The sequence below is a fragment of the Clostridioides sp. ES-S-0108-01 genome (assembly GCF_020662285.1).
Taxonomy (GTDB): Bacteria; Bacillota; Clostridia; order Peptostreptococcales; family Peptostreptococcaceae; genus Clostridioides.
Genome location: NZ_JADGMN010000013.1, coordinates 1 through 110,647, shown reverse-complemented (window position 1 = coordinate 110,647; position 110,647 = coordinate 1). Strand labels below are relative to the sequence as shown.

At 28.3% G+C, this 110,647-nt stretch carries 93 protein-coding genes, 2 pseudogenes and 1 riboswitch; of the genes and pseudogenes, 77 read left to right on the top strand and 18 right to left on the bottom strand.

Going from position 1 to position 110,647, the window contains the following annotated elements; translation table 11 throughout:
* Window positions 1-483: 483 nt before the first annotated feature.
* Both IR152_RS13125 and IR152_RS13120 read left to right on the top strand, forming a co-directional pair.
* A complete protein-coding gene (locus IR152_RS13125) occupies window positions 484-1,188 on the top strand; it encodes a Fic family protein (RefSeq protein WP_227452396.1) in 705 nt (234 codons plus the stop codon).
* The gene (locus tag IR152_RS13120; RefSeq protein ID WP_227452395.1) at window positions 1,185-1,619 is read left to right on the top strand and encodes a hypothetical protein; all 435 of its coding nucleotides are present in this window, start codon (window positions 1,185-1,187) and stop codon (window positions 1,617-1,619) included. Before IR152_RS13125 ends, IR152_RS13120 begins: the two co-directional genes overlap by 4 nt.
* A gap of 240 nt (window positions 1,620-1,859) precedes the next feature.
* On the opposite strand, the gene IR152_RS13115 is transcribed toward IR152_RS13120, so the two are convergent.
* The 3 genes from IR152_RS13115 to IR152_RS13105 form a co-directional block, all read right to left on the bottom strand.
* A complete protein-coding gene (locus IR152_RS13115) occupies window positions 1,860-3,011 on the bottom strand; it encodes an IS256 family transposase (protein WP_227452403.1) in 1,152 nt (383 codons plus the stop codon).
* Window positions 3,012-3,193: 182 nt separating this feature from the next.
* Window positions 3,194-3,307, bottom strand: coding sequence for a DUF4367 domain-containing protein (locus IR152_RS20065; RefSeq protein WP_227452402.1), 114 nt, complete (start codon window positions 3,305-3,307; stop codon window positions 3,194-3,196).
* Between the two features lie 108 nt (window positions 3,308-3,415).
* On the bottom strand, window positions 3,416-4,246 hold the full coding sequence (locus IR152_RS13105) for an MBL fold metallo-hydrolase (RefSeq protein ID WP_413927501.1): 831 nt from the start codon (window positions 4,244-4,246) through the stop codon (window positions 3,416-3,418).
* 266 nt (window positions 4,247-4,512) lie between these two features.
* Here IR152_RS13105 and IR152_RS13100 point away from each other — a divergent pair, with 266 nt between their 5' ends.
* The 14 genes and pseudogenes from IR152_RS13100 to IR152_RS13035 all read left to right on the top strand — a co-directional run bounded on the left by IR152_RS13100 (window position 4,513) and on the right by IR152_RS13035 (window position 21,364).
* Window positions 4,513-5,886 carry a sigma-54 interaction domain-containing protein gene (locus IR152_RS13100; protein ID WP_227452394.1) on the top strand — a complete coding sequence of 458 codons (1,374 nt, stop codon included), beginning with the start codon at window positions 4,513-4,515 and terminating at the stop codon, window positions 5,884-5,886.
* Between the two features lie 266 nt (window positions 5,887-6,152).
* Complete coding sequence (ord, locus tag IR152_RS13095; RefSeq protein WP_227452393.1) at window positions 6,153-7,220, top strand: 2,4-diaminopentanoate dehydrogenase; 1,068 nt, start codon at window positions 6,153-6,155, stop codon at window positions 7,218-7,220.
* A gap of 99 nt (window positions 7,221-7,319) precedes the next feature.
* A complete protein-coding gene (gene ortA, locus IR152_RS13090; RefSeq protein WP_054272397.1) occupies window positions 7,320-7,628 on the top strand; it encodes a 2-amino-4-oxopentanoate thiolase subunit OrtA in 309 nt (102 codons plus the stop codon).
* A complete protein-coding gene (gene ortB / locus IR152_RS13085) occupies window positions 7,621-9,051 on the top strand; it encodes a 2-amino-4-oxopentanoate thiolase subunit OrtB (protein ID WP_227452392.1) in 1,431 nt (476 codons plus the stop codon). The genes ortA and ortB overlap by 8 nt, the downstream gene beginning before the upstream one ends.
* 77 nt (window positions 9,052-9,128) lie before the next feature.
* A complete protein-coding gene (locus tag IR152_RS13080) occupies window positions 9,129-9,503 on the top strand; it encodes an ornithine aminomutase subunit alpha (protein ID WP_227452391.1) in 375 nt (124 codons plus the stop codon).
* Window positions 9,497-11,701: a D-ornithine 4,5-aminomutase subunit OraE gene (oraE, locus tag IR152_RS13075; protein ID WP_227452390.1), complete on the top strand. Its 2,205-nt coding sequence runs from the start codon at window positions 9,497-9,499 to the stop codon at window positions 11,699-11,701. Before IR152_RS13080 ends, oraE begins: the two co-directional genes overlap by 7 nt.
* Window positions 11,701-13,110: a GlmL-related ornithine degradation protein gene (locus IR152_RS13070; protein WP_227452389.1), complete on the top strand. Its 1,410-nt coding sequence runs from the start codon at window positions 11,701-11,703 to the stop codon at window positions 13,108-13,110. Before oraE ends, IR152_RS13070 begins: the two co-directional genes overlap by 1 nt.
* On the top strand, window positions 13,095-14,159 hold the full coding sequence (orr, locus tag IR152_RS13065; RefSeq protein WP_227452388.1) for an ornithine racemase Orr: 1,065 nt from the start codon (window positions 13,095-13,097) through the stop codon (window positions 14,157-14,159). Before IR152_RS13070 ends, orr begins: the two co-directional genes overlap by 16 nt.
* A 29-nt stretch (window positions 14,160-14,188) precedes the next feature.
* Window positions 14,189-15,610, top strand: coding sequence for a Na+/H+ antiporter NhaC (gene nhaC, locus IR152_RS13060; protein WP_227452387.1), 1,422 nt, complete (start codon window positions 14,189-14,191; stop codon window positions 15,608-15,610).
* Between the two features lie 785 nt (window positions 15,611-16,395).
* On the top strand, window positions 16,396-16,758 hold the full coding sequence (locus IR152_RS13055) for a VOC family protein (protein WP_227452386.1): 363 nt from the start codon (window positions 16,396-16,398) through the stop codon (window positions 16,756-16,758).
* A 489-nt stretch (window positions 16,759-17,247) separates the two neighbouring features.
* Window positions 17,248-17,592, top strand: a pseudogene (locus IR152_RS13050) (ABC transporter ATP-binding protein); the annotation flags it as partial.
* A gap of 49 nt (window positions 17,593-17,641) precedes the next feature.
* Window positions 17,642-17,923: an MBL fold metallo-hydrolase gene (locus tag IR152_RS13045; protein ID WP_255624784.1), complete on the top strand. Its 282-nt coding sequence runs from the start codon at window positions 17,642-17,644 to the stop codon at window positions 17,921-17,923.
* A 76-nt stretch (window positions 17,924-17,999) separates the two neighbouring features.
* Complete coding sequence (locus tag IR152_RS13040) at window positions 18,000-18,239, top strand: MBL fold metallo-hydrolase (protein ID WP_227452385.1); 240 nt, start codon at window positions 18,000-18,002, stop codon at window positions 18,237-18,239.
* 692 nt (window positions 18,240-18,931) lie between these two features.
* On the top strand, window positions 18,932-21,364 hold the full coding sequence (locus tag IR152_RS13035) for a GGDEF domain-containing protein (protein ID WP_227452384.1): 2,433 nt from the start codon (window positions 18,932-18,934) through the stop codon (window positions 21,362-21,364).
* A 546-nt stretch (window positions 21,365-21,910) separates the two neighbouring features.
* On the opposite strand, the gene IR152_RS13030 is transcribed toward IR152_RS13035, so the two are convergent.
* The 3 genes from IR152_RS13030 to IR152_RS13020 all read right to left on the bottom strand — a co-directional run bounded on the left by IR152_RS13030 (window position 21,911) and on the right by IR152_RS13020 (window position 23,244).
* Entirely contained in the window at window positions 21,911-22,210 is a 300-nt protein-coding gene (locus tag IR152_RS13030; protein WP_255624783.1) for a BlaI/MecI/CopY family transcriptional regulator, read from the bottom strand.
* On the bottom strand, window positions 22,207-22,866 hold the full coding sequence (locus IR152_RS13025; RefSeq protein ID WP_227452383.1) for a uracil-DNA glycosylase family protein: 660 nt from the start codon (window positions 22,864-22,866) through the stop codon (window positions 22,207-22,209). Before IR152_RS13025 ends, IR152_RS13030 begins: the two co-directional genes overlap by 4 nt.
* 120 nt (window positions 22,867-22,986) lie before the next feature.
* Window positions 22,987-23,244, bottom strand: coding sequence for a hypothetical protein (locus IR152_RS13020; RefSeq protein ID WP_227452382.1), 258 nt, complete (start codon window positions 23,242-23,244; stop codon window positions 22,987-22,989).
* A gap of 495 nt (window positions 23,245-23,739) precedes the next feature.
* Here IR152_RS13020 and IR152_RS13015 point away from each other — a divergent pair, with 495 nt between their 5' ends.
* From IR152_RS13015 to IR152_RS12990, 6 genes are all read left to right on the top strand, one after another.
* Entirely contained in the window at window positions 23,740-23,913 is a 174-nt protein-coding gene (locus IR152_RS13015) for a hypothetical protein (protein ID WP_227452381.1), read from the top strand.
* Window positions 23,914-24,192: 279 nt separating this feature from the next.
* Window positions 24,193-24,897: a lantibiotic protection ABC transporter ATP-binding protein gene (locus tag IR152_RS13010; protein ID WP_227452380.1), complete on the top strand. Its 705-nt coding sequence runs from the start codon at window positions 24,193-24,195 to the stop codon at window positions 24,895-24,897.
* Window positions 24,894-25,664, top strand: coding sequence for a lantibiotic immunity ABC transporter MutE/EpiE family permease subunit (locus IR152_RS13005; RefSeq protein WP_227452379.1), 771 nt, complete (start codon window positions 24,894-24,896; stop codon window positions 25,662-25,664). Before IR152_RS13010 ends, IR152_RS13005 begins: the two co-directional genes overlap by 4 nt.
* Window positions 25,661-26,431, top strand: coding sequence for a lantibiotic immunity ABC transporter MutG family permease subunit (locus IR152_RS13000; RefSeq protein WP_227452378.1), 771 nt, complete (start codon window positions 25,661-25,663; stop codon window positions 26,429-26,431). Before IR152_RS13005 ends, IR152_RS13000 begins: the two co-directional genes overlap by 4 nt.
* A 51-nt stretch (window positions 26,432-26,482) precedes the next feature.
* Window positions 26,483-27,175, top strand: a complete 693-nt coding sequence (locus IR152_RS12995; protein WP_227452377.1) for a response regulator transcription factor — start codon at window positions 26,483-26,485, stop codon at window positions 27,173-27,175.
* Between the two features lie 17 nt (window positions 27,176-27,192).
* Window positions 27,193-28,617, top strand: coding sequence for a sensor histidine kinase (locus IR152_RS12990; RefSeq protein WP_227452376.1), 1,425 nt, complete (start codon window positions 27,193-27,195; stop codon window positions 28,615-28,617).
* 204 nt (window positions 28,618-28,821) lie between these two features.
* Here IR152_RS12990 and IR152_RS12985 read toward each other — a convergent pair whose 3' ends face one another.
* A complete protein-coding gene (locus tag IR152_RS12985) occupies window positions 28,822-28,959 on the bottom strand; it encodes a hypothetical protein (RefSeq protein ID WP_413927500.1) in 138 nt (45 codons plus the stop codon).
* Between the two features lie 109 nt (window positions 28,960-29,068).
* Entirely contained in the window at window positions 29,069-29,896 is an 828-nt protein-coding gene (locus IR152_RS12980; protein ID WP_227452375.1) for a carbon-nitrogen hydrolase family protein, read from the bottom strand.
* A gap of 204 nt (window positions 29,897-30,100) precedes the next feature.
* Window positions 30,101-30,207: riboswitch (guanidine-I (ykkC/yxkD leader) on the top strand.
* Window positions 30,208-30,275: 68 nt separating this feature from the next.
* On the opposite strand from IR152_RS12980, the gene sugE reads away from it, so the two are divergent.
* Window positions 30,276-30,596, top strand: coding sequence for a quaternary ammonium compound efflux SMR transporter SugE (sugE, locus tag IR152_RS12975; protein ID WP_227452374.1), 321 nt, complete (start codon window positions 30,276-30,278; stop codon window positions 30,594-30,596).
* A 131-nt stretch (window positions 30,597-30,727) separates the two neighbouring features.
* On the opposite strand, the gene IR152_RS12970 is transcribed toward sugE, so the two are convergent.
* Window positions 30,728-31,408 (bottom strand): phosphoribosylaminoimidazolesuccinocarboxamide synthase, encoded by a 681-nt coding sequence (locus IR152_RS12970; protein WP_227452373.1) that lies wholly within the window; start codon window positions 31,406-31,408, stop codon window positions 30,728-30,730.
* A 376-nt stretch (window positions 31,409-31,784) separates the two neighbouring features.
* On the opposite strand from IR152_RS12970, the gene IR152_RS12965 reads away from it, so the two are divergent.
* The 12 genes and pseudogenes from IR152_RS12965 (at window position 31,785) to IR152_RS12910 (ending at window position 47,935) form a co-directional block, all read left to right on the top strand.
* Window positions 31,785-32,837, top strand: a complete 1,053-nt coding sequence (locus IR152_RS12965) for a galactitol-1-phosphate 5-dehydrogenase (protein WP_227452372.1) — start codon at window positions 31,785-31,787, stop codon at window positions 32,835-32,837.
* A 51-nt stretch (window positions 32,838-32,888) separates the two neighbouring features.
* Window positions 32,889-33,305 carry a PTS sugar transporter subunit IIA gene (locus tag IR152_RS12960; RefSeq protein ID WP_311315442.1) on the top strand — a complete coding sequence of 139 codons (417 nt, stop codon included), beginning with the start codon at window positions 32,889-32,891 and terminating at the stop codon, window positions 33,303-33,305.
* A 28-nt stretch (window positions 33,306-33,333) separates the two neighbouring features.
* Window positions 33,334-33,807, top strand: a complete 474-nt coding sequence (locus IR152_RS12955) for a PTS system mannose/fructose/N-acetylgalactosamine-transporter subunit IIB (RefSeq protein ID WP_227452370.1) — start codon at window positions 33,334-33,336, stop codon at window positions 33,805-33,807.
* A gap of 43 nt (window positions 33,808-33,850) precedes the next feature.
* Window positions 33,851-34,609, top strand: coding sequence for a PTS mannose/fructose/sorbose/N-acetylgalactosamine transporter subunit IIC (locus IR152_RS12950; RefSeq protein WP_227452369.1), 759 nt, complete (start codon window positions 33,851-33,853; stop codon window positions 34,607-34,609).
* Window positions 34,610-34,632: 23 nt separating this feature from the next.
* A complete protein-coding gene (locus IR152_RS12945; RefSeq protein WP_227452368.1) occupies window positions 34,633-35,472 on the top strand; it encodes a PTS system mannose/fructose/sorbose family transporter subunit IID in 840 nt (279 codons plus the stop codon).
* A 439-nt stretch (window positions 35,473-35,911) separates the two neighbouring features.
* Complete coding sequence (locus IR152_RS12940) at window positions 35,912-36,559, top strand: response regulator transcription factor (protein WP_077699688.1); 648 nt, start codon at window positions 35,912-35,914, stop codon at window positions 36,557-36,559.
* Window positions 36,552-37,946, top strand: a complete 1,395-nt coding sequence (locus IR152_RS12935) for a sensor histidine kinase (protein WP_227452367.1) — start codon at window positions 36,552-36,554, stop codon at window positions 37,944-37,946. The genes IR152_RS12940 and IR152_RS12935 overlap by 8 nt, the downstream gene beginning before the upstream one ends.
* A 421-nt stretch (window positions 37,947-38,367) precedes the next feature.
* Window positions 38,368-39,937, top strand: a pseudogene (locus IR152_RS20480) (cell wall-binding protein CwpV); the annotation flags it as partial.
* Window positions 39,938-41,971: 2,034 nt separating this feature from the next.
* Window positions 41,972-42,682, top strand: a complete 711-nt coding sequence (locus IR152_RS12925; RefSeq protein WP_227452366.1) for a LytR/AlgR family response regulator transcription factor — start codon at window positions 41,972-41,974, stop codon at window positions 42,680-42,682.
* Complete coding sequence (locus IR152_RS12920; protein ID WP_227452365.1) at window positions 42,676-43,995, top strand: ATP-binding protein; 1,320 nt, start codon at window positions 42,676-42,678, stop codon at window positions 43,993-43,995. The genes IR152_RS12925 and IR152_RS12920 overlap by 7 nt, the downstream gene beginning before the upstream one ends.
* Before the next feature lie 502 nt (window positions 43,996-44,497).
* Entirely contained in the window at window positions 44,498-47,047 is a 2,550-nt protein-coding gene (locus IR152_RS12915) for an ABC transporter permease (RefSeq protein ID WP_227452364.1), read from the top strand.
* 213 nt (window positions 47,048-47,260) lie between these two features.
* Window positions 47,261-47,935 carry an ABC transporter ATP-binding protein gene (locus IR152_RS12910; protein ID WP_227452363.1) on the top strand — a complete coding sequence of 225 codons (675 nt, stop codon included), beginning with the start codon at window positions 47,261-47,263 and terminating at the stop codon, window positions 47,933-47,935.
* A gap of 325 nt (window positions 47,936-48,260) precedes the next feature.
* Here IR152_RS12910 and IR152_RS12905 read toward each other — a convergent pair whose 3' ends face one another.
* Together IR152_RS12905 and IR152_RS12900 are read right to left on the bottom strand one after the other, a co-directional pair.
* A complete protein-coding gene (locus tag IR152_RS12905) occupies window positions 48,261-49,505 on the bottom strand; it encodes a D-alanyl-D-alanine carboxypeptidase family protein (protein WP_227452362.1) in 1,245 nt (414 codons plus the stop codon).
* A 42-nt stretch (window positions 49,506-49,547) separates the two neighbouring features.
* Entirely contained in the window at window positions 49,548-52,382 is a 2,835-nt protein-coding gene (locus tag IR152_RS12900) for a sigma 54-interacting transcriptional regulator (RefSeq protein ID WP_227452361.1), read from the bottom strand.
* A 756-nt stretch (window positions 52,383-53,138) separates the two neighbouring features.
* On the opposite strand from IR152_RS12900, the gene IR152_RS12895 reads away from it, so the two are divergent.
* The 7 genes from IR152_RS12895 to IR152_RS12865 all read left to right on the top strand — a co-directional run bounded on the left by IR152_RS12895 (window position 53,139) and on the right by IR152_RS12865 (window position 63,702).
* Window positions 53,139-53,900 carry a threonine/serine exporter family protein gene (locus tag IR152_RS12895; protein ID WP_227452360.1) on the top strand — a complete coding sequence of 254 codons (762 nt, stop codon included), beginning with the start codon at window positions 53,139-53,141 and terminating at the stop codon, window positions 53,898-53,900.
* Window positions 53,901-54,395 (top strand): threonine/serine exporter family protein, encoded by a 495-nt coding sequence (locus IR152_RS12890; RefSeq protein WP_227452359.1) that lies wholly within the window; start codon window positions 53,901-53,903, stop codon window positions 54,393-54,395. It begins immediately after the preceding gene.
* 219 nt (window positions 54,396-54,614) lie between these two features.
* Window positions 54,615-55,793: a hypothetical protein gene (locus IR152_RS12885; protein WP_227452358.1), complete on the top strand. Its 1,179-nt coding sequence runs from the start codon at window positions 54,615-54,617 to the stop codon at window positions 55,791-55,793.
* A gap of 249 nt (window positions 55,794-56,042) precedes the next feature.
* Complete coding sequence (locus tag IR152_RS12880) at window positions 56,043-57,650, top strand: DUF4118 domain-containing protein (protein ID WP_227452357.1); 1,608 nt, start codon at window positions 56,043-56,045, stop codon at window positions 57,648-57,650.
* On the top strand, window positions 57,641-58,345 hold the full coding sequence (locus tag IR152_RS12875; protein WP_227452356.1) for a response regulator: 705 nt from the start codon (window positions 57,641-57,643) through the stop codon (window positions 58,343-58,345). Before IR152_RS12880 ends, IR152_RS12875 begins: the two co-directional genes overlap by 10 nt.
* An 890-nt stretch (window positions 58,346-59,235) precedes the next feature.
* Complete coding sequence (locus IR152_RS12870) at window positions 59,236-62,346, top strand: bifunctional diguanylate cyclase/phosphodiesterase (protein WP_227452355.1); 3,111 nt, start codon at window positions 59,236-59,238, stop codon at window positions 62,344-62,346.
* A 69-nt stretch (window positions 62,347-62,415) separates the two neighbouring features.
* Window positions 62,416-63,702 (top strand): transcriptional regulator, encoded by a 1,287-nt coding sequence (locus IR152_RS12865; protein ID WP_227452354.1) that lies wholly within the window; start codon window positions 62,416-62,418, stop codon window positions 63,700-63,702.
* Window positions 63,703-64,195: 493 nt separating this feature from the next.
* On the opposite strand, the gene IR152_RS12860 is transcribed toward IR152_RS12865, so the two are convergent.
* From IR152_RS12860 to IR152_RS12840, 5 genes are all read right to left on the bottom strand, one after another.
* A complete protein-coding gene (locus IR152_RS12860; RefSeq protein WP_227452353.1) occupies window positions 64,196-65,302 on the bottom strand; it encodes a M20/M25/M40 family metallo-hydrolase in 1,107 nt (368 codons plus the stop codon).
* A gap of 34 nt (window positions 65,303-65,336) precedes the next feature.
* The gene (locus tag IR152_RS12855) at window positions 65,337-66,878 is read right to left on the bottom strand and encodes an AbgT family transporter (protein ID WP_227452352.1); all 1,542 of its coding nucleotides are present in this window, start codon (window positions 66,876-66,878) and stop codon (window positions 65,337-65,339) included.
* A gap of 455 nt (window positions 66,879-67,333) precedes the next feature.
* Window positions 67,334-68,644: a M20 family metallopeptidase gene (locus IR152_RS12850; RefSeq protein WP_227452351.1), complete on the bottom strand. Its 1,311-nt coding sequence runs from the start codon at window positions 68,642-68,644 to the stop codon at window positions 67,334-67,336.
* Window positions 68,645-68,656: 12 nt separating this feature from the next.
* Window positions 68,657-69,127, bottom strand: coding sequence for a hypothetical protein (locus IR152_RS12845; RefSeq protein WP_003417884.1), 471 nt, complete (start codon window positions 69,125-69,127; stop codon window positions 68,657-68,659).
* 3 nt (window positions 69,128-69,130) lie between these two features.
* Window positions 69,131-69,982, bottom strand: a complete 852-nt coding sequence (locus tag IR152_RS12840) for a DUF3100 domain-containing protein (RefSeq protein ID WP_227452350.1) — start codon at window positions 69,980-69,982, stop codon at window positions 69,131-69,133.
* 729 nt (window positions 69,983-70,711) lie between these two features.
* Here IR152_RS12840 and IR152_RS12835 point away from each other — a divergent pair.
* From IR152_RS12835 to IR152_RS12740, 20 genes are all read left to right on the top strand, one after another.
* Window positions 70,712-71,626, top strand: coding sequence for a helix-turn-helix transcriptional regulator (locus IR152_RS12835; RefSeq protein WP_227452349.1), 915 nt, complete (start codon window positions 70,712-70,714; stop codon window positions 71,624-71,626).
* A 163-nt stretch (window positions 71,627-71,789) separates the two neighbouring features.
* Complete coding sequence (locus IR152_RS12830) at window positions 71,790-72,287, top strand: GyrI-like domain-containing protein (protein WP_227452348.1); 498 nt, start codon at window positions 71,790-71,792, stop codon at window positions 72,285-72,287.
* A gap of 889 nt (window positions 72,288-73,176) precedes the next feature.
* Window positions 73,177-73,539 (top strand): response regulator, encoded by a 363-nt coding sequence (locus tag IR152_RS12825; RefSeq protein WP_227452347.1) that lies wholly within the window; start codon window positions 73,177-73,179, stop codon window positions 73,537-73,539.
* 26 nt (window positions 73,540-73,565) lie between these two features.
* Window positions 73,566-74,213 carry a chemotaxis protein CheC gene (locus IR152_RS20295; RefSeq protein WP_311315444.1) on the top strand — a complete coding sequence of 216 codons (648 nt, stop codon included), beginning with the start codon at window positions 73,566-73,568 and terminating at the stop codon, window positions 74,211-74,213.
* Complete coding sequence (locus IR152_RS12815; protein WP_227452346.1) at window positions 74,210-74,695, top strand: chemotaxis protein CheD; 486 nt, start codon at window positions 74,210-74,212, stop codon at window positions 74,693-74,695. The genes IR152_RS20295 and IR152_RS12815 overlap by 4 nt, the downstream gene beginning before the upstream one ends.
* A 42-nt stretch (window positions 74,696-74,737) precedes the next feature.
* Window positions 74,738-75,256 carry a chemotaxis protein CheW gene (locus tag IR152_RS12810; protein WP_227452345.1) on the top strand — a complete coding sequence of 173 codons (519 nt, stop codon included), beginning with the start codon at window positions 74,738-74,740 and terminating at the stop codon, window positions 75,254-75,256.
* A gap of 135 nt (window positions 75,257-75,391) precedes the next feature.
* Window positions 75,392-76,351, top strand: coding sequence for a diguanylate cyclase (locus tag IR152_RS12805; RefSeq protein ID WP_227452344.1), 960 nt, complete (start codon window positions 75,392-75,394; stop codon window positions 76,349-76,351).
* A gap of 25 nt (window positions 76,352-76,376) precedes the next feature.
* The gene (locus IR152_RS12800) at window positions 76,377-78,080 is read left to right on the top strand and encodes a methyl-accepting chemotaxis protein (RefSeq protein WP_227452343.1); all 1,704 of its coding nucleotides are present in this window, start codon (window positions 76,377-76,379) and stop codon (window positions 78,078-78,080) included.
* A gap of 178 nt (window positions 78,081-78,258) precedes the next feature.
* Window positions 78,259-80,361 carry a chemotaxis protein CheA gene (locus IR152_RS12795; RefSeq protein ID WP_311315443.1) on the top strand — a complete coding sequence of 701 codons (2,103 nt, stop codon included), beginning with the start codon at window positions 78,259-78,261 and terminating at the stop codon, window positions 80,359-80,361.
* Between the two features lie 12 nt (window positions 80,362-80,373).
* Complete coding sequence (locus IR152_RS12790) at window positions 80,374-80,814, top strand: chemotaxis protein CheW (RefSeq protein WP_227452341.1); 441 nt, start codon at window positions 80,374-80,376, stop codon at window positions 80,812-80,814.
* A 35-nt stretch (window positions 80,815-80,849) separates the two neighbouring features.
* Window positions 80,850-81,653: a CheR family methyltransferase gene (locus tag IR152_RS12785; RefSeq protein WP_227452340.1), complete on the top strand. Its 804-nt coding sequence runs from the start codon at window positions 80,850-80,852 to the stop codon at window positions 81,651-81,653.
* 39 nt (window positions 81,654-81,692) lie between these two features.
* Complete coding sequence (locus tag IR152_RS12780; protein ID WP_227452339.1) at window positions 81,693-82,274, top strand: CheB methylesterase domain-containing protein; 582 nt, start codon at window positions 81,693-81,695, stop codon at window positions 82,272-82,274.
* 120 nt (window positions 82,275-82,394) lie between these two features.
* Window positions 82,395-83,258: a DUF3298 and DUF4163 domain-containing protein gene (locus IR152_RS12775; RefSeq protein WP_227452338.1), complete on the top strand. Its 864-nt coding sequence runs from the start codon at window positions 82,395-82,397 to the stop codon at window positions 83,256-83,258.
* Between the two features lie 66 nt (window positions 83,259-83,324).
* Complete coding sequence (locus IR152_RS12770) at window positions 83,325-84,314, top strand: ornithine cyclodeaminase family protein (protein ID WP_227452337.1); 990 nt, start codon at window positions 83,325-83,327, stop codon at window positions 84,312-84,314.
* A gap of 91 nt (window positions 84,315-84,405) precedes the next feature.
* Window positions 84,406-85,017 carry a hypothetical protein gene (locus tag IR152_RS12765; RefSeq protein WP_227452336.1) on the top strand — a complete coding sequence of 204 codons (612 nt, stop codon included), beginning with the start codon at window positions 84,406-84,408 and terminating at the stop codon, window positions 85,015-85,017.
* Window positions 85,018-85,675: 658 nt separating this feature from the next.
* Window positions 85,676-86,281 carry a hypothetical protein gene (locus IR152_RS12760; protein ID WP_227452397.1) on the top strand — a complete coding sequence of 202 codons (606 nt, stop codon included), beginning with the start codon at window positions 85,676-85,678 and terminating at the stop codon, window positions 86,279-86,281.
* A 314-nt stretch (window positions 86,282-86,595) separates the two neighbouring features.
* Window positions 86,596-87,375: a DUF975 family protein gene (locus IR152_RS12755; protein WP_227452335.1), complete on the top strand. Its 780-nt coding sequence runs from the start codon at window positions 86,596-86,598 to the stop codon at window positions 87,373-87,375.
* A gap of 213 nt (window positions 87,376-87,588) precedes the next feature.
* A complete protein-coding gene (locus IR152_RS12750) occupies window positions 87,589-87,948 on the top strand; it encodes a BlaI/MecI/CopY family transcriptional regulator (protein ID WP_227452334.1) in 360 nt (119 codons plus the stop codon).
* Window positions 87,949-87,958: 10 nt separating this feature from the next.
* Window positions 87,959-89,161 (top strand): M56 family metallopeptidase, encoded by a 1,203-nt coding sequence (locus IR152_RS12745; RefSeq protein ID WP_227452333.1) that lies wholly within the window; start codon window positions 87,959-87,961, stop codon window positions 89,159-89,161.
* A 209-nt stretch (window positions 89,162-89,370) separates the two neighbouring features.
* Window positions 89,371-89,781 (top strand): hypothetical protein, encoded by a 411-nt coding sequence (locus tag IR152_RS12740; RefSeq protein ID WP_227452332.1) that lies wholly within the window; start codon window positions 89,371-89,373, stop codon window positions 89,779-89,781.
* Between the two features lie 763 nt (window positions 89,782-90,544).
* Here the strand turns inward: IR152_RS12740 and sleC are convergent.
* A complete protein-coding gene (sleC, locus tag IR152_RS12735; protein ID WP_227452331.1) occupies window positions 90,545-91,816 on the bottom strand; it encodes a spore cortex-lytic germination protein SleC in 1,272 nt (423 codons plus the stop codon).
* Between the two features lie 231 nt (window positions 91,817-92,047).
* On the opposite strand from sleC, the gene IR152_RS12730 reads away from it, so the two are divergent.
* The 10 genes from IR152_RS12730 (at window position 92,048) to IR152_RS12685 (ending at window position 102,785) form a co-directional block, all read left to right on the top strand.
* On the top strand, window positions 92,048-92,764 hold the full coding sequence (locus IR152_RS12730) for a PrsW family intramembrane metalloprotease (protein ID WP_227452330.1): 717 nt from the start codon (window positions 92,048-92,050) through the stop codon (window positions 92,762-92,764).
* Window positions 92,765-92,843: 79 nt separating this feature from the next.
* Window positions 92,844-94,154 (top strand): RsmF rRNA methyltransferase first C-terminal domain-containing protein, encoded by a 1,311-nt coding sequence (locus tag IR152_RS12725; protein ID WP_227452329.1) that lies wholly within the window; start codon window positions 92,844-92,846, stop codon window positions 94,152-94,154.
* A gap of 99 nt (window positions 94,155-94,253) precedes the next feature.
* Window positions 94,254-94,790 (top strand): signal peptidase I, encoded by a 537-nt coding sequence (lepB, locus tag IR152_RS12720; RefSeq protein ID WP_227452328.1) that lies wholly within the window; start codon window positions 94,254-94,256, stop codon window positions 94,788-94,790.
* Window positions 94,791-94,955: 165 nt separating this feature from the next.
* A complete protein-coding gene (gene lepB, locus IR152_RS12715; RefSeq protein WP_003425129.1) occupies window positions 94,956-95,492 on the top strand; it encodes a signal peptidase I in 537 nt (178 codons plus the stop codon).
* 9 nt (window positions 95,493-95,501) lie between these two features.
* Window positions 95,502-96,257, top strand: a complete 756-nt coding sequence (locus tag IR152_RS12710) for a sugar phosphate isomerase/epimerase family protein (protein WP_227452327.1) — start codon at window positions 95,502-95,504, stop codon at window positions 96,255-96,257.
* A 73-nt stretch (window positions 96,258-96,330) separates the two neighbouring features.
* A complete protein-coding gene (locus IR152_RS12705) occupies window positions 96,331-97,998 on the top strand; it encodes a nucleoside kinase (protein ID WP_227452326.1) in 1,668 nt (555 codons plus the stop codon).
* A gap of 579 nt (window positions 97,999-98,577) precedes the next feature.
* The gene (gene glsA / locus IR152_RS12700) at window positions 98,578-99,507 is read left to right on the top strand and encodes a glutaminase A (RefSeq protein WP_227452325.1); all 930 of its coding nucleotides are present in this window, start codon (window positions 98,578-98,580) and stop codon (window positions 99,505-99,507) included.
* Between the two features lie 97 nt (window positions 99,508-99,604).
* A complete protein-coding gene (locus IR152_RS12695) occupies window positions 99,605-100,168 on the top strand; it encodes an ArsR/SmtB family transcription factor (protein WP_227452324.1) in 564 nt (187 codons plus the stop codon).
* A 500-nt stretch (window positions 100,169-100,668) separates the two neighbouring features.
* A complete protein-coding gene (locus IR152_RS12690; RefSeq protein WP_227452323.1) occupies window positions 100,669-101,505 on the top strand; it encodes a deoxyribonuclease IV in 837 nt (278 codons plus the stop codon).
* 284 nt (window positions 101,506-101,789) lie between these two features.
* The gene (locus IR152_RS12685; protein ID WP_227452322.1) at window positions 101,790-102,785 is read left to right on the top strand and encodes an aldo/keto reductase; all 996 of its coding nucleotides are present in this window, start codon (window positions 101,790-101,792) and stop codon (window positions 102,783-102,785) included.
* A 238-nt stretch (window positions 102,786-103,023) separates the two neighbouring features.
* Here IR152_RS12685 and IR152_RS12680 read toward each other — a convergent pair whose 3' ends face one another.
* Window positions 103,024-103,428 carry a RusA family crossover junction endodeoxyribonuclease gene (locus IR152_RS12680; RefSeq protein ID WP_227452321.1) on the bottom strand — a complete coding sequence of 135 codons (405 nt, stop codon included), beginning with the start codon at window positions 103,426-103,428 and terminating at the stop codon, window positions 103,024-103,026.
* A gap of 755 nt (window positions 103,429-104,183) precedes the next feature.
* Between IR152_RS12680 and queG the strand changes: the two genes are divergently transcribed.
* The 5 genes from queG (at window position 104,184) to IR152_RS12655 (ending at window position 110,279) form a co-directional block, all read left to right on the top strand.
* The gene (gene queG, locus IR152_RS12675; protein WP_227452320.1) at window positions 104,184-105,098 is read left to right on the top strand and encodes a tRNA epoxyqueuosine(34) reductase QueG; all 915 of its coding nucleotides are present in this window, start codon (window positions 104,184-104,186) and stop codon (window positions 105,096-105,098) included.
* Between the two features lie 105 nt (window positions 105,099-105,203).
* Window positions 105,204-107,441 carry an ATP-binding protein gene (locus IR152_RS12670; protein ID WP_227452319.1) on the top strand — a complete coding sequence of 746 codons (2,238 nt, stop codon included), beginning with the start codon at window positions 105,204-105,206 and terminating at the stop codon, window positions 107,439-107,441.
* 215 nt (window positions 107,442-107,656) lie between these two features.
* Complete coding sequence (gene nth, locus IR152_RS12665; RefSeq protein ID WP_227452318.1) at window positions 107,657-108,736, top strand: endonuclease III; 1,080 nt, start codon at window positions 107,657-107,659, stop codon at window positions 108,734-108,736.
* Window positions 108,737-108,925: 189 nt separating this feature from the next.
* Entirely contained in the window at window positions 108,926-109,396 is a 471-nt protein-coding gene (gene trmL, locus IR152_RS12660; RefSeq protein WP_003429657.1) for a tRNA (uridine(34)/cytosine(34)/5-carboxymethylaminomethyluridine(34)-2'-O)-methyltransferase TrmL, read from the top strand.
* A 34-nt stretch (window positions 109,397-109,430) separates the two neighbouring features.
* Window positions 109,431-110,279 (top strand): DegV family protein, encoded by an 849-nt coding sequence (locus IR152_RS12655; RefSeq protein ID WP_227452317.1) that lies wholly within the window; start codon window positions 109,431-109,433, stop codon window positions 110,277-110,279.
* Window positions 110,280-110,647 lie beyond the last annotated feature (368 nt).

Below are 110,647 nucleotides of genomic sequence, written 5' to 3'. Positions count from 1 at the left end.
ATAAGTTTTTTTAATATTTCGTTTTTGTTAAACATAAAAAGTGTGCACCTTCCTTTTATATAGTGATATTTAATATTTTAATTATCACCATTTTTTAGAAGAATACACACTTTATTTTAAAGACCCTCTTTATGGCAATGATTTAAATATAATCAAATGTTGTAAAGAAGATTTTTTATGAATACTTTAAGAAAACAATTAGTCAAAGACAAAATTTAAAACAAGTTTATCACCGTTTTTTTCTAAAAGAGTGTTTACTAAATAGCATTATATAATCCCCCCTTTTTAGTATTATTTATATAACGAATAAAGAATCGTTTTTTAGACACTTATATATAAATTTTTTTATTAAATTTTAAGAATGTATTTTCAATAAGATTTAATTATCAGAAGTAGAATCATAATATATAAAATAAACAATCAAAAATGGTGTAAAAACTAATACTTTTTGTTAATATTAATAGATAAAGATAAACTAAGGTGGTGATTAAACTGACAATAGAAGAATATAAAAATAAATACTCTATTGGAGATAAGATTATACTTTCCTTAAAGAGCTTTGATGATAAAGAACTATACTATCATGAAACTGATAACATATTAAATTCAATAGATGAAATAGAGAGATTAACATCAATCAAGATATTTAAAATAATAGAAGATAAAAATGATTTAGCCTTAGAGTCTTATTATTCTAGTATGATTGAAGGTGCTTTTTCAACTAGAAAGATTGCAAAATCTATAATTAGAGGAAAGATGAAACCAAGTAATAAAAGTGAATATATGATTTACAATAATCATAGAGCTTTAGAATATGGATTAGATAATTTAGATAAATTATATAGCCACAAATTTATATATAATTTACATCATATATTGGGTGAAAACTGCTTAGATTCAGAAGAATATGAGTACAGAACTGAAAAAGTATATGTATGTGATTCAAAAGGTGAGATTATACATACAGGACTTGATCCTTTGAAAATATATGACTTTATGGGTGAATTAATAACTTTTATGGAAGATAGTAAGGTAAATGATTTAGTAAAGAGTGCAATAATTCATTTCTACTTTGTATATGTTCATCCTTTTAGTGATGGTAATGGAAGAACATCAAGAGCATTATCTTATTTATATTTAATTGATAAAGGATATGATACTTTCAAGAAGTCTCAATATCATATATGATATCTAAAAACAGAACTAAGTATTATAAGGCTATACTTGATGTAGAGGATAAGGGATATAATTTAACTGTATTTATAGAGTTCATGTTAAAGTCTATAATACAATCTATCAATGAAATGAGAGACATGCATGATAGAAAGTCTTTAGAGAGTATACTAAAAGAGGAATTATTTGAAAATGACATAACTCTATCAGCAACAGAAGAACATATATTAAAATATATTTGTAATAAAGATAATTATTCTATGACATTAGAAAACTATATTAAAAAGAATAAAAGTAGATACTTAAAGGCTGGAATAAGGGAAATCGAATTAGTTGACCAGTTGATGGAAGTGTTTAATAATCTTGAAGATATAGAGATTTTATCTAGAGAAAAGGATGTATATAGAATTAATGAGAAGTACTTGAAGATGCTTGAAATAAGTTAAATTAAAGGATATAAAAATAAAAAGTGTATACAGATATATAATAATAAGGAGACTGTAAATTAATTTGTGCTTTTAAAGATAATTTCTACTTTATAGCAACAATTATTTATTTACTATTAATATTTCCTAATATATGAATTTTATTCTAATAAATTGTAAAAAATATATACTGGGATATTTCTAAATATTTTTGGAAATCATATATATTATGGCAAATTTTTAGAATATGATTTTTAAAAATTATATTCTATTATCAAAGAATATAGATAACTGATTATATATACTATCCCAGTTTCTATATCTCATAGTCCATTTTTTCATCACATTTTCACTTGCTAAGAACAATATTTTTAATAGTGAGTCGTCTGATGGAAAGGTGGACTTTGTTTTTGTGACCTTTCTAAACTGTCTATTAAGTCCTTCAATTATATTTGTAGTGTACATTATAGTCCTTATTTCTTCAGGAAAACTAAAGAATGGTGCTATAACATCCCAGTTATTTCTCCAAATTTTAATTGCCGAAGGATACTGTTTACCCCATTTTTCATCTATTTTATCTAAAGCCGATGAGGCTTCTTGTTCATTAACTGCTTTATATACAGATTTAAAATCACTTATTAATGCTTTTGAATCTTTGTATGAAACATATTTAAAAGTATTTCTTATTTGATGGATTATACATTTTTGTATTATAGAATTAGGATAACTTGCGGCTATCGCCTCTTTGAAGCCATTTAATCCATCAACACTAAAAATTAGTACATCTTTAACACCTCTATTTTTTAAATCGGTTAAAACACTATACCAAAACTTTGAAGTTTCGTTTTCACCTATCCATATTCCTAAAATCTCTTTGAAACCATCCTTATTTACTCCTAAAACTACATATGCAGCTTTATTTTTTATTTTTCCATCATCTCTTACTTTATAATGAATTGCATCCATAAATACAAAAGGATAAACTTGTTCAAGAGGTCTGTTTTGCCACTCTTTAGCTCTTTGAATTACAACATTTGTTATATTGCTTACTTGATCAGCTGAAATTTCTATACCGTATAAATCTAATATTTGGTCATGTATATCTCTTGTTGACATACCTCTTGCATAAAGTGATATTATTTTTTCTTCAATTCCTGAGATATCTCTAATATTTTTAGGAACGACTACTGGGTTAAAGTCATTATATCTATCTCTTGGAACATCAAGTTCTACATCACCAAATTTTGACTTTACAGTTTTTTTGCTATATCCATTTCTTCTGTTACTTGTATTCTTATTAAGGCTGTCGCCCTTTTCATAACCTAACTCTACTGCCATTTCTTGTTCTAACATCTCTTGCAATATATCTTTGAACATATCTCTTAGATAGCTACTTATATCTCCAGATTTTATAAATTATCCATCTGATATAATTTCTTTGACTAATTGTTTTCTTAAAGTATTCATAAAAAATCTCCTTTACGACATTTGATTATATTTAAATCATTGCCATAAAGAAGATTTTTATTAACCTTGAAGCACAAATTATTTTACATTACCGAGTTTTCTTAAAGGGTTTTGTTTTTTTATTCTTTTTAAATGCATTTCTTATCATTCCAAAATAATTGAATAGAAGTTTCTTTTTCTACATATTTAGCTTTATTACCATTTATTGATATATTTTCGACCTTAGCATTTTCTGTATCAATAATATAATATCTAAGGTAAAATTAAATATTTTAGATATACTATTATTTTTTGACTAAAATACTAAAGTGAAATTTATCAACTTTGCATTATGTTTATTATCTGATACTTTAAACTATAATTTCCATACCATCATAGGCAAAATAAATATTATCAAGTTTCTTTTCTAATTCACTGTAATAACCATATGATTTTCCCCACATTTCATCAATATGTGTAACTATAACCTTTTTAATTCTGTAATAATTTTTAATTTCTATAACTTCATCTAAAGTAAATATTTCATCTTTGAATGGTGCGTCTTTAAGCTCCGTTCCATCGTTTAATATGCCATCATCAGAAACTAAACTGATTATTAAAACATCTGCATCAAAGTACATATCATTATGAGTAAATGGTTTTGGATTGCAACAAGCGTATATAACCTTTTTATCATTCTCTCTGATAACATAGAAGGTTATATTCCTATCTCGGTTGTTGTTAAACAAATCAATATCAAAATTATCTATCTTTATATGAGAAGTTTCATTAACAGAAATGCAGTGTAGAACATCCCCATAATATTTAAGACAATCAAGGTTCATTCGATTTATATCTTCAATCACTTCAGGCAACGCATAAAATTCAATAGGAGTATTTTTATCTGTAATAAAGTCATAGCCAATTTTTTCGACAATTCTAATGCCTTTAACATGGTCTGGGTCATGGTGAGAAATCGAAAGGTGTTTTACTTGTGATATTTTTTGCCTGTTGCAAGCCACTGCAATATCTTCAGGTGTGTCTATCAACATTTTTATATCATCAATATATAGGCTTGGACCTAATCTTTCATATCTTCCACCTTTTTGCCTGGCTTCCTCACATATTTTGCATTTACAAAATGAACTTGGAATAATTGACATACCACCACTACCAATAATTTTTAATTTCAAAGCTATCATACCTCCTTATTAAAATGTTAGATTATATGAATAATCTACAATTAAAACTTCCTAACAAAATTTTGATTTAGTAGATTATATCACGTATAAACGTGAAAGAACAGAAATATATATAATCTTAAAAATATATTAATATAATGTACATAAAAAATATCATAAATATATGATAAGATAAATACAATGGCAACATTTTATTAATTTTTTGGGTTTTTATATATTTAGGTACTGGGGTGATATAGTTGAACCAAGAGATATTTTTTAAAATAATGAATGAAATATTGGAAAATATTGATGAAGGGGTACATTTTGTTAATAAAGAAGGGAAAACTATAATCTACAATGATTCTGTACAAAAAATGGAAAAAATGAACAGGCATGATATTTTAACTAATTCATTTTTTGATATAGTAAAGAAAATGAAAATAAATAGAAGTACACTAGTAGAAGTTTTGGAAAAAAGGGAAATTATCAAAGACAACATTCAAAAATATCTAGATAAAAATGGAAAAGAGATAACAGCAATTAATACTACAATACCAATTGATGTTAAAGGAGAATTTGTAGGAGCACTTGAAATATCAAAGAATATGACAACCATAGAAAATTTACTAAATAGAAATTATAAAAAAAATTTAATCAATAAAGTTAATAGCAGACAAAAGAAGGGCTATGAATTTGATGATATTTTAGGAGAAAGTAACCTTATTAAAGAGGCAATAGCAAAATCTAAGAAAGCTTGTAAGTCTGATGCTTCAGTATTTATATATGGAGAAACTGGAACGGGTAAAGAATTATTTAGCCAGTCAATCCACTACGGAAGTAATAGAAAAAATTATCCGTTTATAGCACAAAATTGTGCAGCTTTACCAGAATCATTATTCGAAGGCATACTATTTGGAACTAGCAAGGGAGGATTTACAGGGGCAATAGATAGGCCAGGCTTATTTGAACAAGCTAACAAAGGGACTTTATTACTGGATGAAATAAATTCCATGCCTATTATGTTACAGGCTAAAGTACTAAGGGTTTTACAAGAAGGTTATGTAAGAAGGGTTGGAGGAACTAAGGATATACCTATAGATGTAAGAATTATTGCAACAACAAATGAAAGTCCAAAGGTCATTTTAAATGAGCATAAAATAAGAAAAGATTTGTATTATAGGCTTAACATAATTCATATAAAAATTCCTCCTCTTAGAGATAGAAAAGAGGATATATCTCTATTGTGCAAAAAATTTATTTCAAAGTATAATAAAAAGTTAAATAAAAAGGTGATAGGTATTTCAGATGAAGCTATCAGAATTTTAGAAAATTATGACTGGCAAGGTAACGTAAGAGAGCTGGAAAACATAATTTATTGTACTATGAGTATGATGGAAGACGAGATACAAATAGAAACAAGTATGATTAATCTAAATGACTATTACAATATTAAAGAGAATAAAGAGAGTAACAATTATTCTTTAAATGATTTAGGGAAGAAGACACTTAATAATATTCTTAGTGAGATAGAAGAAAATTATATATATGAATCATTAGAAAAAACATCGTACAATATAACTAAAGCTGCATCAATTTTAGGTATGAATAGGCAAAATTTACAGTATAAAATAAAAAAATATAATATTAAAATATTATAAATAAACAAAACAAAAAAGTAAAATAGAAGTAAAATAGAAGTAAAATAAAAAAGCAAAATAAAGGAGCAAAATTATTATAAAAGAGCAAAATATTTTGCTCTTTTTTTTATTTGTTAGAAGAAATATTATTTTTTATTTATGAAAATACATAACAAAATAATTATAGTTTCAACGTTCCAATAAATATTTATTTTAATTTTAAAGTTGGCATGATTTATGCTTTAAATAATTGTTAAGAATATATAAATTTTTAGGAGGGTGTATATATGAGAAAAGTAAGAGTTGGAATATGGGGATTTGGAGCTATGGGAATAGGTATGGCTAATATGATTCTAAAAAAAGAAGGTATAGAAATAGTATCTGTTTGTAGTAGAAGTACTTCAGGTAAAAGTATGTATGACGTTTTAGGTATTGAAAGAGGAGAAAGACCAGAGGTTATTATCAATGGAAATTATGAAGAAGTTTTTAGAGAAAAAAGCGTGGATGTTGTTTTGTTAGCAACGGATTCATTTACTAAAAAGGCTTTTGATAAAATAATGTTCTTATTAAATAGAAAAATAAATGTTATATCAACAGCAGAACAAATGGCATATCCACAAGCTGATGATGCAGATTTAGCTAAACAAATGGATGAAGTTGCAAAGGAGAATGGAGTAAGCATACTTGGAACAGGAATAAATCCAGGTTTTGTATTAGATTTATTAGTATTAGCACTTTCAGGGACTTGTGAAGAAGTTACTAGTATAAAAGCTAAGAGAGTAAATGATTTATCACCATTTGGAAAATCTGTTATGGTAGAACAAGGCGTTGGAGTAACAAAAGAGGCGTTTATAAAAGGTGTAGAAAATAATACTATAGCAGGTCATGTAGGGTTTGTGGAATCAATAAATATGATAGCTGATGGATTAGGATGGAAACTAGACAAGATAGAACAAACAAAAGAGCCAATAATGACTACAGTAGATAGAAAATCTAAGTACGGAGAGGCATTGGCTGGAAATGTTGCTGGTTGTAGACAATGTGGATATGGATATGTAAACGGAGAAGTTTTAATTGAAATGGAGCATCCACAACAGATAATACCAGAAGCAGAAGGCATTAAAACAGGAGACTATGTATCAATAAAAGGTATACCAAACATTGATTTACAAATAAATCCTGAAATACCTGGAGGAGTAGGTACTTATGCAATGATAGTAAACTCTATTCCATTAATAATAAATGCTAGACCAGGTCTTAAAACTATGTTGGATATACCAGTACCTAGAGCAATAATGGGAGATGTAAGAAATCAGATAGAAGTTGAATTAGAGGAAGAATCAAATGCTAATTAGTAAAATAACAGTTAGCTAATTAGTAAAATAATAGTTAATTAACAAAATAACAGTAAACTGATTAGTAAAATAATAGTTAATTAATAAGGGGATGAAAAAATGGATGCTAAAATTAATGATTGGGTTATTATACACAATATAGTATTGACTCCAGAAGAAAGAGCTCCACAAGTTCCAGAGGATACTAAAAAAGTATCCTTAGAAATGTGGGTTAAAGGATTTATACAAAATGATGCCTCTATAGGTGATTTAGTAGAAGTTAAAACAATTACAGGCAGACTTGTAAAAGGCAATTTACTTAAAGTAAATCCATATTATACTCATGATTATGGTAAATGTATACCAGAGTTACTTCAAATAGGAATACAAGCTAAAGAAATATTATTTGGAGGTGTATATAATGAATAATACAGCATCAATGAGAGATATGAGTTATCAAGCTGTTATGGGAAGAAATAATGAAATAATGAAAAATGCAATTGGGCTTGATTACTCTTCCTTTGAACAAGAAGGAATAGGATTTGATTATGAAAAAATGATGAGTGAAACAGGATATACATTACAAGATATTGAAGTAATTCAATCCCAGTATGCTGTTGGAAATACACCTATAATAGAACTTAAAAATTTGACTAAGTTAGCTAGAAAATGTGCTCCAGATGGTAAGGGTGCTAGAATATTTGTAAAAGATGAAGCAATGAATGCATCTGGTAGTTTTAAAGCAAGAAGGGCAGCCACTGCAGTATACCATGCCAAAAAAATGGGATATAAAGGTGTGATAGCAGCTACTAGTGGAAATTATGGTGCAGCTGTAGCATCTCAAGCGGCAATGCAAGGTTTAAAATGCATAATAGTGCAGGAATGTTATGATTCTAATGGTGTAGGTCAACCTGAAATTATAGAAAAAGCAAGAAAATGTGAGGCATATGGAGCAGAGGTTGTTCAATTAACTGTTGGACCAGAATTATTTTATACATTCTTAGTCTTATTAGAAGAAACAGGATATTTTAATGCGTCATTATATTCACCATTTGGGATTGCAGGTGTAGAAACTTTAGGGTATGAGTTAGCTATTCAATTTAGAGAAAAATATAAAAAAGACCCTGATGTAGTTGTTTGCACAAATGCAGGTGGAGGTAATCTCACTGGAACTGCAAGGGGATTGATAAAAGCTGGTTCTCTTAACACTAAAGTAGTAGGAGCAAGTGTCGATTTAAAAGGATTGCATATGGCTAGTGATAATCAATTTAATAAAAAATCATTTACAACAGGGCATACAGGTTTTGGTATACCATTTTGTACGTGGCCTGATAGATCAGATGTACCTAGGTCTGCAGCTAGACCACTTAGATATATGGACAGATACGTGTTAGTAAAACAAGGAGAGGTTTTTTATACAACTGAATTACTGGCACAGTTAGAAGGTATAGAAAGAGGTCCTGCAGGAAATACATCTTTAGCAGCAGCATTCTCTTTAGCTCAAGAATTAGATGAAGATAAAATTATAGTAGTACAAGAAACAGAATATACAGGTGCAGGTAAACACATATGTCCACAACTTACTTTTGCAAGAGAAAATGGAATAGATATAAAATTTGGAAATCCAAGAGAAGAAATTGCAGGAGTAAACTTAATATTACCAGAAAGACCAGAATTATTGAAATGTGTTGATGTTGACATGAATAAAATAAGAAAATCATTTATAAAAAATTGTATATCTAACAATCACATTGATAATGTTGATAGTTTAAGTAATCAAGATATAGAATTTTTAATGGAAGAAGTAAAAAGTTCAAGAGATTTTGTTGCTGATGTTTTAAATAATTTATAATAATTACTGTTTTTTAATTTAACATAGAATAAATATTTGGAAAATTCACTTAAATTGATATGAATGGGGGAATGTTCATGAAAAAAAGAGCGGATGATTTTGAAGTTAGAAGAAAACATCTTCAAGAACTGAGTGATGATGAGTTAAAAGAAAGGTTTTGGAGTTTAGCTACCCAGATAGTAGAACCAATGATAGAACTTGGTAAAAAGAATACAACACCATCAATAGAAAGGTCTGTCTTGTTAAGAATGGGATTTTCTTCTCTTGAAGTAAAACCTATTTTAGAAGGGGTTATGGAAAGAGGTCTTATAGGTAAAGGAGCAGGGCATGTAGTTTATAAGCTGGCTAAATCTAAAAATATAACAGTTAGAGAAGCAGGTTTACTATTAGTCAATGGTGAATATTGGGATGAAGTTACATGTTTATTTAGAGAAGGGGTAGAATCATGTTAAAGGAAAATAAAAAATTGGATATAGACTATATATTAAAAGATTTGGATAAATATAAACCAAAACGAAGAGGTTGGGTTTGGAGAGAACATTTGGAAAATCTTGAAATGGGACCTTTTAAATATAAAGACTGTACAAAACCTTTAAAAGACAGTGTGGGGCTACCATCATCTAAGTACTTCAATAATATAGACCCTCAACCAAGCCCAGTTATTACTACTGAAATAGCTTCTGGTAGATTTGAAGATGATATAAGAAGAATGAGGATGGCAGCTCATCATGGTGCTGACCATTTAATGGTTATTAGAACTGCTGGACAATCACATTTTGACGGACTTATAGAAGGTACTCCTCAAGGTATAGGTGGAGTTCCAATAACAAGAAAACAAGTAAGAGCTCAGAGAAAAGCTCTTGATTTTATAGAAGAAGAAGTTGGTAGACCTATTAATTACCATTCATATGTAAGTGGTGTTGCTGGCCCTGAAGTAGCAGTAATGTTTGCTGAAGAAGGGGTTAATGGAGCACACCAAGACCCACAATACAATGTTCTATATAGAAATATAAACATGGTAAGGTCTTTTGTAGATGCTTGTGAAGCTAAGAAAATAATGGCTTTTGCCAATATAGCTCAAATAGATGGAGCACATAATGCTAATGCTACTGCTAGAGAAGCATGGAAGGTAATGCCTGAACTTATGGTTCAACACGCTTTAAACTCTATATTCTCAGAAAAAATAGGAATAGATAAAAGCAATATATGCCTATCAACAGTTCCGCCAACAGCACCTCCAGCACCATGTTTAAGAATAGACTTACCTTATGCTGTTGCACTTAGAGAATTATTTAGCGATTATAAGATGAGAGCTCAAATGAATACTAAATATATGGAATCATCAACTAGAGAAGCAACAGTTACTCATGTATTAAATTTATTGACATCAGTATTAACTAGAGCTGACATACAATCAACTATAACACCTGATGAAGGTAGAAATGTACCTTGGCATATATACAACATAGAAGCATGTGATACAGCAAAGCAAGCTTTAGTTGGTATGGATGGTCTTATGGATATGATAGAACTTAAAGATGTAGGTGAATTAAGAGACAAAGCAAGAGAACTTAAAGAAAGAGCTGTATTATATATGGAAGAAATATTTGAAGTTGGTGGATATTTTGAATCTGTAGAACAAGGATTTTTTGTTGATTCTGGAAATTATCCAGAAAGAAATGGTGATGGAATATCTAGAAAAATAAAAGGAGGAGTTGGTGAAGGCACTGTTTATGAAAGAGAAGAAGATTATTTAGCACCTGTAACTGCTCACTTTGGATACAATAATGTAGCTCAATACGATGAAAATGCTATAGATAATCCATCAATGTTAATAGATGGATGTACATTTGAAAATCCAGACAAAATAATATATATCGATGAGCTTGATGATTTTGATAATGTGGAAAATAGACTAAAAGAATCAGATGAATATAGAAATGGAACTAAAATTAAGCCTGAAATGGAATGGTGTGCAGATGGAATTGTAATGATAACAATGATGCTTCCTACTGATAAAAGAACAGCTGAGTTTGCAGCTCTGGAATTTGCAAAAAAAATGAACTTACAAGAAATTGAGGTTATAAGTAGAGAAGTTATGCATGAGTCTGAAGGGACTAGGATAGAAGTAAAAGGAAGAGTTCCATTTGATATAGATTTAAACAATTTAGTAATACCAGAAGAACCTAAAGTACTAACTGATGAAGAGATAAGAGCAGATATAGAAGAAAAACCTATGAAAATAGTTTCAGCTACAGTTGGAGAAGACGAACATTCAGTTGGTTTAAGGGAAATAATAGATATAAAACATGGTGGTATTGAAAAATATGGTATAGAATGCCATTATCTAGGGACTTCTGTACCTGTAGAAAAATTGGTAGATGCAGCGATTGAACTAAATGCAGATGCAATACTCGCATCTACAATAATAAGTCATGATGATATTCACTATAAAAACATGAAGAAATTGCACGATTATTGTGTAGAAAAAGGTATAAGAGATAAAGTAATGATTGCATGTGGAGGAACACAAGTAACACCTGAAATAGCCGTTGAACAAGGAATAGATGCTGGGTTTGGAAGAAACAGCAAAGGTATACATGTAGCTACTTTCTTAGTTGAAAAAAGAAGAGAAATGAATAATAAATAATGGAAAATAAAAAAGTTTCTTTAAAAATAGATGTGTTGGTAGCTGAAATAGGAAGTACTACTACTGTGGTAAACGCTTTCCACAATATTGATACTAATAATCCTGTATTTTTGGGTCAAGGTCAAGCTCCAACAACAGTGTTTGAAGGTGGCGATGTAAGAAATGGCTTGTCAGGTGCTATTAAGGATTTAGCTAATAAATTATCTGTAGATGATATAGAGTATAATGATATGTTTGCAACTTCTAGTGCAGCTGGTGGATTAAAAATGACTGTTCATGGATTAGTATATGATATGACAGTAAAAGCAGCTAAAGAAGCTGCTCTAGGGGCTGGAGCTGTTATTCATCAAGTGACATCAGGCAGAATTAAAAGAACTGATTTAAATAAAATAAAAGAAATAAACCCAAACATAATTTTAATAGCTGGTGGAGTCGATTACGGAGAAAGAGATACAGCTATTTATAATGCAGAAATGATAGCTTCTATGAATCTAGGCATACCAGTTATATATGCTGGTAATATTGAAAATCAAGAGGAAGTAAGGTTAATATTTGAAGGTACTAATTATAAGCTTTATATAACTGAAAATGTATACCCTAAAATAGACTTATTGAATATAGAACCTACAAGAAAAATCATTCAAGGTGTATTTGAAGAACACATAACTACAGCACCAGGAATGAAGTATATTAAAGAAATGGTCAATGAAAATATTACTCCAACTCCAGGAGCTGTAATGGAAGCTTCTAAACTTTTATATAAAAATATTGGAGATTTATTAACTCTGGATGTAGGTGGAGCAACTACTGATGTACATTCTGTTACAGATGGAAGTGACTATATTAATAAAATTTTAGTTAATCCTGAACCTACTGCAAAGAGAAGTGTTGAGGGGGATTTAGGTGTATATGTAAATATGAAGAATATAGTAGAAGTTATAGGTAAAGAAAACTTACAAAGTGAACTATCTATAGATATTGATGCAGTAATAGATAATTATCCTCCAATACCAAAATCAAAAGAAGAAATATTATTTGTTGAGAGGTTGACAAAAGAAGCTGTTGTTAAAGCTATGCTAAGACATTCAGGGAAAATAAGAAATATCTATGGAACAACTGGAAAAGTCAAAATTGCAGAAGGGAAAGATTTAACAGAAGTAAGATATATAGTTGGCACAGGGGGAGCACTTACTAGGCTCCCTAGTAGAATTGAAATATTAGACAATATGTTCAAGTACAATAAAAATAATGAATTACTATTTCCAAAGGAAAAAACAAAAATATTGATAGATAATGACTATATTATGGCATCCATGGGTGTTTTATCTAAAAAATATGAAGAAGCATCTCTTAAGCTCCTGCTAAAAAGTTTGAACTTCGAGGAGGAAAGATTATGTACCCTAGGTTAGAAATAGATATGGAAAAGTTAAAACATAATGCAAAAGTAATTTCGCAGATGTGTCATGAAAGAAATATTAAGATATCTTTTGTTACTAAATCATTTTGTGCACAAAAAGAAATAGTAGAAGAAATATGTATTGAAGGAATAGACCATATAGCAGATTCAAGAATACAAAACTTAAAAAAATTACAAGATATAAATTTACCTAAAATGTTGATTAGAATTCCCATGCTAAGTGAATTAGAAGAAGTTATCAATTATTGTGATATTAGTTTTAACTCAGAATTAGGAACAATAAAGAAGTTAAATGAATTGTGTGAAAGTAAAAATATTATTCATAAGATAGTTCTTATGTTTGACTTAGGAGATTTACGAGAAGGATATTTTTATGAAGAAGACTTTTTTAATGATGTAAGAGAGATAGTAAGGCTAAAAAATATTAAAATAGTTGGTATAGCTACAAACTTAACTTGTTATGGAGCTATTATACCATCTAGAGAAAATATAGGTAGATTAGTAGGTATAGCACAAAAAATGGAAGAGAAATTTGGAATAAATCTTGAAATCGTATCTGGGGGTAATTCAAGTTCTATACATCTAATGACAAGTAATAATATGCCAGAAGGTATTACTAATTTGAGAATAGGGGAATCTATTCTACTTGGTAGAGAAACATCATACGGTAAAAATATAGGTGGAACATATCAAGATGCATTTAAATTGATATGCCAAGTAGTTGAATGTAAAGAAAAGCCATCAGTTCCTATTGGAGAAATAGGAGTTGATGCTTTTAGGAATAAACCTGTTTATGAAGATAAGGGAATCTTAAAAAGGGCAATCATAGCTATAGGTAAACAAGATATAAATATTGACTCTTTAATTCCAATAGACACTGATATAAGAATATTAGGAGCAAGTTCAGACCACATGATATTAGATGTAAGTAACACAAAACATGATTATAAATTAGGTGACAATGTAGAATTTTTCTTAACTTATGGAGGTATCATGTCATCTAGTACGAGCGAATATGTTTCAAAAAAAATTATAGTGTAGTGTTCAAATAATTAGGAGGAAATTATTTTATGAAAGAGCGAGAATGTAGGAAAGCAAATCTATTTGATGCAATGATACCAATTACTTTTCTGATATTATTTTTAAGTCTAGGAGTATTAGTGTATGGTTCATCACCTCATGTACCACTAATAGGAGCTGCAGCAGTAGCAGGGCTTGTAGCTGTATATAGACTTGGGTTTAAATGGAAAGAGTTAGAATTAAGTATGTTTAATAGTATAAAGATGGCGATGCAAGCAATCTTAATCATAATTATAATAGGTGTACTTATAGGGACTTGGATAGTAAGTGGAGTAGTTCCATGTATGATTTACTGGGGACTAAAAATTTTATCACCAAATGTTTTTTTAGTGGCATCAACACTAGTCTGTGCAATAGTATCTCTTGCGACAGGTTCATCTTGGAGCACAATGGGTACAGTAGGAGTAGCTCTTTTAGGAATTGGTCAAAGTTTAGGTATGCCAGTTGGATTAATAGTAGGTTCTATCATATCTGGAGCTTACTTTGGAGATAAACTATCACCTTTATCTGAAACGACTAACTTAGCTCCAGCAATGGCAGGAACAGATTTGTTTACACATATAAAATATATGCTATATTCAACTATACCATCATTATTAATTTGTTTAGTAATTTATGGTATAATCGGAATGAAGTATTCAGGTCAAGCACTAGATATAAAACAGATAGAACTAATTAGGTCTACATTAAATTCTACATTTAATACTTTATCGCCAGTATTATTATTAGCTCCGGCAATAGTAATTGGATTGGTTGTATTTAAAGTTCCTGCTATACCAGGGCTTATAGTGGGTGTTGTATTAGGAGTATTGTTTGCAGTAGTTTTTCAAGGAGAATCTATGAATATGATATTAGACGCAGCACAAAATGGATATGTTTCATCAACACAAATAGAAGAGGTAGATGCTTTATTATCTAAAGGCGGGATTGCGAATATGATGTCCACTGTATCTTTAACAATATGTGCTCTATCTCTCGGAGGTATTTTGGAAAAAACAGGTATGCTTGAAGTCGTAGCGTCTTCTTTACTAAGATTAGCAAAGGGTGTATTTGGAACAGTATTATGTACAATGGTAACTTGTACAATTACTAACATAATAGCAGGTGAACAATACTTATCTATAGTTATACCAGGAAGAATGTATAATAAGGAGTATAAAAAGAGAGGTATACATCCTAAGATGTTGTCAAGAGCTTTAGAAGATAGTGGAACTTTAACTTCTCCACTAGTACCATGGAATACATGTGGAGCGTATATAACAGCAACATTAGGTGTATCTGCATTAACATATGGTCCATATGCTTTATTAAATATTATAAATCCAATAGTATCTCTAGTATTAATTGCATGTAAGTTTAAAATAGCAAGAATAGAAGATGAACCTGAAACTTGTTTAAATTCTGAAATTTGATATTAATAAGTTTAAATTTGTAGTTTTATATTATTTTAATATTTGAATTGTTTGTATAAATTTTTCATGAAAAGAAGATTTTTTAAGACTTGCCTTAAAATGAGGCAAGTCTTTTAAGTATGTACTGTTTATAAGAATACTGTGTGACAAGCATGATAAGATTGTTTTTGTTATACTTTTGATATAAGAAATAAAAGGAGAGTCTGTTTTATATTCATATGAAATAATTAGTTATACAGTAAATTTTGGTATAAAAATATTAGAAGTGAAAATAAAGTAATGAATGAATAAAATGACTAGAATATTTAATATAACAATAGTTGAACAGTCTGAATATTGTATTTTAGCAATACGAAAAATAATTGACTTTACGGCATAGTTTTCAGAGTTTTCGAAGCAAAGTTTAAAAAATTTCTAAATATCTGGATGAGAGAGGAATTATTTTCATGGTCAAAGAACAGTGGATATAAACTTCATGGAGATATATATTATTAGTACTTAAATGATATCAATCGTCCAGCTAGTGAATATCTTACGAAAATAATGTTACCTATTATATAGAAAATTGAAAATTATTGTCTGTTATTTGATAATAGAGAGGACGTTTACTGCATTAATTTTATTCTAATGACAGCAAGGAGATTTGATTTGTTATTCTATATAACTCAAACATATTGTGAAAGTCTACTTAAGATGCTCAAAAGATGATGCTTAATTTATTGTTATATAATTTGTAAAGTGTTATAATTTAGAAGAAATAATATAGATAGATATAGGGGGAAAGTATGAAGATATATGATATATTAACACGTTTTTATATTCAAGATATAGAAAAAGCAATACCATTTTATGAGAATCTTTTAAAAGAAAAATGTTCTTTGCGTTTCTCTTATAAAGAAGTTGGATTAGAATTAGCACAAATAGGAAATGTCTTACTATTATCTGGTTCTGATGATTCTCTCAAACCATTTATAGAAACTAAGTCTACTTTTATGGTTGATTCTGTTAATGAATGGAGAAGTTATCTATTAAAGAATGGAGCAGTTGTGGTAAGAGATAAGAAAAAAGTTCCTACAGGATATAATATGACAGTAAAACATCCAGATGGCACAATTGTAGAATACGTTCAACATACAAAACAAGATTAGTTAAAAATAGATTTTGCTAATAGGTAAGCAATTATAGTTTATGCTTAGAAGTCTAATTTGTTAGTTTCAATAGATTATAAGCCAAATTAAGGTATATTAAAATAGAGTATAAACTTATTTACATAAAAGGTGAACTTTATATAGAGTTCACCTTCAAAAAGGAAATAATAAATAACTATTTAGATTTACTAAATGAAAGGTTGTTGAAGATTAAAGGGTTAGAGTATTTAATCAAAAAGTAGAAAGTGATATATTAAACTTTTGAACTTAGAATTTATATAAGGGATTAAGGTGTTATGTTATTTAGAGAAGAGTTATTATTAGGATTGGAAAACATATAAGAATATCATTAACTTTATAGTATTAAATAAAGTACATAGAAACAATAAATTCGTTTGTAAAAGAGCAAGATTAATTAAATATTATTAAGTGGTAATTGATATAATGTTGCATGGATAAAAGGAGGAAAGCTGCAATGTCTTATAAAGTTTAAAAGAAGAAGCTCTTGCAGTTTTTAGACGTAGAAAAGTAGGTCTTATTTATCAATTTTATAATCTTATACCTACTCTTGATGTTAGAAAAAATATATTATTACCCATGTTACTTGATAAAAGAAAGGTGGATGAGGATAGATTCTCTGAGATTGTATCTATATTGGGATTATCTGATAGATTAAATCATCTTCCAAGTCAACTTTCAGGTGGGCAACAACAAAGGGTATCTATAGCTAGAAGTTTAATCTATAGACCAGCTATTTTATTAGCAGATGAACCAACTGGTAATCTCGATAGAAAAAATTCAGAAGAAATTGTAGATATTATAAATATTTATAACTTCACTAATTAATTATATAGGCAAAATACTAAATAGGGGGAATTTATTTATGAAAATAAAAGAAAATGTATTAATGTTAGATAGTACTCGTGGCTCAAATTGTTTTATTGTGTTTGATAAAGAGGTTGCTCTCATAGACACAGGTCTTCCTTTTATGGGGAAAAATATAATTAAAGAATTAAAAACACTTGGAATTAAACTTACAGATATTAAGCATATTTTATTAACTCATCATGATGTTGACCATATATCTAATATTAAATTATTAAAAGAGAAAACAGGAGCAAAGGTATGGGCAGGATATACCCTTCATTACAGGAGAGAAAGATAGACCTGGATTTAAAAAGTTTATTGGAAAGACAATTTCTAGGAGAATTATTAAGGATATTGAACCTTATAGAGAAAATATGCAAATTGGGAATATAAAAATTATCCATACTCCTGGTCACACTCCAGGGCATGTCTGTATGATTTTTGAAGATGTATTATTTGCAGGGGATTTAGTTAAAAATAAGAATGGGAATATAATTCCTTATCCTAACCTTTGGAACTGGGATTCTAAAAAGATGATGAAATCTGTAAAAAGGTTGGATAGTTTGAAATATGAATGGTTATGTATGTCTCACGGAACTCCTTGTGTTAAATAAAAAATAGTAATATATCCTATATTGTCCGTTGACTATATCCAACGCTGATGATAATGTCCAAGAAAGAGTATAGGTGTTGAATTTTATGGTACGCACTTTAATTTTATATTATCTAATTATGAAGGGGTCAATAATGGATTTAGAAGCACGAGCAAAGATAATATTTAAATAATAAATTATAAGAATCATATAATTATAAATTCATAACATTATATTATTTAAAAAGGTTAAGAGAAAAGAAAGATTTATTGTTGAAGAAAGTAAATTAGGGTAATATAATGAATATAAATAACTAATTTTGGAGGTACTTATATAAGGGGTTATTTATTTATAACAAATAATTTAGAATTACCAGAAGAAATTAGAAATAATTTTTTATTCATATCTAAAATTGAAAGGGGGACTATATGAGAAGAAAAAGATTTCTAATCATTTTAAGTATTGGGATTATTCTTTCCAGTTTGCTATCTATTTACTTGGTCTATAATTTGCAGGGGAATGCTAGAGTCATTAATTATACTGGGTTTGTACGTGGAGCAACGCAACGTTTGATTAAACAAGAACTGAACCATCAGCCAAATGATAAATTGATAAAAATATTAGACGATATTATTAGTGAGCTTCAAGGTAGAAGTGGTGCACATGATATCGCTTACTTAGCTGACCATCACTTTCAAACTAATATTATTCAAATGGAACGAGATTGGGAACGTTTAAAGCAAGAAATATATATTGTTCGTGATGGTGGAAAAAGCACTACACTCTATCAATATAGTGAAGATTTTTTTAATTTAGCAGACAAAACAGTTTTATCTGCTGAAAAATTTAGTGAGAACAAGGTTTCATATACTGAGGATGCTTTGAATATTTTAAATCTTTCATTTGTTTTATTGATTATTTTTATTTATATGTATGATGCTAAACAAGATATTTTGCAAAGAAAACTTGAACTAGTACAAGAGGATAATCAAAGAAAAAGTGAGCGTCTTATTAAATTGGCTGAAGACTTAAAGGCTTCAATGAATGATATTTCAGAACTTTTGTATATCAGTGATTTAGAGACTTATGATTTATTATTTTTAAATAAAGCAGGTATTGAAAGCTTTAAAGTTGAGAAAATCAAAGGACAAAAATGCTATAAGATACTACAGGGAAGAGATGAACCTTGTGAGTTTTGTACAAATCCCTATTTAAAAGAAGGTGAAAACTATACTTGGGAGTTTAAAAATCCAGTAACTGGTCGTCATTATCTATTAAAAGACCGTTTAATTGAGTGGGAAGGTAAACTAGCAAGAATGGAGATAGCTTTTGATACTACAAAATCAGAAGAAGAAAAAATAAAATTACGATTTACACTTGATGCTGAAAAAATAATCACGGATTGTGTAGATATTTTATATCGAGATAGTGATATTGAAAAAGCAACTATGTCTGTACTTGAAAAGTTAGGAAGTTTTTTATCTGCTGACCGTTCATATATTGTTTATATTAGAGATGGTTTGATGTATAATGATTATGAATGGTGTGAGGAACATATTTTATCTCAAAAAAACTGTTTACAAGAACTTCCACTTTCTATTATTGAACGATGGATTCCATATTTTACTAATAAGGAATGTATAGTTGTAAAAGATTTAGAAGAGATTAAGTCTACATCACCAGAAGAATATCAAATATTACATAATCAATCTATTACTAGTCTTGTTGTAGCACCATTAGAACAAAATGGAGAACTTATTGGCTATTTAGGAGTTGATAATCCACCTCCAGATAAAATTATGAATATTGCATCATTACTTCAAACCCTTTGTTACTTTATTTCCCTTGCTTGGCAACATTCTAAAACTCAGGAGCAATTAGCAAAACTAAGTTACATTGATAAACTTACTTCATTCTATAACAGAAATCGCTTCATAGAAGATTCTCAAGTGCTTACCAAAATTGACATTTCTATAGGCATTGTTTATCTAGATGTAAATGGTTTAAAGGATGTAAACGATAAATATGGACATGAAATGGGAGACAAGTTACTAATAGAATGTGCAAGACGAATGAAATTGGTATTTCATTATTCTGATTTTTACCGTTTAGGTGGAGATGAGTTTGTAATTATTTGTCGTGAAATTAAAGAGGATGTATTTAGAAAGAAGATAATAGAATTAAAAGGAGAATTCCGAAAAAAACCTACTTGTCAAGTTGCTATAGGGTCATACTGGGCTAGCACAATTGATGATATAGGAGAAATCATAAAAAATGCAGATGCAGAAATGTATGAAGATAAAAAAGATTTTTATCGTAAAAATTCTGTTTCTCAGAGGTATCGCCATCATAGTGATGAAATGCTACATTTAAGAAAGCCTGAGATTCTTGAAAGAGAAATACGAAATAATCGTTTTCTTGTTTACTTACAACCTCAAATTTCTTTTTCAGACCGTTCAATTGTAGGTGCAGAAGCACTTATCCGTTATTTAGATAATTCTAATTCACTTATATCTCCGAATAATTTTCTTCCTATATTAGAAGCATCTGAATTACTTAGCAAAATAGATTTCTATGTATTTAAGTCTATTTGTAAAAAACTTAGAAATTGGATTACTAAAGATATTCCAATCGTTCCAATATCTATAAATTTCTCAGAAGAATCACTTAAAATACCAGACTTTGTGAATTGTTTAGTATCAACTTGTCAATATTATCACGTTTCTACCAAATACATAAAAATTGAAATAACAGAAAGAGTACATGATGAGAAGCACTTTGATGTGAAAAAAATTATATCAGATTTAAGAGCTGTTGGTTTTGTTGTTGCAATTGATGACTTTGGAACTGAGAATGCAAATCTAGCGTTACTTTCTGAAGTTGAGTTTGATATATTGAAATTAGATAAGAGTCTAATTAATAATATTGTATCGAATTCTAGAACAAAGGTGATTATGGAATATATTACAGGAATATGTCATAAGTTGAACATTTATATGGTTGCTGAAGGGATTGAAACTGAGGAACAATTTTTTACACTATTACAATGTAGAGTTGAAATAGCGCAGGGATATTTATTTAGTAAACCCATTTCAATTGATGAATTCGAAAATAAGTATCTAATAAAAAGTCATCAACTGATTTAGATGACTTTTTTGTTATAAATATATATTCTCATGTTATTGATGAAATGTATGGAGAAGCTTAAGACAAAATAGCAGATTAATTATAATAAAAGTAAGTAGAATATGTTAACCAAAACGAAAGTTAGTAAATTGAATAAATAATTGGTAAAGAAGAATGATACATAAAAAATAATCTAAGAATACATTGATAGATTTTATGTGAGACAAAAATGGTGATGCACAAGATTTTTTGAACATCATCATTTTGTATTTATATAATAACATTGTTGTTATTTTATACAAAAAATTAAAATAGTGGCAACAATTGAGGATGTGAGGGAGAGTTGCCACTATTTGTATAGGGTATTATATTATGTTTTTAAGCTAGTTTTACTATCTTCTATGTTTATATAATAAACCTTGTATATGAATTTAATCGATAATTAATATGAAAATTATGTGAATTTTTTAGAATATAGAGTAAAGTGATACCCTATCCTTTTTTGATACTAGCAATCCTATTTACCTATCCTTCTTAATCGTCCTTTTATTTAAGATTTCTCTCAATTACTCAATGTCATCCTCAGATAGTTTATCATTTTCTAAAAAGCTTAGTACTATAGAATTAAGAGTACCATTATAAAAACGATTTAAAAAAGAACGACTTTCTGTAGCTACGTATTCTTTCTCCTTAATAAGTGGAGTATAAACGAATACTCTACTACTTTTTTCATATGTTAAAGCCCCTTTTTTAACTAATCTCAGTAACATTGTATGAATCGTTTTAGGGCTCCATGTACTTGTTTTTACCAGTTTCTCAATTACTTCAGTGGTGCTAATAGGAGCATATTGCCAAATAATCTTCATAACTTGATATTCTGCTTCTGAAATCTGTGGTAGTTTTTTATAATTTCAACCATTTTTTTTATATCTTCTGATGCCATTTCAAACTTTGATTTTTCAATCAATATATTTCCACCAGTCATAATATATGATGGAAATATTCTTAAGTTGTCATAATAAAGTTCATTGTTACGAAGTTTATATGTTGATATAGAGGGAATAGTATTCTTTTTTGTATGTTTTTTAGTAATCATATTAAAAGATTTCTTTGCAACATCTCCCATTAGCATTATTACCTTTAGATTATTAAATAATTGAATTTCTTTTTCTAAAATAGGCATATGCAATTTAATTGTATCACTAGTTATTGTATATTCCGATTTAGGAAGTTTTACTGCATTGGTTATATAGATACCCATATCTAATATATCATTTATAGTAGATACTTCTATGCATGCATTGTTAAATAAAGGGAGAGTAGTTTTCAAGTAATCTGCATCTTCATTTATACTATAAAAATCGTCATTGGGGTTATTTGGTACAACTTCATTAATCATTATAGTTTTTATGGCACCTGTGTCTATTGTTATATTAGGAAGATACGATACTATTTTGTCGTCATCAAAAAGATTATTCTGCTTAATAAATTCATTTAAAGTTGATTTTATATTTATTTTCATGTTACGTATCTCCTTGGTTTCAAGCTTTAAGTACTATAAAAAATAGTCTAAAAGCATATAATTTTAAAAATATAATAACATATCAAATATGACAACAGAATGTCATGTTTGATTGATAAATTATCTAAACTTAGAATTTATTAGAGCATTTGCTTGTTCATAATCATCTTTATGTACATAAATTGAATACTCGTAAGAAAAATCTTCCTTTTGTCCTAAATTTCCAAGAATCATTTTACTGAAAAAAGGTTTTTTAGAGTAAGTATTGTTTTTCACTTTATACTTATATTTAATTTTGTTTACTGACAATATACTGCATATCTCATTAAATCTATCTAAAGAATATCCTCTGAAAAGCTCAGTTCTATTTAAAACCATAGAGACAACCCCCTTGTAAAAGTAATCTATCGAAATTAGAGGAGAAATGGACTATAAGTTGTTATAAATAAAAGGTAGCAAAATTAAATTGATTTGTAAAGTTTTTAAGCGTATTATATTAGTAATAAAATAAATAAGTTGCAGATGTAGAGTTTAAAGAAAATGTGTAAATTAGATTACATATAGATTGAAAGGTGAAATTTAAATGAAAAAATATCACAAGAAAAAATTGAGCAGTGGAAATCTGTATATGAAAATTATAAAGATATCTTAAAAGTAAATTCTAAGCCTATTTTAGAAGTAATAGAATTTTTAAAACAAAAATATATAGTAAAAGAAGAAACTTCAGAAGAATTCAAGGATGTAATTATCAATAACATTAAATCAAATAAACCTTTCTCAGAAAAAATCCCCAATAATGCAGAATTAAAACCTGTTGCATTTATAATTCAAAATGAAGGAAATGCAAAAAAATTATACGATACACAAGAGGAAGTGTATAGTGGTTGTCCAATTATAGTTGGTATGGAATTTGAAACAGGATGTGTATTTGTAGAGGGTAGTGATAAACTTAATGATGAGATAACTGCATTTAAAGGATTAGATAAATATGATATAAATAATTATTATTTAGTAGCAAACTATGTTAGATTTCTAAAGAAATATTAATTAATAGATTAGTGCATGATTTAAAGATTATAGAATAAATTTGAAGCTAGTATAATTATGAAATATCAGATTAAGTCTAATGCAACTAAGTTTAAATCTAATATAAATATGAAGCATAAAGAAGCATAAATTTGAATAGAGTTGCAAAATAAAATTGGTAACTCTATTTTTAATTTTATATTTCATTAAAATTTCTATCTGTTATAGAATTGTTATTTTTTCATGTTAATATTTTCTTAGTAATAGAATTCAACGTATTACAAGAAAGGAGAAATATACATGAAAGATTTAATTCTTGAAACAAAAAAATTATCAAAAAAATATGGAGAGCAAATGGCGGTTAACAATGTTTCTCTTCAAATTGAACGAAATAGCATATATGGACTTTTGGGACCTAATGGTGCAGGAAAATCGACAACACTTAAAATGCTTGTTGGGCTTCTTCGTCCAACACATGGACGTATTATTTTTGATGGGAAACCTTGGAAACGAGAGTCTCTTGCAAATATTGGTGCCTTAATAGAATCTCCTGCTTTGTATGGGAACCTTACAGCAGAGGAAAATTTGCTAGTACACACAAAACTTTTGGGAATACCTAAAGATAAAATTTATGAGGTACTGGAGATAGTCAACTTGAAAAATACAGGTAAAAAGAGAGCTTCCCAATTTTCTATGGGTATGAAACAAAGGTTGGGAATTGCTATTGCACTTTTAAGTGACCCAGAATTGTTGATACTGGATGAGCCAACTAATGGACTTGATCCTTTTGGAATTCAAGAACTCCGTGAGTTGATTGCATCTTTTCCAAAAAAAGGTATAACAGTAATTCTTTCTAGTCATATTCTGTCAGAGGTTGCTCAAGTTGTAGATAACATTGGAATTATAAGTGGAGGACAACTACTATTTCAAGGAGCACCTGACCCTAATGAAAATCTAGAGGAATTCTTTTCAGATACTATTCTTAAAGGAGGACAAAAAAGATGAATAGTCTACAATCAGAGCTTCTAAAATATAAAAGAACATTTGTGGGAAAACTTATTGCTTTTTTCCCAGTATCCTTTGCAGCGTATGCACTTATAATGCAAGGAACACTTATGCAAGATCCATTATCTCAATCGAATTCTTGGGAGTGGCAAAATCTTTTAGCATTAATTTTTAACTGGTGGACATTTATGTTCTTGTCTGTTGGCTTTGCATTGTTTGCTACTTTGGTAGCTGCACAGGAAAAAAAAGCTGGAAATTATCGTGCTTTACGTACACACAATGTATCTCCTATGGTACTTTGGATTAATAAAGTTATGGCTATGGCAATCTACAGTTTGATTTCAACATTAATTTTAGCAGTTGTAACAATTATAACTGGTTTAATATTGAAAGCTGGACCAATTCCTTTTGGACAGATTATAGGGGCAAGTATTGTATGTTGGGTTGTCTCTCTTGCTATACTTCCAATTCAGTTATTGTTTGCTACTTGGAAAGGTATGTTCTTAAGCATGGGAGTTGGATTTTTAGGAATGATATTGGGTGTTCTTGCTGCGACACAACCATTTTGGATTGCAGTACCATGGAGTTGGGCAATTAGGATGGTGTGTCCAATCATTAAAGTACATCCTAATGGTACTATATTACAAGCTGGAGACCCACTTTTGAATACTTCAGTAATTCCTATTGGGATTGTTGTTTCTTTGGTTGTGTTTCTAGTATTAACAGCACTTACTGCAGTTTGGTTTAGTAGGAGGGATGACAAATGATAAAACTATTATCATCAGAATGGCTTCGAACAAAGAGAACAGCCGTCCGATGGCTTACTCTTTTTATGCCTGTTATTTTTTCATTATGTGTGGTTGCCTATCTTGCAATCAAACCTGGGAGTACACAAGCATTTGCTTTTGAAGGATTTTTTACAGTATGGACTGTATTCATCATTCCTATGGGGGTAGGTGTTCTGTCAGGATTTATAGTGTATGAGGAAGAACTTGCTGGAAATTTTAATGGTTTTTTATGCATAGGTATTTCTCGTGTTAGATTATATCTTGGAAAATTTCTTTTTCTCCTTTTTTGTTTAGCTGTATGTACATTTATTGCTACGTTGATACTCTGCATAGGTATGAATATTGCAGTGCCATCTGGTGCACCAGTAGGGCAATTTATGGCAGCCGCCGCACTTGTGGTAATCGGGTCACTTCCACTTTTAGCTATTCACCTTTGGGTGAGTTTTGCATGGGGAATGGGTGCATCTATTGGTATTAGTGTTGGTGGGGTTTTAATGGCGGCAATACTTGGTTTAACGAGTATTGGTGTAAAAGTTGGTCCATTTGTTCCATGGACATGGCCAGTAAAATTGGGTATGCTTCCGTACTTTATTTTTGTTAAACATATTCCAACTGAGGAAATTTATTCTGGAATAATACAATCAGCCACTATATATCTTGCAGCAATGGCAATAGGTCTAATTATATTCTTGATAGGAGGAGTTATTTGGTTTAAAATATGGGAGGGAAGGAAAAGTTACGAGTAGATGGATATTGCTTTAGTACTCACCTTCTCATAATATAAAGGAGGTGTTATATTGAGCAAAATATTGATTATTGATGATGAAATAGACTTAGTAATGCTACTTGAAGATGAATTGAAAGCAAAAGGTCATGAAGTGTTGATAGCCTCTGATGGGCTGACAGGTGTAGAGTTATCAAAAATGGAACCTGACCTTATTATACTGGATATTATGATGCCTAAAATGGATGGTTTTGAGGTATGTCAGGCAATTCGAGATGATGTTCTGTGTCCGATTATATTTTTGAGTGCAAAGCAGTCGGAGACCGACAAAATCAAAGGATTAACTTTTGGAGGGGATGATTATGTAACAAAACCATTTGGACTGCGTGAACTTATAGCAAGAATTGAAGCTAATCTCCGTAGAGAAAAGCGTTCACAGTATATCAATGAAGAGAATAAACGGTCTACTTTGTACTTTGGAAAATTATGCCTCTATATGAGGGAGCGTACAGTTAAAATTGATGGAAAGGATATTGATTTAACAAAAAGGGAGTATGATATTGTTGAGTTGTTAGCACTTCATGCAGGGCAAGTTTTTTCTAGAGAACAAATCTATGAAAAAGTATGGGGATGTGATTCTGAAGGTGATTCCGCAACTGTTGTTGAACGAATCAAAAAAATACGTGCTAAGTTTGCTTCCGTAATACCAGAAAAAGAATATATTTCTACGGTCTGGGGAATTGGATATAAGTGGAATAGAATGTAAGAAAGGAATAACATCAAATGAAAAATAAATCACTTGCGACCCAATTTAGACGTACCTTTGTTTTGATTATAATAGCCAGTACAGTTTCCACAGTAATTACCTGTATGTTTGCTTTTTATTTGGTTACAACTTCTATAAATAAGGATATTTATCAACCAAACTATTATGAGAGACAAATTTCTGGAATTGAAGCATACATCAATGAAAAAAATATAGCCCTATTATCTCAATCGAACGAAGATGGATTAAAAAAGATGATTCGTGGTGATGGGATACTATATCAAGTTGTGAATGAAGATGGCAACGTTTTGTATGGTACTAATTCGCGAAAACCATTTAAAACAAAAGAAGAATTATTTGACAACTTTCTCAAAACCATCGTTCGTAAGGGTGGTTATATATACACTGTTCCTATTAAAGATGATAATGGGAAGGTTAAGGGGGCTGTTACTCTTTCTTACGAAGTAAAAATGACATTTGCAAATATTAAAGGTAGATTAGTATTTGTAATTCTCATCATAGCTATGTTCTCTCCATTTTTCTATATTATGGGTTTTACTAGATTTCTTTCTAAACGTTTTGTAAAAAATATCAATAAACCATTACGTCTATTGATTGATGCGTCCAAAAAGATAAAAGAAAAAGACCTTGATTTTGAAATTGACTATTATTCAGATAATGAACTCGGAAAACTTTGTAGTGCCTTTTCTGAAATGAAAGATGAACTAAAAAAATCTTTATCTGTACAGTGGAAAATGGAACAGGAACGTGTTGAAATGGTAGAGGCTCTAGCACATGATTTGAAATCTCCTCTTTCTATTATTTTGGGATATACAGATGCACTTATTGATAATAATCCGGATGGTAATGAAAAATTACATAGGTATCTTACAGTTATAAGAGAAAATACAGAAAAAAGTGTGGCTCTTGTTCAAAAAATGCAATATACATCTGATTTGGAAAAATTAAGCATACAATTAAACCTTGTCTCTGTAAATTTGCCTGAGTTCTTGACACAAAAGGTACAGGTTTATGAATTACAAGCTCAACAAAAGGAAATTAAGTTTGTGTTGGAAATGAATGGTAATGTGGAGTCTCCAATTCAAATTGACGTGGATAGGTTGACGAGAATTCTTGATAATATTATATCCAACAGTCTGGAATATACTCCAGTAGGTGGTAGTATTAACATTATCGTAGAAGTTGAAAAAAATTGTATTTATTATAAGATTTGTGATTCTGGTAGTGGGTTTAGCTCTAAAGATTTGAAAAAGGCTCTTGATAGGTTTTATAGAGGTGATGAATCTAGGCAGACCAAAGGTGGTCATTCTGGTCTTGGACTTTATATTGTCAAACAATTAGTGGAACAGCTTGGAGGTTCTGTCAAAATAGAAAATTCAAAATCAGGTGGAGCATGTGTGATATTTTGGCATAGTACTTAATTACTTAAAAGATTTATGAATTTAATTTATATATTTTATAACCTATCTGACAAACAAATAAATGAAATATGATAGAGGACAAACAATCAAAATTAAGTAAAATAATATCACAAAAATTTAGACATTAGAGGGTTTTTATAATGAAAAAATGAAGAATCACATAATTAGCAATTCAGGTGATTCTTCATCTATTTAATATTTAGCTTATTTAATAGAGAGTTTTTCTGCTATGTCACTGTGGAATTTATGTCGTATATCTTGATTATATTGTTCATCAGCCATCCATATATGAATTGGAACAATAAATCCCAACTTATTTCTGAAAGCAATATATTCTGACAATACTTTTATTGTAGCTGTATGGAATGCAATTTTGTTCTGTTCTTCTTTTACTTTATATTACAAGCATATGATTGTTGGTAATTTTAAATGGAAATATATTATATGTTTATTATTTCAAAGTTTTAAGTTCATATAAGTCTGTTCTTCTATGTTTAAGCAATGGTAATTGCTGTCTTATGTCAGGAATTAAATCTCTATCAATATCAGCATAAATAATACATTCATTTTCATCAGCTTGAGCAATAATTTTTCCCCAAGGGTCTGAAATTCTTGAATTACCAAAAGCTATGTAGGAAGCATCTTTATTTCTAGCAGGTGCAGCACCAACATAGAATATTTGATTATCTAAAGCACGCATTCTTATAGATAACTCCCAATGAGCAGGGCCAGTAGTCATATTAAATGCAGCAGGCAAGATAACGATTTCAGCACCTTTAAGAGCCATTAAACGTGATAATTCAGGGAAACGAATATCATAACAAATAGCTATACCAACTTTTCCATATTCAGTATCTATTACAGTTACATCATTTCCAGCTGTAAGAGTATCTGATTCTTTAAAACTAACCTTTCCTGTAACTTCAATATCAAATAAGTGCATTTTACGATGTTTTCCAATTAGAGTTCCGTTTTTGTCAAATACATAGCAAGTATTATAGATTTTTCTATCTTCTAATTCAGGAATACTACCAGAAACTATATAAATTCCATGTTTCTTAGCTAACTTACTCAATATCGTTGTTGTTTCACCTGGATATTCTTCAGCAAATTTAGGAAAATATTTATTTTCATATGGACAATTAAACATTTCTGGTAAAACCACAATTTCAGCTCCATTTGTGGCAGATTCTGTTACCATTTCTACAGTATGATTAATATTTTCAATTTTATTTTCTGTAGTCATCATTTGACATACTGCAATTTTATAGGAATTCATAGAAATTACTCCTTTCAATATTTTTATGTTATTATAACATATTAAATAAAAATTAGATATTGTTAGATTGGCATAAATAGGTATGAACAGAGTCTAATAAGTATATTGAACAAGTATATAAAAATTCTTATGATTATGTATTGTATCTATATATTGACTTTATCTATATATTGATAGTATTATTATAAATAAAATAGAATAATTAATAGAGTTTTATAGGGTTTTGCAATTATTAATGATTGGTCTGGTTCAAGATAAAACCCACAACATAGTTTTTGTTGTGAATACGAAAGAATAAAAACCTGGGAGATATTTTATATATTTTTCAGGTTATTTTATTGGTGAAATAAGAGATATATTTGAAAAGAGAGATGATTTTATGAAATGGTTATTTTTGTTTATTGCAGGTTTGTTTGAAGTATTTTGGGCTTTTCAACTAAAAAATTCACATGGGTTTTCTAAATTGACTCCAAGTATACTTACTGTTGTTGGAATGATTGTAAGTTTTTATTTTTTGTCATTAGCACTAAAACATCTTCCACTTGGAACTTCATATGCAATATGGACTGGAATTGGTACAGTTGGTACAGCTATTGTAGGCATGGCTATCTTAAATGAGCCTATTAGTATATCAAGAATTGCATGTATAGGTTTTATTGTAGTGGGGATTGTAGGGTTAAAGTTACTATCTACTAATTAGAGTATATTAATTTAAATAAGCTATGAAATTAAAGGTGAGAAAATGTTTTAAATAATCAGCATTTAAAAAGTCTTTACTTCATAGCTTATCTTATTTATAAGTTTATTGTATTTTAAAATTATATGTATATATTATTTTGCTAATAAAAGAGCAGTTAAATCCATAGGGTCAACTATTACACCATCTTTATAAACACGCATATTTCCAGATGCTATTTCATCTATTAATATTACTTCATCATTGTAGAATCCAAATTCAAATTTGATATCATAAAGCTCAAGTTCTTTTTCAGCTATAGTATCACGAACTATATTAGAAATTTTTTGAGTCATGCTCTTCATTGAATCAAATTGAGCTTGAGTCATAATATTTAAAGCTTCTAAGCCTTCAGATGTTATAAGTGGGTCACAACGGTCATCATCTTTTAAAGTTGCTTCTACATAACAATCTAGTTTAGCACCTTCTTCAACACATGAACCATAACGACGTAAGAAACTACCAACAGCTCTATAACGACAAATAACTTCCAAACCATTACCAAAAACTTTTGCTGGTAAAACTTCCATAGTTGCTTCTTCTAAATTAGCACTTACATAATGAGTTTTAATTCCAGCATTGTTTAGAATTTCAAAGAACTTAACAGATGTCTCTAAATTAGCTCTACCAATTCCATCTATACTTAGACCTACACTATTTTCGCCTGGGTCAAATACGCCATCTTTACCAGTTACATCGTCTTTAAATTTAAGTAAGTAATTTTCATTATCTAATTCAAAAACATCTTTAGTCTTTCCTTGATACACTTTTTTCATAAACAACCTCCAAAAAGTTAAATTATTATATTTAATAAGGCATTAGTGTCAAAAAAGTTCTGATATTCGTATAAAAATTTATATTGATACCTTATATTTAGTATTATATCATAAATAGAAGGAAAATTTCCGAACATTTTTCAAAAAATAATAAAAAAAGTACATTTTATAAAATTTATAATAGAAGAGCTAGTATAAAATGTGAGTGTCATTTATATTGACACACATGAGATTTTATATAAAAACTTTTGATACACTTTGACACACATTTAATGATAATCTAATAAACTGCGTGAAAACAGTACTTACAAATATTGGCATGAAAGTTGCTTTGTATAATTAACATAATTCAAATAAAATGTAGGAGTGATTAATAATGAAGTCAGTTAGGTTCTATGGTATAAGAAACACAAGAGTAGAGGATGTAGATGTACCAAAAATATTAGAAAAAGATGATGTAATAATTAAAGTAAAAGTAGCTGGAATATGTGGTTCTGATATATCAAAATATTCAAAGACGGGTCCACATATGGTTGGAGAAATTCTAGGTCATGAATTCTCTGGAGAAGTAGCACAGGTTGGTACAGAAGTGAAGAGTTTTAAAACAGGAGATAGAGTTGCTGTTTGTCCAGCTATGCCATGTTTTGAATGTGATGAATGTAAAAAAGGATTGTATTCAAGGTGTAATAACGTAGCGATAATAGGAAATAAAGAACTTGGAGGTTGTTTTGCAGAATATACAAAGGTAAAAGAGAGAAATTTAATAAAAATACCAGATGAAATAAGCTATGAGACAGCTGCTGCATTGGAACCAGTATGTATAGCAGGGCATGGTCTTTTTAGGTCAGAGGCTAAAGTTGGAGATACTATTATAGTACTTGGTACAGGTTCAATAGGTCTATTTTCAATACAATGGGCAAAAATATTTGGTTCTACAAAAGTAATAGCTGTGGATGTATTTGATGAGAAACTAGAATTGGCAAAAGAGTTAGGGGCAGATATTTGTATAAATGCAAAGAAAAAGAATCTTGTAGAAGAAATAAAAAGTTTAACTAACGGAGCTGGTGCAGATATTGTTATCGAATCAGCTGGTACTCCAATGACATGTGGTCAAGTATTATTATTAGCTAAAAAAGGAGGAACAGTATTGTATGCAGGTGTACCATATGGAGATGTGGCTTTGACTAGAGAACAATTTGAAAAGATAGTAAGAAGTGAGTTAACTGTAAAGGGAACTTGGTTTGGAAATTCATTTCCATTTCCAGGAAAAGAATGGAGTTCTGGATTATATCATATGCAGAAGGGTGATATGAATGTTGAAAAATTAGTAACACATAGAATAAATTTGGATGAAGTACCAACTTATTTTGAAAAAATATACAAAAGGGATATTTTCTTTGGTAAGATAATGATTAATATAGCTAATTAGATTAGAATACTAAAGTAATAATCTATATAAAAAAGTTTAGTTAAGAAAGGTATGATTCATATGGCAGGAATAATTATAGCTACACATGGAAGCATGGCTAAAGCGATGTTAGAAAGTGCTGAATTAATAGTAGGCAAACAGGAAAATGTAGAAACTTTAGGATTAAACCATGGTGACAGTATAGATGAGTTTAGTAGAAGGTTAGAAGATGGAATTGAGAAATATAAGGATGAAGGGGTTTTAATATTGCTTGATTTTTATGGCGGGACTCCATTTAATACATCTGCTATTGTAATAAACAAATTTGATAAGGTATGTGAGTTAGAATGTTTAACAGGTGTAAATTTGCCTATGCTTTTAGAATTATTTTTAAACAGAGATACTATGAAGTTAAAAGATTTAAAGAATTTATGTGAGGAAGTTGGGAGAACAGGAATTAAAGATGTGAAAACAGTTTTAAATATATAAAATAAATTAAAAATCTGGAGGAATTATTATGAGTAATATAGCATTAACAAGAATTGATGATAGATTGGTACATGGGCAAGTTATCACTGCTTGGTGTAAGATTACATCTGCAAAAAAGATAGTAATCGTAGATGATTTAGTTGTAAAGGACCCATTTATAGTTCAAGTTTTACAAATGGCAGCTCCATCAACTGTCAAGGTTGAAGTACATGATGTAGAATCAGGTGCTGAAGTTTTAAAATCACATAATGGTGATGAAAATTTAATAGTATTGGTCAAATACCCTAAAACTGTTTTAAGTCTAGTAAATAATGGGGTAGATTTAAAGGAATTGAATGTTGGAGGTATGGGAGCTGGACTTGGTAGAAAAAGTTTTTACAAAAATATATCTGTGTCAGATGAAGAAAAGGAAATATTTAGAGAACTAATATCAAAAAATGTTAGATGTTTCATACAAATAGTACCAGATGCTAAGAAAATTGATGTAGTAACATTATTATAAAGACTATCTTGTAAATCTTTATAAGTAGATAAGGAGGAAGAATATGCAAATTTCACTAATTCAAGCAGTATTAATAGCAATTTTTTATTATCTTTCTTGGAGTCCGTGGTTGACTTATGTTGGATTTTTTACATGGAATAGACCTTTATTAGCTGGATTTGTAACGGGAATTATATTAGGAGACCCTGTTCAAGGAGCAATTATAGGAGCAGGTATAAATATGATATATTTAGGCTTTATATCAGCAGGAGGAGCTCAAATGGGAGACCCAGCTTTTGCAGGATATGTAGGTACTGCTTTAGCTATAGCCTCTAAGCTAGATGTAAGTACTGCAATGGCAATAGCTGTCCCATTAGGAACTGTTGCAACTGTACTTTGGATTGGAAAGATGACAGTAAATTCTTTTTTTGCACATTGGGCTGATAGAGAGGTTCAAAAAGGGAATGTAGATAAAGTAGCATTTATAAATATAGTACCACCACAGATACTGTTATTTGCAATGAGTTTTATACCAGCATTATTAGTTGTTTATTTTGGTCCAAATGCGATAGATGGTATGTTGGAAGTAATGAATGAGAATGTACTACATGTGTTTAATGTAATTGGGGCTATGTTGCCAGCACTTGGAATTGCTATGAACTTAAAATTGATTGGAAACAAATTTACTATGCCTTTTTTCATATTAGGAATATTAATGGCTGTTTATTTTAAAGTAGATATAATAGTAATATCTGTTATTGGAGTAATACTTGCTCTTACAATTACTTCAATCAAGTACGGAAAAGATAGTGCTACATCTTAAATTCATGTGAGGGGGAAAATATTATGTCAGATATAAAAAATGAAGTAGCTAAGAAAACGTTAAGCAAGAAAGATGTAATAAAATCATGGTTAAGATGGTTTTTCTTCGCACAATCTAACTACAATTATGAAAGATTACAATCAACAGCTTTTTCACATTCAATGTTACCAGTACTTAAGAAATTATATCCAGATAAGGAAGAGTTAAAGCAAGAAGTGGAGACTCATCTAGCATTTTTTAACACAGAGCCTATATGTGGATGTGTTATACATGGAATAACAATAGCTATGGAAGAAGAAAAAGCTAAAGGAGCGGATGAGATAAGTGGGGATGGGATGAATGCTATCAAAACAGGCTTGATGGGTCCCTTGGCAGGAATTGGTGATACTTTAACTCAAGGGGTTATAACACCTATAGTATTAGCTGTTTGTATTGGTTTAACTGAGGGCGGGGCATCGATTGCAGGTCCTATATTATTTGTAATAGCTCAATATATAATAATGACTTCAATTTCTTTTGGAATGTGGACAAATGGATATAAGTATGGAAAAAAAGCTGTTGAAAGTATACTTCAAGGTGGAATAGTAAATAAAGTTATAGAGGGTGCTTCTATACTAGGTACTTTAGTCATGGGCGGACTTGTAGGTAGATTTATTAATTTATCTACACCAATAAGTTATACTAGTGGTGATTTTAAATTTAGTCTTCAAACGGATTTACTTGATAAGATATTTCCAGGATTAATTCCTTTGGTACTTACTTTATTAGTACTCTTTGCTTTAAAAAAAGGTCTTTCTCCAATAAAAATAATGTTTATACTGATAGTAGTGGGAGCTATTACAGGTATTTTGGGGCTATTTTAAATAAATATATATGTTGGTGTGTAAGTTAGGATTCTACATCTATTGATTATATTTGTAGGATGTTGGAAAATTTATATTAAAAAGTTTAGCAATTAGGGTAATTTTATAATAGATTAGATTTTAAACTTATATAAGCTATATGTAGTATTTAATATTTTAAAAAGTATCTCAGAAAGATTTTTAATCAGAATGAGGTGCTTTTTCATTTTCATATAAAATATTAAGTAATTTCACAAAAATATAAATTTATTTAATTTAATTAAAATATTATAATATATTAGTTACATATTAAAATATATAATCAAGATATTGTCGAGGTATCATAATATATAACTAATGTATTATAAATAGTTGTAAACTTCCTGTAACATATATTTTATATAATTAAAGTAATGGATATAATATGAAATATAATAATGAATTTTAGGGATGTGAATAAATGAACATATTAATTGCTGATGATGAAATTAGTATGCTTAAGATACTTTGTGCATATTTTAAAAAAGAAAACTTCAATGTATTTACTGCAAAAAATGGGGAAGAGGCTTTAGATATTTTTTATGAAAATAAGATAGACTTAGCTATATTAGACTGGATGATGCCAATAATTGATGGAATAGAGGTCTGTAAAGAGATAAAGGAAAATAGTAATACAAAGGTACTTATGTTGACTGCAAAAAGTCAAAGTGAAGATGAAATAGAAGCACTCAATATTGGAGCAGATGAATATATAAAAAAACCATTTGACCCTAGAGTTTTAATAATAAGAGCTAAGAAACTAATAAATTATAAAAATACAATTAATATTAAAGATTTAAAAATAGATTTTGGGTCAAGTAAAGTTTTTAAAGGTGATAAGGAATTATTATTGACTAAGAAAGAATTAGAATTAATTCGTTGTTTAATCAATAATAAGGGTATAGTTTTATCTAGAGAAAAACTTTTAGATTTAGTATGGGGATTGGATTATGAGGGAGATTTTAGAACAGTAGATACTCATATAAGAAGGTTAAGGGTAAAAATAGGAGAAGATATAATAAAAACTTATAGAGGATTAGGGTATAGTCTGGAGGATTTTAATGACTAAACTAAACAAAAAATTGTCCATAAGTATATCTATAGTAGTTGTAGTTGTTTATATAATGTCTATAACTATAAACAGTATGTTTATTCATAGATATTATTTACACGAAAAAAGAAATGTATTGGATAATATTGCAGATGAAATCAAACATAAAGATATAAATAAATTAAAATCAGATATTGATTCAATTGAAGAAGAAAATAATACAGCTATTGTATATATAGAATTAGATAAAAATTATAAAGATAAAGGGAATATAGATAAAATAAATCAAGATTTGTTAAGTGAATTTTGGAAGAAAGGTCTAAGTTTAAATAAATTTTGGATTGAAGGAAATAGCTTAAAAAATCTTGATAATAAAAGTATAAATAAAATATATAATCAGGGTAAAACGAAATATAGTCTACTTGTAAAGTTTATGAAGAAAGATAATTACTTGTTTGCTATATCTATACCTATAGAGCATTCTGAAGAAACTATTGGTATTGTAAATAAATTTAATATAATAATGGGAGTCTTTTCGGTAATTATAATAACTATACTTACATTTATATTATCAAACAGAGTCATAAAACCTATAGAAAAGTTAAAGCTTTTATCTAAAGATATATCTGAATTAAATTTTAGGACTGAAGATATAAAAACGAATGATGAAATAGAGGAGTTAGCTTACAGCATAAACATAATGAGCGTAAAGCTTGAAAAAGCACATAATGAATTAAATAAGAGAAATGAAAATCTAAAGTCTTTTATATCAGATGCATCTCATGAAATGAAAACTCCAATAGCACTTATAAAAGCATACGCGATAGGTATGAAAGATGGTTTGGATGATGGGACTTATATAGATACAATCATTGAGCAAGCAGAAAATATGACCAATATAATAAATGTTCTTTTATATTGGACGAAATATGAGAAGAGAGAGGTAAATCTGTGTCGGGTAGATTTAAAGGAAAGGTTGTATAAAAGTTTAAAAAACTATGAGTTGTTGATAGATAGAGGTGGTATAAGTGTTAAGTGTAGTATAGATGATAAAGAACTTATAATGATTTCGGATGAAGATAGTATAGATATGGTATTTAATAATTTGATTAGTAATGCGATAAAGTATACTAGTAATAATGAAATAGAGATTAGTCTTTTTAAAGAGAATGATAGAATTATATTATCTATAAAAAACGGCATAGATTATGATATAGAAGATGATATAGAGAATATATGGAAGCCTTTTTATGTTTTAGATAAGTCAAGAAGTAAAGAACTTTCTGGAACTGGGCTTGGTCTTACTATAGTTAGAACTATACTTGAAGAAAATAATTTTAGATACAGGGTTGAAATTTGCGATGGAATAATAGAATTTTATATTATCTTTATAAAATCAACTTAAATTAAAGTGTAAATATAAAGAATAATTAAAAAAATATCATGATTATTTATTTTTCATATGGATAAAATTGGTTATTTAATATATAATTAAAAGTATAAATAATGAAATTTATTTGTAAAAAGAGTAGCGCTTTTAATTCTAAAGGCTACTTTTTTTATATAAAACCCCCTTTTTTACTACAATTCATTAACATAAAAATCAAACTTACTTTAAAATCTAAATTTACAAATTTTTCAATTAATAAGAAAATTTCTTTATTCCTTTATAATAACTACAATATAAAATAATTATAAATTAATTATGAAATCATTATAGTTAGAAAACCTCTTTAAAATTAGATATTAAGTAGCCTTTAGAATTAGAACGGTAACAAAGTCAAAAAACTAAGTAATATCAAATGGACAAGGGGGAAGAAAATACAATGAAAATACCAAAGAAGATTGCTGCAATGCTTACAGTGACAATGATAGCTGGAAGTTCAACCGCAGGCATAGCTAGTGCACAAACTGTAGCAACAAATTTAACAGGACAAGAAAGATATGAAACTGCTGTTAAAATAAGTCAAAATGGATGGAAAAATGCTGATGAAGTAGTAATAGTGAACGACTCATCTATAGCAGATGCTCTATCCGCAACACCATTTGCGAAGGCAAAAAATGCTCCAATACTTTTAACAGGTAAAGATAAATTAAATGATAAGACGAAAGCAGAAATACAAAGATTAAAAGCTAAAAAAGTATACTTAATAGGTGGAACTTCTGTATTAAGCACAAATATAGAAAAAGAAATAAAAGATTTAAAAATATCTTTTGAAAGAATCTCTGGAGCTGAGAGATATCAAACATCCTTAGAATTGGCAAAGAAATTAGATGCTATAAGTGATGTTAAGAAAATAGCTGTAGTTAATGGTGAAAAAGGACTTGCAGATGCTGTAAGTGTAGGAGCACCAGCTGCACAAAACAATATGCCAGTAATACTTGCTGATTCTAAAAATGGAACAGCAGTTGCAGACGAATTTATCAAAAATGCTGGAATAACTCAATCTTATGTAGTAGGTGGAGAGAGTTCAATTTCTGAAGCTGTTAAAAATAAACTACCAAATAGTACAAGACTAGGTGGAACAGATAGAAATGATACAAATGCAAAAGTAGTAAAAGAATTTTATAAGAATACAGATTTAAAAAATGCTTATGTAACTAAAGATGGTATGAATAAACAAGACCAACTTATAGATGCATTAGCAGTAGGTGCATTAGGTGCTAAGAACCAATCACCAGTAGTTTTAGTTGGAAAAAATCTATCAGCTTCACAAAAATCTTTAGTTAACTCTAAGAGTTTTGATAAGATAACTAAAGTTGGTGGAAATGGTAATGAGACAGCATTTAATGAAATGAAATCACTACAAGAAGTAAACACAGTTGAAGCTAAAACAATTTCTGAGTTAAAATCAGCTGTAGATAAAGCTACTGCTAATGATGTTATAAACTTTAAGCCAACTAGTGAGGTTAAAGAAGCATTTACAATACAAACTGATAAGGCAGTAACAGTAAACTTAAATGGTACATATACAAAGACTGTAACTATCAATATGCCTAATGGGGATGTAAATAACTATGCAAAAGTGGATGATGTAGTTATAGATGATGTAAAAGATGGAACTTTTGTTAACTATGGAAAAATAACTAACTTAAAGGTTAATGATAAAAATGGAGCTAAGATAGAGAATAATTCTAAAGGTGAGATTGGCAGTTTAACAGTAGCATCTGGAGCAAGCCAAGTAAAGGTTACTAATGGTGGTAAGATAACTACAGTTACAAATAATTCTAAAGGAACTACTATAGATAATAAGGGTACAATAAGTAGTGTTAAGGGAGATAATTCCCCAACGATAAGTGGAAACAGTCCAAGTTCTAACTCATCAGGAGGAAGTTCGTCAAGTGGAGGTTCTTCACATGGAGGAGGTTCGTCTTCAGGAGGAAGTTCTTCTAATCAAACATCAGTAAATAATGAAGCAGCAAAAATAACAAGCGTGACTGCACCGGCAAAAGATGCAACTAAATTAACTATGCCATCAGTATCAAGTGGATATACTATAGCAATAAAAACAACAAGTGATGAGAGTGTTATAAAGAAAGATGGAACAATAGTACCCCCAAATACAGCAACAACAGTAAAACTAGTATTTACAGTAACACATACATCAAGTGGAAAAACAGCAGATACAAAAGAAATATCTGTAACAGTACCAGCTAAATCAACAGATGAAGAATTACAAACAGCACTAGATAATGAAGTGGCAAAAATAACAAGTGTTCCTGCACCAGAAAAAGATGCTACTAAACTAACTATGCCAACAGTATCAAATGGGTATACTATAGCAATAAAAACAACAAGTGATGAAGGTGTTATAAAGAAAGATGGAACAATAGTGCCACCAGATGCAGAGAAAACAGTAAAATTAGTATTTACAGTAACACAAGAATCAAGTGGTAAAACAGCGGATACAGGAGAAATAGATGTAGTAGTACCAGCAAAATCAACAAAAGTAATAATAGGAGAAGGTTCAGTATCAGGAGCAACAGCAGGAGATAAAGAAATAACAGGATTGACATCAGGAAAGATATATAAAGTAACAGTAGATGGAGTTGAAAAGTATACTAAGGCTGATGGAACTCTAGGTGAAGAAGGAGAGAAAGCAGGATTAACAGGAACATCAATAACAGGTTTAGTAAATGGAAAGACATATAAGGTAGAAGAATATATAGCACCAGTAGCGAACAAAGTAATAATAGGAGAAGGTTCAGTATCAGGAGCAACAGCAGGAGATAAAGAAATAACAGGATTGACATCAGGAAAGATATATAAAGTAACAGTAGATGGAGTTGAAAAGTATACTAAGGCTGATGGAACGCTAGGTGAAGAAGGAGAAAAAGCAGGATTAACAGGAACATCAATAACAGGTTTAGTAAATGGAAAGACATATAAGGTAGAAGAATATATAGCACCAGTAGCGAACAAAGTAATAATAGGAGAAGGTTCAGTATCAGGAGCAACAGCAGGAGATAAAGAAATAACAGGATTGACATCAGGAAAGATATATAAAGTAACAGTGGATGGAGTTGAAAAGTATACTAAGGCTGATGGAACGCTAGGAGAAGAAGGAGAAAAAGCAGGATTAACAGGAACATCAATAACAAGTTTAGTAAATGGAAAGACATATAAGGTAGAAGAAGATTCAAGTGCTATATCAACAGTTGGGAGACTAATGGCTAAGTTTACTAATTTAGTTAAATAATTTAATACATCATTAAACTAAATTATATATTTGTATAAATATGTTTTTTGCCTATTAAATATTACTGGAAATTTTTTAATTCCAGTAATATTTTTTATTAGAAAATACTAAACAATATTTTGTATACATATCATCATAAATTTAGCATGATTAATGTATACTAAAAGATATATTTATGTTAAAATTCAAATAAATAAATCGAAAATAAAAGATAAAAGGCTATCCGTTCATTTTCGATTTATTCCTAGATTTTTCTATAGAAAAATCTTAAATAAGAGAGAACTCTAGTTAAAAAATTTTTGATATCGTTAACTATATATTAATATCAATATAATAGTTCTTAAACATCAATAATTTTAATGTTTAAAATGATATAAAAATTACCTATAAATAGTATACAAAACTATATTAAGTATTAATTATTTTTAAAAATCTGAGGAATATTGTTGTTTTTGCTGTTAACATACTAAAAATAGATGTAGATTTTTTATGTGAATAACAGTATTTTGTGACCATTTGTATAATGAAAGTACAGATGCTTATATACAAATACTAAAGATTATGAACTAAGTTAAAGTGAGTAGCTAAATCATTAAGTTTAGAGATAGAGATAGCAAATAAATATTGGAGTTTATATATGGTAATCCATTTGTTAGTTGTATAACTAAATAATTATTTATAAATTGATATTTTATTTGTTTTTAGATCTAATGTCTAAGGAGGGTTGTTTATGTATAGAATAGTTATCTGTGAGGATGATATCACACAAATAACTTTTTTAAGAGAGTGTATATTAAAGTCCTTAGAGGGTATTTCTAGTCAAATTGAACTGTTTGAGTTTAATTCAGGAGAAGAGTTATTGGAGTCTAATTTGGAAGAAATTGATATATTCTTTTTAGATATTAAAATGCTTAAACTAACAGGTATGGATGTGGCTAAAATAATTAGAGAAACTAATGATACTTCTGAAATAATATTTATAACTTCAATAGTCGATTATATACAGGAAGGTTATAAGGTAAAGGCTTATAGGTATTTATTAAAGCCTATAGATTTTGGAGATTTAAATGAAAGTATTTTGAGTTGTATATCAGATATTATAAAAAAAAGAGAAAACTTTATGCTGATAGAAAATAAAGGTATAATCAATAAAATTTTAATTAATAGCATTATGTATATAGAAGTTAGAAAAAAGGTTTTGACCATACATACTAAAGATGGTATTTATTATACTAATAATAGCATGAATAAAATAGAATTAGAACTAGAAAAATATAATTTTTTTAGATGTCATAAGAGCTATTTAATTAGCTTGGAATATATTCAATTTATATGTAAAAATACTGTAGTTATTAATAATAAAGATATACCAGTTAGTAAATATAGAATATCTGATTTAAAGACAAAATTAACGTATTTATTGGGTGATGTATTATGCTAGAGACAGATGTATTTTGGATTATTCTAACAATAATTTCCACAGCGATAGAATGTGTTGTATTAAAATTTTTATTGGATGAACTTAGTGAATTAAGGAAGAATAAATTAGTCCTAAATAGTAGCATACTAATTGCAATTATGATAATTACTATGTTGACTATAATGAAGTTCAATATAAATATTAAGTTATTTATATGTATATTTATTACATATGTATTGTATAAAATAAATTATGTAGTGAATAAGTGGAAAAGTATACTTGTAAGCTTGTTATATTGGATGTTATTAATCGGATTTGATAGTGTTGGACTAAGTATAGTAGGGATTCTTAACTCTGTACAAAATATGAGTAATTTATTAGATAATAATTTATTAAGATTAGAATTAATAATGATATCTAAATCATTACTAATAGCATTAATACCATTACTTAAAGTTATCCGATTAAAAATAAAAATAAACAAGAAGGACTGTATATATTTATCTATTCCAGTAATATCAAATATTATTAGTGTAATAGTCATATTTGAATTTATTTTTAAAGACAAGAGTATTGACTCTAAAGAAAGTTTAATAATACTTACAATATCAACTGTATTTTTACTATCAAATATTTCCTTAGTAAGTATTATAAGAAGAATAATAAAAGATAATAATTTAAGGATAGAACATGAAATTACAAAAAAAAGAATGAATATGCAATATAAATATTATTTAAATTTACAGGAATATCAGTCGAAAATAAGAAAACTATATCATGATATGAATAATCATATCATTTGTATTCAGAATGTTTATGGGAAAAATGAGTTTGCAGATAAGTATATTAAAGATATAAATGAGCAAATAAAAGAATGTAATACTATATTTAATACACATAGTATGATTCTAGATGTTATTTTGAGTGAGAAAAAATCTATTTGTGATACGAATAATATAATTTTTTTAGTAGATATAAATTTTTTAGAGTGTAATTTTATAGAGATGCCAGATGTATGTAGTATATTTTCAAATATGATAGATAATGCAATAGAGGCTTGTAATAAGATTCAGGATACAAATATACAAAAAAAGATTAAACTAAGAGGAACTGTTATAAATAGATTATTTGTAATAAAATGTGAAAATACCAAGATAAACGAAGTTTTATTAAAAAATAATAAAATTATTACAAGTAAGAAAGATTCATTTTTACATGGAATAGGAATAAATAGTATAAAAGATTCAGTAGAAAAATATAATGGAAATGTGGAAATACATTCAGATAAAAATAAGTTTATAGTTACTATTTATATACCATTAACTAGAAACTAATTCTAGTTGGAACTTTAAAATGCCCAGTTGGAGCAATGGCATTGAAAAGTGATATAGAGTATGCTATCTTTTAAGCATAGAAGATTTAAGGGTGATAGTACTTAATAAAACAATAGAAGAAAAAATATTATTTATATTTATTTTTATAATGTTAATAGTTGGAAAAATATAGTAACAAAGTCGAAGTAAAAGATGAAAAAATTTAAAATGTAAGTCTGGGAAAATTCATAATGAGTGATATAGAAATAGCAAATTAACAATTGATATTTAGTGGAATTGATGCTACTAATCAATGCTAAAAAAACAGAAAATTTATAATTTATAGAATAATGTTGCTAATAGACTGTATGGAGCATTCTGTAGGAAAAACTCCAAAAGGGACAGTAACATATTAAAAAAGACTAGTCAATTTATATGAATGGTGAAAGTACTAGATGTGTTTTTTAGAATGAAATATGTTATAGAGTTTTTCCTGTAAATATGAATAAGGAGGATTCTAATTGTGATTAATATTAAACTTGCAGTGTCGTATTTAAAAAAACAAAAAGGAAAAACTTTATCATTAATACTCAGTATAGGGATTGCTGTTATGCTAGTTTTTTCATTAAGTGTTATTAATGAGTCTCAAGGTCAATCAGATATAAATCATGCATACAAAAACTCAGGAGATTATCATGCTTTTTATGAAGATGTAAATAGCGATATAGTAAAAAAACTTAATAGTGAAGAAGGTATAAAAGAATTCAATGATGTACTTAAATTTGGAGAAATTGTAAGTAAAGATAATGGAGCATCTCTAAATTTATGCTCTTACAATAAAGATTTTTTAGATTCTACTAGATATAAGTTAATTAGAGGTAGAGAGCCTAGAAATTCTAATGAATTAGTAATAGAACAAAAAGTTTTAGACAAAATGGAATTAGATGTCAAATTAAATCAAACTATTGATTTTCAGATTGTTAATGAGTATATAAATAAAAATAATGAAAATTCTATTTATAGTAAAGATAAGCAATTTAAAATAGTTGGTATTTTAAGTAAATCTGATGAATACTATGAAAGTTTAAATGAATATAAGGTAAGAGCTTTTACATATTCAAATAATGGTAAAGGTATTGTTCCATCTGAATTAATAAATCATATGGGGACATTAAAACTTAATACAAAAGATTTAGACACTCAGAAAGTAGTGAATTTAGGGGTAAAATATAAGTTAACAAGTAATCAATTTTATCCAAATACAGAAGTAAGTATGGCTATGTCTATGAAAAATATTTCAAAAACAACAACTTACTCAATAAAGCAAAGATTATTACCATTATTATGTGCAACATTGGTAATATATAACATGTTTAACATAATAATATTAGATATGACCAAGCAAATTGGTTTACTTAGAGCAGTTGGAGCCAGCAAGAAAAATATTAGACGTATATTTTTTATTCAGAGTATTGTAGTTTTACTCGTGGGCATAGTAATTGGTTTACTTGGAGGTATAGTTTTTTCTTACTTAGGGCTTATGATTGTATATGATAAAAGTGCAGAATTAACTATAAATACAAATTCTATAGTTGAATCTATCATCATGTCAATTGTAGCAGTTATATTAGCTTCTGTAGTACCTATATATAGAGCTGGAAATTTATCTATAATTGATGCTATAAAAAAGACAGATAAGTTAAATTATGTTCCTAAGCTTTTGTTGTTAAAATTACATAAAAAAGTTGTTGGAATTATAAATGAGATAGCTTTTAAAAATATATTTAGGAATAAGGTTACATCAATAATAATAATAATTACGATATCACTATGTGGAGTTTTATTTATAGGTAGACTAACTTCTACAAAATTCATATATGGAAAAGAGTCAGACTCGGCTAATATAACAAGTAAATCATATGGCAATTTTGATATTTATTTAGGATATTCACCAATAAATGCAAATTATACATTTTCTAAATATGATAATTCTTTATTAAATGAAATAAAAGCTGTTAACGATGTAACAGATATTGAACCTAATATTTATTTAAAAGGATATCTAAGAAATGCTGACTTAGAAAAAAGTTATTTGGACGAGTTAAAAAGAACTGAAATAAATAACGATAATGAATCTACAGTTTTAATTAGGGGTTACAATAAAGAGCTATTAAATAATATAGGTAAGTATATAGATAAAGGTAAAAATATTTATAATTATACAGATGATGATTATAAAAATGTTTTATTGGTAAATAATTTTTACTCTAGAATTGAATTGTCAAATAATACTCAGATTATAAAATCACCTAAAGTAGGAGACTTAATAGATATAAAAATTCCTGTATATAAAAATGGAGAGTATACATACATAAATACAAAAGTAAGAATAGCTGGAATAATGAAAAATAGTTATATATCAGAGCAAGATGGAGAATCTCAATCAGGTGGAATTCAAATGATATTCAATGAAAAGGATTTAAAAGAATTAACAGGGATAAGTGATTATAATAAAGTTTTTGTGAAGATAAAAAAAGGAACAGATAAAAAAGTAATAAAGGACATAAATAATATGATAGAAAAAAATGGGTTTTCAGATATAGAGGGAAGATATGTACGTAATCATTTTGGAGACCATTATAATGATTCTTCATATAAACTAGCAATGATTTGTGTGTTTGGAGTTTTATTAATATCGTCCATAAATATTATTTTTATAGTCAGATCAAATATAATTGTAAGACTAAGTGAGATATGTACGTTTAGAGCAGTAGGAATGTCCAAGAAAAATGTAAAAAGAATGTTAATAAAAGAAAATATAGTATATGGAATATTAAGTATGATTGTGGCGGGAATCATATCTAGTTTCAATTATTATAAAATGGTTTCCGAAACTAATAAACTTAATCAACAGATATACGGTATAAACAGTTCTATTAAATTTGAAATTCCAATATTTGAGATTTTAATATTTGGATTAATATCTGTTTTCGTTTGTGTAATTGCAGTTTACTTTTCTAATAGAATGATAAATAAACTTAGTATAGTAAGTGGTATAAAAGAAAATGAATAAAATTGCTAATTTAATTTATTTAACAACTTTATATGTATTGGAAATTATAATGTATATAATTTTTTAACTATTTTAAATAAAGAGTTTAATATTTGTATTGACTACAAAGGAGTATATTTATATCAATTAGAGGATTTAGATATGGTAGTAGAATTTATCTACAAAAATTTTAATTTAAAAATATATATTTTTGAATGGGAATGGAGATACATTATGAAAATACTTAAGGTAAAAGATTTAAAAAAAATATATGGAAAATATGAGAATGAAGTTAGAGCTCTTGATGGTATTGATTTAGATATAGAGCCACATAAATTTACAGCTATTGTAGGTGCAAGTGGTTCTGGTAAAAGTACACTACTTCACTGTGTTGCAGGATTAGACAAGCCAACTTTAGGGAATGTATACTTAGATGATGTAGATTTATATACATTAAATGATAATAAGCTGTCTGAAATAAGAAGACAGGAATTTGGCTTCATATTTCAAAGCTACAATTTAATACCAGTTATAGATGTATATGATAATATAGTACTTCCTGTGTTGCTTGATGGGAAGAAAGAAGACAAAGAATATGTTATGGAATTAATTAATAAGTTGGGGATTGAAAAACAAATAAAGAAATATCCTAATGAACTATCAGGAGGTCAACAACAAAGAGTTGCAATAGCTAGAGCTTTAGCCAATAGACCATCAGTAATATTTGCAGATGAACCTACTGGTAACTTAGATAGTAAGACTACAAATGAAGTTATGAATATGCTTGAATGGTGTGTTAAAGAGTACAGACAAACGCTAGTTATGATAACTCATAATGATAATATTGCAAAGACAGCTGATAGAATTATAACTATAAAAGATGGTAAAATAGATGAAAAAAATTATTAATAACAATTTATTTAGAATTAAAAATATGTTAAAAGCTGTACAAGAGTTATTATAAATAAACATAAATCTATGTATATTTTCAAATTAACCAAAACTTCACATAATTTTCATATGAATTATCAATTAAATTCACATCCAAGAGTTATTATATAAACATAAAAGATAGTAAAACTAGCTTAAAAACATAATATAATAATACCCTATACAAAATAGTGGCAACTCTCCCTCACATCCTCAATTGTTGCCACTATTTTAATTTTTTGTATAAAACAAAAAACCCCACTATAAAGCAGGGTTTCCATTAATCTCATCTAATTTTTCGATATTAAGCCTTAAAACAAACAGAATTTTTAACTTCAAGCTTTCTATTTATCTTAGTAACCTTAATCTTAATCTTATCTTTCAAAGGAATACATCCTATATTACTCTCACTTCTCACATCAACACTTCCAACAAACTTACCAGAATCATTATAATACTTTGCAACACCAACAATATCTCCCTTATGAATAGGATAATTCATATTTTTAAACACTACCTTAGGATTGATATTCTCGTTATCTGAAACAACACCATACAAATCTTTATCAACCTTAACCGTTATCTTAAAATCATCAATACCATCAACACAAGGAGTTTCTATAATGTCTCCTTTATGGGCTATCTTTTTAGAATGGAAATTATCTTTACCATACTTCAATAAACTAGAAGAAGAGGAAATTCTATTTTTCTTATTGCCATCACCAAGTACAACACCTATCAATCTATGATTTCTTTCGTTTTTAGCATCTTTAGGTACCATCATAGAAAATGCAAGACAATATCCAGCATTATCTGTATAGCCTGTCTTTATTCCGTCAACACCAGGTACTGAAACAAGTAGGGGATTTGTGTTATAATGTGTAAAATCTTTTTTTGTGTCATTGTATACTTGCATAGTAGTTATTCTAGTAACTTGATTTTCATAATGGTCATACATATACTTTCCAAGTGCGACTATATCATGAGCTGTTGATATATTCTCAATAGGAGGCTCTTTATGCTCTGGGTCAGTATATATAGGAAGCCCATTTGGATTAAAATAATACGTATCAATCATTCCTATTTCTTCAGCTTTATTATTCATCATATTTACAAAATTCTTTTCAGTTTTACCAATATGTTTAGCTATAGCTATAGCAGCATCATTTCCAGATACTAGCATAAGACCTTGCATAAGCTCTCCTAGAGATATTTCATCACCATCTTTAAGTTTACAAGTAGAACCTCCTACTGAAGCTGTAGACTTGTCTATTTTCACCATATCAGTCTCTTTTACTTGATTCTTATCAACTGCTTCTATTGCCAATAAAAAGGTCATCATTTTACTTAAACTTGCTAAAGGCATTTTTTCATCACTGTTTTTTTCAAATAATATTCTTTTAGTTTCCTGGTCTATAAGTAGTGCTGCTCTTGAAGAGTTTGGTACTGGTGGAGTATCTGCAAATGCAAATACAGGAGTTATAAATATAAAAATTAATGCAAGTATTGTTAACTGTTTTATTTTTCCTTTCAAAATCTCGTCCTCCATTTCATATATTAATCGACATGCACAAAATAAGTGCTATAAATTTTATTTATTTAGATACTCATTAATCATGTCTATTATATAAGCAATTTCTTCGTCTGGTATCAGAATATTAAAATAAGCTTCTGTTGGCTTAAAGGCTTCACGTATTAAACTATATAGTTCATGATTTTTACTAATTAATTCAGTAATGTTATTATATGGAAAAGTTGTATTTTTAAAACATCTTTCTATCATAAAAGAGCAATGTAGTATATATCCTAGCTTAAATTTGCTCTTTAAGTCTTCATCTATTAATTCTATTATTGTAAATAAGGAAGAATTGACATAGTTGAATAATTTAACAGAGTCCAAAAGTTCTAAGTTTTGGGTCATAAAGTTTATTATTAAACTGTTGTATGATAGATTTGTTTCTTTTATATTTGTAATACTATTGGCATTGAATGTACCTTCTATTATTTTATTTAGCATATCTAGGCCATATCCATTTAGTAGTTCTTCTATGTGTATAAAAGGGGTGTTGGCTACATTAAAATCTACACTTCCAACAACTGCCAGAATTTTAGTATTACTAAATTTATTCTTATACATTTTAAAACTTTCTATATTATGAGGAACTAAATTAATATTGTATTTATTAATACTTTTAAGTGAAGAATTTATAAAGTCTGCTACTTTCATAGCTGAACCATAACCTGTTATACAAGTAGTTATTATTACATACTCTCTTGACTTTTCAGGATAGTTTATTTCTGTTGAATCAATTGCTGCTCGTCCAATGTATGGATTTAAAGAGCTTAAGGAGTTAGCTAATTCATCCAAAGTCATTTCTGGTAGTGTGCTTTTTCTTACTGCCTCTAAAACTATTGGAGTAGACACCATTTCAATCGAACGAGTTTTAATTTTTGTTTTTTCTGAAATAAGTTCTCCAAAAGCTATAAGAGAGCCCATATCTGTTAAAAGAAGTACACCCTTACCTTCGTCACATTCTTTTACCAATTCTATAGCTTTATCAAGTATAGTACTTACCTTTACATCAAGAGGCATGTCAATTGCATTACAGTGGTTCGTACCAAGTAATGAATTTGCTACATCACACATACTGCTTGCTGTTGAATTTCCATGAGCAAGTATTATGACCCCTATACTTTCAGATTGATTATCTGGTTCAAGATACGTGCTATTTAGGAACATAGATATAAATTTTACCTCATCCTTAGGTAAAGATGTTTGCAAGTCATTTTCAATTATACTTAAAACTATTTTAGCTATATTTAAATCTTTATCTAAGAAAATTTTATCATTATATAAATTGTACTTAGGATTATATGTGTCTTGATTTATATTTTCTATAAGTGCACTTATATGCATTGAAAGAGCAATATAAGTTTGTTTTGTATATTTGTTTCTCGATATTTTTTCAGCCTCTTTTAAAGAATGTTCAACAGCATAGTATATCTTTGGGTTGATTACTTTAAAAATTTCATTACTTGTATAATCAGAATGGGTTACTGAAGATAGCGAAAGTAATTTTGTAGAGTATTTTTCCATGTAATTTATAAACATACTCCTTATATCATTTTCCAGATAAGGAATCTCTGTAGAGTACTTGAATCCATTGTCTTGTGTATCTATATTGTATTTAGATAGTTCTTTTGTATATTCAACTTCTAAGTTGTTACCATTAAATTCATAAAAAAGCATATAATCAAGTTCTGATAATTTATTTAGATTACTACGATTTTCATTTAATTTTAAAAGACCAGTATAGATGTAATCAGGGACAAGAGACAAATCTATTTCTATATTATCCTTAAGCCCAGTCTTGTAATTTAAAAAGGCTCTTGCACTCATAAGTTGTATGTCAGATTTAAGCTGACCTATATTACCAAAACAATCATAAAGGAGTAGTGATTTAATTACATCTTTGTGAACTCTTATAGTTGCATTGGTGTATTTTGACTCTATAATAAAGAAGTATTTAATAAGAGATAATCTTTCTTTTAAGGACCTATCCTGTAAAGCAGGTAGGTTTATTGTAACAGGGATTCTTCTTAAAAAAGTCCCAAGTAGGGAAGAATGTATATCTTCTGTTGTGGCACACACAATAAAAACAGTAGCTTTGTGTACTATGTCGGATTCTCCTAATCGTCTGTATATGCCCTTGTCCATCAAAAGAAAAAGCATCTCTTGACCTTCTGGTGGTAATCTGTGTATTTCATCTAAGAATAATATACCTCCATTAGCCTGTGCAACTATCCCGAATTTATCCTTATTAGCACCAGTAAAAGAACCTTTAACGTATCCAAATAAATTGCTTAATAGTAAGTTAGCATTCTCTGCATATTCAGCACAGTTAAATACTACGAATTTGCTTTCAGAAGAAAAGACTCTACTTTCTACAGCATATTTATACATTGTTTCGGCAAATGTGCTTTTTCCAACACCAGTAGGTCCTATGAGTAATGTATTAAGACCTTTTGGAGGATAGAGTATAGCAGATTTAGCTTTTTCTATAGGTAGCTTAAGGCTAGAATCATGTCCAAGTAATGTTGAAAAAATATTTTCTGAGTCATTTTGGCTTGATTTAAGTAGTTCATTACAATTACTTATAGAAAATTCATCACTGTTTAAAATACGACCAATTAAATTTTCTATAATACCAGCATGTAGAAATAAAATTGGTTTGCCATGTATTTTTATAACTTTTTTTTCATTATATAGGCTATTTAATTCTTTACTGGTATTACTTCTATCAAGAGATGAATGGTTAGCAATTTCTATTGTAGTAAATCCAGTTTTCTCTGACTGAAGGTCTTTTAAAGTTATATTTTCACATAATTTATGTAGTGATAATAGAACTTTATCTTTTCTTAGCATATACTGTCTCCTTTCTTTATATTTAAACTATATTTAAGTTATATTAAATATATTATAATATATATTTAGTATTAAAATAAGGTTTATAGTGGATATTTTGCATTTTACTTTTTAATATGTTGTTTTGTGTAATAGATGGTGCTAAAATAAGAGTTGCATTATATTAGATATAGATTTTTATAGATTTAAGTAGAATATTATGTTGTTACATAAGGAAATATAAGTTTTTCAATATATTTCAATATATGTAGTATCATTTATTGATGTATGGTCGATAAATTGATGTATGGTCGATATATATGAAGAGATATGAAAAAACTGATACAGTTTAAGAATAATTTACATATATACATTTAATACATATATACACTTACGAATTATGTTTTGCATCATAAAAATTACGTTTTATACTGTAGATATATAAATATTAAGTTATTGTAAAACTTAAAGAGCCAAGATAAAAAATTAAAAAAGATATAACTTTATTTGAATAAAAAGTTATACAATTTAAAAGATTATATAAATGGTTGAAAGTGTTTGTCAAATATTAATTCAGCCATTTTATGGTGTAAACAAGCTTAAAATCCAATTTTGACAAACATAAAAAACAAGTTTTTTCATAAAATGTAAATATTGGATAGTGAATTATTTAAAATATTTTAAATAAACAACATCTTGTAATAAAATATGAACAACATTATAAAAGACTTGTAATAAAATATGAATAACAATATAAAAGAATGGGAGATATGTTTTGTGGATATAGATAGAATTTTAAACTTTTCCTCAAATGCAGGTAAAGCTATGTTGCAAAGCGGAGGAGAAACTTATAGAGTTGAAGAAACGATAACTAGAATATGTCAATCTTTTGGAATAGAACATGTAGACGTATTTGCGACTCCGACGGCCGTAATGGCATCTGTGTTTGTAGATGGGAAATTATATTCAGCAATTAAAAGAATAAGCTCAAGAAGAGTAGACTTAAACTTGGTTCATGAAGTTAACTCACTATCAAGAGCAATAAGTATAAATAATTTAGATATTGAATTATGTGAGAAAATTTTAGATGAGATAAGTGAAGATAACTATTACTCGGATTTAATGACAATATTTTTTGCAGGTATTGCAGCAGCAACTTTTTCGATATTATTTGGCGGAAATGTGGAAGAATTTATAGCTGCATTTACTGTGGGGATTCTGACTAAGTTTGTTATTATGTACTTAAGTAAATCCTCGCTTAATGACTTTTTTGTAAATGCAATCGGAGCAGTTCTTATAGCTTCTTGTTCGATTGTAATTTTGAAGCTCGGATTCATAAAGACGCTAGACCACCTAATAGCAGGAGCAATAATGCTCTTAGTTCCTGGGTTAGCTTTGACTAACGCATTAAGAGATTTGCTAGATGGACAATTAATTTCTGGTCTTGCAAAATTAGCAGAAGTATTTTTTATAGGTGTATCTATAGCAGTAGGAATGTTCTTGGTACTTGGATTGTACTTCAAGTTAGGGGGGATATAAGTGCATTTGTTTATAGAAGTAATAGCAGCTTTTTTTACAGCCTTAAGCTTTGGAGTTTTATTTAATATGAAAGGAAAGAATTTAATACTGGCAGGAATAGGTGGAAGTATAGCTTGGTTTTCGTATAAATTTTGTTTAAATATGGGGGTAACAGAAAACCTATGTTTTTTTATAGCTACAGTTTGTTTTGCAATATATTGTGAGTTATGTGCTAGAATTTATATGACCCCAGCGACTACATTGAGTGTTTGTTGTTTAATAATGTTAGTACCTGGTTATGGAATATATAATACTATGTATTCTGTCTTAACTAATAATTATATTAAAGCGGTAGAATATGGTGTGAGTACATTATCATGTGCAAGCTCAATTGCATTGGGATTAGTATTTATAACTACTGTATTTAGAAAAGTCAACTTATACGGAGTGATTACAAAAATAAAAGAAAATGAAAAATATAAAAATAGTATAAATAAAATTAAACAACAAAAATAGAAAAAATTGACTTTTAAACAAAAGGATGATAATATAATAACATAAAATAGAATAAGAGTATCCAAATAAGATATTCTTATTCTATAAACGTGATTTTTTTTATTTCAAAAAACTGACAACTTGCATTACGGGTGTAAGTTTTAGAACACAGTTTGTATTAAAAAATTTGTACCAATATTAAGAACCTTAATTTAAAATTAAAAGGGGGAAGATTTCAAGATGGAAAAGCTGTCGGATAAGAGAAGAGTCAAGGCAGTAAGTATGGAAACCTTCGTATTTATTGTACTATTGGCAATAGGATTTGGATATGTAGGAAGCATCATGGGTGCAGGAATGATGTTTAAAGTAATAATGAGTACAGCCCATGCGCTTTTATTAGACACAGTATTTTTAATAATGGCAATGGCAGTTCTTGCAGGCGCACTTAGTGCATTGCTTTCAGAGTTTGGAGTAATATCTTTAGTTAATAAGATATTTAAGGGGCTTATGAGACCTATATGGGGCTTACCTGGTGCTAGTATAGCAGGAGTAGTTGCAACATATTTATCTGATAATCCAGCTATTATACCATTTGCTAAAGACAAAACATTTACACAATATTTTAAGAAGCATCAAGTACCTGCTTTATGTAATTTAGGAACAGCCTTTGGTATGGGACTTATTGTAACAACTTTTATGATAGCTCAAGGTAAAGAATATGTACTACCAGCTATAATAGGTAACGTTGGGGCAATAATAGGTAGTATTATTAGTGTTAGAATTATGTTGACTTTTACTAAAAAGTATTATAATTATGACCCTAAAAATGATACTGAAAAGCAAATAAATGATAAAGGTGCAAAACTTGAAGAGTTTAGAGAAATAAGAGATGGTAATGTGTTCCAAAGAACATTGGATGCTATACTTGAAGGTGGTAAGCTAGGTGTTGAAATGGGTATGGCTATAATACCAGGAGTTTTAGTAGTTTGTACATTAGTTATGTTATTGACTTTTGGACCATCTACAGACCCTGCTACAGGTCAAGCTGTTTACACAGGAGCTGCATATGAAGGTATAAAATTATTACCTGCTATTGGTGATAAGATTAGCTTCATAATAGAACCATTATTTGGATTCACATCACCAGAGGCAATAGCATTCCCTGTAACTGCATTAGGAGCTGTTGGAGCAGCAATATCTTTAGTACCAGAATTTATAAAATCAGGTGCTATAACTCCTAATGATATAGCAGTATTTACAGCAATGGGTATGTGTTGGAGTGGATATTTAAGTACACACATAGGTATGATGGATGCTTTAGACGCAAGACCATTAGCTGGTAAAGCGATACTTTCGCATACAATAGGTGGTTTATGTGCAGGTATATGTGCCCACTTTATATTTATGCTTGTTGGATAAGAATATTCCATAAATCAAATATTATAATTTATAAAATTGAATAAAACTAATGATTTAAGTATGTAAAAACTAAATTAGTAATTTAAATATATAGAGGTGCTGTTTTGAAATAGAGATTTATTTTCAGACAGCACCTTTTAGTAATTTAAGTACATTAATTAAATGTATTGATTGAATTTATTATGATAAAATTGTATTATATACAATAGAGCCAATTTAAACAGTAATAATAAGGAGGATTTGTAGTAAATGAAAAAGGAACGACTACAACATGAAGACTTAAAAGAGTACGATTATGATGAAGATGGCTATCTCAGTAAAAATATAATTATTAAGGACTTTATAAAAACTATATTGGTTATGATGATTGCTACTGGAATATCAGTAGTTTTTGAAAAAGTAGGTTTTAATGAATCTAATATTATACTAGTATACATATTAGGTGTATTATTTGCTACAAGTATAACATATGGATATTTTTTTGGAATACTTTCTTCAGTAATAGGAGTTCTATCATTTAATTTTTTCTTTACACATCCATTATATACTTTTTTAGCTTATAGAAAAGATTATCCTATAACTTTTTGTATTATGCTGATGGTAGCAATTATAACAAGTACTTTAACTTCTAGGATAAAAAGAGAAGTAAGACTTTCTCATAAAAGAGAAAAAATGATAAGATTACTTTATGAGAATAACAAAACGTTGCTTAAAGCAAAAAATAAAAATCAAATTATTGAATTCTGTGGGTCTAATTTAGTGAATATATTAAGTAGAACTGTTATAGTGACTATTGCAGATGATAACAATAATCTAGGTAAGCCAAGTATTTATATTTGTAACAATGATGGAAGCGAGAATATATTCCATTCAGTATTAGAAAAGGAAGCTATAAAAGAAGCTTTTAGGACAGGTAATCCAGTTGGAATTGGGACAAAATATTGTAAAAATAGCAGTGCATATTATTTTCCTATAAAAGGTCAAGAATCAAATGTTCTTGGTGTTATAGGTATTGCATGTTTTAAAATAGATATTATTACAGAAAATGAAAAGATACTATTAGAAGCAGTTTCAACACAGGTTGCGTTGGCAATTGATAGAGAAAATTTATTTGAAAAGAATAAAAAAGCAAATCTCGAGGCAGAGAGGGAACGATTAAGAGGAAACTTACTTAGGTCAATCTCTCATGATTTAAGAACTCCACTTACAAGTATATTGGGTTCATCTTCAACCATACTTGAAAATGATGATGTGATAGATAAAGAAACTAGAGTAGAATTATTAAAAAATATATATGAAGATACGAGTTGGTTAACTCATTCTGTTGAGAATATACTTAGTATGGCCAGGATAGACGAAGGAAAATTGGATATTGAAAAACGACCAGAGGTTGTTGATGAAATAATAGCTGAATCCATATTAAGAGTCAAAAAGTTTGCCAATAGCAGAGATATACAAACCAATATTCCAGATGAGATAATAATAGTTCATGTGGATGTATTATTAATAGAGCAAGTTTTAGTAAACTTAATTGATAATGCTATAAGGCATACACCTAAGAATTCTAAAATAGAACTAACTGTAAAAAAAGAATCAAAGCAAGTACTATTTGAAGTTGCAGATAATGGAAAAGGAATACCAAATGGAGATATCGGGAATATTTTTAATAGATTTTATACTAAGAATAAGTATAGAAATCTTGAAAGAAGAGGTATTGGTCTTGGATTAGAGATATGTAAATCTATAGTAGAAGCTCATGGTGGAGAAATTGTCGCCTTTAATAATCCTTCTGGAGGAGCTACGTTTAGATTTAGTATACCTATATATGAGAAGGAGGCGAAAGACAAGTGGAAATAAAGCCATTAGTTCTAATTGTAGAAGATGACAAACCAATTTGTAAATTTATAAAAGTATCTCTTGAAACTCAGAATTATAGGTGTGTAGAGACGGATAATGGAGGAACGGCTATATCACTTATACATTCTCTTGACCCAGATTTAATAATTTTGGATTTAGGGCTACCAGATATTGATGGAATTGAGGTAATAGGACGAGTTAGAGCGTGTGCCAAAACTAATAAAATAATTGTTGTTTCAGCAAGGGAGCATGAGAGGGATAAGGTTGAGGCTTTAGATGGAGGAGCAGATGATTATTTGACTAAACCTTTTAGTGTAACAGAGCTTTTAGCTAGGATACGTGTAGCACTTAGAAATAAAGTTCAACAAGACAATATAAACAATGATGCTCCAAAGTCTTTTGAGGTAAAAAATCTAAAGATAGATTATGAAAATCATATTGTGTCAATTAATGATGAAGAAATACATTTAACTCCAATTGAATATAAGATTATTGAGTTGATGTCTAAATACTCTGGAAGAGTCTTAACTCATAAATTCATAATAGATAAAGTTTGGGGAAATTACTATGAAAGTGAAAACCAGTCGCTTAGAGTTTTTATGGCAAGTATAAGAAGAAAAATTGAAAAGAATCCTGCTCAGCCAGAATATATTTTGACTGAGGTTGGAGTAGGTTATCGTATGGCAGATGAGTAGTAATCAGATAGAAATTATTTATTATATGAGAAGATATAAGTACTTTAAACCTAATAGAAATAACTATGTATATTCTACAATAAAAGAGGTTGTCTCAAAATAGAGAGATAAGCCTCTTTTTCATTGTTGAAATGATGAAAATATATTTGATTTTATACAAAAAAGAGTGCTTCATGAACTAAAAGGTTCATTTTGAGACAATATCATCTTAAATTTACATAGCTATTTTTATTTTTAAAATAAATTTTTCATAGGATAATATATATTTTACATTTTAAAAATGATAAAAGTATTGAAAATAGTTTTATTGGTAATATTATGTTGTTTTACACCATAAAGAAGAATTGTATTTATTTGTAGTAAATAAGTATGAAAATGAGTTATCTACATTTATAAAACTAACAATAGAGATTTTATTATAGCAGATAATCAAGGTTTAGACTTTTTTTGACATAAAAAATTGCCTTTATATCTTTTTACGTTAGTCTTTGTGCTATTATTAATATATCAAAAAATAATCTAAATAGTTTATTATTATTGAAGAAATTTTAATATATAATAGTTTTATATTTTTAAATTAATAAGGTCTTATCTTTCTATATAATTGAAATACTTAATTGATAGAGATATTTGTCGTTTATATGATTAGGAATTACAAATATCTAATATCATAATTATAGATATACTAAATTAAGTATTGCAAAACTCTATCCTATGATTGATATAATGATGAAACCTATGATTGATATAATGATGAAAAATATTGGTTAAAAAATATAAAGCTATTAAAATGATATTTTCAGATATAAAAAAACATAATATCATTGCCAAATACATATCAAAATTTTAAAAGCTTCAAAATTTCAATCTAGATAAAAGGAGAGATATAAATGGATATAATAAATTTAATAGATGAGTTGGATGAAATTGTATATGTTTCTTCTTTGGAGACGTATGAGCTTTTATATATTAATAAAATTGGGAAAAAGATAATGGGTCTTGATGATATCTCTCATAGAAAATGCTATGAAGCATTACAAGGGAAAGATACTCCTTGTGAATTTTGTACGAATTCTATTTTAAAAGAAGATGAATATTACATATGGGAAAATACAAATATTCGGACAAATAGACATTTTATATTAAAAGATAAGTTAATTAAGTGGGAAGGAAAATATGCACGATTAGAAATAGCTCTTGATATTACAGAAAAAGAAAATGTAAGTAAATCAATAGCAGAGAAATTAGAGATAAAAGAGTTATTAGTTGGATGTATTAAACATCTTATAACAGAATCCAATTTTTCTGATGCTGTAAATATTGTATTAAGCAATATTGGCAAATTTCATAAAGCTGATAGAGCATATGTTTTTGAAGTATCAGAAGATAGAAAAAAAATAACTAATACATATGAATGGTGTGATGAAGGTATTGATGAACAAAAACAGTCACTAAGAAATCTTGATATTAAAGAATTAAAAAATTGGTTTTTGTTGTTTGAGCAAAAAGGTTTTGTGATAATTCACAATATAGAAAATATAAAGGAAATATATCCAATAGAATATGAAATTTTAAAACCTCAAAAAATTAAAAGTTTAATGGCATCTTCATTAAAACAAAATGATAAAATAATAGGATTTATTGGAGTTGATAATCCACATAAGGCTGTTGGAGACACCTCTCTTTTGACATCCCTATCTTATTTTTTATTAACTGAGATGGAAAAGAGGAAAGTAGAAAATAAATTAAATTATATGAGTTACTATGACTTATTGACTGGTGCATATAATAGAAATAGATATATTAAGTATATAGATAATTTTCAAAAATGCAAAGTTAAATCTATAGGAGTTGTATTTATAGATATAAATGGATTAAAAGACATTAATGATAACTTTGGACATGCTAATGGGGATTCTACTATTATGTCAGCCTGTGTAATAATAAAAAAATACTTTCATTCTCATAATGTTTACCGTATTGGAGGAGATGAGTTTGTTGTATTATGTGAAGATATCCCAAAACAACTATTTGAAGAATTAGTAATTTGGTTAAGTGAAGAATTTAAAGATAACATGTTATATGGTGCAGCAGTAGGAAGCGTTTGGAGTGAAGATGATATTGATATAGAGAAATTGATTAAAGTTGCAGATGAGAGAATGTACCAAGATAAGAAAAGATACTATAATAAGACCAAACTTAGAAATAATGAAATAGATGTAATTAGTGATTTAAATGATTTGAAGAGTAATATTTTGTTTAAACATGGAGATTTAGATAATAAGGTGTATTTTGACGATTTAATGATAGAAGGATATTCTAAGGCTTATAAAAAACTAGCTTATAATACATATGATATAATTTTGTCTATTTGTATGGATACAAATTTAATTACCCCAATTTATCAATCAGAGAGCAATATTTTTAGTTTTCCTATAAAGGAGAATCTTGAGAAAACTTTCTCATATATTAAAAAATATTTAATTCATCCTGATGATATAATATTATTTGATGGTAACAGATTTTTGAAATCTATTGATAGTCTTAATAATAATGAACAAGACGATTTAGAACTAAATTTTGAGTATAGACGTTTGGGAATAGATAAAAAATATTATTGGGCATTAATTTATATACTGAAGATTAGCAGTAAAAATAAGTTGGGCAAGAAACAGACACATATTTTAGTTGCTATTAAAAATATAGATTATCTTATGCAAATACATAAAAACCAAAGGGATACATTAACAGGATTATACAATTATGAAAGTTTTTGCGAACAAACAAGTTTATTGCTTAAAAGGCATCCTGACAAACGCTATACTATTATAATGATGGATATAGATAAGTTCAAGGTGATTAATGATATTTATGGCATTAGAGGAGGAGATAAAGCTTTAATATATATTGCAGAATTGATTCAAAAAAACATTGGTTCTAATGGTATATGTTGTCGTATGTATGCAGACGTATTTTGCATTTTTTATGAAAGTTATTCTGATAGAGATGTTCATAAAGTAATTTATAAGATTACAAATACCTTAAATATGAAAAAGTTTGAATGTATGTTAGTACCATGTTTTGGGATTTATAAAATTTTAGATAACCATATTCCAGTTACAAATGCTTGTGAAATGGCAGGGTATGCTCACAAAAAAGTAAAGAAACAGAGCATCAACCATTATATGTTTTATGATGATACTATAAGAAATGATGCTCTTGAAGAAAAGCAGATGGAAAGAGAAATGGAATATGCACTTGAAGATGGGCAATTTCATGTATATTTACAACCTAAGTATAATCTTAATACAAATAAAATTATTGGTGCGGAGGCACTAGTTAGATGGGTTCACCCAGAAAAAGGTATAATGCCTCCAATTAAATTTATTTCACTATTTGAGAAGAATGGGTTTATTATCAGATTAGATATGTATGTATGGGAACAAGTATGTTCTTTGATTAGAAAATGGATAGATTTGGGTGAAGAACCAGTTCCTATCTCTGTAAATGTATCAAGATTACATTTGCATAATCCACACTTTAGAGATATTGTTTTAAATTTAATAAATAAGTATAATATACCAAAATCCTTTTTAGAATTAGAGCTTACAGAAAGTTTATTTATTAAAGATATAAAGTTGTTTACTAAGGTAATAGCTGACCTTAGAATGGATGGTATTGTTTTAAATATGGATGACTTTGGTTCAGCATATTCTTCATTAAATATGTTAAAAAATATTAATATTGATACATTAAAGATAGATTGTGGTTTTTTTAATGAAGAAGGAATTACAGAGAGAGAAAAAATAGTTTTAAAGCACACTGTAGCCATGGCAAAAGATTTAGATATGGATGTAGTGGCAGAAGGTGTAGAGACAAAAGAGCAAGCTGAATTTTTAGTGAGTTTGGATTGTGTAGTAATTCAAGGTTATTACTATTGTAAGCCTATTCCAAGTGATGATTTTGAGAACTTACTTTATGCAGGCACTTTATGTAGGTAAATAAAAGTAGAAGATAGTGAGGATATAATTTTTAGAAAGTATAATATTGATGGATTAGGAGCGAAGTTTATGATAGTGGGTATTATAGGTCCTTCAGACTCTGGGTTTAAGATAAAGGATGATTTAAAACAGATAGACAGTGATTTAAAAACTAAAATATATGTAAGAGAAAAAGTGGTAGATACAATAGAAGTTATTTCTAAATGTGAAGATGAATGTGATGCTATTATATTTACAGGATGTGCAGTTTATGAATTTATAAAATCTAAGTATGAGATAAGTAAGCCACATTCATTTGTACCGAGAAGTGGGACGAGTATAATGAAGGCATTTTGGGCAATAAAAAGTGAAAATATAAAATTAGATAAATTCAGTATAGATGTAGTTGATAGATATGTTGTGGAAGATGCACTTAAAGAGTTTGATATTAAGGCAACGAGTGTATTTTGTAATCCATTTTCTTTGGAAGTAGGAGAGTCTGAACTTGTAAAATGGCATATAAAATTATTTGAAGAAAATAAGACAGATATAATGTTAACTGGTTTTGGTGCAGTATATAATGAATTAAAAGAAAGAGGTTATCCTGTATTTCGTTTACAAGCTACTATACAATTAATCAAAGAAAGTTATGAGAAAGTAAAGAGTGAATATGCTCTAAGTAAGGCAAGATTTTCTCAAATTGCTGTAGAAATATTGAGTCTAATAGATTATAAAGAGAAGATAGATAACTATTATTCTGACATGATAAAAAAATCAGATATGGATAAGCTTATAGTAAACTATGTGAGGAGTATTCAAGGTTCCTTATTTTTACTTGGAAGAAATGATTATGTTGTATTTGTTCATAAGGGGGTAGCTGATAATGAGTATAATTATGACAAGTTATTCAAACTAAAGAGAGAGATAAAAGATATGGGTTTTTCTCTTAGTATAGGAATTGGTACTGGAGTAACTGCGTATCAAGCTGAAAATAATGCACATAAAGCATTAAGACACTCCATAGATTCAAAAGAAATTGGTATATATTTAGTAGATGAAGATGAAAACATAAGAGGACCTTTAGCTTCAGAAAATGAATTAAATTATTCTTTAATGTTATCTGATGAGAAGTTAATAGAAATAGCTAAAAGGACTGGAATGAGTTGTGAATCAGTTGCAAAACTTATTGCTATAAGCGAAAATAGAAGAAGCAAGATTTATGATTCAAAAGAATTAGCAGAGTATCTAAATGTAAGTGAAAGAAGTGCAAGACGTATATTAAATAAAATAGTGAGTGCAGGTTTAGGTCGAATCTGTGCAAAAGAGACTAGTATTGGTGGAGGGAGACCAAAAAATATTACGGAAATCCTGTTTTAAGAGATTTTATAAAACTGCATAAATTATTATATTATATAAATTATTATATAAAGCACTAAAAATTATTATATAAAATACTAAAGTTTATTATATAAAATGTTACAATAAATTATTATATAAAGCACTAAGAATTATTATATAAAATACTAAAGTTTATTATATAAAATGTTACAATAAATTATTATATAAAGCACTAAGAATTATTATATAAAATACTAAAGTTTGTTATATGAAATGTTGCAATAAATTATTATATAAAGCACTAAAAATTATTATATAAAATACTAAAGTTTGTTATATGAAATGTTACAATAATTTATTATATAAAGTACTAAAAATTATTATATAAAATACTAAAGTTTGTTATATAAAATGTTACAATAATTTATTATATAAAATGCTACAATAAATTATTATACAAAATACTAAAACCTATGTAAAACAACTTTTTAAGATATAACTTATAAAGTTGAAGATACATAGGTTTTTATTTTTATAATTTAATCATATGATAAACTATTTTAGCAGTATCATATAATTCATCTATATTTACATATTCATTAACTGTGTGAACATCATACATACCTAGACTTAATATAGCACAATTATATCCAAGATTAGCTAATATATTTGCATCACTTCCACCACCAATTACCATTGGATTTGGAACAATGCCAACTTGTCTTATTGCTTTTTCACTTAACTTGAAAACATGACTATCTCTACTAAGTTCAAAACTAGGATAAGACATATTATGTTCAAAAGTATAAGTAGTATTAAATTTAGATGCAGCATCGCTACAACATTTTTCCATATGATTAAGCTCATACTCTAAAGTTTCAGGTATATGAGACCTAATTTCAGCAGTCAATGTAACCTTATCAGTTACTATGTTTGTAGCCCCACCGCCTTCTATTTTACCTATATTTGAAGTGGTCAATGAATCTATCCTACCTATATGCATATTGCTTATTGCATGAGAGGCTACCAATATAGCATTTATACCTTTTTCAGGCTCTATACCAGCATGTGCTTTCTTTCCATGAAAAGAGATTTTTATGGATTGTTGAGCAGGTGCTTTATATGCTATCGAACCAATAGCTCCACCAGAATCTAAAATCACAATATCTTTACAAGGCAAGTTGTCAGGATTAAAGTTTTTAACACCATGCATACCAGCTTCCTCACAGATTGTAAAACAAAGATAAATGTTTCTATGTGGTATTTTTTCTGTAATGACATGTTCTAAAGCTTCAAGTATAGCAGCTATTCCAGCTTTATCATCTGCACCAAGTGTAGTAGTTCCATCACTTCTAACTACATTACCATCTAGTACTGGTTTTACACCTAAACAAGGTTGAACTTGGTCCATATGTGCACACAAACAAAGCGGTCTACTTCCTTCCTCACCTTTTATATAGGCTATTACATTACCTGTATTACCGCCGTATTTTTCACCAGCATTATCTATAATGGCGTCTATGTTTCTTTCTTTTAAATAGTTTACTAGCCACTTAGACATTTCTAATTCTTGATTAGATGGGCTATCAATTCTAACCATGTCCATAAAATTATTTATAAGTCTATTTTTATCTAACATAAGCTACTTCTCCTTTTAGAAAGATTTAAATAAATTACATGCTATATGAAGGAAGTATTCCAGGACCTAGTGGAATATTAAATACCATAAATAATATTAATAGTATAGTCCACACTATTAAGAATGATATAGAGTATGGTATCATATTAGCAATTACAGTACCCATACCAGCATCTTTATCGTATTTTCTTGTGAATGCTAGTATAATAGGGAAGTACGGAAATAATGGGCTAAGCGGATTTGTGATACAATCACCTATACGATAAGCCATTTGAGTAAGTGCTGGATTATATCCAACCATCATAAACATTGGTACAAATATAGGTGCAAGAATAGCCCATTTTGCAGATGCACTGCCTATAAATAAATTTATAAAGCATGATAATATAATAAATCCTATCAATAATAAAGGTCCATTTATTCCTGCTGATTTTAAAAACTCTCCACCTTTTACAGCTAGTATCAGACCTAAATTACTATTTGTGAATAATTGTAAAAATTGTGAAGCAGCAAATGCTAGTATTATATATCCACCCATATCACTCATTGCACTAGCCATTATAGAGACAACATCCTTATCCTTCTTTATCTTACCTATAGCTTTTCCGTATACAACACCAGGTATAAAAAATGCTAGTGCTATTATAGGTACCATACCTTTCATAAGAGGAGCATTGTTTGATAGTAAATCTCCTGTTTCTGGGTCAGCTAAGAATGGTTTTTTGCCGATTACACTAAGAGCTATTATGATAGCTACGTATATTAATATACTTATACCAGCTTTTTTAAGCCCTTTCTTTTCTACATTACTAAGACTTCCATCAACATCTAGTTCTGCATCTCCTTCATATTTACCAAATCTAGGAGCTACAATTTTTTCTGTTACCCATGTTGCCAAAAGTATTAGAACAAAAGTTGATGCTATCATAAAAAATAAGTTCATTGTTGCATTGGCTTGAAATCCAGAATCAATCATTTGAGCTGCTGGAACTGTAAAACTTGCAGCAAGTATATCATTTACACTTATCATAATGTTTGCTGCAAATCCTAGACAGACTGCTGCATATCCAGAAAATAAACCTATAAGTGGATGTCTGCCAACACCAAGATATACAAGTGCAGCTAATGGTGGAAATAGTATTGTACCTGCATCTGAAGCTATATTGGCAAGCATACCTATAGTCATTACAACAAGAGTTACTCTTGTTTTAGGAATCTTGCTTACTGATGCTTTGATTGTTGCTGTCATAAGTCCTGTTTTGTCACATACACCAGCACCTATCATAGTTACTAAAACTAGACCCAAAGGAGCAAAGCCTTGGAAATTACTAACTATATTTCCTAAAAGAATTTGAAGTTGTTCTACAGTCAATAAATTTACAGCCGTTATAGTTTCGCCTGTACCAGGATGAACTACTGAGATACCCATAGAGCCAACTACACTAGATAGTATAAGTAAAAGTACACATAATCCTAAAAATATTGTAACTGGGTCTGGTAGTTTATTACCAACAGTTTCTATTCTGTTTAATGTTCTGTCAAAAAAGTTTTTCTTCTTAACTACGTTATCATTCATAATATCCTCCCTAATGTTTAAAAATATAATTAAAAAATAAGTATTGTGGTCTGATTTATAATGTAAATTCGGGTTATCGATTTAAGACGTGTCCACAATACGTCCTAAAAAAAGTATAAAATAAACTTTTTTTTATGTCAATGTAGTTTTCTGAATTTTCTGGAGAAATAGTGATAATTAAATATGTTTTAAGTAGATTAATGCCGAATTGTATTTAATATATCTGTATGGTATATAGCCTTTAAAATTAATTTTAAAACAAAATTTTATAAAAATCTAGTGGAAGATTAAGTTATTGGTTTTATTAAGAATAATATTTTTTATTTTAGTTTCTGCATTATGACACTGATTTTATAGGAAAGTTAAAAGGATAGGAGTGAGGTATTACAAAAATAAAATATAAAAAAAGATGGTATAACTTAGCATATACCATCTTTTGTATTATAAAAATAGACCTATAAAGTTTTATCATGTTTTTCTAGGAATGTTAGATATTCCTCTTTAGTCATAACTGGAGTAAAGGCATCTAATATATCCTTAGCATCTTTAGCATTATCAAAAAGAAGGTCTACAACTGTAAATGCCATTGCTTTGGCAGGAATTATGTACGCTAAATCTTCATCAACTATTTCAAAATCTCTTGTATGAAGAGCTCCTTTTACACCACCAATCATAGGGTGAAGAGTAGGCATTATATGAGATACATCTCCAAAATCAAAAGAGCCTGTAAAGTCTCCACCATCAATAACTTTTCCTTTTAGACCTAAATCTTCAAGATTGTTTCTAAATAAATTATCAAGATTTTTGTATCGTAATATTGGAAGATAGCCAGGAATCTCAGTTATTTCAACATTAGCTCCAACTGCCATTCCACCAGCCATCAACGCCTTATTTATTCTTTCATTAGCATCAATCATACCATTTATAGTTCTAGCTCTAACATATGATTCCATATGAACATCAGCAGGAACGACATTTACTATATCTCCACCTTTTGTAATGATAGGGTGGAATCTAACTCTTTCAGACTCTTTAAAAGTTTCTCTAAGTGCATTCACGTTGTTTATAGCAAGCATTGCTGCATTTAAAGCATTTATTCCATCATGTGGAGCAGAACCAGCATGAGATTCTTTACCTATAAATTTAACTTTTTTTCCAACAAATCCATTACTCTCAGGACCAACTAGAGCCTTATCTTCTCCTAAATCAGAAGCGTGAAACATCATAGATATGTCTATATCATCAAAATAACCTTTTTTTATTAATTCTTGTTTTCCACCAAAATAAGTTATTTTTCCTTCTTTTTTTAATTGCTCTCTGTATTCCAACTCAATAAATTCTTCAGCAGGAGTAGCCATAAAAGATACTTTACCATCTAAATGTTCTAAAACGCCACTTTTTACTAAACCAACAGCAGCACCTAACATTCCAGCTATTTGAATATTATGTCCACAAGTATGAGAAGCACCTATTTCATTAGCATCTTTATGCTCTTTACATGATATACCATCCAATTCTCCAAGTATAGATATATGAGGACCTTCTTTACTAGAATTTGCATTTGCTTTACATCCTGTAACTGCTATATTTTTTTCTACAGACAAATTTAATTCTTGCTCAAAAAAGTTTGAAACAGCTTCTGTAGTTTTAAATTCCTTATATCCATATTCTGGGTTTTTGTATATTCCTTGACCTATTTTTAATATTTTTTCTCTATTTTCATCTATAGTTTTTATTACTAGAGATTTTAATTGTTCTTTATTCATAATAAATTCCTCCTATATTTTACCTTGAATACTTAAAACTATATGAGCTATACTCGCACATGCGAAGAATATAGTTGTAAATACAATAAGTGAGATTATAACTATTTTCCATGACATTTCTTTTAAAGCTTCTATTTTGTTTCCAACAGAAATTCCTGCAAAAGCTAGTAGTGGAGTAGTTATAGCCATAAAGTTGATATTATTAGTATTAGTTAAGAATACTTCAGATGTTGGACTATATGGCATACTAAGTAAAAGACCTATTATAGTTGCAAATCCAAAAGCTGGAAAGATTGATTTAGGAAATAAATCTTTTATAATCATAGCAGCCATAGCAGCTAATATTAGCATCACCATACCAGGAAGAGCTGTAACTATAGATGTACCAACGCTAATTCTTTGTCCTATAAGAATTATAACTCCAATAACAGACATAACCAATAATTGATATGAACTTTTCTTTAAATTTAAATTAGCAAACATTTATTAACACTCTCCTTCTGTAGTTTCGATTTCTTTAGTCTTTTTATTTCTCGAAAATTTAGGTTCTAAAATCTTATACATAAAATTAGTAAATGGTAAGGATACAAAAACTAAGAATATAATTCCTGTTATACTAGACATCATATTGCTTGTTGCAGCATAAGCAAGTATTGTATCTGCCATTTCAGGTGCTACCATGGTAGATAATGAACCAGCAGCAGCTGTCATCATACTTCCACTACCAACACCACAGGCCATTCCCAAAGCATATGGATGAAGACCACTATAAATAGATATTGAACCTAGTACACTAAAGTATATAGTACCAAGAACTGTACCCATCAAGTATGTACCAAGTACACCACTACCTTCTGGAGAGTTTATCCCATACTTCTCTGATATAACTCCTAGAGAAGGTTCACGGCTTATACTTGCAGTAGCTCCAACGGCTTCTCTTTTCATCCCAAATATTAATGCAAGAGGTAATGCAACGATTGGTGCAAGTATATGACCAAACTCTTGAGCAATGAATGCTGGTCCAGCTTGAATTATCTTGTCAATGTTTGGACCAACTGTAGTACCATACTTTATACCAAGCATTACTAGTGCAATTCCAACAACTTCACCAGCAATGTTTATTTCTTTTTCGCCAATGACTTTTTTAAGTGCTTTAATTTTTTTTCCTAATAAATCTGGTGTTATTATAAGTCCAATTATAACTGCATAAAGCATAGGGAACAGTACTATAGAGGCTTTTCCAATAGCTATAGTTCTTTGTCCTATAAATTCACATATTACTACCAATATTAAGCAAGTTAAAAATACTTGAATAAAATGTTTTTTATTAATTTCCATGATTTCCTCCCCAAAAGAATAAATATTGTACTTATCTGAAATAAAAAATACGTTTTCTTGAGTATAATACGTTTTCCTAAATAAAATAGAAAAACTGTTTCAAATAAGTTTTAGAAATGTCATTAACATGTCCTTAATTAAGAATAAAACAAAAATTTAACATTGTCAACGAAAAATGTATAAAATATTACATATTTTGAATATATTGTAAGAGAATTTTATTTATCAAAAAATTGTTTAAATATTGTAGGAATAATAGCTAAAAAGCTTTAAAATTAATAATATAAAGTTAAAAATTAATAATATAAAGTTGAGAGTTAATAATATAAGGTTAAAAATTAATAATATAAAATTGAGAAATAGTAAATTAAAATTGAAAAATAGATGAATGAAAGTACTTTAGAAAATATAGAAATGAATAGTACAATAGAAAATAAATAATGAAATACTTTGAATTAATTGTAAGTATTAAGTACAAATACTAATTTTTAATGTAGAAATTGAATAAAGTAAATGATAATAAGTAGAAGTAAATAATAATAAATAAATGAATTAAGATGACAATAAGTAAATGAATTAAGATGATAATATCTAAAGTGAGAAAGATAATAGTAAGTAAATAAAATCGTGTAAGAATAATTTAGATAAGATTCTAAGATTTTAAATACTTAAAATTGGTATGATTAGCTTAAATTAAATAAATTTAATGATTTTAGTAGGTGGTAATGGATGAAAATAAATAGATTAACAGAAATAATAGTAATTTTATTAAATAAAAAACTGGTAACAGCTAAAGAGTTGGCAGAGAGATTTGAGGTTTGTACAAGAACCATATATAGAGATATAGAAACTCTGTCTATGTCAGGAGTACCAGTATATATGACGAAAGGCAAGGGTGGCGGAATATCTTTAATAGAAGAATATTCTATAGATAAGGCTATATTGTCAAAAGAAGATAAAGAGAGTTTAATTGTTGCACTAAAAACATTACAGGCGACGAAGTATCCAGAAATAAATTCAGTAGTAAATAAAATTGGTTCAATATTTGGAGAGCAGAATTTTTCAAACTGGATTGAAATAGACTTTACTGAATGGGGAAGTAATTTTAATGAAGATGATAAATTTACAAAAATAAAAGAAGCTATTTTAAGGCGTAATACTATAAATTTTAATTATGTAAATAGTTTGTCAAGTAAGACAAACAGGACTGTCGAACCCATGAAGCTTATGTATAAGAGTAAGACTTGGTATTTGTATGGATTTTGTAAACTAAAGGACGATTTTAGGATATTTAGAATTAGTAGAATAAAGAATTTATCTGTAAAAGAAGAAGTATTTTCAAGAAAGATAATAGAAGAAGTATGTTTGAATGATTCTAAGGTAATTAAGGAGAATATTATAACTTTGAAATTGAGGTTTAAAGAAAAGATGCTTTTTAGAGTATTTGATGATTTTAATGAAGATTTAATAACGAAAAATGAAGATAATACATATGATGTAATTACAGAATTTCCTATTGGTGAGTGGATTTATGGATATATTTTATCATTTGGCGACAACGTTGAAGTACTTGAACCTAAAGATGTTAGAGATAATGTGATAACTAGGTTAAAGGAATTATCTAAAATTTACTCATTAAAATAGAATAGATTAAAATAGAATAGATTAAAGATTTTATTAATTATAGAATATCTCGCTAAGTTTAATTATATTAAAAATATGACATAGAGGTGTCGTATATTATAAATTATAATTGAATAAGTTCAAAAATAAAATAAATTAATAAAAACCAAGTGAGGTATAAAGTATGGATTATGAAATAGTAAATATAAGTGAGAAAATAGTTATAGGAATATCAAAAGAGACTGCTAATAAAGATGGACAAGCAGTAAATGATATAAGTGAGTCGTGGAAAAAATTTATGGGTAAAGGTATATATAATGCTATAAAAGGTAAAAAGAGTGAAAAGACAATAGGTTTATATACAGATTACCAAGGCGATTTTACAAGCCCATATAACTTTGTTGCATGCTGTGAAGTAAATAGCAATGTTGATAAAGATAAGAATCTAGACGAATTAAATACTAATAATACTGTTGGAGAAAATATTATAAGTAAAGTTATACCAGCAGGTAAGTATGCAAAGTTTATTGTAGTAGGGGGTCAAAAAGAAGTAGGAGATTTTTGGTTGGAGTTTTGGAAAATGGATTTTGATAGAACTTATATAAGTGATTTTGAAGAGTATCAAAGTAATACATTTGATACTAATAAACACGAAATTCATATTTACATAGGAATAAAGTAGATTTGCTATTACTATGTTAATTATAGTCAGTTTTATTATTTGTAACCATAAAGGGCTGTCTCAAAATAGAGAGATAAGCCTCTTTTTTATTGTTGAAATTGTGAAAATATATTTGATTTCATACAAAAAAGAGTGCTTTATGAACTTAAAAGTTCATTTTGAGACACTCTCTTTTTTAATGATTAACAATATTATTCTCACTTTGAACCTTTATACATGTACTTCATTTAATATTGTTGATTGCTAAGAGATACTTGTAAATGTCATGATTTGTCGTTTAACTTTTAATGCTAAAAAGAAAAACATTTTAAGTACGGACTGTGATAACACTTTTGGATTTGTGAGTATATAATTGGAAAAATATAAAAAATAATATATAAAGCTAAATCTAATTTAATCGATAATACATATATAGAAATCTAATTTAATTGATAATACATATATAGAAATCTAATTAAATAAGTAAACAACTATCTATTAGATGTTAAGCAAGTCAGATAAATGTTAAACAATTCAGATAGGTGTTAGGCAAATCAGAGACTATATAAATCTATAGAAGTGATTTTAAGGAATCTTAAAATTATTTTTTATACAGACATAAAAAGATATAAAGCTATTTTTATTCTAATTTGATTAATTTTGACAACTTTTTATGTTTTATACAATTATATTTTTAATAACTCGTCAAAATGCTAAACATATATTACAATAGATATATAAGCTTTTTTATTGACAAATTATGTTAAGATAATTGAGTATAATATGACATAAATAATTACTTTTATTTATCAATGAAATATATTTATTGTGTAGCGAAAATAGTCAGAGAGTATAGACAATAACTGAAGATAAAAGTGTTTATTGTTGTACATATGGAGGAGTTAGTTTTATGGAAAATAAAATTTTGATAGTAGATGATGCTATTTTTATGAGAATGATGATTAAAGAAGCTCTGAGTAAAAGTGGCTATAATGATTTAGTAGAAGCAAATGATGGAGAAGAAGCTTGTAATATATTTAAAGATGAAAAACCTGATTTGATTTTGCTTGACATTACAATGCCCAAAAAAGATGGTTTAGAGGTGCTAAGAGAAATAAAAAAGTTGGATTCAAATGCCAAGGTTGTGATGTGCTCTGCAATAGGACAAGAAAATATGATTGTAGAAGCTATAAAACTTGGAGCGTTAGATTTTATAGTGAAGCCCTTTAAAACAGATACATTAGTCAAAGTTGTAAATAATGCCTTAAAATAAAAGTGTAAAGATACAGTGAAGAGTACATAAATGCAATAATAAAGGGAGGGGTTTATATTATAAATTATTTAGAACTTGATGATGCTCATATAGATGCTCTTAGAGAAATTGGTAATATAGGCTCTGGGAATGCAATTACTGCACTTGCATCCATGATAAATAGTAATATAGAAGTATTAATACCTATGGTCAAGATACTTGAGTACAATGAAGCGACAAATTTGCTTGGTGGTCCAGAAAATAAAGTAGTATGTATTTTACTTGATATGAAAGGCGAGATTAATGGAATGTTTATGTTTTTGTTGGATGAATCAATAACTCAACTTATGTTAAGTTCTCTTTTTAATAAAAAAGAAGCTCCCTTAGATAAGATTGAAGTAATTGAAATTTCAGCAATTAAAGAAATAGGAAATATTATGGCAAGCTCATATGTAAATGCTATTGCATCTATGTTAAACATGACTATAAGTATTTCAATTCCAGATATATGTATCGATATGGTTGGAGCTGTTCTAAATGTGCCTATGATAAGATTTTCAGATGTTGGTGATAAAGTTTTATTTATAGAAAATAAGTTTAAAATGAGCGATGATTATTTTACTAGTCACATTTTGATGATTCCAGAAATGGACTCACTTAGAGAAATATTAGTGAGATTGGGATTGGAAATATGAATAGGGAAATAGTAGTAAACATTGCAGATATGAAGATAGCCTATAGACCAAATGTTTTAGTTACTTATGCACTTGGTTCTTGTGTAGGAGTATGTTTGATAGATAAAGTAGCTGGGGTTGGCGGAATGTTACATGTTATGTTGCCGTATAGTAAAGATGTTATTAATATTGAAAATAAGTATAAATTTGCTGATACAGGGATAAATGAGCTCGTTAAATCTATGGAGAATATAGGTGCAAATAGAATATATATAAAAGCAAAAATTGCTGGAGGAGCGCAGATGTTTTTAGGAAATAGCAATTTATCAGTTACGGGTATAGGACATAGAAATGTTCAGGCAGTAAAAAAAACACTTTTAGGACTAAATATTCCAATATTAGCCGAGGATACGGGTATGAATTATGGGAGAACAATACGTTTTTATACTGAGACAGGAGCATTAATTGTAGATTCAATAAATAAAGGTAAAAAGAAAATATAATATAGATTTTATAGAGAGCATATTTTAGGAGGGCGGTATTAAATGAGATTTCCAGATGACCCATATTTAGATTATGGGATAGTTGATGAAGGAATTAAGTATCTAAAATTTAAAGTAGATGAGCAAGATTTTGGAATTAAACTTGAAAAAGTAATAGAAATTGTTGGAAATCAAGAAATTATATTTATTCCAGAACTCCCTACATATTCTAAAGGCATAATAAATCTAAGAGGAAAAATCATCCCAATAATAGATATGCGTTTGAGACTTAAAAAAGATGATTTAAGCATTACCAATTGTATGTATATAGTAGTAATTGAAATAAAAGATTTAGTAGTTGGATTTGTGGTTGATAAGGTTGATGAGATAATAAGTTTAGAAAAAAGTCAAATATCACCTCCACCAAGAGTTACTCTAGAGTATTCAGACTATTTTGTAAGCGGTGTTGGTGAAGTAGACAGTAGAATAATCACTTTACTAGATTTAGAGAAACTTTTGACAGATAAAGATGAAATTTTAATAGATGAATTAATTAATGAATATAATTGCACTATCATGTAACAGGGGGATGTAATTATAAGGTTACTATAAAAAGATTGTGATGAGAGCATTTGAGAATATAGTAGTATAATTAATAGGTATAAAAATTTTAAATCTTTAAAATTTGAATATATTATGTTTAAGAGAGGTTTGTATATGGAAAATAAGCAACAAGGAACAATTTTAGTCGTTGATGATAGTGTTCTGATGTGTGACTTAATAGATAAAACACTTACAAAAGATAATTTTAAGGTAAAAAAAGCATTTAATGCAATAGAGGCAAAAGAGTTTATTGAAGAATTTATACCAGACGTTATTTTGCTTGATATAATTTTACCAGATAACTCTGGTTTTGATTTTTGTAAGGAAGTGAAATCTAATGCTCGCACAGCAGATATACCTATAATCTTTATAACTTCAAAAAATGCAGATACAGACATAGTAAGGGGATTTGGTGTAGGAGCAATAGATTATATAGTGAAACCTTTTAGTATGACAGAATTAAAAGCTCGTATTATGGCTCATCTTGAAGTAAAGAAATCTCAAGATAAATTAAAAAAGATAAATAATGAACTGGAGTCTTCTCTTGAAAAATTGAATAGACTGGTTGTAAGAGATTATCTTACAGGGCTTTACAATAGACGCCATATAATTAATAAGCTTATGGAGCAAAGAAGAATTAATAAGTATAGTGAAACATTAATATCTCTTATTCTTGGGGATATTGATGACTTTAAGGTTATTAATGATACTTATGGACATGAAGCAGGGGATTTCGTGTTGACAGTAATATCGAGTATAATAAAAAGGAATTGTAGACAAACTGATACTGTATCAAGATGGGGTGGAGAAGAGTTTTTGATAATGGTAACAAATACTCCAATAGAAGGTGCTAAGATACTTTCAGAAAGAATTCGCAAAGAGATAAAAGAGTTTGATTTCAACTATAAAGAAAATAAAATAAAATGTACTATTACATTAGGGGTAGTAGAAGTAAACTCAAATATATCATTAGAAGAAAACATATCCTTAGCAGATAAAGCAATGTATGAGGGCAAAAATTTAGGAAAAGATTGTAGTGTAGTAAGTACAATGAAAGGATTAAAAAAGATATAAACTTACTTTATAAAGGAGTACAGATATGAAAAGAGAAGTAAAGCTTTCTAAATTAGCAATTGTATTGCTGATTATTATAGTAGTGGCTGTTCTAGCAGGGATTTTTTCTTCTATTTCATCTTACAAAGCATTTGAAAAAGTGGAAAAAAGTATTAATAAAATGAATAATTTGAGGACTCAAAGTCAGTATATAAAAGATACAACTAGAGAGGTTAGCGATATATTAAGAAGATACGTCTTTACAGGTGAAAAAAAGCATAAAGATATTTATGAAAAAGAATTATATGGAAAAACAAGAGAGTCAGCTTTAAATAAATTAGAAAGAATTGGTCTTACAAAGAATGAGTCAAATAAAATCTTAGAAGCAAAAGAAATATCAGATTCTTTGGTGCCAACAGAACAAAGTGCTATAAAGGCAGTTGAAAGTAATAATAAGAGTACAGCTCAAAATATAATTTTTGGTAGTGATTATATAAACTCTCAAGAGAAAATGGATTCTTTGATAAATGAATTTCAAGAGGAGATAGTTACTCGTTCAAATGCCGAAATTGTAAAAGTAAAAAAAGAATTACAAAGTTTAATATTAAGAACAATATTTATACTTTCTCTCTTAATAATACTGACAATAACAGAATATACAGTAATAAAATTAAAGATAGTGATTCCTATTAATAAAGTAGAAAAACACTTTTCAAGAATTGCGTCTGGGGACTTAAGAACGAGTATAGATGTTGAAGAAAGTAAATCTGAAATAGGGATGTTGGTGAGTTCTGTCAAAAAGATGCAAAGTATGCTTTTAAATTATATAGACCTTATAGACACTACATTAACTAGTATTGCAAAAGGTGATTTAAGAGTAGAGATAAACCAAGAATTTATAGGTGATTTTAAATCAATTAAAATATCTTTGGAAAGTATAATAAACTCTTTTAATGGTGATTTTTCTGAAATAAATTTATCAGCAGAACAAGTTGCAAGTGCATCAGAACAGGTTGCAGCAGGTGCACAAGCTCTTTCACAGGGTGCTACTGAACAAGCTAGTTCAATAGAAGAATTAGCTTCCACAATTAATGAAATATCAGATGGAATTAAGAAATGTGCAGATAGTGCTAGTCTTGCATGTGAAGTATCTAACCAATCTGCATTGCAAGTTGGTTTTGGAAGTAGATGTATGGATGATATGATGGCGTCAATGGGTGAGATAAGTGAAAAATCGAGTGAAATATCAAAAATAATTAAAACAATAGATGAGATAGCATTCCAAACTAATATTCTCGCATTAAATGCAGCTGTTGAAGCAGCAAGAGCAGGTCAATATGGTAGGGGATTTGCAGTTGTAGCAGATGAAGTTAGGTCTTTGGCTGGTAAAAGTGCAAAAGCAGCTCAAAATACAGCGATTCTCATAGAAGAAGCTATTAAAACAGTAGAAAATGGTGTGAAAATTGCTAAAGAGACTGCAAATGCATTGGATTTAGTAGTGAATGGTGTAGAAAAAACTACTGATTATATTAATGGAATTTCTTCTGCTGTACATAGCCAAGAAGTAGCAATTACACAGATTTTATCTGGAATAGAGCAAATTTCTATAGTAGTCCAAATGAACTCAGCAACGGCAGAGGAAAGTGCAGCAGCTTCAGAAGAGATGTCTGCTCAAGCACAAATTTTAAAAGAACTAGTAGCAAAATTTCATCTAAAAGAAAGTGAGATAAGAGAATCATCGTGGATTTAAATTATGAGATGAATATATAGTGAGATAAGAGAATCATCGTGGATTTAAATTATGAGATGAATATATAGTGAAATAAGAGAATCATTGTGGATTTAAATTATGAAATGCTATATATAACGGAAAATAGAAAATTATTTGTAGACCGTAGGTGATGAATGTGAATTATATTGAACCGAGTATGAGACCAATGTTAGATATGTTTATATTTGAAACAAGTCTACTACTTGAACAATTAGATGAAATTATGATTCAAATAGAAAAAGAGAAAGTATTTACTCATAACAACATCAATGAAACTTTTAGAATAATGCATACGATAAAAGGTTCAGCATCTATGATGGGGTTAGATAATATAGCTGCTTTAGCACATAGCGTAGAAGACTTGTTTTATGCCATACGTGAAGGAAAAATAGAAATTTTGGACAGTGACTTATTATTTGATTTAGTTTTTCAATCTTTGGATTTTATAAAAGGCGATATAGGCGAATTACAATCAGGAGATTGTATATCTTCTGATTACTCTCACTTTATCAAAGGGATTGAAGATTATGTAAGTGCTTTAGAGTTATCAAATTCTATGAAATTAAAGGATAATACAAGTTTAGAAAGTACAGATGACAAAGAAATAACCGATTCGATTTTTTCATACAAAGAAGATTCTGATATAGTAAAAATAATCTTTGAACAAGGTTGTATGATGGAAAATGTAAGAGCTTTCATGCTTATATTTGAACTTAGAGATTACTGTGAATTTCTGGAGTTTTATCCTAAAGATGTAGAAATAAATGCAGAATCAGCAGAATATATTAAAAATTATGGGTTTTATATACAATTTGTTGCTAAAGATGATAAGATAATGGTTTATAAAACTATACAAGAGAATCTCTATGTAAAAGAATATATAAATATTACTAAAAAAGAAATAGGAATAAAAAGTACATCAGATAATGATGAAGTAGAAAATAAATTAAAAGATAATAATGAAATAAGTACAGGGTATAAAAATAGCTATATAAAAGAAGAGTTACAAGAAGATATTTTAAATGAAAAAACTGATATAGAAAAAGATAGTCTAAATGGAGAAAATGGACACCTGTCAATAAGTAAGCAGAGTATTATGAGTGTGAATTTAGAAAAATTGGATTTACTTCAAAATATAGTTGGTGAAATTGTAATCATGGAATCAATGGTTGTAAATAGTGTAAATTATACAGGTGTTGATATAGATAATTTCAATAAGGCAACAAGACAATTGCATAAGCTTACAGATGAATTGCAGGATATAGTAATGTCGATGCGTATGATTCAAATTGCTGGTGTATTTCAAAAAATGCATAGAATTGTACGAGATATGAATAAAAAATTAGATAAGAATGTAGAGCTAATAACTATAGGGGCAGAGACAGAAGTTGATAAGAGTGTAATTGATAATTTAGCAGAACCATTTATGCATCTTATAAGAAATGCTATGGACCATGCAATAGAACCTATTGAAGAGCGTATAGCTAAAGGGAAAGAAGGAGTAGGAAAAATAGTTTTATCTGCTGAAAATTTAGGTGGAGAAGCTGTGATAAGTATTTCAGATGATGGTAGAGGTATCATGAAAGATAAGGTTTTAGCAAAAGCTAAAGAACAAGGTCTTCTTAAACATCAAAGCAATGAATATACTGATGACGAAGTTAATTCTTTGATTATGATTCCAGGTTTTTCTACCAAAGAATCTATAACTGAATTTTCTGGTAGAGGAGTAGGCATGGATATTGTTCGTAAAAGTATTGAAAAGGTCGGAGGTTCAATCGAAGTAAAAAGTAAACAAGATGAAGGAACAACGTTTACTATAAAAATACCACTAACTCTTTCTATAGTAGAGGGTATGGAGTTTAAAGTTGGAGATTCACTATTTACTTTACCAATATCATCTATAAGGAGAACATTTAAACTTACAGATTTAAATCAAATAATTACAGAAGGCAATAAAACAGAGTTAATTATGATATATGGAGCATGTATTCCTATTATAAGGTTACATAAAATATATAATATTCAGACAGAGGTAACTAATCTGATGCATGGAAATATGATAATTATTGAAAATGAGCATAAAGCAGCATGCATTTTTGTTGATGAAATAATAGGTAATCAACAAGTTGTTGTGAAACCATTTCCAGTTTATTTTAACCGATTCAATATAAAAAACAATGGTTTATCAGGGTGTACAATACTTGGGGATGGAAGTATAAGCTTAATTATAGATGCAGATAGCATGATAGAAATATATTAGGGGATTTAAAGTATGTCTAAAGATGAAATTATTAAACAAGTACTGACATTTTATGTCAATGATGTTATTTATGGAATAGAATTAGAAAATGTGATTGAGACCATAAGATTTCAATCAATAACGTATGTACCATGTCTTCCAACATATATAAGTGGAGTTATTAATTTGCGAGGAAGAATAATACCAGTTATTAATATGCATATAAAATACAATCTTACTGAAGCTGATTATAATGAGAGGACATGTATAATAATTACAAAGGTTGATGAGTATCAAGTTGGAATTATTGTAGATAAAGTTGTTGATGTTATTCATATAGATAATCTAAACTTGTTAGAGACAACTGATTCTAACAATTCGAATATTAATAAAGATATAAAAGAAATTGCGAAAATTGAAGATAATTCTATACTAATTTTAGATATTCGAAAGTTTTTGATTAATAACACGTAGTTAGCTTTGATAAATTAGCAGGAGGAAGTTTTTGCATGATAAAACTCACAGATGAAGAATTTATAATTCTTGTAAACCATGTAAAAAAAGAATACGGTATTGATTTAAGTAAAAAAAGAGCGTTAATTGAAGGTCGTTTATATAATACAATGATAGAGCGAAAATATAGTTCTTTTAGTCAGTACATGAATCTATTATTTAAAGACAAGACAGAAAATGAGGCTATAAACCTAATAAATAGACTGAGTACCAATCATACATTTTTTATGAGAGAACCTCAACATTTTGAGTTTATACAGAATAATATACTTCCTTTTTGGGAAGAAAATAATAAACTAAGAAACTTAAATATATGGAGTGCAGGCTGTTCTAGTGGAGAAGAAGCATATTCAATAGCTATGACTTTAGATGATTATTTTGGATATAATAAAGAGTTGTGGAACGTTAAAATCATAGCCACAGATATTTCAATGAACTCACTTGAAAAAGCTAAAAGAGGTATATACACAGAATCAAATGTTAATAATGTTCCTAAGTTATGGAAGAAGAAGTATTTTATAGATAACAAAGATGGTACATTTAAAATTTGTGATAAGATTAGAAAAAGTGTAATTTTCAAGCCATTTAATTTAATGAATGATTTCTCATATCAACATTTTGATTTGATTTTTTGTAGAAATGTTATGATTTATTTTGATTTAAAAACTAGAGAAGAACTTATAAATAAATTTTATAATGTAACCAAAGCAGGTAGTTTTTTGTTTGTAGGACATGCAGAGATAATTAACAGAAATAGTACTAAATACAAATATGTAAAACCTGCTGTCTATAAAAGATAAAAGGGTATTTTTAATATATGATTTTGTGGAGGCGGTAATGTGGAACATTTTAATAATATGGTGATTGCTATAGGCGCATCTGTAGGTGGTACAGAAGCAATATTTGAAATTATAAAAGATTTACCAAAATCGACACCAGGGATTGTTGTAGTTCAACATATGCCAGCTATATTTACTTATATGTATGCACAACGGCTTAAAAAGCAGTGTGTTATGAATGTAAGAGAAGCTAAAAATAATGATAGAGTCGAACAAGGAACTGTACTAATTGCACCTGGGGGTTATCAGATGAAATTATGTGTGGATAAACAAGGATATTATGTGACTTGTGAAAAAGGTGAAAGAATAAATGGTCATTGTCCATCAGTAGACGTTTTGTTTGATTCAGTTGCAGAAGTAGCAGGTAAAAATTCAATAGGAATAATACTTACAGGTATGGGTTCTGATGGAGCAAATGGACTTTTAAAAATGAAAGAAAGTGGTTCATTTACAATTGGACAAGACAAAAATTCTTGTATAGTATATGGAATGCCAATGGTAGCTTTTGATATGGGTTCTGTTGTGTTACAATTACCACTTGATGAAATTTCAAACTGTTTGATAAGATATATTAGCATTTGAAAGTAAAAAGATTAATTTTTTATAAATAAAAATTAATCTTTTATTAAATTATATGGATAAAAAACCCTAGAAACTCCAAATATAATAAGAGAGATTTATATTTAGGAGGAAAATAATAATATGAAATTTTTTAAAGTCGATACAAAAGCTAAAGTTTTAAGATATGTATTTGTTTTAACCTTGACTATAATAGCTGTTTTGGCAATTAAACATGACTATAAATATAATAATTTAGGGAAAGATGCTTTAATTAATCTAAATAGTGATAAAGAAGCAGTGAGTGTTATGAGTAATCAATCATTGCCAAAGGATACTACAAAGAGTAAACAAACTTTATCTGTAAGTACAATAGGAAGTAAAACAATAGTTAAAAATGATGAGTATCTAGAAAGTACTATAAACATGCCTGTAATAACAAATTCAAATAAGATTGTTGAAAGGTCTACAAATGATAAAATAAAAAATGACATATTTGAATTTTATAATAAATCATATAAAGAAGCAAAACAGTACCTTAAGGATAATCCTGATGAGGAAAATAAGTTTGTTGCAAATGTGGATTTTGAACTTAAAAAGAATACTGATTCTGCTCTTAGTATAAAAGTAAGGTATTATACTTATAGTGGTGGAGCACATGGATTTTATCAAGATATAGCATATAATGTGGATATGAGAACTGGAAAATTTTTAGAATTAATGGACTTATTTAAAGATAATACTAAATATAAAGAAGTTATAGATGAAGAAATCAAAAGACAAATAGCTGAACTTGAAAAAAAGGATGAAGAAAATATTGGAATATATAATTTTAAAGCTATAAAAGAAAATCAAAACTTTTATTTACAAGATGAGAATCTAGTTATATATTTTGATTTATATGATATAACTTCGTATGCAGCAGGAATCCCAGAATTTTCAATAAATAAAAAACTGATAAGCTCTATGCTAAAACCAGAGTATGTAGATTTATTTAATTTAAAATAGAAATTTAAATTAAATGTTATGCTATAATATCTAGCATAGAAAATTATTAAAATTGGGGGTATAAAAATGCTACTTTTAAAAAAAGACGATATAAAAAAAGTATTTACAATGAGAGACGCAATTGAAGCTGATAAGGAAGCTTTTAGAATTTATTGTGAAGGAAAGAGTGTAAATCCTTTGAGAACCAATATACCAGTTCCAAGTCAAGATGCTAGTATGTTATTTATGCCGGGATATATAGAGGAATTGGGGTGTGGGGGGATAAAAATTGTATCTGTATTTCCTAAAAATGCTCAAAAGGGTAAGCCAGTGATTCCAGCAACAGTATTATTATTAGATGGAGAAACTGGAGAAGTTAGCGCAGTATTGGATGGGACTTATGTAACTCAGATTCGTACTGGAGCAGCATCTGGAGCGGCTATAGATGTGTTGGCTAAAAAAGATTCTAAGATAGGGGCTTTGATAGGTCTAGGAGGACAAGGTGAGCCACAACTTGAAGCTATGATAGAAGCTAGAAATCTGGACGAGGTAAGAGTTTTTAGTAGAAACAAGGAAAGTAGAGAAAAATTTGCAGAAGAAATGAACTTAAAATTAAGTAAATATAATACTAAAATAGTTGCAGTTGAATCATCTGATGAAGCTATAGATAATGCAGATGTGATAGTTTTAGCTACTCCATCAAAACAACCAGTACTTAATGGAAACTTAGTTAAAAAAGGAGCTTTAGTAAGTGCAGTAGGTTCATATATGCCAGATATGCAGGAGTTATGCCCAAATTGTTTAACTAGAGCATCTAAGATATTTTTTGAATCAACAGATGCAGTTTTATCTGAATCAGGAGATATATTGATTCCATTAAAAGAAGGTAAGATAAGTAAAGATGATTTTAGTGGTGATTTAGGAAATGTTATAAATGGAACTATCCCTGGAAGAAAAAATGATGATGAGATAATTGTGTTTAAAACTGTCGGAATAGGTGTACAAGATGTCGTAACAGCGAAAAGAATATACGATAAAGCAAAAGAAAACGGTATTGGAATGGACTGGAAGTGGTAAAATATTCAAAATTATTTTATGGTTAGACAAGCTTATGTTATACTATTGATAAATAAATTTTTTATTATCTTAATTGAGGGAGGATATTTGTATGAAAATGGTAAAAAAGTTAATATTATCTTCGATTATGGCTATAGTTTTAATTCTAACTATAGGATGTTCTAATGCAGAAGAGAAAGTAAAGTCGAATTTTGAAGCTAATTTAGCTGCATTAGAAATGTATAAATACGACGAAAAAGGTATTTCTGACTCTTTAACAGAAGCTGAATATAAAAAAATTCAAACTTATAACGACAAGGATAAGGTCTCAATGATTGCTCAATTGACACCTCTTTATGGTAAAGAAAATGCTGAAAAAATATACGAAACAATTGTTAAATTAATTCAAGGTGTTGAAAAGACCGTAACAGTGGAATCTTCTAGTAAGGATAAGATAACTTTAAAAGTTGTAAGTAAAGCATTGGATACTAGTAAAGTAATGACTGAAGCGAACAATTTAGTAAAATCTTATGTAACTGATGAAAAGAACTATGATAAAAAAGAAAAAGAAGTTCAAGATGATATGGCAAAAATGATTATAGACCTTTACAATAAGAAACCAACTAAGGAAATTACAACTATGATTACATATACTAAAAAAGATGGTAAATGGCAACCACCTAGTAATATACAAACATTGTGTGAAGGAATATATACAGTTTAATTTATTTTAAAGACACAAAAACTATCTTTTAAACAAAATATAAAATGTTTGAGAGGTAGTTTATTTTATGTTGATATATGAATATACAGTAGTTGATATATAAATATACAGTAACAAATAGTTTACTTTATTATTGTTATATAATCATATTTAATATTATTTTCTTTATTATTTAGTATTTTACATGATAAAGAAATAAGTAGATTAAAGAAATTAAAATTAAATGGTTGTAAATTAATATCTAATATGGGGATATAAAAAACTATATAGGTTGAGATACGAGCCTAATATTAATGTTAATGGTGTCAACAGATACTTTGTTAATAAAAGTCTTAGGGAATATGATTAGTGATAATATGTTGTATGTTATGATTTATTGTAACTGAGAGTATTATAGAAATTCATGTAGTAACTAAGAACCCAATGCCTTTAGGCGTGGGAGTTTCAGAATATTAACTATATAATATAAAAACATGACACATTAATATCATATATTAAAAGTTTATTTATATTTTCTAGAGATATTTTATATAAAAAAAGAGAAGTTTTTTGTATTATAAAGTAAAGAGTTAAAAAAGTATCTAAAGCTTAATTATCTAGAAATGAGGGTTCATTTTTCCATTATATTAATTAACTAAGGGAGGATATTTACGTGAAAATGGTAAAAAAGTTGATATTATCTTCAATTATGATTCTAGTTTTAGTTCTAAGTATAGGGTGTTCTAATGCAAAAGATAAAGTAAAATCAAATTTTGAAGCTAATTTGGCTGCGTTAGAAATGTATAAATACGACGAAAAGGGTATTTCTGATGCTTTAACAGAAGCTGAATATAAACAAATTCAAAATTACAATGACAAGGATAAGATTTCGATGGTTGAACAATTAACACCTCTTTATGGTAAAGAAAATGCCGAAAAGATATATAATGTAATTGTTAAGTTAATTCAAGGTGTTGAAAAGACAGTAACAGTAGAGTCTTCTAGCAAAGATAGGATAACTTTGAAGGTTGTAAGTAAAGCATTGGATACTAGAAAAATAATGTCTAAAGCGAATTATTTAGTAAAATCATATGTAACTGATGAAAAAAATTACAACAAATCAGAAAAAGAAGTTCAAGATGATATGGCAAAAATAATTATAGATATTTACAATAAGAAGCCGACTAAAGAAGTTACAACTTTGATTACATATACGAAAAAAGAGGGTAAATGGCAACCGCCTGGAAATATGCAAAAACTATGTGAAGGAATATATACAAATTAATTTATTTTAAAGACACAAAACTATTTTTTAAACATATAATAAAATGTTTGGAAGATAGTTTATTATACTAAATAAAGCATATTTAGTATAATTTATCTTATTGTTTATTGTACAATAAATCAAATTCATTTGATATACTTGTCAATAATGACTATATAAAACTGTAAATACAATTATGATATATCTTGATAAAACATGGTGAATAATTGTGTGTTATATAGTCGAAAATATGATATATTAATATTATATTATACGTTAAAATTTTATTTATGTATTTTTTTAAGTTTTTTTATAAAATGAAAGGGGTGTTTTTTATGGTATCAAGGCAAGAATTAAAAAGAGTATCTAAAGCTCAATTGTCTGGAAACTGGGGTACATGTGCAATTACTTTGGCAGTATATATTGCATTGATAGTGCTAATATCGATTGTAGGATTGCCTTTTGAACCTTTAACTACTATTGTAGTAGCTGTGGTAGCTTTTTGCTTTGCAGCAGGATTTACATGTATGTTTTTGAAAATTACTAAAGACGAAAAAGTAAAGATAGGAGATATCTTTGTAAATGGAAGAATTTATTTAAGAAGTTTTGGGTATTATGTATTAGAATCAATTGCTGTTTATATATATTCTTTTATAATTACAATTATAGGAGCATTTTTATCATTTGGAGTTTTACTTACTAGTGGAGCAATCGAATATATATCAAGTGATAGTGTTGGAATAGGAACTATTATTTCTACTGGAATAACTCTAGTTATTATAATACTTGTTCTTATGATACCAGTTTATATATTGCTATTATATGTTTCTCAAGCTGCTTTTTTGATTTGTGAAGATAAAGATAACATGGGTGTATTTAAAGCAATGGGTGCTAGTTTAGATATGATGAAAGGAAATGTACTTAAATTATTTGTACTAAATCTTAGCTTCATAGGATGGTATATATTGGCAATATTTACATTGGGGATAGGTCTATTATGGTTAGTTCCATATGTAGGAGTTACTAACTGTAATTTTTATAGACATTTGTTAAAAGAAAATCCAGATGTAGAGGATGTATTGTTAGATAAAGAAAAATCTTATTCTATGTATTAAGATAGTTCTACACTTAGATAAAATATAGCTTTAATTAAACATTAAAATATAACGTTAATAAAACTGTCTTTTATAAGAATTTTTTAAAAAAGACAGTTTTTGTTATTAAAAATGTTATTAAAAAATAAATGATTGACATAATATAGACTACTATGATAGTTTTTAATTGTAGTAATGACTATTGTGATAATTATATTTGAGGAGCGATTTTATATGGAGATAAAGTTATTTGATTCAGAACTCAAAGTAATGGAGGTTCTATGGGAGAGAGGAGAAAGTAAAGCTGGGGAGTTAGTTAAAATTTTAAAAGAAGAAACAGGATGGAATAGAAATACTACGTATACAGTTATAAAAAAATTAGTGTCAAAAGGTGCAGTAGAGAGAATTGAACCGAATTTTGTTTGTAAAGCTTTAATAAGCAAAGAAGAAGTACAAAAACAGGAAACAGAAACACTAATTAATAAAATGTTTGGAGGGTCTTCAGAAAAATTCCTTTCAGCTTTTATTAATAAAGAAAATCTTTCAAGTGATGAGATTACAAAACTTAAACAGATTGTCGAAGAATTAAAGTGAGGTAAGATTTATGTTCATTAAATTGTTAGAAATGAGTTTTACTTCTGGAGTATTACTTTTAATTGTTATTTTTATAAGGGCATGTTTATTTAAAAAATTACCTAAAAAGGTGTTTGTATTGTTGTGGTTGATTGTATTATTTAAACTTCTAGTACCAGTAAATTTAAATTCTGGTTTTAGTATTTATAGTATAATTGAATCGACTGAAAATTATACTCTTAAGAAAGCTAGTGACTCTATAGGTAAGAACAATTCTGACAAGTTTGAAATAATGTCTAGTATTGAAAATATTATGATATTGGAAATGTTGGGCATTTTGTCTTTTATAGTTACTATTATGTTTAGTATACTTTTATGCTTTAGATATATTAAAATAATTAATCTTTTTAAAACCTCGATTCATATAAAAAATCATGAATTTGTTGAAAAATGGATATGTGAGAATAGCTGTTTTAGAAGACTTATTGTTTGCATATCTGAATTTACTAGGACACCGCTTACATCTGGTATTTTAAAACCACGAATTATTTTGCCAAAGAAGATGGACTATGCTAATAATCAAACTTTAGACTTCGTTTTGACTCACGAAATGGTTCATATTAACAGCTTTGATAATATGTTGAAGTTGTTTATGATTGTAGCTCTTGCTATTCATTGGTTTAATCCCTTAGTTTGGGTGATGTTTTTTTTACTAAATAAAGATATAGAATTTAGTTGTGATGAAAAGGTTATAAATATAATTGGTGAAGAATATAGAGCTGATTATGCAACTACACTGATAAGTCTAGCAGAGGAGAATAATCCATTTTCAATGTCAATGTACAGTGGATTTGGAAAGACAAAAATAGAAGAGAGAATAGTTAATGTTATGAAGTTTAAAAAGTCAACTTATGTTACTTTTTTAGTTTCAACTGTATTAATCTGTGGAACAAGCCTTGTTTTTGCAACAGGGAATAAAGAAATTAATGACGTTGAATCCTTTGATTTATATTCTCAAAAGGTAGATTCATATGCTTTTCTTTATACATCAGCAAGAGATGTAGAGATTTCTTCTAGTATATCAAAAACATCTAAAAGTTATTCTTATATTAGTTCAGAAGAATATTCAGTTCAGAAAAGTGGTTACGATGAGAATGTTTTAGTTATATCAAGAAAAGGAGATTTTTTGACAGTCAATAAAGTACAATATAGAACGTCTATAAAGGAACCATAAATCCTAGCAATACAAAGGATTTAAAAGTAAAATACTATCTCAAAATAATTAAATTTATTTTGAGATAGTATTTTTTATTGAAAAATTTTATAAAAATACTTGACATAAAAGTGACTATCGTGGTAGTCTAAAGAAGTAGTTAATAACTATTGCAATAGTCGTTGCCGACTACAGTACCAAAATAAATCTCTAAGAAAGGAATACTGGTTATGAAGATAAAAAAATCCCTTATAAGTACAATGATGGTATCTGCTATGATACTAGGAGGAACTAAAGCAGTATTTGCAAATGGAAATGATTCCTCTAATATTACTTTACCTAAGCTTCAATCTCTAATAAAATCAGGAGTAACTGACCCTGCTGAATTAGAAAAATATGGAGTGGAGCATTATACTTATGAAGAGTATGCTAAGCATATTCAAGAATTAAAAGACTATGCTAAAAATCCTAATGCAGTTAAAGATGTAAGTAAAAAAGATATTGAAAAAACAATTAAGAGAATGGAACAGGAATTAGAAAAGATAAAAACTGAAGGCTTAAAAATTATGAAGCCTATCGTTATAGAAAATGAAGATGGATCTCAACTTTCAATTGTTTATAATTATGTAGCAATTGGCTAGTGTTAAATATAATCTCTAAGATATCTTAAAATCCTAAGTAAGCATGATTAAATACATCAAGCTACTGTGATGATACAAATATACAGTTGATGATTATTTAAATAATTATCAACTGCACTACTCAAATAACACTTAAGCTTGTTAAAATTAAGTAAGAAGAGTATTAAAAACTTAGACAAATGTAATTTAACATATAGAGTGAGAATTAAATAAATAAGACTCAAATAAGTAATAAAAAAGTAAAGTCTAAGTTAAAGAAGGAAGTAAGAAGTAGAATAAAAGTAAATCGAGTCAAAGTAAAAGTATTAAACCCAATTTATAATGTTAACATTTTTTAATGTATGTTAAGAAATGTTAACATTATTTTTTTTATTAAAAATAATATAAGTAGTATTTTAAATGGTAAGCAATATTTTAAATAATAAGTAATATTTTAAATAATAAGTAATATTTTAAATAATAAGTAATATTTTAAATAATAAGTAATATTTTAAATGGTAAGTAATATTTTAAATAAAAAGTAACATTTTCATTAAAATAGTGTTTTTAAACTTAAAAATAAAGATAAGATTTTAAATAAATCTAAATTGCTAACCTATCTTTTTAAGGTTCTAAAACAATAAGTTATAACTACAAAAAATGGCTGTTAGGACTTACAACACTCATAAGTAAAAATACTTATGGTATATATTAGTTCATAACAGCCATTTTTATTTTGAATTAATGATTTTAGTTAATAGTTTGTTATAGTCTAAAACGAGCTTTAAATTAAAGGATTTAAAGAAGCTATTCTAGTTGTAGCTACATAAATTCTAGATATTTCATACCATGTTTTAAAATCTACTACTCCACTTCGAGGTAAACCAAAGATACCTTGGAATATCCTAACAGCATTTTCTGTGTCTGTTCCAAATATACCATCTTCTCTAACCTTTGGAACAGCTGGATAAGAGTTGGATATGGCATTTAACTGATTTTGTATGGTTCTAACATACTGTCCAGAAGAACCAACTTGTAGTGTAGTACCAGGGAATGATACAGGAACACCACTTACTATGGGAGCTCTTTCAAATACTATCTCATCTCCATAGAAAAATCTTAGTATACTTTCATAATCGTATCCCTGGTCACCTAAATCTTTACTGCCCCATTGAGTCATTTGGTCAGGGCATTGAGACTTCTGACCATCACAGTATTGTGCTAATAGTGGCTGTCTTGCTGTAGGAGGTCTTTTTATGAACGTATTGAATATAGCATCTACAACTACATTGATTGGTTCAAATAAGTTTCTATTATTTATAAATTTATGGTCGTATGCTGTTGATGAGGTTATTGTGAAATTATATCCTTTATTTCTATACCACTCAGTGAAGACCCTATTTAAAGTAAATGATATTATAGCTATTACATTTGCATAGATTGTCTGTTCAGGCCAAGTTGAATATATTTCAGATGATGCTATGTTTTTGATGTACTCTTTAAACGGAATCCAATAGTTTGGAGCTGATGAATCTTCTGGTAAACCATCATGAACTACTATAAATTCAGGTACTACAGGGTTATCTAATACAACGAAACCAGTAGGAGGTGGTACTGGTTTTAAGTTACTTTCTGGAATCTTAGGAGGATAAGTACCAAATAAAGTATGTTCTCCTATGCCAAAAATCAATTCACTTTGTCTTGAAAAAGAACGTTTACTTCTTGTTCTAGGTGACATGGGAACTCCTTGTCTTGCTTCAATTGTAGCTAACAACTGTGTTCCCTCTATGACAACTGTCTCATATCCATCTGCTATGGCTTCTACTATATACTGGCTATAAGGTTTAACATCAGATGGCTGTAGAGAGTACTGCACATCCGGTGCTGGTAATACTAATCCAGTCACTTGACCAGATTCGTTACTTATTAGGTTTTGATATAAAGTTGATGAGCTTTGGATACCATTAGACATTGAATATATGTTTACTGTTGCATTTTGAATAGGTCTATTGGTAGTAGCATCAATTATACTTACTGTTAAAAAACCATCTTGCATCAAATCACCCTTTCTTTAAATGAATTTAGTTCCCTTATATTTCAAGATATGAATATAGCGTGGGATTTGTTAAATAATATAGATATAAATTTAAATTTTTTGAGCATTTTAGTATATTTGACCTTGGATAATTTAATGTATATTTTAGTGTGTATTTAAACACGAATAAGCTAAAAATAAGTAGATGATATGAATCAGAAGTGAATTAAAATTTTGAAAGGAAAATAATCTATGAAGCTGGATTTATTTTTATTGGCAATAGTTCCTATATTGATAGGTATGTTTTGGATAAGGTCTAAAGATAGATATTGTAGAGAACCTTTAATTCATCTAATTAAATTTTTTCTAATAGGTGTTTTTCTAAGTGTTATAATAATACTTTTAGAAGATTTACTTATGAAATTTAATGTATTTGAAGGTTATTCGGAATTAATATATGTATCATTTATAGTTGCAGGGCTTGTAGAAGAAGGTGTAAAAGCTCTGATACTAATTCCTGCACTAATTAAAGAAAAGCATTTTACTGAAAAGTTAGATGGTATTATTTACTCTGTATTTTTAGCGTTAGGATTTGCAACGGTTGAAAATATAGTTTATGTTTTTTCTGAAAGTGGAAATCTAGCACTGCAAGTTGGTATTAATAGAGCAGTTATTTCTATACCAGCTCATGTAATGTTTGCAATTACTATGGGTTACTATATTTCTAAGTATAAATTTGAAGGAAATAAAAATAAAAGACGTGAGTACTTGTTTATGGCAGTATTAATTCCAATTTTATTACATGGAGTTTTTGATTTCATATTGATGATAGAATATAGATGGGCTATTATATTACTTATAGTTTATGTAATAATTTTGTGGAAGATAAATCTTGATAAACTTGAAAAATATATGAATCACTCTAAAAAAGTGTTTTTTGGTAATCTTAAGAAAAAGAAGAAAAAATAAAATTTAAGAGAAAGACATAAACAATTAAAGTTATAATAAATGACAAACAAGTAAATCAGATTGAAGGGGGATTATAGATTTGATAAAGCTACCAGAAGAATTTTTAGGAGATATTAAAGAAATACTACAAGATGAATATGATGACTTTATAAAAAGCTATGAGGACAATAAGACCACTGGGCTTAGAATAAATACTCTAAAAATTAATAAGAAAAAACTATTTGATTTGGATTTATTTGATTTGAAGCAAATACCATGGGCAGAAGAGGGTTTTTATTATGATGATAAAATTGATAGACCTGGTAGAAATCCACTGCATGAGGCTGGAGCATACTATTTGCAAGAGCCTTCTGCCATGAGTGTAATACCAAAGGCAGATATTAAAGAGGGTGAAAAAGTTCTCGATATGTGTGCTGCTCCTGGTGGAAAATCTACATATATACTGTCTAAACTGAACAATACAGGTCTGTTGGTTTCTAATGAAATTAATACTAGTAGAATTAAGGCTCTAGGGGAAAATTTAGAGAGATTTGGAGCTAGAAATTGTATTATAACAAATACTGATTCTAATAGCTTAAGAAAGACATTTAATGGGTATTTTGATAAGGTAATTATAGATGCACCTTGTTCTGGGCAAGGTATGTTTAGGAAGGATGATGTTGCTATATCAGATTGGAGCTATGCAAAGGTATTAGAATGTCAGTCGATTCAAAAAGAAATTATAAGAGATGGATATAAAATGTTGAAGAAGGATGGTATTTTAATTTACTCAACCTGTACCTTCTCAAGAGAAGAAAATGAGCATGTTATAAATGAGTTTATCGGTGAATATCCATATGCAGAACTTATTGAAATGGAAAGACTATGGCCTCATAAAATAAAGGGAGAAGGTCATTTTGTTGCCAAAATAAAAAAACTAGAAGAAGAAGAGTGTAATGTCAAAGAATTAAAAATAAAAAATTTAGATAAAGAAATAAAGGATTATAGGGAGTTTGAAAAGAAATTTTTAAAGGTTGATTTTTATAGTAATAAAAAAAATAAATTTTATTTAAGAGGAGAAAATTTGTACCTACTTCCTGAAATATATCCAGATACGAAAAAACTAAAAGTATTGAGATACGGTTTGCATTTAGGGTTTTTAAAGAAGAATAGATTTGAACCTTCTCATGCACTATCTCATTACTTAAAAGTTGAAGATGTAAAAAATGTTGAAAACTTCAGTGTACAGAGTGAATCAATTCTTAAATACTTAAAAGGGGATGTTATAAATTCTAGTGAGAGTAGAGGATGGGTTTTGGTCTCGGTTGAAGGCATACCTTTAGGTTGGGGAAAAGAATCTGCTGGTGTAATTAAGAATCATTATCCTAAAGGTCTTAGAAAAGTATTTTAAACTAGTAGAAAAAAGAAGTATAATATTTATATTGTAAGTTTATAGTAGATTATTTTGCTGTAGATTGACTTAATATTTAATACAGAGGAGACGATTTTAGTGGGTGAAGCAGTTAAAAAAGAAGTTGTAGAATGGATAAAAGTGATTGTCATAGCTCTTGTTTTGGCATTTGCAATAACTCGTTTTATAGTGCCAACAATAGTCAAAGGAGAATCAATGTATCCTACACTAGTTGAACGTGACTATCTAATAGTTAATAGAATTGCGTACAAAGTGGGAGAGCCAAAATACAAAGATATAATAGTATTCAAAACCGACTTAACAGAGGAAAATGGAAAGAAAAAAGATTTAGTAAAAAGAGTTATAGGTGTTCCTGGTGACCATGTAAAAATACAAGACTCCAAGGTATATGTAAATGATAAGTTGTTAGATGAGACTTCCTATATACATGATAATCGTACTGATGGAGATATTGATATTGTAGTTCCAGAAGGAAAATTATTTGCAATGGGAGATAATAGAGAAAAAAGTTTAGATAGTAGATACGATGAGGTTGGATTGGTCGACGAGCATGCCGTTTTAGGAAAGGTTTTAGTCAGATTGTATCCATTTTCGAATATAGGGACTATTGACTAAACATATAAAATTTGGAGCAATCGCTGATTAACTGAAATCACCAGACCATGCACAATAGTTGTCTATATAAAAAAGACAATACCTTATTTAGTAGACTTATCTAAAAGATAATGTTTAAGAGGCATTATCAATAAAGATAATATAACTATAAAGGAGAATTTGTGAATGAATGAAACTATTAAAGAAGAGATTGTAGAGTGGATAAAAATAATTATTACTGCACTTTTTTTTGCATTTATTATAACCCGTTTTATAAAACCAACACTAGTAAATGGAGAATCAATGTACCCGACGCTTAAGTCACATGACTATTTGGTAGCAAACAGGATGACATATAAATTATCAGAACCAAAATGTGGAGATATAATGATATTTAAGACTGACTTATTACAAGAGAATGGAAGAAAAAAAGAGCTTGTAAAAAGGGTTATAGGTGTACCTGGTGACCATCTAAAGATTAAGGATTCTAAGGTTTATATAAATGGCAAGTTATTAAATGAAGTTTCATATATACATGATAATTATACTGAAGGCGATATAGATATGGTGATTCCTAAGGGAAAAGTATTTGCGATGGGAGACAATAGAGAAGTTAGTTTAGACAGTAGATATAAAGAAGTGGGATTAGTAGATGAAGAAAATATTAAAGGAAAAGTTATTTTAAGGGTATTTCCTTTTACAGATATAGGTATTTTTGAGTAGGTGATTTGTATGGCAGTTGGTATAGCATCCTTATTGTTTAATCTTGAGGAGGCTTTAAACATTTGTGAAAACATAAAGCAAATAACTCATTTGGAGATTGGAATTGACAATATATCTGAATGTGGAGATTTATGTAAATATAAAGAGAGAATTTCTAAGCTAGAATTATCTGTAGGGATACATTTGCCTATGGAGTTAAATACTTGCGAAAACATAGAGTATATACGAAATTCCTGGATAAATTTTATTGAGAAGATAGAATTTGAACTAAAAGGGTTTGATATAAGGTATTTTAACCTTCATTTGGGATATGTTATGACAAATAGAGTTAAAAAGAATAGGGACAAATATTTAGGAATTAGTGTGGATTTTTTAGAGAAATTAAATACAAATTCGTATGTATGTATAGAGAATACTTATTCAAAAGGTGGGGATTTTTCAAATATTGGAAATATATCCTATGATTTTGAATATATATTTAAGAGGATTAAAAATTCTAAGATTTGTTTTTGTTACGATACTGGACATTGTTTAATTGATGAGGATGATTATGTAAAGAACTTAAAGGATAAAATAAGACTGATACATTTAAGTGATAATGATGGTATCAATGATACACATGATGGTATAGGAAAAGGAATTTTATCTGAAGAGGGGATTAAAGAGGTTTTAAAATTAGATGCAGAATATTTAGTATTAGAAATAAATTACGAAGACATTGAAGATACTATAAGTAAATTGAATAATATTATAGGAGAGGGTTAGATACCTCTCTTTAACTTGTTGATATACCTCGTTAATTAAAATTTATATTCATCAAAAGGAAGGAGATGTTGAAGTGAAAAAAATAAATTTGAAAATAGACGGAAAAGATAAGGAATATTCATTACAAGAAAATTCTTTAGGAATTAGACTAGGGGATATAGCAAAAGAATTTTGTGATGAACATAAGGGTTATATAACACTTGCAGTTGTAGATAATAAATTAAAAGAGCTAAATTGCAGAGTGAAGAATGATTGTGAGATAAATTTTTTAGATACTACTAATGAAGATGGGGAGAGAGTTTACTTTAGAGTTATATCATTTGTATTTGTGATGGCTTGTAGAGAAATATTTTGGGATAGTAGAGTTACAATAGAACATTCGCTATCTGATGGGCTATATTGTGAAGTTCATATAGATAGAAAGCTTAAAGAAGTGGATGTTGAAAATATAAGAAACAAGATGAAAGAGATAGTGAACAACGATTATATTATAGAAAAAATTGAGGTTACGAGAGATGAAGCTATTTCTATATTTGAAAACAATGAAATGTATGAAAAGGCAGAACTTTTAAAATACAAAGAGTATGATAGTGCTAAAGTATATAAGTGTAAGAACTATATAGACCATTTTTATGGGTATATGTTACCGTCAACTGGCTATATAAAATCATTTGATATTAAACTTTACAATGGAGGCGTTATAATTCTAGGTCATAGTGAAGAAGATAAGACTAAACCTATGAAATTTGTACCTCAACCTAAGTTATCAAGTGTATATTATGAAGCAGAAGAATGGTCAAGACTTATGGGAATTGACAAGGTAGTATCTCTCAACAAGATAATAGAAAATAATGAATATGGAGACATAATAAGAACATTTGAAGCATTACATGAAAAGAAATTATCTCAAATAGCAGATATGATAAAAGATAATAATAAGAGAGTAATTTTAATAGCAGCTCCATCTTCATCTGGAAAAACGAGTTTTGCTCACAGATTATCAATACATCTTAGAGTGAATAATTTAAATCCTATTTCGATTTCGTTAGATAACTATTTTATAGACAGAAAGCATACCCCTTTAGATGAATATGGAAATTATGATTTTGAATCAATTTATGCTATAGATTTAGAGAGATTTAACTTGGACTTAAAGGAACTTTTGGCTGGTGAAGAAATTGACGATATAAGATTCAATTTCAAAGAAGGTATGAGAGAATATACTGGTAAAAAAATAAAGATAGACTCAAATCAACCAATTATATTAGAAGGTATACATGGGCTAAATCCTATTTTAACATCATCTATACCAGATGAAGATAAATTTAAGATATACATAAGTGCCCTTACTCAAATAAATTTAGATGACCATAATAGAATTCCTACTGCTGATTTGAGAATGATAAGGAGAATTGTTAGAGATTATAATTTTAGAGGATATAGTGCTGATAATACTATCTTACAATGGGCATCAGTTAGAAGAGGAGAAAAGAAGAATATATTCCCGTATCAAGAAGAGGCAGATGCTATCTTTAATTCTGCTTGTGTGTATGAGCTAGCAGTTTTAAAACGATTTGCGAAGCCTCTATTGGAAGAGATAAAAGAGGATAATCCTGCTCACATTGAAGCGACTAGATTACTAAAGTTTTTACAGTATTTTGTTGAACTAGATGATACTTCTGATATACCAGGTATTTCAATTCTTAGAGAATTTATTGGAGGAAGTAAAATAGTTGATTAATATATGTGTTATAGATTATTTTACGAAGATTAAATATATAGCAAGTAGTGTGATTAGCAAATATTAAGTATTAAGTGGAGAATTAAATCAATACAAATTTTAAGGTTTGAGTTGATATATAAAAAGGCTTGTTTTATACTTTTGTATGAAGCAGGCTTTTTATTTTAAATTTTACTTTTATATTTAATATTTTTGTTAACTTATGTGATAATTTTTTAAAAGAGTAAAAGAGTAAAAGAGTAAAAGAGTAAAAGAGTAAAAGAGTAAAAGAGTAAAAGAGTAAAAGAGTAAAAGAGTAAAAGAGTAAAATATATTAAGTTAGTAAGTTTTGAAGTTATAAAAATTTAAGTTAATAAATCACTAAATTACTAAATCACTAGATTATTTAGGTTACTAGATTATTAAATTACTATACTACTATACTACTAAATTATTAAACTATTAAACTATTTAAACTATTTAAAAAATGAATCAATTATTGTAGAAAATAGTTTTAAAGTATAATTTTTTTTAACACTGTTTTATTATAGTATAAATCTGTGCTAAAATAGAATATATAACATAATATAAGAGGTGCATATGAATACGTTAGATGAGACACTATTAAAAGAAATTATAAGTTCTAATAAGAAGTATACTAATTATGGACAAGTCGCTAGTTACATACCAGAATTAAAAAACGCTAGAAGAAATGATTTAGGAATTTGTATCATAGATAGCGAAAATAATCTTTATAGTGCTGGAAACTGTAGCACAAAGTTTACTATACAAAGTATTTCAAAACCAATTGTTCTTGCTATGGCACTTATGGACAATGATTGGGAAGACGTTTTTTCAAATGTTGGAATGGAGCCAAGTGGAGACCCATTTAATTCGATAATGAAACTTGAAATTAATGACACAAAAAAACCCTGTAATCCAATGATAAATGCAGGGGCTATAGTAACTACTTCTCTTATAAATGGTAGTTGTTTGGAAGAAAAAGAAGAAAGAATGCTTAGTTTCTTTAGGAAGTTAGCAAAAAATGATAATATAGGAATAAACTATGATGTCTATAAGTCTGAAAAAATGACTGGAGATAGAAACAGGGCTATGGCTTACTTATTGAAAAGTGATGGATTTATTAGAGGGAATGTAGAAGATGTTCTAGACCTTTATTTTAAACAATGCTCGATTGAGATAGATTCTATTGATTTAGCGAGAATTGGAATAAATCTTGCAAATTATGGAGTAGATATAGAAAATGGTGAGCATTTAATGAGTGAAATGGTTTCTAGGATTGTCAAGACATTTATGATGACTTGTGGAATGTATGATGCTTCTGGGGAATTTGCTATTAAAGTTGGCATTCCTGCAAAATCTGGAGTTGGGGGTGGTATAATGGCTTCTGTGCCGGGACGCATGGGTATTGGTGTTTATGGACCTGCGCTTGACAAAAAAGGTAACAGCGTCGCAGGAGTTAAAGTTTTAGAGGAGTTGTCAAATAAAATTAAATTAAATATTTTTTAAAACATTAAGAAAGGATTTTTTTGACAACAACATATAATTTAATATATAATTAAATTGTAAAGAAATATGAATTAAATAAATTTTTTAGGAGGGGTCAATGAAAGAGGTATTGGTATTACGAGATTTGGAGTGCATAAAGGCTATTGCGCATCCACGTAGAATAGATATTCTAAAAGCATTTGACAAATCGCCATTGTCAGCAAAACAATTATCTCAATTATTGGAAGAACCTCATGCAAAAATAAACTACCATATAAAAATGTTATACAAAGTTGGTATTTTAGAATTAGTTGAGGAAAAAATAAAGTCGGGGATTGTGGAAAAATACTATTATCCAAGTGCAAAAAATGTGGTTATAGGGAATAGGATACTTAATTTTTCTTTAGACAATGGGGAAGAAAAAGAAGAATTGTACATATCAAAATTTGAAAATATGAGTGAAGTTTTTTATAAGGCAGCAGAAGAAGATGTTTTAGAAAATGAAAATATAGTTGATTATCATGATATTTCTCTTACTCATGATGAATTAGTTGAACTTAGTGATACTATGAAGTCAAAGATAGATGAAATTTTAAATAAAAGACAACACAATGGTGAAGGTTCTAAGTATGATATAGCTATGGTTGTAGTTCCTACACTTGAGGAAGAATGTCCTAGTTAGAGCATTAATTATGGATTAATTATGGATTAATTAAAAATATAAGATTAGAGATTGAACATCAAAATTTACTTAATAATCAAAAAATAGTTTTTGGTATGAGTAAAATAATGATTTTTGGTCTCTATTTTTTTGCCTCCTTATACCTGTTGTATTTGTAAGAGAGATATAATATATAAGATGTATACACTATCTAAAAAGTTCTTAGATAATGTATACAAAGTATGTAAGGTTATAATATTTGAAATATATTAAAATGGGTATAATTAAATCGTAAACATTAAAATTAAAAATTAATATAAATTAAATTAATTGTAGAAGTATATTAAAAAAAGATTAAGATTAGTGGGTATGAAACAGCCCTTAGAGCCTATGAACGCTTAGTGCAAAATCACTATCAAATAGGAATTTCCATCTTAAAATGTTTACTTAAGGTATTTAAGGTGGAGTAGTTCAAAATTAAAATTGAGTACAAGTTTGAGTACAAATAAAAGGAGATTAATATGATTAAATTAGGAACACATCTTTCAATAGCAAAAGGATTTGCTAATGCAGCTGAGACAGCTGTATATATTGGTGCAAATACATTTCAATTTTTTAGTAGAAATCCAAGAGGAGGAAATGCTAAAGAGTTTGCTGAAAAAGATATAGCTAAATTTCAAGAGATTAGAAAAGCAAATAATTTTGCACCACTGCTTGCACATGCTCCATATACTATGAATTTGGGTGGTACAAAGGATGATGTATACGAATTTGCAACAAGAGTGATAGATGAGGATATAAGAAGGATGGACTCATTAGGAATTGAATACATGTGCTTTCATCCAGGCAGTCATGTAGGTGGTGGAGTAGATTTTGGTATAGATAGGATAGTAAAAGGATTGAACAATGCTATTAAGGGAGATGAAAATATAACTATACTTCTTGAAACTATGTCAGGAAAAGGAACTGAAATAGGTTTTAAGTTTGAGCAATTGAAAAGTATAATAGATAAAATTGAACACAAAGAAAAAATAGGTGTGTGTCTTGATACATGTCATATTTTTTCAGCCGGTTATGATATAGTGAATGATTTGGATGGGGTCTTAGAAGAATTTGATGAGGTCATAGGTATAGACAGATTGAAAACTATTCATCTAAATGATAGTATGATGCCATTTGGAGATAAAAAAGACAGACATGCTCCTATAGGAGAAGGAAAGATTGGGTTAAAAGCATTAATTGATTTTATGGAACATCCTAGTCTAAAACACTTACCATTTTTCTTAGAAACTCCTTTTGATGATGAAGGTCATAAGAGGGAGCTTAAGATGATAAAAGAAATACTATCTAGTAAATAAAATTTTATCAAAAATAGGTGAAATACTCCACCTTAAATGTAATTAGGATGGAGGTGCAATAATGAAATAAGCTGATTTAAATTGAAAAGATAGAAAAGATATAAATTGTATACAAATGAACTGGGTATAAAGTATGATTATATTATGACAGACTGATATAAAATATAATTATATTATGAATATATGTAAATATATTGCAAAGATTCTCATAACTTGTTGTATAATTAAAAGTGACATATTTATATTATATAAAAAAATTAATTAAAAGTTAGGTGGGGAAAGATATGAGAAATTTGGGCAATACTAATATGAAAATAAAGAGAGTTGGTTTTGGGGGAATTCCAATACAAAGAATTACTCAAGAGGATACTAACTTAGTTATAAATGAGTTAGAAAAACAAGGAATAAACTTTATTGACAGTGCAAGAGGATATACGATAAGTGAGGAAGCAATTGGAATTGCCATTGAAGGAAAAAGAGATAAATTTTTCTTAGCTACTAAAAGTATGTCTAGAGATTATGATTCAATGAAGAGAGATGTTGAGATAAGTCTAAATAATTTTAAAACTAATTTTATAGATTTATATCAATTTCATAATGTTAAAGAAGAGGAATATGATAATCTTTTTAAAGATAAAATGGCTTATAGTGCCCTTTTAGAGGCAAAAGAACAAGGTAAGATAAAACATATTGGTATAACTAGTCATAATTTAAATACTATAGAAAAAGCTATAGAAGATGGAAAATTTGATACTATACAATTTCCTTACAATATAGTTGAAGGGCAAGCAGATGAAGTGTTTAAAAAAGCCCATGAAAAAGGTATTGGAATAATAGTAATGAAACCTCTGGCTGGAGGAGCTTTAGATAATGCTCCATTGGCTATTAAGTATATATTATCTAAAGATTATATAGATGTAGTTATACCAGGTATGGATAGTGTTGAACAGATTAGACAAAATGTCGCTGTACTTGAAAATCTTGTACTAGATGAAAAAGATAATAAGGAAATTGAAGAAATAAGAAATTCTTTAGGTAAAAAATTCTGTAGAAGATGTGAATATTGTATGCCTTGTGCTGTAGGAATAAATATACCATTGAGTTTTTTATGTGAAGGTTATTATACTAGATATGGATTAGAAGAGTGGGCTAAAGAAAAATATGAGGTTATGGATGTTAAACCTACTGAGTGTATTGACTGTGGGCTTTGTGAGAGTAGGTGTCCATATGAACTTCCTATAAGAGAAATGCTGAAGACTGTTGTCGAAAAGCTAGGATAGATTTTATTTATTGAAATCGGTGTAGTAAATTTACTCCGATTTCTTTTTATATGAACGTGGTTTTATATACAAATATTAAATTTATATTAATGCAGCTATTATATAAGTGTTAAATTTACATAGCTACAAGTATCATATAAATTTAAAATTTGTGTAAGTATAGTTCATAATTATTATTGTATTAGTGTAGTTTCAAGTACTATAATATTAGCAGAGTATCAAATGGTACATAAAATCTTTATTTTTCAAAAATATTATAGGATATATTGTATTTAGATACTGGATAAAGCTCAATTTCAACCCTAGGGTTATACTTATCTATAAAATCAAATAAAAGTACTGGTTTAAGTTGTTTATCATTTTTTATTATTCCACTTTTTTCAATACCATCACAAATACTCTTTGGATAATTATGTAAATCCCCCATTCTCTTATTTGGGAAGAATAATTTTAAGACTGTTATTAGATTTTCTTCGACAGTTTCTCCTTGATACTGTTGGTTTATAAAACCTGCAATCATGTTTTCGTATGCAAGATACTTAGAATATTTTCCCTTTGAAGGCATCCATGCTTGACCATTTATGTTATGAAGCTTAAAATTAGATTTACTAATAGGTCTACCTGGAATTGTTATTTTAATCAAATTGTTCACCATCCTTATACAGTATTTATTATAATCTGTATATGATTTAAAATCAAATTCTTATTTAAAGTGTTTTTACAAAGTTTATTTGTAAAATCTTTCCCTTTAGGTGTGGTGATATAAGAGGAGTGTTTTATTTACAAATTTCAAAATCTTCTATGTGCTGGATATGTGAATGTAAATTTAGTGGAGAGAATAAAAATAGGTCAAGTAAACGCTTAATAATAAACAGTGATGTAATATGGAATATTAAATAAAATAAAAAAATGAATATTCTTGATTTAGATATAAAGAGAATGTGAAAATATAATTAATAATATTTGAAGTTTTAGAACTTAGATTAGATAGAGTAAAAAGCTTATATAGATTAAAAAGGTTAGATGGATTAAAAAAGGTTAAGTAGAGTAAAAAGCTTAGATAAATTAAAAAAGGTTAAATAGAGTAAAAAGCTTATATAGATTAAAAAGGTTAGATAGAGTAAAAAGCTTAGATAAATTAAAGAAGGTTAAATAGAGTAAAAAGCTTATATAGATTAATAAAGGTTAAATAGAGTAAAAAAGCTTATATAGATTAATAAAGGTTAAATAGAGTAAAAAAGCTTATATAGATTAACAAAGGTTAAATAGAGTAAAAAGCTTAGATAAATTAAAGAAGGTTAAATAGAGTAAAAAGCTTATATAGATTAACAAAGGTTAAATAGAGTAAAAAGCTAAATAGATTAAAAAAGATTAAATAGACTAAAAAGGAATAATTTTATGAATAATAAGGAATTAAAAGAATTTTGTAATCTAATAGGATTAAAATGTGTAGGAATAGCTGGTGTAGATAGGTATGATAATCTAGAAAAGATACTTGAGGACAGACAGCAAAAAGATTATTTAACTGGTATGGAAGAGCCAATAATTGAGAACAGAGTTAACCCAAGAAATATAATGGAAGATGCTAATTCTATAATAGTGTGTGCATTTCCATATCATATAAATAGACAAGAAAAGAATGAAAATTTAAATTTATCAAAATATTGTCGTGGGAAAGATTATCATATTGTAGTAAAAGACTTTTTACAACAAATTTGTGATTATATTTCTAAAACAGTAACAGATTTTAAATACAAGATATTTGCTGATAATGGACCATTAGTTGACAGGTATTTAGCTTATTTATCAGGAATAGGATATTTTGGAATAAATAATAATATCATAACTGATGAATATGGTTCTTACGTATTTATAGGGTATATAGTAAATAATTATAAGTTTGAAGAAGATAAACCACTAGAAAAAAGTTGTTTTAAATGTGGTAAGTGTGTAAAATATTGTCCGGGAAATGCTATATTAGGAAATTATGATATGAATCCCAAGAAATGTTTATCATATATAACTCAAAAAAAAGGAGATTTGTCAGAGGAAGAAAAAGCTGTTTTAAAGAATGGCAAAAAGGTATTTGGATGCGATATTTGTCAAGAAGTATGTCCACATAACGTTGAAATACCAACAACTCATATTTTGGAATTTAAAGAAAATATAATAGATTATTTGGATTATGATGAGGTACAAAATATTTCAAATAAAGAATTTAAAAGGAGATATGGAGATAGAGCTTTTAGTTGGAGAGGGAAAAATATAATAAAGAGAAATATGGAAATAATTTTAGATAAGTATAATGACTAATAATAAGAGTCTGTTTCATATACTTTAATGTGTATTTACTTTAACACTTGTCGTGTAAAAGTCATATTATATCATTAAAGTTAAATATGGGGAGGTGGGGGAATATTGAAATATAATAATACATCTGAAATAAATCCACTAGATTGTATATTGGGTCAAGAAAGAGCTGTAGAAGCTATGGAATTAGGTTTGAAAATAAATAATCCAGCATATAACATATATATAGCTGGTGAATCTGGAACTGGTAAAAGTACTTATGCATTAAAGGTTTTAAATGAATATGCGTCCAAAAAAAATACACATAAAGACTGGTGCTATATATATAATTTTGAAAACCCTAGAGAACCTATTATAGTTGAGCTAGAAAAAGGATTTGGAAGAGAACTTAAGAAAGATATGGAGAAATTAATTGAAAGTCTTTTAGAAGATTTTAAAAATGCGTTTGAAAGTGAAAGTTTTGAAATAGAAAAAAATAAACTTTTGGACGAATATGAAATAGAAAAAGATATGCTTTTGAAGCAAATAAAGAAGTATGGAGAAGAAAAAGGATTTAAATTAAAACAAAGTAAAATGGGAATAGTTTTTATCCCTTTGAAAGAAGAGGAAGATGAAAGTGATGAATCTGATGAAGAGTTTTACAAAGCTAAAAGAGAACTGGAAAATATGGCGATACAGGTCGTATATAAAATTAGAAATTTAGAAGAAATAGCTGAAAAAGCGGTGTTAGAGCTTGAAGAAGAGATAGCTAAGCTTGTAGTAGAACCTCATATTAAGAAATTGTGCGAAAAATATGAAAATTATGGCAAAGTTCAAGCTTATTTGGAAAATATAAAGAAAGATATAATAGAATATATGTATTTGTTCTATTTAGATGAAGATGAGTTAAAAGATAAGTATGATAAAGAGCATTTTATTAAATATAAAATTAACCTATTTGTAGACAATGGAAGTTCAAAAAATAAAGAATCAGCACCTGTCGTAGTAGAGATAAATCCAAGCCCAGCAAATCTATTTGGAAAAGCAGAATATGATTATGCAAATGGAAATATAAAGACTGATTTCACAAAATTATTATCAGGAGCATTTCATAGGGCTAATGGTGGTTATTTAGTGATTTACGCAGACCAACTGTTAAAATATACAATGTCTTGGGAAATTCTTAAAAAGACCTTGCAGACAAAAAAAGTAATACTAGAGACACAGACAGCAATTAAACCAGAAAATATGCCATTAGATGTTAAGTTAGTATTGATTGGAAGCCACTATATATATGATATTTTATATAGATATGATGAAGATTTTGAAAAATATTTTAAAGTATTTGTAGATTTTGATAGCGAAATGGATAAGAATGAAAATAATGAAGAGGGAATAGCCAGATTTATAGCATCCCAATGTGATAAGAATAATTTAAGACATTTCACTAAATCAGCAGTTGAAGAGGTTGTTAAATTTAGCACTAGATTATCTGGTGATTTAGAAAAACTATCAACTAAGTTTAATAAAATAATGGAAGTTGTAATAGAAGGAAGTGCTTATGCAGAGTTTAGAAATTCAGAGTATACAGAGCAGTGTGATGTCAAAAAAGCAATAATTGAAAAGAGAAAAAGAATTAATAGAGTGGAAACACATATGGATGAATCAATTGAAAACGGATTTACTCTAATAGAAACAGAGGGAAAAAAGGTTGGAGTAATAAATGGTCTGTCAGTCTTAAGTACAGGAGAATACTCTTTTGGTAGGGCTTCGAGGATTACAGCAACCACTAGCCCAGGAAGTAAAGGGATAGTGAATATAGAAAGAGAAGTGAATATGAGTGGCTCTATACATAACAAAGGAGTGCTTATATTAGGTGGCTATCTTTCTGAGAACTTTGCACAGGATTTATTATTGTCGCTAAATGCATATGTTTGTTTTGAACAAAATTATGGTGGAATAGATGGAGATAGTGCATCTTCGGCAGAGTTGTATGTGTTATTATCGTCTCTTAGTGGAGTACCAATTAAACAAAATATTGCTGTTACAGGTTCTATAAATCAAAAGGGTGACATACAAGTGGTCGGTGGAATAAGTGAAAAGATAGAAGGATTTTATTCTATATGTAAAATTAAAGGGTTAAATGGTGAGCAAGGTGTCATAATTCCTAAGAAAAATCAAAGAAATCTCGTTTTATCAGATGAAGTTAATGATGCGGTGCGAGATGGAAAATTTAAGATATATACAGTTGAAAGAGTAGAAGAGGCTATAGAAATATTGACAGACGTTAAATTTGAAGAGATAAAGAAATTGGTAAAAGAAAAATTAATATCTTTCAGCAAGATACAAACTATGTCAAAAGAATAAGTTTATTATAGAATTTAATGGGTATTTATGTATAATAAAAAGCAAGGACTTTAATAGGTTTTTGCTTTTTTTGTGAAATATACGTAAATTTAATTTTTATTTTGTATGTTTTATATATTGTGTATGTTTTATATATTGATGTTTATTTTTTGTTGATATGACTAAACTATGTATAAATAGAGTTTTATAAATTGGTATTTTAAAGGGGGATAATTATGAAAAATGTAAATCTAAAAGAGATAAATGAAAAAGATGTAACTGTGGAAGAAGAAATAAATAAAAAAGTTATAGATAAGAAAGATGTAACTGTGGAAGAAGAAATAAATAAAAAAGGTATAGATAAGAAAGATATAATTGAGAAAGAAGAGATAGACAAAAAAGATGTAGAGAAGGTTGAAGTTCAAAAAGGAATAGATAAAATGGTTGGCAAAAAAGATGAAACAATTGACGAGAAAGATATAGAGAATTTTATAGATATTGAAGAAGATATAAAAAGTAGAAATATTGAAGAAGATATAAAAATTACAAAAATAAGTAAAAAAAATACTAAAAAAGGTGAAAAGGAGAAAAAAACAAAGAATAGTAGTCCTAGTAAGGCTATACAAAAACCAAGTAAAGAAACTAAAAGTAAGTCTAAAATTAAGAATGATTCAGCAAATGAAAAAGATGTAAATAAGATTTTAGACGAATTAGAAAAATTGTACCCAGATGCAAAATGTGAGTTAAATTATGGGACAGCCTTTGAACTTTTAATAGCAACTATTTTATCAGCACAATGTACTGATGTAAGGGTAAATAAAGTTACCTCAGAGTTGTTTAAAAAGTACAATACAGCTAGAGAATTTGCTGATTTGAGTATTGAGGAAATTAGTAAGGAGATAAAGAGTTGTGGTCTTTACAAAAGTAAATCTCAAAAAATAAAGGATACATCTGAACAGCTATGTGAATTGTATAATGGTGAGGTGCCTGATAGCTTAGAAAAGCTTATAAAGCTACCAGGTGTTGGAAGAAAAACGGCAGGAGTTGTACTTAGTAATGCTTTTAATCATCCAGCAATAGCAGTAGATACTCATGTATTTAGAGTTAGCAATAGAATTGGAATAGTAGATGAGCCAAATCCTCAAAAAACAGAGTTTGCACTTATGGAAGCCATACCAAAAGAGAGATGGTCACACTCACATCATGTATTAATTTTTCATGGAAGAAGAATGTGTAAAGCTAGAAATCCAGAATGTAAAAATTGCCCAATAAAAGAAGATTGTAATTATTATAAAGAACTTGATGAAATGAAATAACTTTTACAAAGTAAGTTGTACAAGAGGGATTTTCTGATATAATAATACTTATGAAAATGTTAGATAGAAAACTATTATATATAATGAAATAAAAATTATTATTAACATTATCATGTATAATAGTATAATATTATTGTTATTCTGTTTATAAAATTTAATAAATAATAGCGATACTTAGGGAGGATAAAAATGTCATTAAATATAGTATTAGTAGAACCGGAAATACCTCAAAATACAGGAAATATAATAAGAACCTGTGCAGCAACAGGTTCAACTTTACATTTGGTAAAGCCACTAGGTTTTTCTTTGGATGATAAACATCTAAAAAGATGTGGGCTTGACTATTGGGATATAGCTGATATACAATATTACGATAGCTTTGAAGAATTACAAGAAAAGTATCCAAATAGTAAATACTTTTTTTCTACAACAAAGGCTAAACAATCACATTCAGATGTGAAATATGAAGAAAATTGTTTTATAGTATTTGGTAAAGAAACAAAGGGATTACCAGAACCTTTGTTGAAAGCAAATATGGATACTTGTATTAGAGTACCTATGTTGGATGTTGAAAAAGCTAGGTCATTAAATTTATCAAATTCAGTTGCTATTGTAGTGTACGAGGCTTTAAGACAAATAGGATACCCTAATATGAGGTAGTTTAACAAGCCTAAATGAGAAAGGAGCATACTTAATGAAGAATCTAAAGATAATCTGTGACAGTTTATCGGACGTGCCAAAAGATTTGTTAGATAAATATGATATAGATATTATTTCATTAACAGTTATATTGGAGGAAAAAGAATACAAGGATAGAATTGATATATCTGGAGATGAATTTTATAAAAGGCTTAGAGAAGAAAATGTATATCCTAAAACTTCTCAAGCGACTTATGCCCAATTTAAGGAAGTTTTTGAAAAGTATACTAATGAAGGTAGAGAAATACTTTATATAGCAGGTTCTGCCACAGCTACAGGGACGTATCAAAGTGCTGTAATGGCAAAAAATGATGTAGAAGGTAAAATATATACATACGATTCTAACCTGCTTTGTATGGGAACTGGTTTTCTTGTAATAAAAGCAGGAGAACTTGCAAGTGAAGGAAAGTCTATTGATGAAATATTACCTGTTTTAGATGAATTGAAAGAGAAAGCTTTTGTTATATTTTCAGTGGATACACTAGAATATTTACAAAAGGGAGGAAGAATATCATCTACTAAGGCAGCAATAGGAAGTATATTAAATATAAAGCCTATTCTTGAAATAAAAGATGGACTAGTTTCGCAAATATCTCAAGTAAGAGGAAAGAAGAATGTAATTTCTAAGATGATGGAATTGATAAAGTCAAATTGTGGGGATGATTTATCAGACCAAATTGTGTATATAGGATATAGTGATGATTTTAAGGAAAAAGAACAATTATCTAAGGTTATGGAGGATGAATTTAAACCTAAGGAAATTAGATTCTTCCAAATTGGTGTGTGTATAGGTGCACATGCTGGTCCTGGTGTTACTGGCATCATATGTTTAAAAAATAAATAATATATTTTTGGAGAATAATTATTTATTTTTTTATTAAATTAGGATAAAATATTAAATATTGATGTGTTAAATTGGATTTATGTTGGATAAAATTAAGTGTTGATATATTAATTTAGTTTTTAGGGAAGTGTGTAAATAGATAAGAATCTATTGCACACTTTTTTATGGTAAGATTTATTAAAAAAATTTCAAAATATGCTTGCAAATTGTATATAAAAAATTTATAAATAGGATGTAAAAGTAAATAGGATGTAAAAGTAAATAGGATGTAAAAGTAAATAGGATGTAAAAGTAAATAGGATGTAAAAGTAAATAGGATGTAAAAGTAAATAGGATGTAAAAGTAAATAGGATGTAAAAGTAAATAGG

What these genes read in the sequence shown, in the direction of transcription:
- IR152_RS12815 (WP_227452346.1), top strand. Translation starts at nt 74,210, where the DNA reads ATGAATAGGGAAATAGTAGTAAACATTGCAGATATGAAGATAGCCTAT.
- IR152_RS13005 (WP_227452379.1), top strand. Translation starts at nt 24,894, where the DNA reads ATGAATAGTCTACAATCAGAGCTTCTAAAATATAAAAGAACATTTGTG.
- IR152_RS12940 (WP_077699688.1), top strand. Translation starts at nt 35,912, where the DNA reads ATGAACATATTAATTGCTGATGATGAAATTAGTATGCTTAAGATACTT.
- IR152_RS12730 (WP_227452330.1), top strand. Translation starts at nt 92,048, where the DNA reads ATGAAGCTGGATTTATTTTTATTGGCAATAGTTCCTATATTGATAGGT.
- IR152_RS12710 (WP_227452327.1), top strand. Translation starts at nt 95,502, where the DNA reads ATGGCAGTTGGTATAGCATCCTTATTGTTTAATCTTGAGGAGGCTTTA.
- ord (WP_227452393.1), top strand. Translation starts at nt 6,153, where the DNA reads ATGAGAAAAGTAAGAGTTGGAATATGGGGATTTGGAGCTATGGGAATA.
- nth (WP_227452318.1), top strand. Translation starts at nt 107,657, where the DNA reads ATGAAAAATGTAAATCTAAAAGAGATAAATGAAAAAGATGTAACTGTG.
- IR152_RS12925 (WP_227452366.1), top strand. Translation starts at nt 41,972, where the DNA reads ATGTATAGAATAGTTATCTGTGAGGATGATATCACACAAATAACTTTT.
- IR152_RS12870 (WP_227452355.1), top strand. Translation starts at nt 59,236, where the DNA reads ATGGATATAATAAATTTAATAGATGAGTTGGATGAAATTGTATATGTT.
- IR152_RS12695 (WP_227452324.1), top strand. Translation starts at nt 99,605, where the DNA reads ATGAAAGAGGTATTGGTATTACGAGATTTGGAGTGCATAAAGGCTATT.
- IR152_RS12800 (WP_227452343.1), top strand. Translation starts at nt 76,377, where the DNA reads ATGAAAAGAGAAGTAAAGCTTTCTAAATTAGCAATTGTATTGCTGATT.
- IR152_RS13010 (WP_227452380.1), top strand. Translation starts at nt 24,193, where the DNA reads ATGAAAGATTTAATTCTTGAAACAAAAAAATTATCAAAAAAATATGGA.
- IR152_RS12835 (WP_227452349.1), top strand. Translation starts at nt 70,712, where the DNA reads ATGAAAATAAATAGATTAACAGAAATAATAGTAATTTTATTAAATAAA.
- IR152_RS12790 (WP_227452341.1), top strand. Translation starts at nt 80,374, where the DNA reads ATGTCTAAAGATGAAATTATTAAACAAGTACTGACATTTTATGTCAAT.
- IR152_RS13030 (WP_255624783.1), bottom strand. Translation starts at nt 22,210, where the DNA reads ATGAAGATTATTTGGCAATATGCTCCTATTAGCACCACTGAAGTAATT.
- IR152_RS12810 (WP_227452345.1), top strand. Translation starts at nt 74,738, where the DNA reads ATGAGATTTCCAGATGACCCATATTTAGATTATGGGATAGTTGATGAA.
- ortA (WP_054272397.1), top strand. Translation starts at nt 7,320, where the DNA reads ATGGATGCTAAAATTAATGATTGGGTTATTATACACAATATAGTATTG.
- IR152_RS12945 (WP_227452368.1), top strand. Translation starts at nt 34,633, where the DNA reads ATGTCAGATATAAAAAATGAAGTAGCTAAGAAAACGTTAAGCAAGAAA.
- IR152_RS13020 (WP_227452382.1), bottom strand. Translation starts at nt 23,244, where the DNA reads ATGGTTTTAAATAGAACTGAGCTTTTCAGAGGATATTCTTTAGATAGA.
- IR152_RS12920 (WP_227452365.1), top strand. Translation starts at nt 42,676, where the DNA reads ATGCTAGAGACAGATGTATTTTGGATTATTCTAACAATAATTTCCACA.
- IR152_RS13040 (WP_227452385.1), top strand. Translation starts at nt 18,000, where the DNA reads ATGCAAATTGGGAATATAAAAATTATCCATACTCCTGGTCACACTCCA.
- queG (WP_227452320.1), top strand. Translation starts at nt 104,184, where the DNA reads ATGAATAATAAGGAATTAAAAGAATTTTGTAATCTAATAGGATTAAAA.
- IR152_RS12775 (WP_227452338.1), top strand. Translation starts at nt 82,395, where the DNA reads ATGAAATTTTTTAAAGTCGATACAAAAGCTAAAGTTTTAAGATATGTA.
- orr (WP_227452388.1), top strand. Translation starts at nt 13,095, where the DNA reads ATGTACCCTAGGTTAGAAATAGATATGGAAAAGTTAAAACATAATGCA.
- IR152_RS13025 (WP_227452383.1), bottom strand. Translation starts at nt 22,866, where the DNA reads ATGAAAATAAATATAAAATCAACTTTAAATGAATTTATTAAGCAGAAT.
- IR152_RS13045 (WP_255624784.1), top strand. Translation starts at nt 17,642, where the DNA reads ATGAAAATAAAAGAAAATGTATTAATGTTAGATAGTACTCGTGGCTCA.
- IR152_RS12955 (WP_227452370.1), top strand. Translation starts at nt 33,334, where the DNA reads ATGAGTAATATAGCATTAACAAGAATTGATGATAGATTGGTACATGGG.
- sleC (WP_227452331.1), bottom strand. Translation starts at nt 91,816, where the DNA reads ATGCAAGATGGTTTTTTAACAGTAAGTATAATTGATGCTACTACCAAT.
- IR152_RS12690 (WP_227452323.1), top strand. Translation starts at nt 100,669, where the DNA reads ATGATTAAATTAGGAACACATCTTTCAATAGCAAAAGGATTTGCTAAT.
- IR152_RS13070 (WP_227452389.1), top strand. Translation starts at nt 11,701, where the DNA reads ATGGAAAATAAAAAAGTTTCTTTAAAAATAGATGTGTTGGTAGCTGAA.
- IR152_RS12655 (WP_227452317.1), top strand. Translation starts at nt 109,431, where the DNA reads ATGAAGAATCTAAAGATAATCTGTGACAGTTTATCGGACGTGCCAAAA.
- IR152_RS12910 (WP_227452363.1), top strand. Translation starts at nt 47,261, where the DNA reads ATGAAAATACTTAAGGTAAAAGATTTAAAAAAAATATATGGAAAATAT.
- IR152_RS12960 (WP_311315442.1), top strand. Translation starts at nt 32,889, where the DNA reads ATGATTCATATGGCAGGAATAATTATAGCTACACATGGAAGCATGGCT.
- ortB (WP_227452392.1), top strand. Translation starts at nt 7,621, where the DNA reads ATGAATAATACAGCATCAATGAGAGATATGAGTTATCAAGCTGTTATG.
- IR152_RS13080 (WP_227452391.1), top strand. Translation starts at nt 9,129, where the DNA reads ATGAAAAAAAGAGCGGATGATTTTGAAGTTAGAAGAAAACATCTTCAA.
- IR152_RS12760 (WP_227452397.1), top strand. Translation starts at nt 85,676, where the DNA reads ATGGTAAAAAAGTTGATATTATCTTCAATTATGATTCTAGTTTTAGTT.
- IR152_RS13000 (WP_227452378.1), top strand. Translation starts at nt 25,661, where the DNA reads ATGATAAAACTATTATCATCAGAATGGCTTCGAACAAAGAGAACAGCC.
- IR152_RS12795 (WP_311315443.1), top strand. Translation starts at nt 78,259, where the DNA reads ATGAGACCAATGTTAGATATGTTTATATTTGAAACAAGTCTACTACTT.
- IR152_RS12880 (WP_227452357.1), top strand. Translation starts at nt 56,043, where the DNA reads ATGAAAAAGGAACGACTACAACATGAAGACTTAAAAGAGTACGATTAT.
- IR152_RS12935 (WP_227452367.1), top strand. Translation starts at nt 36,552, where the DNA reads ATGACTAAACTAAACAAAAAATTGTCCATAAGTATATCTATAGTAGTT.
- sugE (WP_227452374.1), top strand. Translation starts at nt 30,276, where the DNA reads ATGAAATGGTTATTTTTGTTTATTGCAGGTTTGTTTGAAGTATTTTGG.
- nhaC (WP_227452387.1), top strand. Translation starts at nt 14,189, where the DNA reads ATGAAAGAGCGAGAATGTAGGAAAGCAAATCTATTTGATGCAATGATA.
- IR152_RS12990 (WP_227452376.1), top strand. Translation starts at nt 27,193, where the DNA reads ATGAAAAATAAATCACTTGCGACCCAATTTAGACGTACCTTTGTTTTG.
- IR152_RS13120 (WP_227452395.1), top strand. Translation starts at nt 1,185, where the DNA reads ATGATATCTAAAAACAGAACTAAGTATTATAAGGCTATACTTGATGTA.
- IR152_RS12970 (WP_227452373.1), bottom strand. Translation starts at nt 31,408, where the DNA reads ATGAAAAAAGTGTATCAAGGAAAGACTAAAGATGTTTTTGAATTAGAT.
- IR152_RS12980 (WP_227452375.1), bottom strand. Translation starts at nt 29,896, where the DNA reads ATGAATTCCTATAAAATTGCAGTATGTCAAATGATGACTACAGAAAAT.
- IR152_RS12825 (WP_227452347.1), top strand. Translation starts at nt 73,177, where the DNA reads ATGGAAAATAAAATTTTGATAGTAGATGATGCTATTTTTATGAGAATG.
- lepB (WP_003425129.1), top strand. Translation starts at nt 94,956, where the DNA reads ATGAATGAAACTATTAAAGAAGAGATTGTAGAGTGGATAAAAATAATT.
- IR152_RS13105 (WP_413927501.1), bottom strand. Translation starts at nt 4,246, where the DNA reads ATGATAGCTTTGAAATTAAAAATTATTGGTAGTGGTGGTATGTCAATT.
- IR152_RS12845 (WP_003417884.1), bottom strand. Translation starts at nt 69,127, where the DNA reads ATGTTTGCTAATTTAAATTTAAAGAAAAGTTCATATCAATTATTGGTT.
- IR152_RS12900 (WP_227452361.1), bottom strand. Translation starts at nt 52,382, where the DNA reads ATGCTAAGAAAAGATAAAGTTCTATTATCACTACATAAATTATGTGAA.
- IR152_RS12965 (WP_227452372.1), top strand. Translation starts at nt 31,785, where the DNA reads ATGAAGTCAGTTAGGTTCTATGGTATAAGAAACACAAGAGTAGAGGAT.
- IR152_RS12765 (WP_227452336.1), top strand. Translation starts at nt 84,406, where the DNA reads ATGAAAATGGTAAAAAAGTTAATATTATCTTCGATTATGGCTATAGTT.
- IR152_RS12885 (WP_227452358.1), top strand. Translation starts at nt 54,615, where the DNA reads ATGGAAAAGCTGTCGGATAAGAGAAGAGTCAAGGCAGTAAGTATGGAA.
- IR152_RS12770 (WP_227452337.1), top strand. Translation starts at nt 83,325, where the DNA reads ATGCTACTTTTAAAAAAAGACGATATAAAAAAAGTATTTACAATGAGA.
- IR152_RS12865 (WP_227452354.1), top strand. Translation starts at nt 62,416, where the DNA reads ATGATAGTGGGTATTATAGGTCCTTCAGACTCTGGGTTTAAGATAAAG.
- IR152_RS12740 (WP_227452332.1), top strand. Translation starts at nt 89,371, where the DNA reads ATGAAGATAAAAAAATCCCTTATAAGTACAATGATGGTATCTGCTATG.
- IR152_RS12745 (WP_227452333.1), top strand. Translation starts at nt 87,959, where the DNA reads ATGTTCATTAAATTGTTAGAAATGAGTTTTACTTCTGGAGTATTACTT.
- IR152_RS12755 (WP_227452335.1), top strand. Translation starts at nt 86,596, where the DNA reads ATGGTATCAAGGCAAGAATTAAAAAGAGTATCTAAAGCTCAATTGTCT.
- IR152_RS12855 (WP_227452352.1), bottom strand. Translation starts at nt 66,878, where the DNA reads ATGAATGATAACGTAGTTAAGAAGAAAAACTTTTTTGACAGAACATTA.
- IR152_RS12830 (WP_227452348.1), top strand. Translation starts at nt 71,790, where the DNA reads ATGGATTATGAAATAGTAAATATAAGTGAGAAAATAGTTATAGGAATA.
- glsA (WP_227452325.1), top strand. Translation starts at nt 98,578, where the DNA reads ATGAATACGTTAGATGAGACACTATTAAAAGAAATTATAAGTTCTAAT.
- trmL (WP_003429657.1), top strand. Translation starts at nt 108,926, where the DNA reads ATGTCATTAAATATAGTATTAGTAGAACCGGAAATACCTCAAAATACA.
- IR152_RS13035 (WP_227452384.1), top strand. Translation starts at nt 18,932, where the DNA reads ATGGAACGAGATTGGGAACGTTTAAAGCAAGAAATATATATTGTTCGT.
- IR152_RS12860 (WP_227452353.1), bottom strand. Translation starts at nt 65,302, where the DNA reads ATGTTAGATAAAAATAGACTTATAAATAATTTTATGGACATGGTTAGA.
- IR152_RS13100 (WP_227452394.1), top strand. Translation starts at nt 4,513, where the DNA reads ATGAATGAAATATTGGAAAATATTGATGAAGGGGTACATTTTGTTAAT.
- IR152_RS12750 (WP_227452334.1), top strand. Translation starts at nt 87,589, where the DNA reads ATGGAGATAAAGTTATTTGATTCAGAACTCAAAGTAATGGAGGTTCTA.
- IR152_RS12785 (WP_227452340.1), top strand. Translation starts at nt 80,850, where the DNA reads ATGATAAAACTCACAGATGAAGAATTTATAATTCTTGTAAACCATGTA.
- oraE (WP_227452390.1), top strand. Translation starts at nt 9,497, where the DNA reads ATGTTAAAGGAAAATAAAAAATTGGATATAGACTATATATTAAAAGAT.
- IR152_RS12685 (WP_227452322.1), top strand. Translation starts at nt 101,790, where the DNA reads ATGAGAAATTTGGGCAATACTAATATGAAAATAAAGAGAGTTGGTTTT.
- IR152_RS12905 (WP_227452362.1), bottom strand. Translation starts at nt 49,505, where the DNA reads ATGGAGGACGAGATTTTGAAAGGAAAAATAAAACAGTTAACAATACTT.
- IR152_RS13055 (WP_227452386.1), top strand. Translation starts at nt 16,396, where the DNA reads ATGAAGATATATGATATATTAACACGTTTTTATATTCAAGATATAGAA.
- IR152_RS12805 (WP_227452344.1), top strand. Translation starts at nt 75,392, where the DNA reads ATGGAAAATAAGCAACAAGGAACAATTTTAGTCGTTGATGATAGTGTT.
- IR152_RS12850 (WP_227452351.1), bottom strand. Translation starts at nt 68,644, where the DNA reads ATGAATAAAGAACAATTAAAATCTCTAGTAATAAAAACTATAGATGAA.
- IR152_RS12840 (WP_227452350.1), bottom strand. Translation starts at nt 69,982, where the DNA reads ATGGAAATTAATAAAAAACATTTTATTCAAGTATTTTTAACTTGCTTA.
- IR152_RS12950 (WP_227452369.1), top strand. Translation starts at nt 33,851, where the DNA reads ATGCAAATTTCACTAATTCAAGCAGTATTAATAGCAATTTTTTATTAT.